This is a genomic window from Rhizobium sp. YAF28 (genome assembly GCF_052113285.1).
Lineage (GTDB): Bacteria > Pseudomonadota > Alphaproteobacteria > Rhizobiales > Rhizobiaceae > Rhizobium.
In genome coordinates, this window is the sequence record NZ_JBFRCX010000012.1 from 112885 (window position 1) to 224459 (window position 111575).

Sequence of the window (111575 nt, forward strand, 5' to 3'; positions counted from 1 at the left end):
AGAACCCCTACCGGCGGCGCCTCGTGGCGCAGCGCCTTCATCAGCCTCATCATGCCGTTGCCGTGACTTGCGGCACCGATCAGGACCGGGATAATCCTGTTTTCCCTGAGAACCCGCGATGAGATGGCATAGAGCGCGTCGCTGGGCGGCTCGCGATCTTCGATCAGTTCCTCGAGAAGCCAGTCATCGAATTCGGACAGGTGTTCCAGGAGCTCGCTGCGCGCTTCGTGCTCGCGCTCGGCGGCGCTTTCGGGGATTGCGATCAGCGCCGAAGTCTGGCCTTCCCGGTAGCGCCACGCCCGTTCCGAAATCAGATCGCAACTGCCTATGATCCTGTCCCCCTCGCGGATCGGGATCTGGCGAAGCAAAAGCGTGTGGTTGGCGTAGTCTTGAAGCGCGGCGATCACGTCCCTCAGCCGCCCTCTCGGTTCGTCCATTCGGTTGATGAAGAGGATGCAAGGCGTCCCCGAGGCTTCGACTATCCGCAGATAGGGCGCGGCGAGTACAACTTCCTCGGGTGCCGATGAAACGCACAGGATGCAGGCGTCGCTGGCAAGAAGCGCGTGCTGTGCATGCGCCAACGCTTCGTTGGGTCCTGGCGCATCCAGCGCACACCACGCCTCGTTTCCAAAGGTGAATTCTGTGAGGTTCAATCCATAAGGGGAGCTGGATTTTCTCGGCGCCCCCTCCAGGGAGCCGAGCTTTTCCACGACTGTTGATTTTCCGGTCTGCGAGGGTCCAAGCACGGTAAAGCAGCGCATCGGCCTTCCTCCAACTGCCATAAACACAATTTTCAGCCATCACAGGATGCCCTGAACCGCTGCAAGGCGCCAGAGGTGTTCAGTTTCACAACACTTTGACCTGGACTTGCATTTGAGGCTGATCCATTCTGTGGCTGATGTCCCATCGACCGCCAGTGTCTGAGCCGTTCCATGTTCAGCCTCCCTGCCAAAGGTGAATAACTGGTCCGCCTTTTGCCCTGCCGTTGTGGCGGTCTCTCCTCGATCAAGAACTCACAATCCGAGCGCCTTCTTGATTGCGTCGATGAGTACGGATCCCGCGAAGGGCTTCCGCAAATATGCGATACATCCAGCCTGCTCCGCCTCGGTCTGCAGGCGCATGTCTTCCAGGGCGGTGATGAAGATGATCGGCAGCTTCGCTCCAGCCCCTTTCAGCCTGCGCTGCAGTTCGATGCCGGACATGCCTCCGAGGTCGATGTCCAGCACGAGACAGTCGATCGGCGTCTTCGGATCGCGGACGTGAAAAGCTTCCGCCGAAGCATATTCGACAGCCGCAAATCCGTAGGCATTGAGGAGCCGCCCGACGCTTCGACGTAGACTCGCATCATCGTCGACGACAGCGACAGTGCGGCGCAGCTTTCCCACCTATGCCCCCATGCGTGACAGTGCGCGAGATACGCAATTGTCTGTCATTGTAGGCGTGTCGGCGGTTGCTTGATATTGCCCTAAGGGGAAGATTGTCCGATCACCCCGGGGTCGCAGTACGACCGATGTCAGCGGCGATCGATACGACCTCCGCCAGCGAGCGTGCTCCGAGCTTCTCCATGACCTGATGGCGATGCACCTTCACCGTTCGCTCCGATATGCCGAGGGCATACGCAATCTGCTTGTTGAGATGGCCACGGATGAGCAGCCCAAAGACTTCGGCTTCACGCGCGCTCAAGCTCGCAATCAAGGCTCTCAGTTTCCGCAGACGGTCGTTCTCGGCCCGTCGCCTCTCATATTGCGCTAGCGCTCGCTCGATCGCCTCCATCAGCACCGCCGCCGAGCTGGTCTTTTCCAAGAAGTCCTGTGCGCCTGCTTTCATCGCGTCGACGCCTGCCTTTATGTCACCTTCGCCCGTCAGGAATACGACCGGGATAAGAGGTGCAAGCGTGGAGAGTCGATGTTGAACTTGCGGTCCGGATAAGCCGGGCATCTGCAAGTCAAGGAGAACGCAGCCGGGCTCGCAAGTTGGGAGGCGGTCAAGAAACTGATCTCCGGACTCATAGGCTTCAACCTTGAGACCAAAGGCGGAGAGCAGGCGTGCAGTCGCCGTTCGATAGGATTCGTCGTCATCGACGATATGGACGACCGGTTTCATCAGCCTCGTTCCACTCGTCGAGAAAGAGGCAGGACCACGCGGAAGATGGCCCCGCCTTCAGGCCGGTTGTTAGCAGAGATTGTGCCGCCATAGGTCTCGACAATGGCGCGCGCTATGGAAAGACCCAGCCCCGTGCCCGCCTGCTTGGTCGTGTAGAACGGCTCGAAGATGCTGGACAACCTGTCTTCGGGAATGCCGTTGCCTGTGTCCGCGACACAAAGCTCCGCCTTCTCGTTCGCCACTCCTGTCGCAAAGGTGAGCATTCTTTTGGCTGGAGCGTCCGACATGGCGTCCATCGCATTGGTAGCCAGATTGAGAACGACCTGCTGCACATGGACCTTGTCCGCCCGCACCGGCAGCTCCGTCGTCGGTCGATTTGTATTGAGCGTGATCCCCCTGCGTTCGGCCTCGCCATGAATGATATGGATTGCACTCGAAGCCACGTCGTTCAGGTCGAACTCCTGCCAATCGATCTCGCTTCTCTTCTTGAGCAATCCTCTCATCCGGCCAATGATGTCGCCCGCACGCTGATCGTCCTCCTGGATGTCGAGAAGTATCTGCTGGATCAACTCCAGATCGGGGCTGCCACTTCGCAGCAGCACCGACGCAGCCTCGGCATTGTTTCGGATGGCCGCCAGAGGCTGGTTCAGTTCGTGGGCGACCGACGAGGACAAGGCGCCGGCCGTTGCGGACTGGTTGAGATGGACAGCTTCGAGCAGGTGAAGGCGTGACCTGCTCTCCGCATCGTGGCGACGGCGTCGCTCGAGCAGCAATGCTGCGATGACGCCCGCCTGCATCAAAACGAGTCCGAGCGTCGCCGCTGCCGCCAACCAGTGTTCTTCCCAGAGGCTCTTTTCTTTGTGCATCTGGATGGTGCCCGCGGGCAGGTTCACCTCCGAAAGCCCCCAACGCCGGAGCTGCCGGGCATCCACGACGTATGTCTGAGGTGCTTGCATATCCGAGACCACCCGCCCGGCCATGAGATCGAGGACAAGATTTCCGACGGTGAGGCCCAAAGTGTCGAATGTGACCGTATTGCCGCCGACGACGCCGTAGTCGATGTAGGTCTGATAGGGGCCATAGACAGGTGCGTTGGCCGTTGCTGCGATCTGCCTGATCGCCTCGCGCGGGATGAAATTCCGCCCTGCCCGATCTTTGAACACCGTCAACGCCAGGATGATGCTGTCGGGGGGGACATGGGCTGCACGATCGATGAATTCATCGATCGTCAAATCTTCGAGGTATGTCGTTTCGTACGACTTGGAGAACTCGTCGAGATCGGCGCGCGCCGTCGCCAGCCATCCTCGGTCGAACTCCGACGATCCGCCGATGATGTAGAGATGACGGGCACTGGGCTGCAGGTCGCGGGCCATTTCAGCCGTCTTCAGAATGTCGAATGTCGTGAACGCCCCGATCACGTCATCGGGTAGATCGATGTTCTCCGCAGTGGAGTTGCCGAAGCCTGCCGCCACTATCTTCGCATCGGGAGCGATCGTTTCGCGGTTGATCGATATGAAGCTGGCAGACTCCTTGCCAAGCGCGACAACCACATCCGGGCGGTAATTGGCGTACTTCTCCGCAAGGTATCGCGCCATGCGCGCGACGTGATCGGATTCCGGGAATCTCGACAGATCGAGGAACTCCGAAAACAGGTCGATCCTGCTGTCTGTGGCTTGCAGCAAGCGGCTTCGCAACGCCTCTCCGGCAACAGTCGTCGCCACGAGCCTCTCGTCGTATGGGTAGAGAATGAGAACCCGCGGAACCCGATCAACGGTTGCGTACGCCATGTCCGAGGCGATGGCGCAGCAGTTCGCAACAATCAGCCAGACCGCCGCCAACAAGAGGCCAGCGCACCGCAATTGACCTGCCCCCTCGCCCAAGGCCATTGATCCCCCCCCCAAGCAGGGCGACGATAACATCTTGTTGGTGTGGTGTCATCCGCTGCAAGCACCACTAATGATTGCCATCGGCTTTCATCGATTCCCCAAAGGGCAATATCGCCGAAGCAAGGCGTTCGGTACAGTTGGAAAGCGCTGGGGTTGCAACTCGCCGGGCGCGCGCTCTAACCTTGGAGTAAATCCAATGTTTACTGTCCGTCACCTCGTCAGCTCTGCACGGATTCCGATCTCGGTTGTTATCGCAGCACTTTTCCTCGCCGCATCCGCTTACGCACAGGGCGACCCCCTGCCATCGTGGAACGATACCGCGCCCAAGGCAGCTATCGTCGCCTTTGTCGAGAAGGTAACCAAACAGGGTTCGCCCGACTTCGTCCCCGAACCCGAACGGATCGCAGTGTTCGATAATGACGGCACACTGTGGGTCGAGCATCCCATGTACACGCAGCTTGCGTTCGCCCTGGACCGCGTGAAGACGCTCGCTCCGCAGCATCCGGAATGGAAAAATGTACAGCCGTTCAAGGCGGTACTCGAAGGCGATATGAAAACGCTTGCCGCATCCGGCGAAAAAGGTCTCCTGCAACTCATCATGGTCACCCACGCGGGAATGACGAACGACGATTTCCAGAAAGTCGTCATCGACTGGCTTTCGGCGGCACGCGACCCGAGGTTCAAGCGGCCCTACACCGAACTCGTGTACCAGCCGATGGTCGAGCTGCTTTCCTACCTGCGCGCGAACGGCTTCAAGACGTTCATCGTGTCGGGTGGCGGCGTTGAGTTCATGCGGCCATGGACGGAGAAGGTCTATGGCGTCCCACCGGAGCAGGTTATCGGTTCCTCGATCAAGACGGAGTTCAAGATGCAGGACGACACGCCGACCTTGCACCGTCTGCCGGAAGTCAACTTCATCGATGACAAGGCCGGCAAGCCGGTTGGGATCAACGAGCAGATCGGCCGCCGGCCGATTGCCGCCTTCGGCAATTCCGACGGCGATCTCGAAATGCTGCAGTGGACGACGATGGCGGGTGCGCCTGCGCGTCTCGGCATGCTCGTTCATCACACTGATGCGGAGCGCGAATACGCCTACGACCGCAATACCGAATTCGGCCGCCTCGACAAGGCGCTCGACGCGGCGGCGATCACCGGCTGGACCATCATCGACATGAAGGCGGACTGGAAGCAGATGTTCAAGGACTAAGGATGATGCGCCTCAAAGACTTGTGACAGCAGATTCCAAATGGGTTCATCAGGCGACGGGCATGCCGCCCGTCGCCGCTGGGAGGATATCACCATGAAAATCGATCGTTTCGCTACGTTGGTCTTTGCCGGAGGTTTCGCGCTCACCACCGCTGCCCTTGCGCAGGACACCCCGAAGAAGCCGCACGTACCGCTCGAAAAGTCTATTGGGATAGTCACGCCAACCGGCCCGGTGCCGTCGCTGGCGGTCATCAATTCGGCCGGAGCCAAAATCGAAAACGGCAAGCTCGTTCTGACCGGTGTCTCGGCCAACTCGATCGTCTTTGCTGACCGACCGGTGCGAGCCGCCGGTCATGTGGCAACCGAACAGTTCATCATGCAATGGGATGAGGGGAAGGACAATTTCGCAGTCGATCCACCGAATGCGACTGTGTCGGTGCTGGGCGGCGATGGATCGGACGTCAGCGACGCCGTCGTGACGCTGAAGACTCCGAAACTCGATGGCACGACGCTGACCTTCGACATCACCATTCTGGAGGGCACCCTAAGCGGTGTGTCTGGGCCGGCCGCGCTGTTCATCGATCACTTCGGGGGTGGAGGAGGATTTGGAGGCGGGGGCTTCGGTGGCTTCCATGGCGGCGGCAGCTTCGGGGGCGGCGGATTCCACGGCGGAGACTTCGCGGGAGGTAATTTCCGCGGCGACTTCCGTGGAGACGACGTGCATATCGGCGACACCAACATCAACCGTGTCGGAGGCACCTATTGGCACGCACCCATCTACCACGGCGCCTGGTATCGCGGTGCTCCGGTCGCAGCCGGCGTGGTCGCCGGCGCCGCTATCGGGGCCGCTGCAGCCCGCCCCTACTATCCCTACTACAACGACCAGCAATGCGGCTACTATCCGTACCCGCCTTGCTATTGATCTTCAACAGGGAAACGCCACTTTGACCGCGTTTCCCTCTCCTCCCAGCGGGAGACAGGCCTGATGCCGGCGGGCCACACCCTCAGGTTTTCCCTTCTCGACAGCAACCCCCAATAGGTGTTTCATGTTGCGGGAATCCATTTCCCGCCACACAGTCCTCACTCGAAGCAGTGCTGCGTTCAAACGAGATCGGGGGATTCTCATGAAGACCATTCACTTGCATGCGATAGTCTTGCTGGCCGGTGTTTCTGCCGCATCGATCGGCAACGCCGCGGATCTCACACCGCTCACGCCCGAAGCGAAAACGGTCGAGACCCAGAGCGGCTGGGAATTCACGGTCGCTCCATACTTCTGGGCTGCCGGGATTTCAGGGGACGTACGGCAATTCGGGCTTCCCGAGGTCGACATCGATGCCGATTTCGGCGACATTCTCGACAATCTCGACTTCGCCTTCATGGCGACAGGCGAAGCACGATATGATCGCTTCAGCATCGTCGGTGACGTGATCTACACCAAACTGGGTGCGGATGCGCATACCCCCCGCGGCATCTTCGCCGACAGCGTCGACGTGACATCGAAGACCTTCGCAGGACTTCTCGGCGTGGGTTACGCGGTGCTCGAAGATCAGAATGGCCACCTTGACGTGGTCGGCGGCGTGAAAGTCTGGTCGGTCGAGACAGACATCTCCTTCAATGGCGGACTTCTGGCCGGCGTGGAGCGGGAAGACAGTGCCACGTGGGTGGATGCCGTTGTCGGCCTGCGCGGGAACTACTTCTTCACCCCGGAAATCTATCTCACGGGATGGGGTCTGGTGGGCGGTGGCGGCGCCGACGTCGACTGGGACGTGGGCCTCGGCCTCGGCTACAAATTCAACGACACCATCTCGGCAGTGGCCGGATACCGCGCACTGGGCGTCAACTACGAAAACGATGGTTTTGTCTTCGACGTCGTCCAACAGGGGCCGATCGTCGGGGTGTCCTTCCATTTCTGATGAGGCGAGAGCGCCTTGAGCAATTCGGCGATCGTCGCAACTGACGGTCGTCGTGCTCAGCTTGCGACAGCCTGATGTCCTGCAGAAGCAGGAAGAGCAACGCCCCCGGGAAACAGAGAGCCGCCCATGAACAGTGCGGCGGCTCCCGGTTCGTGGCGGTATCTCATGAAGGCGACACCGAAGCCAAACAGCAGCAGAACCGTCACGCCAATTCCGGCCAGAACAGACAGGTGCAACGCACTGTTCAAGAGAAGTTCTCGTTTCGTCAGCTCCCCGAGCCAGGCTTGGGCGACATCGTTTTCATCAATCTCGCGGAGGCTCCTAATCCGTTGCGTGCCGATGGCATAGAGGCGATCGGGGGAGCCAAGGACCTGACAGGTGAAGCGCGGAGCGGACGCCCTGAAGGGTGTCCGCTCCGACATCGTTACGCTACCGCCCGCGTCAATCGTGACCTGTCTTCATCTCACGGACCTGCTGCATGACCTGCTCCAGATTGTAGCTTGCAGGGCTCTGAAGTGGCGGGAAGTCGATGTAGGTCTCGAGATGCTTCAGCCACAACTGCTGCCCGATGGGCAGGATGTTCCAGTCATAGACATAGGCGGTGGACGGCGAAGCGATGGCACCGCCCATACCGAAGAGTGTCTTGATCTGCTGCCCGACCGAGGTCTCGAACGGGTCGCGCTTGATATTGACGACCTGTGTCCAGGCGTACGGCATCACCCCGCCAATAAAGCCAGCCGGATCGTCGGAGACCATGGCGAAATACATCTTCCAGTTCTTGTAGCGCACAGCCGACGGCTCCTTGCCAGAATAGTACAAGAAACTGTCGCGCGCGGATGGAGACTTGCCTTCCAGGTAGTCACGCTGGTCGATGCCGTCGAGCGTGGTCTTGACAATCCCGGGATACGTACCCGCCTCGATCTCTTTCTTAAGACCATCGCCCTTCGGGCCGCCTGCGATGTTCACAAACGTCGGCAGCCAGTCGAGCGCCGAGAACATGTCGTTCTTGACCGTACCGGGCTCGATGTGCCCCGGCCAGCGAACCACAAGCGGCGCCCGCATGCCGCCTTCCCAAGTGCTGAGCTTTCCGCCTTTGAACGGGGTCGTGCCGCCGTCCGGGAATGTGATCGTCTCGGCGCCGTTGTCGGTGGTGAAGACGATGATCGTGTTGTCGAGTTCTCCTATCTCCTCGAGCTTCTTCAAAACGTAGCCGATGTTGTCGTCCATCTGCTTCATGCCGGCTTCGTTGACGCCCCAGTCCTTGCCGCCGACTTCGCCGACCATGTTCAGATATTTGTCGGGCAACACTGTCGTGATATGCATGCGGGCCGGGTTGTACCAGACGAAGAAGGGCTTGTTGGTCTTCTTCGGGTCATTCCTGTCTAGGAAGTCGATGACCTTGGCCGAGATCTCCTCGTCAATGGTTTTTGAGCGCTCCAGCGTCAGCGGCCCCTCGTCCTTACAGGATTGATTTGCCGGGGATCCGTCGGAGGATGCGCATGCGAGCATTGGGCGCGGCGGGGTGAGACAGGTCGTGGTCTTGGCGTCCACCGCCGCCGGGTCTTCCGCTATCCCGGGAATCGGCGTGTTCCTGCATGGTGGTGCAATCCCCTGCTCGGTTGGGGTCTTGTTGATGTCGGGGAAGCTCACCCCCTGCATGGCGTCAAGGTGATAGAGGTAGCCCCAAAATTCCTGGAACCCGTGTGCCGTCGGCAGGGATTCGGTGGTATCTCCGAGATGGTTCTTGCCGAACTCACCTGTCGAGTAGCCGAGATCATTTAGGAACTTGGCGAGGTGAGGCGTGCCGGCCCGCAGGTAGGACGGGCTTCCGGGAATCTCCGGCAGAACCATGCCGACGCGCACCGGCTGCATGCCGGTGATGAACGCGGTCCGCCCAGCCGTGCAGCTCTGCTCGGCATAGTAGGTCATGAACTTCGCCCCTTCCCGGCCGATACGGTCGATATTGGGCGTTTCACCGACCGCGAGACCTTGGTGATAGATGCTCGGCTGCATCCAGCCGATGTCATCACCCATGATGAACAGGATGTTGGGCTTTCTGGTCTCCTGCGCGTGCATCGTAGCGGTACTCGATAGCAGGCTGCCGGCGACCGCCATTGCTGCTGTGAAGAACTTTGTAGTCCGTCTCATTTCGAATGCCTCCCTCACGGGGCCGCATTGGCGGCCAAGGTTAGTTGAAAGACAAGTCAGAGCAAAAGAGGGCTTGTCGGCGACGTCCAAGTTTACTGACCAGCAAATTGGAGCAGATCTTTTCGGTAAAGACGCGGCTCCCCGGCCCGCACGGTGACCCTCGACTTGCGGAAGAGGGATTTCCACTCTTCCATCCATTTTCTACATTGTATTGGCGGGAGCAGATATTGCCCTTTGGGGAATCCGTCGGGGCTAAGAGTTGCCAGTTATGGGAGCCGTCCGCGCCGCATTTCCCGCGCCCCGCGTCGAGACCTCCCTAAAGGACAATAGGCAGCAACCGCGACCGCGTGTCATAAGATGCTCGCAGGGGGAGGTTCTAGCTATGGGCAGGACCATGAGTGCAGTGGACGCACACGAAACGGAATTTGAAGGCTTCGCCTGGGTGCCTGCCCGAACGTTCGCCATGGGATCGAACAGGCACTATCCTGAAGAAGCCCCCGCCCATCCGGTGAAGGTTGACGGCTTCTGGATCGACGTGACGCCCGTGACCAACCGTCAGTTCGCCACGTTCGTCAAAGCCACTGGCCATGTCACCGTCGCAGAAAAGACTCCAAAGGCTTCCGACTATCCCGGCGCGATCCCCAAGATGCTGCGCGCCGGATCGCTCGTATTCACTCAGCCGAAAACCGTCGTCGGCGCCGACATCAGACAGTGGTGGTCGTTCAAGTTCGGCGCCGACTGGCGGCATCCTTATGGCGGCCGCAGCGATATCCGGGGGAAGGTCGACCATCCGGTCGTCCATGTTGCCTATAGCGACGCCCTAGCGTATGCCCACTGGGCCGGGAAGGACCTGCCGACCGAGGCCGAATGGGAGCTGGCCGCTCGCGGAGGTCTCGCGGACGCCGAATTCGCATGGGGCGACGAATTGATCCCCGACGGAAAGCTCATGGCCAACATCTGGCAAGGTGCGTTTCCCACAGTGAGCACAAAGCCCACAGGAGCGGATAGAACATCACCTGTCGGATCGTTCCCGGCGAACGGCTACGGCATCCACGACATGATCGGCAACGTCTGGGAATGGACGTCGGATTTCTGGTCGCCCCGCCATTCGGAGCCTGCGGTGAAGTCATGCTGCATTCCGCGGAATCCCCGAGGCGGCGATCGAGAGGCGAGCTTCGATCCCCGCGAGCCGGAAATACGAATTCCAAGGCGGGTGCTGAAAGGCGGATCGCATCTTTGCGCACCGAACTACTGCCGGCGCTACCGTCCCGCCGCCCGCCATGCGGAACCAGAGGACACGTCCACCAGCCACGTTGGCTTCAGATGCGTCAAGCGAATCCTGAAGGACTAAGGTCTTCCAGGCAATTTCGGTTCTACACCCAGGTGGCGTCCCGCGAAGTCTCCTGCCGGGCAGGCGATATCATTGTGGTTCCTGTTGGAAGTCCTGCCCGGCTGGGTGGCGCGATTCCGGCAATGCTTCGAATTGGGATCGATCCGGAGCAACTCAGTGACAGTTCATGCCTGAATACGTCCATCCACGGCAATGACGATCAGACTGGCCCCATTCTCTACGCGAACGACCCCTTTGCGCTTCATATCGCTGGCGCCATCCTTGAGGAGATGAGGAAACCAGATCATGAATGGCGAACGGATCTCATCCGCCATTTGGCAGAGGCGCTGACGGTGCATTCGTTACGACTTATGGCGTCCATCCGGGCGAGATCAGTGATCGGGAGGCAATCCGGCGGATCGTAGAACACCTCTCGCTGACTTCCTGATGCCCACAGTTGCGATTGCGCGTTTGACTCGGTGGAATTCGCCCTGAGGATTTCAGTGCAATACATAAATTGAGGCTCGACGCACCGTTTCTTGGCGGGCTTGCCTCAAAAGGTGCAAGATTTGAACGAACAAACGCGGCCGTGGAGCATTTTATGTTCTATAGGGGCGATTTGCGACTAAGGAGAATGTTATGAAGAGAATTATTAGCAGTCTGTTGATTGCGACGGCCCTTATAGGCTCGGCTATTCAGCCTGTTGCGGCGCGCGATCATCATCACCACGACAATACCGGCCGCGCCATTGCCGGCGGCCTTGCCGCAGGTGTCGTTGGCGGCCTGATTGGTGGCGCAATAGTCAATAGCGGTCCTCGCTATGTCGACGGCCCTCGCTATTATGATGCAGGCCCGCCGCCGCCGAGATGCTGGTACGAGGACCGTGACGTTCGCAACCGTTACGACGGCGGCTATCACACCGAAACCGTGCGGGTCTGCGACTAGCGGCGTCGCGAGAACCAATACCGTCCAGCATTGAAGCGGCGTTGATCTGATCCTTGATCATCGCCGCTGCCTTTCGCCCCTCAGCCGGGATTGCAGTTGCAATCTCGGCCATACTCCGCAGAAATTGACGAAAGCTGTCGGCAACATCAGTTGTGACCCGTCCGCCCAGGCGGAAAAATCCTCCATCTGTCATGCGTCTGCAAAGAACCGCCGTTAGTTGTCGGCCCGGGCAATTGCACGGCTGTGCGACATGATTGCACCTGTGCAACGGGCAGAGAAATGGACCGGGACAGATTCCTGAAACGGCAAACATGGCCAGCCTCTCCGGCGCGGACCAATGTCAACTTACTGCCATCGCTCCTCTATACATGTGCTGGCGGAGACTGCCACATCGCACCACCCGTCCTTCTGCGGCTCGCCCGGCATCAGTTTTCAATGCTGATACCGGGCGGTTTTGGGAGGCGGATGTTTTGTCGCGCGCGGGGCATTGAGGGAAAACGATGAGGGATGGTCCTGTGAGTGACGGCAAGACGCCGAAGAAGGAACGAATGCGCTTCGTGAGCGCCGAACAGGTGGCGCAGCTTGCCGGCGTTTCCCGCTCGGCCGTATCACGCACCTTTACGCCGGGCGCTAGCGTTGCGCCCGCGACGCGCGAGAAGGTGCTGCGTGCGGCCCAGGAGCTCGGCTACCACGTCAACGATCTTGCGCGCGGCGTGCTGGCCAATCAGAGCCGCCTCGTCGGCATCGTCGCCACGAAACCCGAAATCGGCTTCCGCGCCCATCTTGCCGCCGCCCTTGCCAAATTCCTCATCCAGCGCGGCAGCATACCGATCCTAATCAACACCGGCCAGACCGAGGACGAACTGCTGGCCGCCCAGAAGATGCTGATCGGCCACCGCGCCGAGGCAATCATCATTCTGTCGGGCTCGCCGCCTGCCAGCTTCTTCGAGCTTGCCCAGCGTAATGGCCAGCCGCTCGTCGTCATCGGCCGTTCCGAACCGGATGCAGACCATGTGCGCGCCGGCAATTCGGAAGCCTCCCGCAAGGCGGCTAAGGTGTTCTTCGAGGCCGGACGGCGCCGGCTGGCGGTTGCCGGTTCCAACACCGGTACGCCGAGCATTATCGAGCGCGAGAGCGCCTTTCTGTCGACGGCGGAAGGACTCGGCGCCGAGGTCTTCATCGGCCGTGGCGCGGATTCCGACTATGAGAGCGGCATCGCCGCGGGGCGGGCGCTGTTTTCGAATTCTGTACGCCCCGACGCCGTCTATTGCGCCAACGACCAGATCGCCTTCGGCCTGATGGATTATGTGCGGCAGGAGGTGAAGCTGCGGATTCCGGAGGATGTTGCCATCATTGGTTTCGACGACGTTCCCGAAGCGTCCTGGCTCAGCTATCAGCTGACTACCTTCCGCCAAGACCCGCTCGTCATGGCGATGCGCGCCGTCGAACTGATGGAGCGACGCCTTGGAAATCCGGACTTGCCGCCGGGCTATGAACGCGTCATTCCAGAGTTCGTCATCCGCCAGAGCTTCAGACCCTGATTCCCTTCCGAAAGATTCCCATGCACTGCGAATTTCCTGATGATGCCCGCTTCGTACTTGCCAAGGACGTGATCCTCGATGCGGCGGGAAAGGCGCTCTCCTACTTCTCCGATCTTTCATCACTGGAAACCGGCCATAAACTGAACGGCCAGGATGTGGTGAGCCAGGCCGACAAAGCCGTGGAGGCGATGATCCGCGACCGCATCACCGCCGCATTTCCCGATGATGGCGTGCTCGGGGAGGAGGAAGGACTGGCGGAAGGCCCCTCGGGCTACCTCTGGGTCGTCGACCCCATCGACGGTACGAGCTGCTTCGTGCACGGCATCGACCAGTGGTGCATCTCGATCGCCGTCATGAAAGGCGACGAGACGGTGCTTGGCCTCATCTGCCAGCCGACATCGGGCGATCTTTTCGTGGCGAGGAAAGGCGAAGGTGCCTTTCTGAACGGCAAGGCGATCAGCGTCGACAAGGCCACCAGCATCGGCACCGGGCTTCTCGGTGTGGGCGCCAATTTCCGCATTCCGCTGAAGCAGGTGTCGATCTTCATCCACCTGCTGCTGGAGGCGGGCGGCATGTTCATCCGCAACGGCTCCGGTGCGCTCATGCTGGCGCAGGTCGCCTGCGGCCGGCTCGCTGGCTATTATGAACCGCATATCAACGCCTGGGACTGCATGGCCGGGCTATTGATGATCCGTGAAGCCGGCGGCTGGACCGAAGCCTTCCCCGGTAAGGGCACACTTTTGACCGGCGGCCCAGTCATCGCCGCAGCGCCCGGGATAAGAGACGATCTCCTGACGCTTGTCAGCCGCTCTCTGCAGGATGAATTGGCCTGAACCTAGTAGGTTGTTCGCCCAGCCTCGCTGGTCGCGGACGAGCTCGATGCGATCTTCTCCGTCAGATCGACGAAATTGCGGATGAGGGCAAGCCGCGCATCGGCGCGGTGGGCGACGTATAATGGCAGGGGCGGTAGTTGGCCGGGCAATAGCGGCCGATAGACCACAGACTCCCGATGAAGCACGCGCATGGACGCCGGCACCACCGTCAGGCCACGGCCGCCGGCCACCAGATTGATGGCGGCGATGATTCGAGAAACCTCATCGACGATCCGCGGTGCAACGCCGGCAGTCTGGAAGGTTTCCATCAGCCGTTCGAATATTCCGGGCCCGTCCGTGCGCCGGTAGACGACCATATCGACACCATGGAGCATATCGAGCGTCAACGGTTCGTCTTCCGCCTCTGCATAGGCGTGGCTACGCGGGACCGCGACAAGCATGTCCTCTTCGGACAGAGCCCGTGCCGTCAGCTCGGGAAAGCGCTTCGCGTCGATGTGCAGCAACGCGACATCGACGCGCTGTTGCTGAAGGGCCAGAATGAGCTCATAGGTCTCGCTCTCCTCGACCACGATCTCGGCAAGCGGGAAGGCCCGGCGAAACTGCTGGAGGAACTGTGGCGCAAGCACGTGCAGAGAGGCCGAGCTTGTAAAGCCGACCGATAGCCGGCCGCTTTCGCCCTGGCTGAAGCGTCGTACATTGTCGATCGCCAATTGCGACCTTCTCAGAATATCGCGTGCCTCTTCAAGGAACAGCTCGCCCGAATTGTTGAGTGCGACCCTGCGCGGAGACCGGTCGAACAATTGGACGCCAAGCTCATATTCGAGATCCCGGATCTGCTGGCCGAGGGGCGGTTGCTGGATATGCAGGCGCTCGGCAGCGCGATTGAGGCTCCCCTCCTCGGCGACGGCGACGAAATATCTGAGATGTCTGAGCTCCACTGGATATCCTAGGACTTTTTCAGTTTAAGTGTTGAACAATATAAATATTTTACATGCCGATGTCACGCCTCTAGGCTCTTCCCAACTTGACCGAGACACGGAGGAGACGACATGGCCAAGAGCAAACCGAAGATCGCAATCATTGGCGCCGGCATGGGCGGACTTGCCGCTGCGGCGACACTGCGCAAGGTCGGTATCGACGTCCAGGTTTACGAGCAGGCGCCGAAATTCGCGCGCGTCGGCGCCGGCATCCAGATGCTGCCCAATTCGTCGCATGTGCTACGCGGCATCGGCGTGCTGGATCGCCTCAAGAAGATTGCCTTCGAACCCTATTCCCATCTCAACCGCGTCTGGGACACCGGCGAGATCAAGCGCGAGCTGCCGATGCCGGAGAGCCTCTACGGTGCGCCGTTCCTCTGCATGCATCGTGCCGATCTGCATGAAGCGCTTTACTCGGTGCTTCCGCCTGAGATCGTCCATCTCGGCAAGAAGCTCGTCGGCCTCGATCAGAAGAACGGCGGCGTCAGCCTTTCCTTCGCCAATGGCACCACGGTTGAAGCCGATGCGGTCATTGCCGCTGATGGCGTTCACTCGCTGGTGCGCGAGATCATCGTCGGTCCGGATGCGCCGCTTCACAAGGGACGTATCGCCTATCGCGCAGTCTTCGATGCCAGCCTGATGAACGGGGGCGAGATTGCGCCTTCAAGAACGAAATGGTGGGGCGTCGACCGGCATATCGTGATCTATTACACGGCCGCAGATCGCAGCTCGCTGTATTTCGTCACCAGCGTTCCGGAGTCGGCCGACTGGATGACGGCCGAATCCTGGTCGGCAAAGGGTGACGTCAAGGAGTTGAGAGCTGCCTATGAGGGCTTCCATCCGGAAGTGCAGATGGTACTCAACGCCTGCCCGGATTGCCACAAATGGGCAATTCTCGAACGCGAACCGCTGCCGCGCTGGAGCGATGGCCGCGTTGCACTTCTCGGAGACGCCTGCCATCCAATGACGCCCTATATGGCGCAGGGTGCCGCAACCTCGATCGAGGACGCCGCCGTGCTGGCGCGTTGCCTTGAGGCCGTCGACAATGACGACATCGAAAGTGCCTTCCGCCGTTACGAGGCCAACCGCAAGCCGCGTACGTCTCGCATTCAGGCCATCTCCAGCGCCAACACATGGATGTCGGGCGGAAACGAGGATACGACATGGCTCTACGGCTATGACGCCTGGAACGTGCCGCTTGTCGGCGAAAACGAACTGGCTATGGCCGGCTGATCGGAACAGCGCAATGTTGCAGCAAGAAACCAGCACGATGGACGGTCACTACGAGTTCGTGACCGTCTCGGATGAGGCAACTATCGCCTTTCGGCGATACGGCACGCCGGGAAAGCCACGCCTGCTGCTGATCCATTCGCTCGCCCTTGACGGCAGCATCTGGACGGATGTCGTCTCCGGACTGAAGGCGCAGGCCGAGATAATCTGCATCGACTGCCGCGGGCATGGCTGGAGCAGCCGCGCCCCCCTTTCCCAAGCAATCGAACGCTACGCTAATGACATCGCCGAGGTGCTTGACAAGGTCGGGTGGGACAAGGTGGTCGTTGCGGGCTGCTCCATGGGCGGCTGCATCGCGCAGGCTTTTGCCGCCCGCCACCCGAAACGGGTGGCGGCAATGACCCTTATCGATACCACGGCCTGGTATGGAGAAAAGGCACCGCAGGAATGGCGGGCACGGGCTCAGAAAGCGCGGGCCGAAGGCCTCGCCTCGATGGCCGCCTTCCAGGCAACCCGCTGGTTCGGCGACCGTTTCAGGGCGGAAAATCCGCGCAAGATCCAGGAGATGATGGAGATCTTTGTCCGCAACGATCTCGATGCCTATGAGGCGATCTGCATCATGCTCGGCAATGCCGATCTTCGCAGCGCGCTTGCCGGTTTTCATTTCCCGGTCTCCGTCATTGTCGGCGAAGAAGACTATGCGACCCCAGTCGAGAGTGCGCGCCAGCTTGCAAAGGCAATCCCCGGAGCGTCCCTGACGATCCTGCCGGGCGCCCGGCACCTGACGCCAATTGAATGCAGCGATGTCATCGCAGATGCGATCGCCAAGATGATTGAAGCTGCCGCCCATTAGGGCAAAGCTGGCGGCAGGGGGCGCCGCCGGCGTGCTGAACCGTGCTGATCTGGGAGGATGATATGCGCGATAACAATAGCATACTGGTTGCCGGCCGGGTTGCAGGCGAGGTCTCGCACGACGACCCGCAGCAGACGCGGTTGGCTGGCCGCGCCGCGGTTTTGACTGCACGCTTCGAAGCGATCCCCTTTACGCCCTGGCACCGCCGGGCGCGTATCATCATGGGCAGCGCTACATTCCTCGATGCCTTCGATGCTCTTTCGCTGGCATTTGTTCTGCCGATCCTGATCAAACTCTGGGCACTGACGCCGGCTCAGATCGGCTGGATGATTGCGGCAAGCTACATCGGCCAACTCGTCGGCGCCCTCCTCTTCAGCCGCCTTGCGGAGACGCTCGGCCGCGTTCACATGGCAGCGTCGGCGACCGCGCTGATGTCGGTCATGAGCCTCGCCTGCATATTGGTCGGCGATTTCCAGATGCTGTTCATTTGCCGTCTGATTCAGGGTATCGGGGTCGGCGGCGAAATGCCAGTCGCGGCCACCTATATCAGCGAGCTTTTGCGCGCCAAGGGTCGCGGGCGCAACTTCATGCTCTACGAGTTGATCTTTCCGATCGGCCTGATGGTGACCGGCCAGGTCGGCACATTGATCGTGCCGGTCTTCGGCTGGAAATCACTGTTCCTGCTTGGCGGGATTCCGGGTCTGCTGATTGCCTATATGCTCTATCGGCTGCCGGAATCGCCGCGCTGGCTGATCGGCCAGGGCAGGTTGGACGAAGCCGAAAAAGTGATCCGCCAGGCCGAGGAAAGTGCGCGGCGCAAGGATCCCGGCTATTCCTTCGACGATCGCGCCTATAACGAAGCGACGCTGGCGCTCGGCGGTCAAAGCCAGGCCGCTGCGCCCCGGACACCCAGCCGTTGGCGGGAACTGTTGTCACCGACCTTCCGTATGCGCACCATCGTCGCCTGGATCCTCTGGGCAAGCTCGTTCTTTGTCGCCAACAGCCTGAACAACTGGATGCCGACGCTCTATCACACCGTCTATTCACTGGAACTCGGCAGTGCGCTGCGGGCAGCCTCGATGACTAATGTCGCACAGGTCGTCATACTGCTCGCCTGCGCCTTCTGCATCGACCGTATCGGGCGACGCACCTGGGCCGTCGTCTCCTTCCTCGTCGGTGCCGTTCTCTTGGCCGCACTCGCCGCCGGTGGTGCGAGCAGCCTCTGGTCACTCATTCTGCTGGCTACACTTGCCTATGGCGTCGTCGGCTCCGTCAACGCCGTACTCTACCTCTACACGCCGGAAATTTACCCGACACGCATGCGCGCGGTCGGTACGGGCCTTGCGACATCATGGCTGCGTATCGCCTCAGCCGTCGGTCCGACGACGGTCGGCTACATGGTCGGCGCACAGGGCATCAAGTCGGTCTTCATCATGTTCGGGATCGTCGCCGTTATCGGCGCGCTTGCGGCAACGCAGATGATCGAGACCGGTGGACGCAGGCTCGAGGAGATTTCCTCCTAACTCATGCCCCGTCCGGCTGCATTCGCGGAAAGAAGCCCCGGTATCTTTGATGCCGGGGCTTCGACATTTCTAAGGCCTCAGGCGCCGTGCGGCACGGCAGCATGCTCCTTGCGCGCGATCACCGTAGCGACGACAAAGACGAGCAGGGCGCCGACCGCAAGGCAGACAGCCAGAAAGAACATCGGCGCAATCGTGCTGCCGGTTTCGTCCTTGATCCAAGGCACGACGTTCTGAGCGACGAAGCCGCCGAGATTGCCGACAGAATTGATGGCTGCCAGGCCCGCCGCAGCACCCGCGCCCTTAAGGAAGCGGGACGGCAGGCTCCAGAAGACCGGCTGTGGTGCGAAGATGCCGGCCGCGGCAATGCAGAGGAAGATAAACTGCAGCGTGTTGTTCGGAACAAGCGCCGAGAGCAGCAGGCAGGCCGCACCGATGAAGGCGGGGATGACGATATAAGGCGTCTTCGCCTTCGCCTTGTCGGCGGCAGTCGGCACCGCCCAGAGCGCAATCGCCACCAGTATCCACGGGATGATGTTGAGCAAGCCGTTCACAGTGTTGCTGACGCCGAAGGCTTTCACGATGGTCGGCAGCCAGTAGCTGAGACCATAAGCGGCAAGCGGGAAGGCGATGTAGCAGAGCGCCATCAACAGGACACGGGGGTCGATGAGTGCCTTGAAGCCGTTCTCGGCATTGTGATCCATGCCGGAATTTTCCGACGCCAGGCGGTCTGCCAGCCAGCCCTTCTCCTCGTTGCTGAGGAACCTCGCGTTTTCAGGGCGGTCATAGAGGTAGAAGAAGGTAACGACACCAGCAATGACGGCCGGAATGCCTGTCGCCAGAAAGACCCATTGCCAGCCGGCATGGCCGAGGAAGCCGTCGAGATCGAGCAACATGCCTCCAACAGGCGCGCCGACGGCATTGGCAAGTGCGCTGAAGATCATGAAGAGACCCACCATGCGGCCGCGATAATCCGAGGGGAACCAGAGCGTCAAAAGATAGAGGACGCCTGGAAAGAAGCCCGCCTCGCAGACGCCGAGCAGGAAACGCAGGATGTAAAACATTGTCGCATTCTGCGTATAGGAGAGCAGGATGGTAACGATGCCCCAGGATACGAGAATACGGGCGAACCAGACGCGTGCGCCGAACCTGTCGAGGAATAGGTTGCTCGGTACTTCAAAAAGGAAATAGCCGATAAAGAAGAGCGAGGCGCCAAGGCCATAGGCATATTCGCTCATGCCGAGAGCGCCGACCATTTCCAGCTTGGCGAAGCTGACATTCTGACGATCGATATAGGCAATGAGGTAAAGGATTCCGAGGAATGGCATGAGCCGCCAGGTAATCTTGGAGATCAACTGCTGTTCGTTGACCATTGCAAATTCTCCAAATGATTGTTGCTTTTCTCGCCAATAGATAGCCACCTCCGGACGATTATCAATCACACCGAACGGATGGGGACGGCTCCTGCATTGACAAGCGATATGTCGACAGCCATGCCTAGGAGCGTGGAAGCCATCCTTTCTGCCCGTATCTCCAGAGAGATCATCATGTCCATGCCCTCCCCCCGCGATTTCCTGACTTCGCTATTTTCCGCCGCCGTGCGCGCCGCCGATCCGCTGACCGGTATTACCGCGCATTTGCCGGAGAAACCTGATGGCAGGACAGTCGTAATCGGCGCCGGCAAGGGTGCCGCGCAGATGGCACGCGCGTTGGAACGCGTGTGGGACGGACCGCTCGAAGGCGTGGTGGTCACCCGCTATGGCTACGGTTGTGAGACCGACCATATCGAGATCATCGAAGCCGCTCATCCGGTTCCCGACGCCGCCGGCCTTGCCGCCTCCAGACGATTGATGGAGACGGTCGCCGGACTAGGTGAGAACGACCTCGTCATCGCACTGATCTGCGGCGGCGGCTCGGCGCTCCTGCCTTCCCCACCGGAAGGGCTGACGCTGCAGGACGAGATCCTCTTGAACGAGTTGCTGCTTGCTTCTGGCGCACCGATCTCGGCCATGAACGTCGTGCGCAAACACCTCTCCACCATCAAAGGCGGGCGGCTGGCTGCTGCGACCAAGGCCCGCGTCGTCAGCCTGATCGTCTCGGACATTCCCGGCGACAATCCCGCCCATGTTGCCTCAGGCCCGACCGTTCCCGACGGTTCGACCCGGCACGATGCGCTTCAGATCATCCAGCAGTACAGCCTCAAGCTGCCGCAGGCGGCTATCGATCATCTGAACTCCCCAAAGGCCGATGCGCCACGGCCGGACGATCCGGCCTTTGCCGGCCATGAGCACTACATCATCGCATCGGCCGGAGTATCGCTGGAGGCGGCCGCCGAACTTGCACGTTCGCAGGGAATAACGCCAGCGATCCTGTCGGATTCCGTCGAAGGGGAATCGCGCGACGTGGCGCTGGTACATGCGGCGATCGCTCGCGAGGTCGCCGGCCGCGACCGGCCTTTCACGAAGCCGGCCGTCATTCTCTCCGGCGGGGAGACGACGGTGACACTACGTGGCAAGGGTGGCAAAGGCGGCCGCAACGGTGAATTCGCGCTGGCGCTCGCATTGGCAATCGACGGGCACAACGCCATCCATGTGCTTGCCGCCGACACCGACGGCATCGACGGTTCGGAAAACAATGCCGGCGCATTTTCCGACGGCAGTACAGTCAAGCGGCTGCGCGCCGCCGGCTTTGACCCGCGCCGGGTGCTCGACGGCAATGACAGCTATTCCGGTTTCAAGGCGATCGGTGACCTCTTCGAAACCGGCCCGACCGGCACCAACGTGAATGATTTCAGGGCAATCCTGATCGTCTGACCACTCTTCGATGAAAGAGCCGTGCGACTTACCGATTTATCGATGCGTCCTCGGATAGAGATTTCGCGCCGGCGACGTCCAGTTGGCGAGTGTCGCGGGATCGGGCTTCCATATCTCGACCTTCAACGGATAGCATGCGGCCATATCGCTGGAATGGCTTGCGGCGCAATCGCCACCCGGGCAGGCCGACAAGGCGCCGAGAAGATCGATCTCGGCGAAGAACTCGATGAAATCTCCGGGCCTGACGGGGCTGGCCTTCATGAAATACTGGTGCGTGTCCCTGGTGAAACCGGTGCACATGAAGACGTTGAGCACGTCATGCACATGCATCTCGGCCTGCTCGAGCGGCATGCCGCTATCGGCAGCGAGCGCACGCGTCAGGTTCGAATGGCAGCAATGGTGGTAGTCGCTACCCTTCAGCAATCGGTTCGTATAAGGATCGCAGCGCGTGCCGATGACATCATGAATGCCGGCACCGTCGTCATCCCAGCCATACCAGCCGAGGCTGTCATAGGTGATCGTCGCCATAGGGCGCAGATACGGCAATGTGCTCCAGAGACGATCGCCGACACCGACATGGGTTGCGTGCAGAGCCCGTGTCTTGCCGCTGAAAAACCGTTCGGTGAGATCGGCAGCGTTCCACAGATTGAGGTCACCGACCTGCGGACCGTCGATGCTGACGATGCGAAAGAAATGCCCCTGCGGAACGTGGAAGCTGCCTGCCTCGCGCGGTGGCACGATCACCTCGCTGACCTTCGTCAGCGTTTCGCGGGCGGCCTCGAGCAGACCGAGATCCGCAGACGGCAGCGTTTCGACGGGATAGACGACCACGGGCGGTGCTGACCGCCGCTCGGCTGCGTCAGATGGAATTGGCACTATCGACTGCTTCGACATCCGGTTAGTTCCGCTCCGCTGGCGATCTTCCGGTGCTGCGCCCGGTGACACGCAATAAGTCGCCGAGCACTCTTAGCGAGGTTGCGCCATTGGGCAACCGAGATGTTTCTTGCCCTATGGGCAAGTTTTGCTTAGTCATCCTGACATGAGAAACCTTCCCCTCGCATCACTGCGGGCATTCGAAGCCGCCGCACGCCACGAAAGCTTCGTCCGGGCGGCTGCCGAACTGAACCTGAAACCGGCCGGCATCAGCCAGCACGTGAGGGCGATGGAGAATTGGCTCCGCATCCCCATGTTTCTGCGTCATAGCCGGGGCGTGACGCTGACAGCCGCCGGCAGGGAATTCGGCGCAGCCGTCACGCATGCGTTGGCACATATCGAAGTCGCCGCCGGGCAGTTGAGGCTGGAAGCAAACAGCCGCCCGGTCAGCGTTGCGTGCATTCCCTCGATGGCAGTGCGATGGCTCATTCCGCAGCTGCCGAGACTGAGAATTGCTTATCCTGATATCAGGATCAGCATCGTCTATGCGCTCGATGCCAGGACGCCCGAAGCGGCAGGTGCCGATCTCCTGGTCTGCCACGGCGTGCGACCAAGCCCCAGCGCCATCAAGCTCCTGGATGCAGCAACCAGACCAACCTGTTCTGCGGAATTCCTCGCCCGGCATGGCCCCTTTCACAAACCAGCTGACCTGCTTGCCTGTGAAATCCTGCATGACGAGACGATCGATGCCTGGGCGCGCTGGTTGTCAGGCGCCGGCATCAATTCCGCGCCGAAGGCCGGACCTGTTTTTGCCGACTTCAATCTCATGATCGGCTCGTTGATCAGCGGCCAGGGTATCGGACTTTGCCCAACCGCACTGATCGCAGAGGAGATCGCGGCGGGTTCACTCGTCTCCCTCTTCGAGAGGGCTTCCGATATGGACAAGGCCTACTGGCTCATCGAGGCAAAGGGCCTCTCGCGCGAGGCAAGAACGTTTCGCGATTGGCTGCTTGCAGCAAGGCAGGACGAGGCCTGACGGACCGATCAGGCTTTGGCCCGCTTCGGAACAGGCAGATCCTGAAGTGTCATGCGCCAGATGTTGCGACCATCGGCCTTGGCGCGATAGAGCGCCCGGTCCGCCTCCTGCATGAGTGCTTCGTGGTCCACTCCGTCAGCTGCAGCAATGCCGACGCTGATGCCGAGGCGGATGGCAAGACCATTGATGGTAAAAGGCTGCTCGAAGGCGCCGATGCAGCGCTCGGCGAGATCAATCGCTTCGCCTCTTTCTCCCGTCATCAGGATTGCGAATTCATCGCCCCCGAGCCGGGCGACCAAATGACCTCGCGCATGCATGTGCAGCCGATTGGCAACATTTTTCAGCACTTCATCCCCGGCAGCATGGCCAAACGTGTCATTGACGGGCTTGAACCCATCCAGATCCAGACAGCAGATGATGACCTTTTCCCGGTCCTCCGATGCAAGGGCTTTTTCGAGCGCCTTGTAGAATTGCATCCTGTTTGGCAGGCCTGTGAGAATGTCGTGATGCGCCAAACGATTGGCTTCAGTCTCGGCAAGAATTCTGTCGCTGACATCGGCCACAGTGAGCAGCAGCCGATGCTCGGCCCCTTCGTGGAGCTGACGAACATAGATCAGCACGTGGCGCTCTGATCCGTCCCGCGTCGTCTGTCGCCAGATCGTCCGTGCATCACAGTCACCGTCGAGATGGAGGAGGACCCTCTCGAACGCCTGGAGTTCGCCGTCGACATGCATGTCGCAGGCTCGCTTCGACAGTAGCGTCGCAGGTTGGAAACCATAGAAATCAACAGCTGCCTGGTTGGCCTGAAGAATGGCGAGGCTATCGCCATCGCACAAAAGCATGGGCATGGGGTTGGCGTTGAACAATTGGCGAAGCCAGTCTTCCCGCTGCTTGAGGCCGGTAATATCGATGCGCATGCCGATCGCGCCGCCGTCGGGCGTGCGCCGGTCGTCGTGGCGCAGCCACCGGCCATCCCGCAACTGCTGCTCTTCTTGCGAAACCGGCTGACGAAATTTCTGCATGCGGGCCGTGAACCACGCCTCCTTGTCCTCGACGAGCTCGCGCATCCCGTCGCCGGCGAGACTGCTCCTCAATATATCCTCAAAGGCGACACCGGGCCTGAGATGCTCGGCTATATCAGCGTAAAGCTCGGCATATTTCTGGTTCCAGAGAACATAGCGGTCGCTGGCGTCGAACACGCAGACCGCCTCCGGCAGCATCTCGATGACATAGCGCAGGCGCAGATTGGCCTCGCGCGCCGCATAACCAGCAGGACGCTTGTCATCCACCGGCTCGAGGAAAGCAGCCGTGACCGTCTCCGTGCCAGTAGGCCAGCTCACGACCTGTACGCGGCATAGCAGACAATGACCAGAATGATCGCTGATGAAGGCAGTGGAGACGCCCGAGAGCAACGGCCATTCCGGCATGAGTTCGGTAATACCCGCGCCGCGAGGCCGGTCTTCAAGATGGAGGAGATGCCCGGCTTCGGCATTGGCAAAGATGACATGACCGGTGGTGTCGAGCACGATCACCGCCATCGGACATGCCTGCAGGAATGCAAGGATCTCGGCACCAAGCATCATTAGTCCAACCGTAAAGTCGCTTCAGCAGATCTTTCGGATGCGACTTTAACAGCGGAACGTAAAGGAATGTAACCACGCCTCACAGTGCGAGCATTTCATACACACTCCGAAGCAAGACAAGGTTTCTCGAAAGTTAACAGAAGATCCTGATGTAATGTTCCACGACGAAATGGCTTGGGTTTTGCATTGGCTTCACTGCTCTGACCCCGACTACATCACGACGCAAGGCCGCGTCTTCTCGCCTGAGCTGGAAATCACCACGCGCTCAACAGGCAACACGCGCGTCTGTCACGCCTGCACAATTGGTAGGATTTTTCATGAACCGGTGAACGAAAGAAATAAATAGTCTATAGATTTTATAGGGAATTCGACACCCTTCCCGTCATCGCTTCCTGACATTGCAACCTCAAACGGGAAACATCAACGATGACATTGGCAAAAATATTGGGAACGGCTGTGCTTGGCCTCGTCTCCCTCGGCATGTTCAGCAACGTGGCAGTGGCCGAGGCGAGTGCGCCGCTGCTCGACAAGGTGCCATCGGGAACGGTCCTGACGATCGGTGATCCGGTGACGCAGAAGGCCCTTGAGGTTTCCGGCCTCATCAAGGAACTCACCTTCGAGGTCAAATGGGCCAATCTCAGCGGCGGCCCGCAGACCTCCGAAGCCTTCCGCGCGCACGCTCTCGATGTCGGCTCTGTGGCCGAAATCCCGTCGATCTTCGCAACTTGGAACAACCTGCCCGTCCGCAACATCGCCTATCGCGAACGAAAAGACCCCATTGCCAATCCAATCTACCGTTTCGGCATCGCGCCTGGCGTCGACGTCAAGTCGCTCGCAGATTTCCGCGGCAAGCGTATCGCCTTCAGCCCCGGCCAGGCCCAGGGCACGCTCGTGCTTCGCGCGCTCCATGCCGCAGGCCTGACGAAGAAAGACGCCACGCTGGTCGAGTTGCCGAGCACCGGCGATGTCTATCCGAAGGCACTCGCCAGCAAGCAGGTCGATATCGCGCCGCTCGGCGGCGTCAATATCCGCCGCTACATCAGCCAGTATGGCTCCGATGGCGCAAGCCTCATCGAGCACGGCCTGCGCGACGACCCCTCCCATCTCTATGCACCGCAATGGGTGCTGGACGATCCCGCAAAAGCAGCCGCCCTTGGCGAATATGTCCGCCTCTGGGCGCGCGCAACCGAATGGGTCGATGAGAATCCTGAGATCTGGATCAAGCAATATTACATCGGCCAGCAGGGCCTGAGCCGCGAGGATGCCGAATTTCTTATCAAGCTCGCAGGTACCCAGGTCATCCCCGATAGCTGGGCGGACGTGAAGAAGCGCCATCAGGAAACCATCAACCTGTTGGCCAGCGAGCTTGGCTACCAGCCCTTCGACGTCGAACAGATCTTCGACAACCGCTTCGAAAAAATCGCTGCAGGCGCTCTGCCAAGAAGCCAGTGATCGCGCGTGCCGTTCCGTAGCGAAAAGAGGAGATCGCAAGCATGGCAACCACTTGGGATGCAGATAACGTCAAGACATCACGGATATCGTCGCGCGGAAGCGCTGGTGTCACCGCCTCGACAAAACCCGCGGTCTCCCGCGCCCGCCGCAGGCTCGGCCCCGGACGCGAGATACCCTTCGGACTGCAGATCGGTCCGGCACTGCTGGTGCTGGCCTGGGTTGCCGGATCGGCATTGGGGTGGATTGATCCGCGCATTCTCTCGGCGCCCTGGACGGTCGTCGAGGCCTTCGGACGGCTGATCGCCGAGGGCCGCCTGCAGGACAACTTCGTGACGTCTGCGACGCGCGCGCTGCTCGGTCTCAGCATCGGCCTTGTCATCGGCACGGCCCTCGCGGTCATCGCCGGTCTGTCCCGCATCGGCGAGGCGCTGATCGACGGCCCGATCCAGATCAAGCGCGCCATCCCGACGCTGGCGCTGATCCCGCTTTTTATCCTGTGGTTCGGGATTGGTGAAGGCATGAAGGTCACGACCATCGTGCTTGCCGTCATCATCCCCATCTACATCCACACCCACAATGCACTGCGTAGCATCGACAGCCGTTACGTCGAGCTCGCCGAGACGCTGCGCATGAGCCAGAAGGACTTTATCTTCCAGGTCGTACTGCCCGGCGCCCTGCCCGGTTTCCTTCTCGGTCTGCGCTTTGCCGTCACGCTCTGCTGGGTGTCGCTCGTGGTGGTCGAACAGATCAACTCCACCAGCGGCCTCGGCTACATGATCGATCTTGCCCGCACCTATGGCCAGACCGACGTCATTCTCGTCGGCCTCGTGGTCTATGTGCTTCTCGGCCTCGTCTCGGACGGTCTCGTCCGACTGCTCGAACGGAGGGTCCTGTCATGGCGCCGCACTCTGGCCAATTAAAGCCTGCCGTCCACGTCGCAAATCTCGTGCGGCGTTTTGCTGCAAAGACGATCCTCGACGGCGTGGATCTCGATATCGGCGAGGGCGAGTTCGTGGCCCTGCTCGGGAAAAGCGGATCAGGCAAGAGCACTTTCCTCAAAGCCCTTGCCGGCCTCGACCACGAGGTCGAGGGAACGGGTACGTTCGAGACGCCGGAAAAACTCTCGGTGGTCTTTCAGGATGCCCGCCTGCTGCCCTGGCGCACGGTCATCCAGAACGTCACGCTCGGCCTGCCGGGTGAAACCGGGCAGGAAGCCGGACGCAAGGCGCTCGCCGAAGTCGGTCTCGAAGGACGGGAGACTGCCTGGCCGAACCAGCTTTCCGGCGGTGAGCAGCAGAGGGTGGCGCTCGCCCGCTCACTGGTGCGCGAGCCGGCCCTGCTGCTGGCAGACGAGCCCTTCGGCGCGCTCGATGCGCTGACCCGGCTGAAGATGCATGACCTCTTGCGGGAGCTTTGTGCAAAACACCGCCCCGCCGTTCTCCTCGTCACCCATGATGTCGATGAGGCGATCTCGCTCGCCGACCGGATCCTGGTGCTCGACGAGGGCCGTTTCGTGGAGGATCTGCGCATCGACCTGCCGGCGCCGCGCGATCACGGCGATCCGCGCTTCGCACAGATCCGAACCCGTCTTCTGAGCAGGCTCGGGGTTGATGCCCCCGGCCGCCGCGCCGCCTGAAACCAACGGAGATCGCCATCATGGCTAGTCAGAAAAGACAGATACGGCTTGGCGCATTCATCATGGCAACGGGCCATCATATTGCCGCCTGGCGCCACCCGGACGCGCAGGCCGATGCCGGCTTGAATATCGATCACTATCGCGAACTGGCTCAGACCGCCGAACGCGGCAAGTTCGACCTGGTTTTCGTTGCCGACAGCCCCGCCGGCTGGGAGCGCGCCAAGGATCCGGAAGCATTGCGCCGCACGGCCCAGGGCGCTCATTTCGAGCCAGTGACTCTATGGGCGGCGCTTTCGCAGGTGACGAGCAATATCGGCTTTGTCGCGACTGCCTCCACCACCTACGAGGACCCCTATCTGCTCGCCCGTAAATTCGCCTCGCTCGACTATATTTCCAAGGGGCGTGCGGCCTGGAATGTCGTCACCACAGGCGCCGATGTCTCCAAGAATTTTTCTATCCCTGGCCACCCGGCCCATGCCGACCGTTACGCACGGGCCGAGGAATTCGTCGACCTGGTGAAGGGCTTATGGGATTCCTACGAGGATGATGCCTTCATCCGCGACAAGGAAAGCGGCGTCTACCTCGATCCGGACAAGGTGCATCAGCTCAATCACAAGGGCCAGTTCTTCAGTGTCAGCGGGCCGTTGAATGTCGGACGCCCGGTTCAGGGTTACCCCGTCATCGTCCAGGCCGGCGCATCCGAGCCCGGACGCGAGCTCGCAGCGCGCACCGCCGAGATGATCTTTACCGCCAACCAGACCCTGGAAGACGCTCAGGAATTCTACTCCGACGTCAAAGGACGTCTTGCCCGCTACGGGCGCAGCCCGGACGAGCTGCTGATCAGCCCCGGCATCTTCCCGGTGCTCGGCGGCACAGAGGCTGAGGCGAAAGCAAATTACGACTATATCCAGTCGCTCGTTCACCCCTCGGTCGCCTGGAACATCCTGTCACGCCACTACAAGGGCGTCGATCTCTCCGGTTATTCGCTCGACGATCCTGCCCCGCCGCTTCCTGACAACACCGAGCTCAACAAGAGCCGCCTGAAGCTGGTCACCGATCTGGTCTCCCGCAACAATATGACGCTGCGCGAATTCTATCTGGCGGTCGCGACTGCCCGCGGCCACCGCACCGTGGTCGGCACGCCGGAACAGGTGGCGGACGCGATGCAGGAATGGTTCGACAATGGTGCCGCCGACGCCTTCAACATCATGCCGCCTGTCCTGCCGACAGGTTTGGCTGACTTCGTCGATCAGGTCGTTCCGATCCTGCGCAAGCGCGGTCTTTTCCGGGAAGAGTACGAGGGCACGACACTGCGCCAGAATCTCGGCCTTCGCCGCCCGCCGAATGGCTTGGCACTCAAGGCGCAGCAGGGCGAAGCGGCCCGGGCGGCGGGGTAATTCATCACCGCAGAGATACGGGGTAGCCGGGCTCGCAGGGAAAGCCCGGCTACCCTATCTTGATAATCCAATCGTTGAGAACCGCAGGCGCATCGCATGAGCAACAATCCGGAATTCCTCTGGTACATCCCCAATGCCGCCAAACCCGGCCACCGCGGCGATTCGGCAGCAGAAAACCACAATAGCCTGGAAACGCTGACGAGCCATGCCAAGGCACTTGAAGAGCATGGCTGGAAGGGCGCGCTCATCGGCACCGGCTGGGGCCGGCCGGACACCTTTACTCTGGCAACTGCACTTGCCGCACGGACAACAACCTTCGAGCCGCTGATCGCGATCCGCCCCGGTTACTGGCGGCCGGCGAATTTCGCCTCGGCGGCGGCCTCGCTCGATCATCTCACCAGCGGACGCGTGCGCGTCAACATCGTCTCCGGCAAAGACAATCTGGCCGCCTATGGCGACAGCGAGGGAGATCAGGCGCATCGCTATGGCCGCACCAAGGAATTCATGCGGCTGGTGCGAAAATTATGGACCGAGGAAAACGTCACCTTTGCCGGCGAGCACTTCGGGGTCAGCGAATCCACCGTCGTTCCACGCCTCGCGGCTCGCGGCGAGCGCCGCCATCCGAAACTCTATTTCGGCGGCGCATCGGAAGCGGCCGAGCGCGTCTCGGCCACCGAAGCTGACGTCCAGCTCTTTTGGGGTGAGCCGCTTGATGGCGTGCGGGAACGGATCGACCGTTTGAAGCAGCTGAGCCGCGATCTCGACCGCGACCTGCCGCCGCTTCAATTCGGGCTGAGGATTACGACGCTGGTCCGCGACACGACAGAAGAAGCTTGGGCCGATGCTGAAGCGAAGGTCGCCGAAATGGCAGAAAATAGCGGTGCTGGCTGGCACGACCACCAGCGGGCCGTCGCCGTCGGCCAGCAGCGCCTGCTCGACCTTCATCAGCGTGGTGAAGTGCTCGACGACAATCTTTACACCACGCCCGGCAAATTCGGCGGCGGCGGCGCAGGCACGACCTGGCTGGTCGGCTCCCCCGCAGATGTCGCCCGCTCACTGCGCAAATACCAGGAGCTCGGCATCAGCCATTTCGTGCTCTCCGACACGCCCTATCTTTCGGAGATCAAACGGCAGGGCGCGCAACTGCTGCCCTTGCTCAAGGCCGCATGACGGCGCCTGAAAAGCATATCTCCATCATCGTTAGTCGAGCAGCCCGAGACGCAACAAAAAACAGGCCCATTGGGCCTGTTTCTATTTCGCTCAGACACCTCAATGGGCGCCAGCACCTCCGCCGGCCTGCGGCTTCTTGGTCAGAAGCAAGGCAATTGCTGCGAGCGCCAATACCACGCCGATGACCGCGAACGTATCGCTGAAGCCCATGATGAGGGCCTGGCGCTTGACGATCTGGCCGAGCGCGACGATCGCCTTCTGCGATGCGACGGCCGGATCGGTAACACCGTTCTGGGTGAAATAAGCTGTGAGCTGGGTCAGGCGGTCGCGCACCTCGTCACGGGTCAACGTGATCGACTGACCTATGATGTTGGAGTGGAACTGCTCGCGCTTGGTCAGAATGGTGCCGAGCGAAGCCGTGCCGACCGCGCCACCGAGATTGCGCAGCATGTTGGTGAGGCCCGAGGCAGCAGCGGCATCTGCGGGCGCGATGCCGGCCGTCGTGATCGCGGTGATCGGGGTGAGCACCAGGGCCTGGCCGATGGCGCGCACGATATTCGGGATCCAGAACTGGTCGCCGCCATTGTTGGCCGAGAGCGTGATGTTCATGAAGCAACTGATTGCGAAGATCGAGATGCCGAGGAAGCCAATATAGCGGGCATCGAAGCGCTTCATCAGAACCGGCACCAGCGGGATCAGCAAGAGCTGTGGCAGGCCGGTCCAGGCAAGGACATTACCGATCTGCTCGGCATTATAGCGCTGCACCTGGCCGAGATATTGCGGCAGGATATAGACCGTGCCGAAGAGCGCCACACCGACCAGCACGTTGACCAGCACGCCGATGCCGAAATTGCGCTGTGTGAGCAGGCGCAGCTTCACCAGCGGCTTTTTGACGGTCAGTTCGATCCAGATGAAGGCAACCAGGAAAACGAAGGCGACGATGCCGAGCTTGACGATGAAGGGCGAGGAGAACCAGTCGTCCTTGTTGCCCTCTTCCAGTACGGTCTGCAGCGCCGAAAGGCCGATTGCCATAGTGACGATGCCGGCCCAATCGCCCTCCTTCAGAAGGTGAAGCTGCATCGGCTGCTTCTCAAGCGTCAGAGCGAGAGCCGCCGCCATGATGAGGCTCGGGATAGTGTTGATGAAGAAGATCGTCTGCCAGCCGTAATTCTCCGTCAGATAGCCGCCAATCGTCGGGCCGATGGCCGGGGCGAAGGTGACCGACAAGGCAAAGACGGCAAGGCCAAGCGGTTGCTGGCTCTTCGGCAGCTTGGTCAGCACCATGGTGAAGGCCATGGGGATCAGCACGCCGCCGGCAAAGCCCTGTAGGCCGCGCAGCAGGATCATCGTGCCGAGATCATGGGCGAAGGCACAGGCCATCGAAAAGATCGGGAAGAGGATGGAATTGACGAGGATATAGCGGCGGAACGAGAAGACATTGCTGAAATAGGCCGTCAGCGGAATGACGACGATCTCGCCGATCAGATAGGAGGTGGAGATCCAGGCGCCGTTGTCGACGCCTGTGCCAATGCCTCCCTCGATATCGAGGAGGGAGGCATTGGTGATCTGGATATTGAGGATCGCCATGAAGGCGCCGATCATGCCGGCGAGAACGGCAATCCAATCCCTTGTGCTGGCCTTGGTGCTGGCGCCCGGCTGCGGGATAGCGCCTGATGTTGTGGCGATACTGGACATGACACGATCTCCTGCCCCTTCGCTTAGTTGCTGGTAGCATCGACCTTCGTGTCGATGCTCGGCTGGACGGACATGCCGGGTCGCAGATCGCCCTTTTCGGCGGCATCGCCATCAAGCACGATCTTCACCGGAATGCGCTGAACAACCTTGGTGAAGTTACCGGTGGCGTTGTCGGGCGGCAGCAGCGCAAATTCCTGGCCGCTTGCCGGCGACAGGCTGTCGACATGGCCGTGATAGGTGCGGCCCGGGAACATGTCGACCTCGATAGCGACAGGCTGGCCCGCATGGACATCGGTCAGCTGTGTCTCCTTGTAATTGGCAACGATATAGGCAGCTGTCGTCGGCACAACTGCCATCAGTTGGGTGCCGGCCTGAACATACTGGCCGACGCGCAGCGTACGGTTGCCGACCGTACCGTCGACGGGCGCAACGATCGTCGCATAGGAAAGGTTGAGCTCAGCCTGATGCATGACAGCCTGGTCATGGGCAAGTGTCGCCCTGGCCTGGGCAAGCTCGGCATTCAGTAGCTCGACCTGCTTCGTTGAGGCGTCGAGGGCAGCGCTGTCGCGCACAATCGTAGCCTGGGCGGCGGCGATTGCCGAAGCCGCCTGCTGGGCGGTCTGAACTGGCGCATAACCGTTGGTGGCCAGGTTCGTATAGCGCTTGTTGTTCTGTTCCGCGAAGGTCTCGTTGGCCCGGTCAACGTCGAGCGTGGCGCGAGCGGCGGCGATGGTCGACTGTTGGATGTCGAGCGAAGCCTGCTTGGCGTTGACGGTTGCTTCGGCGGCGGCAACATCGGCCTTGGCCTGATCGAGCGCAGTGCGGAAATCTCGATCATCGATGCGGGCGAGTGGCTGGCCGGCCTTCACCGCCTGATTGTCGGCAACAAGGACCTCCATAAGATAGCCTGAAACCTTCGGGGAGACCGTGGTGCTGTCGGCCTTGACATAGGCATCGTCGGTCGAGACCTCGAAGCGGCCGACCGTCCAGTAATTATGGCCGTAATAGGCGCCGGCGGCGATAATGGCGATGGCGGCAACGCCGATCAGCAGCGAGCGGCCGCCGCGCTTGCGGACCGGTGCCTCTGCAGCGGGCTCGGTGACACGCGGCGTCTTGCCGGCGTCAAGCGTTGCAGGTGTGGCTTCAGCGGTGGTTTCGGTGGCCGGCATATCGGCCGGGACACCGTTGTTCTTCAGAGTATGCAGCTTCGTGACGGACATCGTCTCTCTCCTTCTGGAAGGTCGCTGTCGTCTTGGCCGCGGCCTTGAAATTCGGCTCAAGTCCAATTTAGGAAACTTGATGTTTTCCAAAATATAAGCTAAAAAAGAGAAGTCAACAAGAATTTGGAAACTCGCGATGGTCGAAAATCACAATATCGAGAAAAAGCCGCGCGGCAGGCCGCAGGTACGGTGTGACGAGGATACGCGCGGCGTACTCATCGAAGCCGCCAACAGGCAGTTCCACGAGAATGGCTATGCCGCGGTCAGCATCGCTGCGATCGCGCAGGAAGCCGGCGTTTCAACCAAGACGCTCTATCGCCTGTTTCCGACGAAGGCAGATCTGTTTTCCGAAATGGTCTCGGATCGCACCGGACGCTTCCTCCTGGCACTCGACCCCGGCACACTGGCGACGGCCGAGCTTCGCCAGGGACTGGAGCGCATGCTGATGGCCTATGGCATGCTGACGCTTTCGCAGGACACGATCACGATTACCCGCCTCGTCATCGGCGAATCCGACCGCTTTCCCGAACTCGCCACCTCGTTTTACGAAAAGGCGATCGTGCGCACCAACACGTCGATGGAAAACTGGCTGCGCCGCCAGGTGGAACACGGGCTGATCAAGCTCGAAGACCCGCACGCCGCCTGCGGCATGCTGCGCGGCATGATGATCATGGAACCACAACGCGCCGCCATGCTGCGCCAACTGCCGGCGCCCAACATCGAAGAGATCGCCGCGAGGGCGAGAATGTGTGCGGATATCTTCCTGAAGGGATGCGCTGCTTAGGGACATAGGGCATGCGGGATTGAAGGCGGGCTCTCCCTGGGGTGGACGGCAGTTTTCCTACTCTTGACGATCGCCTCCGGTGTTTCCACTTGACGATGCGACAGATCCTCTCGACAAACCCGGTCTCGAGCTCGAATGGTCGGGCTCGAAAAACAGGAAGAAACGCTCATGCGCACCCCGAGACGCCCCGCTAACCCGCATGAAGCGGCCGAGGCCCTGTTCAAACCTGTCAAGAAACCGGCGACACCGGCCGTCGAGCGGCCCACTCTGCCGAATGTGAAGGAACTTGTAACCTTGAAGCTCGACAGCGAGGTTCTCGCCCACTTCCAGGCCGGCGGCTCGGGTTGGCAGGAGCGTATCAACGACGCGTTGCGGGCAGCCATGACGAACAAGGACTGACCCGCATCCGGGAGAAGGCGCGTCGAGTGCCTTTATCTTGGAGCACCGCCGCGAGAATCGCGACGGTACCGAAAGCGAATTTCCGCGACGTGTCAGGCCGCGAGAACCCCCGCTTTTTTCGCCGTCCAGGTGGCGACCAAGTCCATCAGCCCGGGCGACAGGCAATCGTAAGGCTCAAGCCCAACCTCCTTGAGATGCGAGCGTACGGCGCCCATCTTCCCGGGGTCGTATCCGCTTTCGATAATGGACGACACGAAGGCGGCAAAGCCGGGCGCTGCCCAGCCTCTTTCCTGGAACCGTTCGGGATGGACGAAGGAGAGCCCCTGAAAGGCATGATCGCGCTCGACAGGCCCGTACATATGGACCCCGCAATCCTTACAGGCATGGCGCTGGATAAGCGCGGACGCGTCGACAACCGCCAACTTGTTTCCGTTCTCCAGAACCTCGACGTTCGCCGTTGGCGCGACGGCAACCACGGAAAAAACCGCACCCTGCGGCTTCCAGCATTTCGTGCAGCCGCAAGCATGGTTGTGGGCAATATCGCCCTTGACGCGGACTTTCACCGGATTGCTCGCGCAATTGCATACGAGCGTGCCGCCGACAAATGACGCATCGGTCGCCCGGTATCCTGAATCCACGATTGGGTGGATCGCTACATTGTTCATGCGTTGTCTCCTTCCCTTCCTGGGCCGAGGCGGGATGCCGCGGCCAAGCCCTGTGTCATCGCGCAAACCGCTCGACGGCCAGCGCGAGACCTCCTCCTGGGATGAGTATATCACCACGCCGCCAATATCGTCCGCTCCTCTTCTGCTGATGCCACGCGATCAGCACGGTATCCAAATCGACTTTGGGAAGCTCAGCCTGCGGTCGGCGCCACGAGAGACGTCGCGAGCTATTCGGTGATCTCGACCTAACTCAAGTGATGCAGCAGGATTCAGTCCTTGGCCTCGGCACCGGAGAAACATAGCAGCATGTGGTTGAGAAGATCGGCGGGAAAAGCGGTGGTCGCAATAGCCGTGTGCCACCTCATCGGCCGTGCTCCCGCGCACTCCAAACGTGCCCTTTGCAGTTAAGGTTTCGCGCAGTCAGGATGGGCAGCCTGGAAGGCTGGCAACTCGGCGCATTTGCCATCGATATCGACGATGCGCTTGAAATCGGTCATGTCCACTCCCCAGCGGCGGGCATTGTAGACCTGCGGAACAAGACAGAGGTCCGCCATCGTCGGTGTATCCCCAAAGCTGAACCCTTTGTCGGCTGGGTCGATCATCGCTTCCAGCTTACGAAGTCCGTCCGTGATGAAATGCTTCATCCATTCCTCGCGGGCGTCGGTCTTGTCCGCTACGGTCATGAGGTGCGCCACGACATGCGTGTTGCATATCGGATGTATGTCCATGGCGACCGCGTATGCGAAGGCGCGCACTTTCTGGCGATCGGCAATATCCGCTGGCAGCAATCCGCATTCCGGCCGAACCTCGGCCAGATACTCGATGATTGCCAGCGACTGGGTCAGAGTTTTCCCGTCGATCACCAATGTTGGCACGAACCCCTGCGGGTTGAGCGCCAGATATTCCGGCTTCTTATGCGCTCCCTCCAACAGGTTGATGGACACTGTTTTGTAGTCGATCGCCAAGAGATTGAGCGCAATGCGGACGCGATAGCTCGCCGATGACCTCCAGTAATCGTAGAGAACGACCTCGTTCATTGCAGCCCAGCTTCCCCGTATCTTTCGACCGTCTGCTCGATCGCCCCGAAGATCGAATGGCCGGCACGATCCTTCATCTCGATGCGGACCTGATCCCCGAACTTCATGAACGGAGTCTTCGGCGATCCGGTCTCGATCGTCTCAATCATCCGTATCTCGGCGATGCATGAGTAGCCGTCTCCTCCGTCTTCGATGGGCTTGCCCGCTCCGCCATCCAGCTTATTGGAAACCGTTCCCGAGCCGATGATCGTTCCGGCCACCAGATTGCGGGTTTTGGCGGCATGGGCGATGAGCTGGCCAAAATCAAACGTCATATCGATGCCGGCATTCGCCTTGCCGAATGCCTTGCCGTTCAAGCTCACAAGCAGCGGCAGACACACCTTGCCGCCGTCCCACGACGCTCCGAGCTCGTCCGGCGTCACCGCGATCGGAGAAAATGCCGATGCCGGCTTGGACTGGAAGAAACCAAATCCCTTTGTCAACTCGTCCGGTATGAGACCGCGCAGCGATACATCATTGACGAGCATCACCAGACGGATGGCATCGCGCGCTGCTTCAGGACCGGAAGCCATAGCAACGTCACCGGCGATGACGGCAACCTCACCCTCCATGTCGATCCCATAAGTCTCGTCAGCCACCACGATCGGATCTCGCGGCGCGAGGAAACCGTCCGAACCACCTTGATACATCAGCGGATCGGTCCAGAAACTCGCCGGCATCTCGGCGCCCCGCGCCTTGCGTACCAATTCAACATGGTTGAGATAGGCCGAACCGTCGGCCCATTGGTAGGCTCGCGGCAAGGGCGATGCGGCGTCGTGTTCGTGAAACCGGATCGTCGGCTGGGCACCTGTCTCGATACCTTCGGCAATCTGCGCGAGTCTCGGAGCAACGTGCTCCCAGTCATCGAGAGCCGCCTGCAACGTGCGGGCAATGTGACCGACTTCGGAACAGCGGGTAAGGTCGCGGGAGACGACAACGAGCCGGCCATCTCTCGTGGAGTCTTTCAACGTCGCAAGCTTCATATCCCATTCCTGTGCCAGAGGATGCCTGACCGATCCTCACTTGAGGCCATCACTTGATACCGGGGGTTCCGTCGAACTTGCGTTCCAGGCCGTCCCAGCATTCCAGATAATCATCCTGCAGCGTTTCAAGCTCGGCTGCGTATTTCGTCAATTGCTGCGGGTACCGGGTCTCGAACATGAAGGCCATGGTGTGATCCAGCTTCACCGGCTTGAGCTCGGCATTGGATGCTTTTTCGAAGGCGAGGGCGTCCGGCCCGTGGGCAAGCATCATGTTGTGCAGGCTCATGCCGCCGGGGACGAAGCCCTCCTCCTTGGCGTCATACTGGCCATGGATCAGGCCCATGAACTCGCTCATGATGTTGCGGTGGTACCAAGGCGGACGGAACGTGTGCTCTGCCACCAGCCAGCGCGGCGGAAAGATCACGAAATCGACATTCGCCGTACCTGCATCTTCGGTAGGCGCGGTCAGCACCGAAAAAATCGACGGATCGGGATGATCGAAGCGGATCGCGCCAACAGGAGAAAATGTCCGTAAATCGTATTTAAAGGGGGCGTAGTTGCCGTGCCAAGCGACCACATCGAGCGGTGAGTGGCCGATATCAGTGACATAGAATTTTCCGCACCACTTCACATGGACGCGACAGGGTTTTTCCTTGTCCTCGAAAGCGGCGACGGGCGTCTTGAAGTCGCGCGGGTTCGCCAGGCAGTTCGCGCCGATGGGACCACGGTCCGGCAGCGTGAATTTCGCGCCGTAATTCTCGCATATATATCCGCGCCAGACCGCCTGCTCGCCACTACGGAGAACCTTGAACATCATGCCGCGTGGGATGAGGCATATTTCCAGGGGCTCCACGTCCATGATGCCCATTTCGGTGAACACTTTGACGGCGCCGAGCTGCGGCACGACCAGCAGTTCACCATCGGCGTTGAAGAAGTAGTCATCCACCATGTCCTCATTGAAGACGTAAGCATGTGCTGACATGCCCACCTGGGTCGTGACATCGCCTGCCGTCGTCATTGTCCGCACCCCCTGAAGAAAGGTCAGATTCTCGGTGGGTGTGGGGACGGGATCCCAGCGAAGCTGCCCCAGGGGAAGCGAATGTTCGTCCAGGCAAGGCGCGGTTTTCCAGAGCGGATAGGACGCGTTCGAGAAGCGGCCTGTGTGACGCACGCTCGGGCGAATGCGATAAAGCCAGGACCTTTCATTCGTCCCGCGCGGCGCGGTGAATGGCGAGCCGGAAAGCTGCTCGGCATAAAGACCGTAGTTGCATTTCTGGGGGCTGTTCTGGCCCTGCGGCAGGGCGCCGGGAAGCGACTCTGTTTCGAAGTCGTTGCCGAACCCCGGCATATATTTCAGCTTGTTTGTCGTCGAGGCTTCACCCTCGGAAGCCTGGATTGATGTCTGGTCCATTGCTCAACTCCTCCCCGGAAACTCTCGGCGTCGCGCGTCTTTTCAGACGCGCGAGGTGGCCCCGAGAGTTTACTCCGCCGCAGTACCGATGACACCACGCTTGATTTGATCGGCCTCGATCGATTCGAAGAGAGCGCGGAAATTGCCTTCGCCGAAGCCCTCGTCGCCCTTGCGTTGGATGAATTCGAAGAAGATGGGTCCAATCACGGTCTTGGAGAAGATCTGGAGCAGGATTTTCGTCATGCCGCCATTCACCACACCTTCGCCATCGATGAGGATGCCGTGCTTCTTCATACGGTCGACAGGTTCGCTATGGCCGTTCACGCGTTCATAGGACATGTCGTAATAGGTTTCCGGCGGTCCCGGCATGAAGCGCAGATCATTGCCGGCAAGCCTGTCCGTGGCCTCATAGATATCTTCCGTTCCAACGGCGATGTGCTGAATACCCTCACCCCTGTATTTCTTCAGATATTCCTCGATCTGGCTCGTGTCGTCCTTCGATTCATTCAGCGGGATGCGGATCTTGCCGCAGGGCGACGTGATGGCGCGGCTCACCAGACCAGTGATGCGCCCATCGATGTCGAAGAAGTGGATCTGCTTGAAATTGAACAGGTTGCGGTAAAAGTCCCACCACTTGTCCATGTTGCCACGGAAGACGTTGTGCGTCAGATGGTCGAGATAATAGAAACCGATCCCCTGAGGATGCGGGTTAGGCTCGCCGAGCCAATCAAACTCGGCATCGTAGGCCGATCCCTTTGCACCATATGTCTCGACGAAATAGAGCAGCGAGCCGCCAATGCCGACAATCGCCGGGACGTCGAGCGCCTTGTCATCCCCTTCATAGGGAACGGCGCCTTTCGATACCGCGTGATCGAAGGCGTGTTTGGCGTCGACGACGCGCCATGCCATCGACGGGGCGCAGGGACCATGATTTGCGACGAAACGCGCGGCATGGCTGCCGGCTTCCGCATTCAGGACATAGTTGATGTCACCCTGGCGCCAGACGGTAATGTCCTTCGTCTTGTGCCTGGCGACTGGAATGTAGCCCATGCGTGTGAAGAGCTCGCGCAGCTTCGCGGGCTCGGGATGGGCGAATTCGACGAATTCGAATCCGTCGGTGCCGGCCGGGTTGTCGGCGGTAATTTCCGAGGCCGGCGCGTCATGCGGAAAAGGGCCCATTTTCTCCTCCTGGGAATTGGACTTTGATATGCAAAGTGTGGCCCAAAACGCATGCAAAGTTCTTGCATTCTTCATGCCAGAGGAAGAGATTATGCACGGTTCGTGAGGATTTTGGAGATTTTGCGCAATGGATGAACAGCTCGATAAATTGGATTTGCGCCTGCTCCAGGAGCTTCAAAAAGACGGCCGATTGACGAACAACGAGCTGGGAGAGCGGATCGCGCTTTCACCCTCGCAATGCTCGCGCCGGCGAACGAGACTGGAGGCTGAGGGATATATTCGCAGCTACCGGGCCTATCTGGATCAACAGAAGCTTGGCCTGGATATGCTGGTGGTCATTTCCGTGACGCTTGCCACCCATAACAGAGACAATGCCCGCAGATTTTCGCAGTTGATCAACGGGCTGCCGGAAGTTCTCGAAGCCTATGCGCTGACCGGTGAAATGGACTATCACTTGAAGGTCGCGACCCGCGGGCTCGCGGACCTCTCCAAATTCGTCAACGACGTCCTGTTACCCCACGAGTCGGTGCAGCACGTAAAAACCTCGATCGTCCTCGACACGCTGAAGACATTCGAAGGCTTTCCGATACACATGCCGGGTCATCGGCATGGCGACAGCACGCGGTGATCTGGCAGCAAGCGTCAGAGCGGCAGTTCGGTCGAGAATTTCAGCTCCCGCAGCACAAAGCTCGATACGACTGTGCGCACATGCGGATTGCGCATGAGGTAGCGGGTCATGAAGGCTTCGTAGCTTTCCACGTCCCTCGCCCTTATCTTCAGCATGTAGTCGAAAGCGCCTGACAAGGCATAGCACTCCATGATCTCCGGCCGCTCCAGAACCACCGAAGCGAAAGAGGCGACCGCCTCTTCGTGGTGATCCTCCAGCGTCACATGCGCGATCACGCAGAGCTTGAGATCGAGTTTTCCGGGATCGAGTAGTGTCACACGCTTACGGATGACACCGTCGGCTTCCAGTTCCTGGATCTTCCGCCAGGCCGAACTTTGCGACATGCCGGCCTTTTCCGCCAGGTCTGCCAGCGAAAGACTGCCGTCGGCTTGGATAAGTTGCAGAAGCTTGCGGCGAAAATTCCCAGGTTCTTTCATTCTCCGCACCACATTTGGGAATATTTGCCGTCACTATGGCAATTGGTAGCACGAAAGAAAAGAAAATCCTCCAAATCCGGGGGATAATGGCAGAAACGCTATCCCGGGAGGATCAGAATATGACCAAGGAAAGCAGCTACACCGCCAAACTGCCTGGCTCGGACGGTTTATATGCCTATACAACTGAGGAAGATGCGATTTGGGGCGAACTCTACCGGCGTCAGATGAAGCTGCTCGCCGATGCGGCCTGCCGCGAATATCTGGATGGCGTGAAAATGCTAGGGCTGAAGCCCGACAAGGTGCCTCAGCTTCTCGATGTGAACAGACGCCTGAACGAGACCACTGGCTTCGGTGTGGAAGGGGTACCGGCGCTCATTCCGCCCTCGCGCTTTTATGAACTTCTGTCACAAGGCAAATTCCCGCTCGCAACCTTCCTGCGCCGTCGCGAGCATATCGACTATATCGAGGAACCGGACCTGTTCCACGAGGTTTTCGGCCACTGCCCGATGCTCACCAACCAGAGCTATGCCAATTTCGTACGGCATTTCGGCGAAACAGCTGTTCGCCTCGGCAAAGGCTATTCTTGGCATCTGTTCCGCATCTTCTGGTTCACCGTCGAGTTCGGCCTGATCAATACGCCGCAGGGCCGCCGCTGCTTCGGCGCAGGGATCGTCTCATCGCCAAGCGAAGCGAAGGCGGCGATGGAAGGCAAGGCATGCGAATTTCGGCCGTTCGATCTGCTGAGCGTGCTCAGGACGCCCTACCGGATCGATATCCTCCAGCCGATCTACTACGTCATCGACAGCTTTGCCGATCTCGAAGCGATCGTGGAGCAGGATATCGAAGGCACGATCCTGAAGGCGAAATCGCTGGGTGATTTCGCCCCCACTTTCGAGGCCAAAGCTTCGTGAATCGCTGACACTATCGCGGCCGGTCCCAACTCGACCTTGTATCCCATGTCGACGCGCGGGCTCCTGGCGATCGCACAAGACAGCGCGATGATGTCAGCAAGGCTTCACAAACGCCCAATCGCTCAGGTCGGGGACGTCCGCACCGGTCCGGTGGACTCACGCAGGATGAGTTCAACCGGCCACAATTCGTGAATCTCCATCGGCGAACGCCCGGCCAAAAGCTGCAGCACGAGATCGGCGCAGCGCGTACCAGCCGCACGCATCGACGACCGGGTAGCCGACAGCGAGGGCACCATGTTGTCGGCCGTCAGGTAGGGAAAGACGTCATCGTGGGCAATGACCGAGACATCGCTGCCGATCTGGAGCCCCAGCGAACGTGCGGCGCGGTAAATGCCGAGCGCCGTCATCATCGACCCCGCGACAAACGCGGTCGGCCGCTTCGGCTGCTCGAGAAATGACCGCGCAAAGCGGAAACCGAGCTCGTCGGTGAAATTGCCGTTGGCGATCAGTTGCGGATCGACCTCGATCCCGTGGCTCTGCAAGGCGCTGCGGTAACCGATGTCGCGATGCAGCGCGTAAGTTGCGCCCTCGCGGCCATTGATCAGCGCAATCCTCGTATGACCGAGATCGATCAAATGCGAGGTCGCGCGGCGTACAGCCCCTTCATTGTCGATATCGAGCCAGGGGTGCGGCACGTCGATGTCTGAACGACCATGAACGAGGAACGGCATTCCCAGCTCATGCAGCAGCGCGATACGCTGGTCATTGGGTCGAGGCGAATGCACGATGATCGCATCCACCCGCTGACTTTCCGCCAGCCGTCTGTAGAGTTGCATCTCGGCATCATATTCGGGATTGGCCATCGGAATGACCAGGATATCGGTGTCTTCCGTGATAAGACGCTCCGCCATACCGGCCATGAATTCCGCGAAATGAAACTCGCCGGCACGCCCCATGACGACGCCAATGGCACCAACCCGCCCGGTCTTCAGTCTCACCGCATTGACGTTCGGCCGGTAGCCCAGCCGCACCGCCTCTTGGACGACGCGGGCGCGCGTCACCTCGCTTACCTCGGGATAGCCACTGAGCGCACGGCTGACGGTCGTTGGAGACAATCCAAGTTGTTTTGCGAACTCTTTGAGTTTCATTGACCGAAATAACTTTCATCGCCTGCGCTGCCGGGCATCTATACCATCGGCCTCGCAAATTCCACATTCTATGCCGTCGATTATATTTTCTCAAATCGATTTCAATTTCACTTGCCGCCAGATGAACACTAGCGCGAATTAGGAAATCACGGCATTTGGGTTTCCAATTGATTTTAAACGATATTCCGTATTTATGAACAAGTATAGGTCGCAATCAAGAACCTCCCTTGACACGGTATCGACCTTCTGACAGTTTTCCACGACCAAATCGATTTCAATTTGGTCTTTGGGAGGAGAAAATGAAGTTTCGTTTCACAGCGGCCGCCCTCGCGGCTGCGCTTATTGGCGTGTCAGTTCCGTCCTTTGCCGCCGAGATCAGCATTTCAGCGAGCTCTACCGGCAAGAACCTCGATCTGTTCCGCAAGCAGCTCGATGCCTTCGAGAAGGCGACCGGCAATACGGTCAAGATCGTCACCATGCCGCCCTCATCCACTGAACAGTTTTCGCAATATCGGCTCTGGCTCGCAGCCGGCAATACGGATGTCGATGTCTACCAGACGGATGTTATCTGGGCCCCGCAGCTGGCAGACCAGTTCGTCGATCTCAAGGATGCCACCAAGGACGTCGTCGGCGACTTTTTCCCGGCGATCGTTGCCTCCCAGACCGTGAACGGCCGTCTGGTCGCAATGCCGCTTTATACGGATGCACCGGCCCTGTTCTACCGCAAGGATCTGCTTGAGAAATACGGCAAGCAGCCGCCGAAGACCTGGGACGAGATGGAGGCAACCGCCAAGGAAATCCAGGAAAAGGAACGCGCCGCCGGCCAGAAGGATCTCTGGGGTTACGTCTTCCAGGGCAATGCCTATGAAGGCCTGACCTGCGATGCACTGGAATGGGTCAAGTCCTCGGGCGGCGGCCAGATCATCGAGACCGACGGCACGATTTCGATCAACAACGAGAAGGCCGCGGCAGCACTCAATCGCGCCAAGGGCTGGATCGGGACGATTTCACCGAGCGGTGTGCTCGCCTATCAGGAGGAAGAATCCCGCGGTGTCTGGCAGACCGGCAACGCCGTCTTCATGCGTAACTGGCCCTATGCCTATGCGCTGGGCAACGGCGCCGACAGCCCGGTCAAGGGCAAGTTCGACGTGACGACACTTCCCGTTGCCGCAGAAGGCGACAAGCCCTCCTCGACGCTCGGCGGCTGGAATCTCGCCGTCTCGAAATATTCGAAGAACCCGGATGCGGCGATCGAACTCGTCAAGTTCCTGACGTCGAAGGAAAGCCAGAAGCAGCGTGCCATCGAGCTTTCCAACCTGCCGACCTTGTCGGCGCTTTATGACGACAAGGACATTGCTGCTGCGCAGCCGTTCATGCCGAATTGGAAGCCGATCTTCGAAAACGCTGTGCCGCGTCCGTCGGCTGTTGCCAAGGTCAAGTATAACGAGGTTTCCGCCAAGTTCTGGACCGCCGTGCACAATACGCTCTCCGGCAGTGGGACAGCCGAAGAAAACCTAGAGCTTCTCGAAGCCGATCTGACGACGCTGCAAGGCAGCGGCTGGTAACAGATCGAGGCGGCAGCGTCGGATATCTCGTCGCTGCCGCTTCCGATACGCCGTCGTCGATTGTCTCATGAAGCGGATATTCCATGAGTGAAGTTGCAGTCTCCCAAAATCTGAGCACGGGCGCGCGCACGAAGGCAATCTCTTCGGATCTGCGCTCGGAACGTGTCCGATCCGCCTGGATCTTCCTGGCTCCGACCCTGCTGATCCTGGCCATCGTTGCCGGCTGGCCGCTGTTCCGCACCATATACTTCAGCTTCACCAACGCGTCGCTGACGAACCTCGGCGATGCTCAGTTCGTCGGCTTCGACAATTACCTCTCCTGGGTTACCCTGAAGAGCGGCCGCACGATCTATAGGGGACTGCTGGCCGATCCCGCCTGGTGGGGCGCCGTCTGGAACACGGCAAAATTTACGCTGTTGTCGGTCACGATCGAAACCGCGCTCGGCCTCATCGTCGCCCTTGTGTTGAACGCGCAATTCGTTGGCCGCGGCGTCGTGCGCGCCGCTATCCTCATTCCCTGGGCGATCCCGACCATCGTCTCGGCGAAAATGTGGGCCTGGATGCTCAACGATCAGTTCGGCATCCTCAACGACATGTTTCTCAGCCTCGGGCTCATCAGCCAGAAGATCGCGTGGACCGCTGATCCCCAGACAGCGATGATCGCCGTTCTGATCGTCGACGTCTGGAAGACAACGCCCTTCATGGCGCTGCTGATCCTCGCCGCCCTGCAAATGGTTCCGGCCGATATTTACGAAGCCGCAAAGATCGACGGCATCAACCCCATCAAAGTGTTCTGGCGTCTGACCCTGCCGCTGATCCGCCCGGCAATCATGGTCGCCGTGATCTTCCGCATGCTCGACGCCATGCGCATCTTCGACCTGATCTACGTGCTGACACCGAACAACGCCCAGACCAAGACAATGTCGGTGATGGCGCGCGAAAACCTCTTCGATTTCGACAAGTTCGCCTATGGCGCAACCGCCTCCACTGTTCTCTTTCTTATCATCGCCTCCGTTACCGTGCTCTACATCTGGCTCGGCCGCGTCAATCTCGGTGGAGGCGAACGCTGATGCTGCTCACAGCCACGAAGAATACGCTGTTTTATCTGCTGGTCGCGGTCATCGTCATCATCGCGGTCTTCCCGTTCTACTACGCGATCCTAACAAGCTTCAAAGTCGGCACCGCGCTCTTCGAGGTCACCTACTGGCCGACCTCGATCTCGCTGGAAAACTATACCGGCGTGTTGACGACCGGCAGCTTCATCCGCAGCCTCGGCAATTCGCTGCTCATTGCCTGCCTCGTGGTCGCCGCCTCTTTGCTGCTCGCCGTGACCGCATCCTACGCGCTTGCCCGCGTGCATTTCCGGGGTCGGGCCCTCTTGATGCTGACCATTCTGTCCGTCTCGATGTTCCCGCAGATCGCTGTGCTCGCAGGGCTATTCGAACTCATCCGCTGGATTGGCATCTTCAACACGCCCTTCGCGCTGATCTTCTCCTATATGATCTTCACTCTGCCTTTCACGGTGTGGGTGCTGACGACTTTCATGCGGGATCTGCCGATCGAGATCGAGGAAGCGGCCATCGTCGATGGCGCCTCCCCTTGGGTCATCATCACGCAGGTGTTCATGCCGCTGATGTGGCCGGCTCTGGTCACCACTGGTCTGCTTGCCTTCATCACGGCCTGGAATGAATTTCTGTTCGCCCTGACTTTCACCTCGTCGGATGCGCAACGGACGGTGCCGGTAGCGATCGCTCTCCTTTCGGGCGGCAGTCAGTTCGAAATCCCCTGGGGCAATATCATGGCGGCATCGGTCATCGTTACCGTGCCCGTCGTCATCCTTGTTCTTATTTTTCAACGCCGGATCATTTCCGGGCTGACCGCCGGCGGCGTCAAAGGCTGAGGAAAGCGCGACATGGCACAAATTAGATTAGACAATATCCGCAAGAGCTTCGGGGCATTCGAAGTCATCAAGGGCGTCAGCATGGACATCCGGAAGGGGGAGTTCATGGTCTTTGTCGGCCCGTCCGGTTGCGGCAAGTCCACCTTGCTTAGATTGATCTCAGGACTGGAGGACATAACGTCAGGCACGCTTTCCTTCGATGGTCAGCCGGTCAATCGTCTTTCCCCGTCGAAGCGCGGCATCGCGATGGTCTTCCAGTCCTATGCGCTCTATCCGCATATGACGGTCTACGAAAACATGGCCTTCGGCATGAAGCTCTCCGGCCGAACCAGAGAAGAATGCAAGGCGCGCGTCGAACAGGCAGCCGGCATGCTGCAGCTCTCACCCTATCTGGAGCGCTTGCCGCGCCAGCTTTCAGGCGGCCAACGCCAGCGCGTGGCCATTGGCCGCGCCATCGTTCGTGACCCGAAGGTCTTCCTGTTCGACGAACCATTGTCGAACCTTGATGCTGCGTTGCGCGTCGCCACAAGGCTGGAGATCGCCAAGCTTCACCGTGGCATGCATGACACGACGATGATCTATGTCACCCACGATCAGGTCGAGGCCATGACGCTTGCCGATCGCATCTGCGTTCTTCGCGATGGCGTCGTCGAACAGGTCGGAACTCCGATCGAGCTCTACGAGACCCCGAACTCAATCTTCGTCGCCGGCTTCATCGGCTCGCCGAAAATGAACTTCCTCTCCGGCCCGTTCGCGGCTCCCTATAATGCCCACACGATCGGGGTGCGAGCCGAACATATCGAGTTTAGAGATCAGGATCCTGCCTGGACGGGCACCGTCATCCACTCAGAAATCCTCGGCTCGGACAGCTTCGTCTATCTCGACATCGGCTCGGCCGAACCGCTCACCGTTCGAGAGACCGGCGTATCGAGCCACCAGCCCGGCCAGCAACTGGGCGTGTCGCCGGTCAAGGATCGCATTCACCGTTTCGACCAATCCGGACGCGCACTCGAAAAGGTCCCTTTCAAGGGCGCAGCCTGACCACCAATCAAACAAACAGGATTCGACCGCTTCCCATCGGTTCCGGTCCGCTACTTGCTGTGAAGGAGCAGAAACTTGTCTATTCGCACCATCGTCTGGGGTGAGAACATCCACGAAAATACCAACGCCATTGTCCGGGAGATCTATCCGGACGGCATGCACACCACGATCGCCAAGGCGCTGAACACCGATCCGGCTATTTCCGCGACTACGGCAACGCTGCAGGAACCGGAACATGGCCTCAGCGAAGCCCGGCTTGCCGAGACCGACGTTCTGACCTGGTGGGGCCACAAAGACCATGGTGCCGTCTCCGATGCCGTCGTCGAGCGCGTCGCCAAGCGGGTTTGGGAAGGCATGGGCCTGCTCGTTCTGCATTCCGGCCATTTCTCGAAGATCTTCAAGCGCCTGATGGGCACGCCCTGTGCGCTGAAATGGCGCGAGGCGGGCGAGCGCGAGCGTCTGTGGACGATCAATCAGCGCCATCCGATCGCCGCCGGGATCGGCGAGCATTTCGAGCTGGAAAACGAAGAAATGTACGGCGAGCAGTTCTCCGTGCCGGAGCCACTGGAAACGGTCTTCATCTCCTGGTTCCAGGGCGGCGAAGTCTTCCGGTCTGGCCTGACCTGGCGCCGTGGTGCCGGCAACATCTTCTATTTCCGTCCCGGCCACGAAACCTATCCGACCTATCACGATGCGAACGTGCAGAAGGTGCTGATCAACGGCGTGAAGTGGGCCTATAACCCGCAGGGCGATCTGAAGAGCATCACCGATGCCCCAAATGTGCCGGTAGAGAAGGCACTGGAGCCGATCGTCGAACGCGGCCCGAGACTGCATCAAGCCGGCGAAGCCGGTTACCGCTGAGGAGAAGAGCAATGCGTCTACTTGTACTTGGCACGGGCATGATGGCCAAAAACCAGGTTGCCAACTTCCTCGCCATCGATGGTGTCGAGGTGGTCGGCGCCGTCGACACCGATCGGACCCGGCTTGATGAGTTCGCTGATCATTTCAACATCGCAAGGCGCTTCAGCACGCTCGAGGAAGCGATCGCCTGGGGCGAATTCGATGCCGCCACCAACGTCACGCCTGACCGGATACATCATGCGACGAGCTTGGCGCTGATCGCCGCCGGCAAACACGTCTTCTGTGAAAAGCCGCTGGCAGAAAACTACGCCCATGCGCTGGAGATGACGGAAGCGGCTGAAGCCGCCGGCGTCGTCAACATGGTCAATCTCACCTATCGCAACGTCGCACCGCTGCAGCGCGCCCGCGAGATGGTGCTATCAGGTGAACTTGGCACCATCCGCCATGTGGAGGCCTCCTATCTGCAGAGCTGGTTGGTGTCTCGCGCCTGGGGCGACTGGCGCACGGAATCGCGCTGGCTGTGGCGCTTGTCCACCGGCCATGGATCGAACGGTGTGCTCGGCGATGTTGGCATTCATATTCTCGATTTCGCCGCCTATGGCGCTGCGACCGATATCGATCATGTCTTCGCCCGGCTCAAGACCTTCAACAAGGCGCCGGGCGGACAGATCGGTGAATATATGCTCGATGCCAATGACAGCTTCACCATGTCGGTCGATTTCGCCAATGGCGCGCTCGGTGTCATCCATGCGACACGCTGGGCGACCGGTCATCTCAACGAACTGAAGCTGCGCATCTATGGCGAAAAAGGCAGCCTCGAAGTCATCCATCGTCCTGACGGCTCAGATCTTCGCGGCTGCTTCGGTGACGATATTGAAAGCGCCACCTGGCGTGACATCGAGGTGCCGGCAGTGCTGACCAACTACCAGCGCTTTGCCGAAGCGGTCAGGACCGGAAAGCAGGACGATCCCACCTTCCGCCATGCCGCCAACCTGCAGAAGGTCATCGACCTCGCGATCGTATCGGAGAAAGAACGTCGGGAGTTCAATCTACTGGCCTCCGAGAGCCTGGAAGGCACGGCCGGCCAGGAACGCAAGACGGACGATCAGGGGCCGGCGCTAGCGCTCGTCGTCTGACGGCATGGTGAAACCTCGAAGGCCCGCATGACCGGGCCTTCGTCGAGCTAATAGCTCACGCTGCTTATCCGTGCCAGAGCCGAGTGCCTCGTTGCAGACTACACAAACGGCACCCACGCGATCTTGGCTCGCCGTGGCTCTTTTACGCCAGGCCAAGACACGCTTACTAGGCGGCCTTAACAGGCGCTCTCACGCCCCGATAAGCAATGAGATCCTCGATTGTGATCAGATGGAGGCCGTGCCGTTCGGCAAACTGCTCAAGCTCGGGCAGGCGTGCCATCGTGCCATCATCATTGGCCACCTCGCAGATGACACCTGACGGCGACAGGCCGGCAAGCCTTGCGAGGTCGACAGCCGCCTCGGTATGACCTGGACGAGAAAGCACGCCGTTCGGATGCGCACGCAACGGGAAGATATGGCCGGGCCGCGCAAAATCCTCGGGGCGGGACGTCTCGGCAATGAGTGCGCGAACCGTCGCGGCGCGGTCAGCCGCCGAAATTCCGGTCGTCGTTTGAGGAATATAGTCAACCGACACGGTGAAAGCCGTCTTCAAAAGTTCGGTATTGTTGGGGACCATCTGCGGGATCTGCAGCTCGTCCAGCCGCTCGCCTTCCATTGCCACACAGATGAGGCCGCGAGCATAATTCATCATGAAGGCGATCGCCTGCGGGGTGATTGCCTCGGATGCGATGACGAGGTCGCCCTCGTTTTCACGATCACGATCGTCGACGACGACCACGATCTCGCCACGCGCAATCGCGACGATCGCATCTTCGATTTTGGAAATTGCCATCTTCTCTGCCTTTCAAGGGTTAGCCGCGGTTTGCGGCGTACATGGCCTGTCAAAAGCCACCATTTTCCCTTGGGCGAACAAGCATATGAAACACCGCGTGCCGAGCGGTGTCCTCTGCGTTGCTCTCTTCCATCCGGACTATGACCGTCGGCTCCGGCATCTCACCGGATCTGCTGACCCTTCGCTTCCACGAAGGCGCTCGCGGGCTCCGAGTTGCCTCGATACCGCCGGTGGGGAATTGCACCCCGCCCTGAGAACATTACTTAGATAGATGATGAAGGCCTTGTTCTGCAAGAGGTTGGTGCAGATCTCGCCGCGGGAACTGCCTCGCAGAGGTGAAAGCACCGTTTCCTATTGTCGAACAGAGCTAGGACATGATGAGGCCGCCATCGACATTGATGGTCTGGCCGGTAATGTAGGCTGCATCGTCGCTGGCAAGGAAGGTGACGAGGCCGGCGACGTCTTCGCCGGAACCGGCGCGCTTCATCGGAATGCCTTCGACCCATTCCTTCATCAGTTCGCCGGGGCCGTAATTGCCGAGCAGCTTGCCCCATGCATGGTCGTTATAGGCCCACATGTCGGTCTCGATGATGCCCGGGCAGAAGGCATTGACGGTGATGCCGTCGGTCGCGACTTCCTTGGCAAGGCTCTGGGTGATGCCGACGACGCCCATCTTCGAGGCGGCATAATGCGGCGTATAGATGAAGCCGTCGCGCGCCTGGCCGGAGGCCGTGTTGATGAGACGGCCGCCGCCGCCGTGCTTGCGCATGCGGGCGATCGCTTCCTGGGCGCAGAGGAACACGCCTTTCGTGTTGACCGCCATGACCTTGTCCCACTCGCCCTCGGTCATATCCTCGATGCGGGCAATGGTGATGACGCCGGCATTCTGGATGGAGACGTCGACTGCGCCGAATGCCTGCTCGGCGGCGTCATAAAGGGCCTTGACGCTTGCCTTGTCAGTGACGTCGCCAACGAAGGAGATCGCCTTTCCGCCATCGGCCTTGATCTGTTCGGCCACGCCATGCACGCTGTCTTCATTGGCCGAAACGACGAGATTGGCGCCTTCGCGCGCAAAGCGTTTGGCGATCGCTGCACCGATACCGCGGCTTGCGCCGGTAATGACGACGGTCTTGTTTTCAAAACGTTGCATTCTCTTTTCCTTTCAACGGCGTCGGCGTGAGCGCACCGATCTGCACCGGCGACACTTGTCTCCGCACTCAGAGTTCAAACGGCTGCCGAAATAATTGCTGCGAATTCCGAGGCCTTCAGCGAAGCGCCGCCGACCAGCGCTCCGTCCACATTGCGAAGCCCGAATATCGCCTCTGCATTGGATGCCTTGACCGAGCCGCCATAGAGGATCTTGACCGAATGGCCATCGCTGCCCAGCCGCTCTTCGAGCATCTGCCGGATCGCCGCATGGACCTCCTCGATCTGTTCGTGGGTCGGCACCAGTCCGGTTCCGATTGCCCAGACGGGTTCATAGGCGATGACAAGATTTCGGCTGGTAGCACCCTCGGGGACGGATCCCCGCAGTTGTTCGCCGACGACTTCGATTGCCCGGCCTTCGTCGCGCTCATGGCGTGTCTCACCGACGCAGATGATCGAAATCAAGCCTGCCCGATGCGCGGCAAGCGCCTTCCCCAGCACAATCTCATCGTCCTCGCCGTTCAGGGCACGGCGTTCGGAATGTCCGAGGATGACATAGCGCGCACCGAGATCGGCAAGCATTTCGGCAGAAATTTCGCCCGTGTGGGCACCCGACGACTGCGCGTGGCAATCCTGCGCGCCGATGGCGAGATCCGTATCCTTGACCCGCGCCACGGCGCGGTCGATCAGCGTGAAGGGCGGGCAGACGACGATATCGCACGTCGCACTGCCCGTTAGCCCCTTCAGCGCCTCGATCTCAGCTTGGGAGGAGACGAGACCGTTCATTTTCCAATTGCCTGCGATCAGCTTACGCATGTCATCACCAGCAGCAGAAGCCGCCGTCAACGAGCAGATCGACACCCGTCACGAAACTTGCAGCATTCGAGAGCAGGAAGACCGCAGGACCGACCATCTCATCGACACTGGCCATACGCTGCATCGGCGTCTGTTCTTCGAAGAGCTTGGTCTGATGTACCATCTCCGGCCGGGTGTTCATCGGCGTTGCGGTATAGCCCGGCGAAATCGTGTTGACGCGGATGCCGCGCCCGACCCACTCCATGGCGAACGACTTCGACATATGGATCACGCCCGCCTTCGAGGCATTGTAATGGGCCTGGCTCAAACCGCGATTGACGATAACGCCCGACATGGAGGCGATGTTGACGATCGAGCCGCGGCCGTTCTTCAACATGGCCCGCGCTTCGGCCTGGCAGGACAGGAAGATGCCCTTCAGGTTGATGTCCATCAGTGTCTGGTACTGATCCTCTTCCATCTCCTCGGCGGGATTAGCGTTGGCGATACCGGCGGCATTGACAGCAAGCGAGAGCGCACCGAGATCGGCCTCGGTGCGGGCGACAGCTTCGGCAAGCGACGATTTACTGGTGACGTCGGCGGCAATCTCGATCGAGCGGCGACCGGCAGCCCTGATATGGCTGGCAGTCGTGGCAAGACCGTCATCAGTGCGGCGATCGAGAAGCGCCACGTCGGCGCCGCACTGGGCAAGACCGATGGCGATCCTTTGCCCGATGCCGCTGCCGGCGCCCGTCACGATGGCGACCTGGCCACTGAGATCAAATAGTTTCGGTGCGTTCAGAGAGATGTCGGACACCGCTCTTCCTTTCTGTCTTTGCCTAGATTGTCGCCAGTTCCATGACCGAGACGTCGTTCGCCTCGTCACGCTTCAAAATGCCTGCCTGTTTGCCCTGCGCCAGCACGAGAATGCGGTTAGATACGCCGAGAACCTCCTCGAGATCGGAGCTTACGACGATGACCGCGACGCCCTGTTTGGCGAGGTTGACGATGATATCGTAGATGCCGGCGCGGGCTCCGACATCGATACCGCGCGTCGGCTCGTCCAGCACCACGACCTTCGGATCGCGCATCAGCCATTTGGCGATGACGACCTTCTGCTGGTTGCCACCCGAGAGGTCGGCGGCAAACTGCTCCGCACGCCCCTTGACGCCGAATTTCGCCACCGCCTTTTCGGCGAAAACGCGTTTCACGCTCGAAGTGAGCCAGCGCCCGCCAAGCTTGTCGAGATTGGCGTAGATGATGTTCTCGCTGATCTTGTGTGCAACGACGAGCCCTTGATCCTTGCGATCTTCCGGAACCATCACGATGCCCTTGGCGATCGCATCCGCAGGGCTGCGCAGCTTCAGCGCCTCGCCTTCCAGCCGGACCGAGCCGGCGCTGATTGGATCGGCACCGGAAATCGCGCGCACGAGCTCGGTGCGGCCGGCACCGACGAGGCCGGCAATGCCGAGGATCTCGCCCGCGTGAACGTCGAAACTTACATCCCGGAAGGAATCATCCGGCGACGTCAGGCCGGACACTTCGAGCACGGGCCTGCTGGTCGGCTCGGGAAGGGTCGGAAACATGCGATCGAGCGAGCGGCCGACCATGCTTTCGACGATCGTGCGTACCGGCGTCGAACTGTCGGCAAATTCATGGACGCGCTCTCCGTCGCGAAGCACGACGATGCGATCGGTGATCTTTTTGATCTCTTCCATGCGGTGGGAGATGTAGATGATGCCTACGCCCTCGGCGCGGAGCTTGCGCACCTGCTCGAACAGGGCTTCCGTCTCCGCCCCGCCAAGGGCTGCGGTCGGCTCGTCGAGGATCAGGAGTTTTGCATTGAGCGCCAGCGCCTTGGCAATCTCGATCAGCTGCTGGTGGGCGGTCGAAAGACCGGCAACCTTTCGGGTCGCGGGAATGTGCAGGTTCAGCCGTGCGAGCTGTTCCTGGGCGCGGCGGACCATCTGGGTACGGTCGACCACGCCGTTCTTCATCGGCCAACGACCGATGAAGACATTTTCAGCGATTGAAAGATGCGGCAGAAGCTGCAGTTCCTGATGGATCAGCACGACGCCCTTGTCGATCGCCTCGCGTGGAGCGGCCGGGGCATAAGGCTGCCCCAGCCATGTCATCGTGCCCTCGGACGGTGTGCGTGATCCGGCAATGATGCCTGACAGCGTCGACTTGCCGGCGCCGTTTTCGCCGAGAAGTGCCACCACCTCGCCGGGATAGACGTCCAGGTCCACATTTTTCAGAACCTGGAGCGGTCCGTAGCGCTTGGATATGCCCCTCAGGGAAAGAACCGGCTCGGTCACAGCACACCTCCTCGAGATTTTGACTGATTACGGATGGTTGGCGATGAAGCCTGCCACGTTTTCCTTGGTCGTCAGCGTGGCGTCCATCAGCTGAACCGGTGGCACCTTTTCCTTGGCAGCGAGCTTGACCGCGTTCTCCACCGCATCGCGGCCCATCTTCTGCGTCTGCTGTGTCGCGGTCACGTCGAACACACCCTTGCTGAGGGCCTCGAGCGCAGCGGTGTCGCCATCAAAACCACCGACCACGATCTTTTGCGATGGATTAGCGACCTTGATCGCCTGGGCCGCACCGAGCGCCAGTCCATCTGCCTGGGCAAAGACGATCGAGACATCAGAATTCGACTGGAGCATATTCTGCATGATCTGGAAGCCCTCGTCCTGGCTCCACATGTTGGAATATTGCTCGGCGACGACGCTCACGTCCGGATAGGCCTTCAGGGATTCCTGGCACCCCTTGGTGCGGTCCAGTTCAGGCGTGGTGCCCTTCTGGCCATGGATGATGACCATCTTGCCCTTGCCGCCGGCTTCCTTGAGGATGTAGTCGCAAACCGCCTTGGCGGAGGCGACGGAATCGGTCGCCAGGAAGGTATCGCCCGGAGCGCCTTCAGCATTGCGGTCGACGTTGACGACCGGAATGCCGGCCTGCTTTGCGAGCTTGACCGGCACACTGGCTGCAGCAGCGCCTGCCGGGATGTAGATCAGTGCGTCGATATTCTGGGTCAGCAGGTCCTGGATCTGGTTGACCTGGGTCGGGCCATCGCCCTTGGCGTCGACGGTGAGGACCTCGATGCCACGCTTCTTGGCTTCAGCTTCGACGGACTGCTTGATCTGGTTGAAGAAGTTTGCCTGCAAATTGGCGACGGCAAGGCCGAGCTTCTTGACTTCGGCCGCCTGAACGGATCCGAGGCTGAGGCCAAGCAGGGCGGCAGACGCGAGCAGAGTGCGCGCAAATTTCATGTCAGTTCCTCCGTTGTTAGTGAACCCTCGGGTATCCTCCCCCTCGGGCAATAGCTCCGCTCCAAACCTCTCGGAGAGGAATTTCTTCACGCCCGCATCGTCTGCGGGCGGAATGATCAGGCAGCCCGCCGCTTCCGGATCGTTTCTGCGCCGACAGCGAGAACGATGACGACGCCGATGATGACCTGCTGCAGGAAGGGCGAGACGTTGAGAAGGTTGAGGCCATTACGCAGCACGCCGATGATCAGGACGCCGATCAGCGTGCCGCCAATACCGCCTGCGCCCCCCGACAGAGAGGTTCCGCCGATGACGACGGCCGCGATCGTGTCCAGCTCGTAGCCAAAACCGCTGGACGGCTGAACCGAGTCCAGACGGGCAGCAAGAACGATACCGGCAAGACCTGCAAGGACGGCACTCGCCATGTAAACAAGAATAGTCACGAGCTGGACGTTGATGCCGGCAAGACGAGCAACTTCGGGATTGCCGCCGACCGCATAGAGCATGCGGCCTTCTGCGCGGAAGTGAAGGAAAACCCAGGCGGCGGCGACGACAGCCAGCATCAGGAAGACGGTTGCAGTCAGAATGCCGAAATGGCGGTCAATGGCCAGCATCATGAACCAGTCGGGGAAGCCGACGATCTGCTGGCCGTCGGTGATCATGTTCGCCACGCCGCGCGCAGCCGACATCATCGCCAGTGTCGCGATGAAGGCAGGCACCCTGAACCAGGTGACCATGATGCCGACGATCAGGCCGCTGATCATCGAGGCAATGAGCGCCACCACGATGCCGATGCCGAGCGGCAGGCCGGCGACATTCGCCGTCCAGCCCATCACCATCATCGCGAGAGCCAGGACCGAACCGACTGAAAGGTCGATGCCGCCGATCAGGATCACGAAGGTCATGCCCACTGCCATGATCCCGAGCACGGTGATCTGGTCGAGAATGTTCAGACCATTGCGGACGGAGAGAAATGCATCAGTGCTGAAGGTCAGGAACAGGCAGAGCAAAAGCAGCCCGATGAGCGGGCCGGTTGCCCCCGTGAGCTTGCTTACCCACGTGCCGGACGGACGGCTCTGTTCATTCACGTCGATCGCCACCATCGTTCCTCCCTGGGATTAAGGCCGGCGGCCAATATTTCCTCAAGCAAGAATATTTATTCATGCCTGCTGGAAAATTCATTAACAACTTGCTTAGATGCTGTCAACCAGCTTTCCGGCCGATGAGCGAAGCACAATGACCAATAAGGGGCTTGACTAAGGCCGCTTGTATGCAAAAATATAACTACATGAATATTTATGCACAAGAGGAAACGATGGAGCCTTCCGAACTTGAACGTGTTGCTCGCCAGATACGTCTGCGCGACCTCCAGGCCGTATACGAGGCAGGCGCCGGCCATATTGGTGGCGAGATGTCGGTGATCGATCTCCTCACCGCGCTTTACTTCCGTGTGCTGCATATCTGGCCCGACCAGCCCAAACATCCCGATCGCGACAGGTTCGTGCTGTCGAAGGGCCATACGGCCTGCGCGCTCTATGTGACGCTCGCCAAGCGGGGCTTCATTCCGGAAGAGGAAATCGCGACGTTCCTGAAGCCGCATTCCCGGCTGAACGGCCATCCGAACTGCAACAAGGTGCCGGGTGTCGAAACCAATACGGGGCCTCTGGGGCACGGGCTGCCTGTCGCTGTCGGCATGGCGAAGGCGGCGAAACTCTCGGGCGCGAAATACCACACCTATGTCATCACAGGTGACGGCGAGATGCAGGAAGGCTCCAACTGGGAAGCTATCATGGCAGCATACCAGTTCCGCCTGGACAACCTGACGCTGGTCATCGACCACAATAGGTTCCAACAGGGCGCCTCCCTATCGGACACCAACGATCTCGCGCCGCTTCGCCCCAAGCTCGAGGCCTTCGGCTGGGAGGTCAGCGAAATCAATGGCAATGACATGCACGCGATCGTGCCCGCTCTCGAGCATCGCAGTGACCGCCCGCATTGCATCGTCGCGCACACCAATAAGGGCCACGGCATCTCGTTCATGCAGGATCGCGTCGACTGGCACCACAAGGTTCCGAGCAAGGAACAGTATGAAACCGCATTGGCAGAACTGTCGGAGGCACTCTAATGAACGCGCCCGTAAACCCACCGAAGCTCTATGATTGCCGCGATGCCTTTGCCGCGACGCTCGAACGGCTGGCTGCCGAGAATGAAACCATCGTTGCCGTCTGCAACGACTCGGTCGGCTCCTCCAAGCTCGGCGGCTTCAAGTCGAAATTCCCTGATCGCCTCGTCAATGTCGGCATTGCCGAACAGAACATGGTCGGCGTCGGCGCCGGTCTCGCCAATGGCGGACGCCTGCCCTATGTCTGCGGCGCTTCGCCGTTTCTGACCGGCCGGTCGCTCGAGCAGATCAAGGCCGACATCTCCTACTCGAACGCCAATGTCAAACTCGTCGGCATTTCCTCCGGCATGGCTTATGGCGAACTCGGCCCGACCCATCATTCGATCGAAGACTTCGCCTGGACGCGCGTGCTGCCGAACCTGCCCGTCATTGCCCCCTGCGACCGGATCGAGACCGCCGCCGCCGTCGAATGGGCCGCAAGCTACAATGGTCCCTGCTTCCTGCGCCTGTCGCGCGTCGGCGTTCCGGATCTGCTGCCCGAAGGCCATAAGTTCGAAGTCGGCAAGGCGAACCTGCTGCGTGAGGGCTCCGATGTCACGCTGATTGCCAACGGCACGCTGACCCATCGCATGGTGAAAGCCGCCGAAATCCTGGCCGCGCGCGGCGTCAAGGCACGCGTGCTCAACATGGCGACCGTTCGTCCGATCGACGAGACCGCCATCATCGCCGCAGCCAACGAGACCGGTGCGATCGTAACGGCGGAAGAACATTCGGTCTTCGGCGGCCTCGGTTCAGCCGTCGCCGAAGTGGTCGTCGACAACGCGCCCGTGCCGATGAAGCGTCTTGGCGTTCCCGGCATCTATGCGCCGACCGGTTCGGCGGAATTCCTCCTCGACGAATTCGGCATGGCGCCGGCGGCGATCGCCGATGCGGCAGAGGCGCTGATCAAGCGCAAATAATCTGATAGCAGGTCTATTGAGCCGGGGCGTGCATCCGCCCCGGCCATTGTCTGAGGAGAAGACGATGCGGGCTATTCTGGCAATCGACCAGGGCACCACCAATTCGAAGGCAGTTCTGGTTTCCGAAACAGGAGAGGTGCTTGCCAAAGGCTCGGCCGCCGTCGGCATCTCCTATCCGCAGCCGGGCTGGGTCGAGCAAGATCCCCGCCGGATCTTTGCCTCCGTTTGCGAAGCGATCGCGGCCTGCCTGACGAAAGTGTCCGACGTCACTGTCGAGGCGGTGGCAGTGTCCAACCAGCGCGAATCTGTCACGGTGTGGGATGCTGAGACCGGCGAAGCGCTCGGTCCCGTGCTCAGCTGGCAATGCCGTCGTACCGCGCCTGACTGCGAGCGCCTCATCGCCGAAGGTCATCTCAACCGCGTACAGGCACTTACCGGTCTGCCCCTCGACCCGATGTTTCCCGGATCGAAATTCCGCTGGCTGCTCGATCGCGTTCCGGCCGGACGCCGCGTGCATCTCGGCACGATCGACAGCTGGCTAATCCATTGCCTGACGGGTGGACGCCGCCATGTCTGCGATGCCTCCAATGCCGCCCGCAGCCAGCTGTTCGACCTCAATGACCAAGTCTGGAGCGAAGAACTCGGCCAAATCTTCGGCGTTGATATTACCCTGCTCCCTGAAGTGCTCGACAGCTCTGCCGATTTCGGCACGACACAGGGGCTTCCCGGCATTGCCGATGGCACGCCGATCCGCTCCGCCATCGGCGACAGCCATGCAGCGCTCTTCGGTCACGGCGCCTTCAAGCCCGGCGACGGCAAGGTGACGTTTGGAACCGGTTCCTCCGTCATGACGACATTGCCGCGCTTTATCGCGCCGCAAAACGGCATCACCACGACGGTCGCCTGGCGGATCGCTGGCGTGCCGACCTTCGCCTTCGAAGGCAATATCCTTGTTTCGGCCGCAAGCCTTCCCTGGATGGCCGGCATTCTGGGCCTTCCCGATGTGGCCGCCCTCGTCGACCTTGCGGCGACGGCCGAGCCGGGCGGACCGGGATTCGTGCCGGCCTTCGTCGGCCTTGGCGCCCCCTATTGGAGTTCCGACGCCCGCGCTCTCTTCGCTCAGATCAACTTTTCCACGACCCGCGCCCAGATGGCCCGCTCGGTGACGGATTCGATCGCCTGCCAAGTGCATGACGTGATCGCCGCCATGCGCGCCCAGAGCGGCGGTCAACTCGGCGCCCTATACGTCGATGGCGGCCCGAGCCAGAACCGCTTCCTGATGCAGTGCGTATCCAATCTCATCGAACATGCCGTCATACAATGCCAAGCGCCGGAGGCTTCAGCCCTCGGTGCAGCCTATTTGGCCGGGCTTTCGCTCGGCCTGTGGAAGGATCTCGATGTGATCGAGGCACTGCCCCGAAGCACCGAAGTGATCCGCCCCGAAGAGATCGACCGCATCGGCCTTCTCAATACATGGAATGATGCGCTGGCCCGCTCGACGTCGCGACCGACACCGGTTAAATGTGAATAAAAATTCAAGCCGGTATCGCCCATGTCCCGCCTCAACGAACTCCGCCTGATTTCCAGGGTTGCCCAGATGTACCACATCGAAGGGCGGCGCCAGGCGGAGATCGCACAGCATCTGCGGCTTTCCCAGGCGACTGTCTCGCGAATGCTGAAGAGGGCCGAGGCCGAGGATATCGTTCGAACCAGCGTCATCCCGCCGGTCGGCACCTATAGCGAGCTCGAGGGGGCGCTGCGACAAAAGTTCGACCTTCCCGAAGCAATTGTCGTCGAGTGCAGCGAGGACCGGGACGGGGCAATCATGGCCCGGATCGGGGAAGCCGCAGCCCATCTTCTGGAGATCACACTTTCACCTGGCGAGATCGTCGGGGTGTCGAGCTGGAGCCAGACCATCTTCAAGATGGTCGAAAACATCCATCCGCAGAAAAGCGCCCAGGTAAAATACGTCGTCCAGACCCTCGGCGGCATGGGCGACCCCTCGGTGCAGACACATGCAACGCAGCTCACCACGCGGCTTGCTCGCCTCACCGGGGCCGAACCCAAATTGCTTCCCGTACAGGGCGTGACGACGTCGAGGGAAGCCAGGCTCCTGATGCAGTCAGATCCCTTCGTCCGTGAGACCATGGATCTCTTCGGCAGCATCACGCTCGCCATCGTCGGCATCGGTGCGGTTGAGCCGTCCGAATTGCTTGCCCGTTCCGGCAACATCTTTTCGTCGCGGGAACTCGCCGATCTCGCCGAGGCCGGCGCCGTCGGTGACATTTCACTGCGTTTCTTCGACAAGGACGGCAAACCGGTGAAAACGCCGCTGGATGACCGGGTCATAGGCCTTCCACTCGAGGACCTTGCGCGGGTGGATCGGGTCATCGCGCTGGCTGGCGGCGCGAAGAAGACGGCAGCGATCTCAGGCGCCCTTCGCGTTGGCGTCATCGACATGCTGGTAACGGATAAGTTTACCGCTCAACGATTGATCGACGTATAGGAACTCGCCAGCGAACCAACTGGTCCCGAGAACGGCGCGGAAAATATTGACGTCATGACGTTTCGCCGTGAGGGGTTGCGGTTTGTTCGGGAGTGGTAGCTGTTGGTACAATGGTGACCAATCCGCACCTCTATCGCTTGTTTCAGGCGATCGGGAGTTTATCGCATGCCGCAGAGGCCGGCGTCCTTCATCACCCCGACGATGCGGCTGATATTGCTGGCCGCCATCTGGATCTCCAGACAACGCTCCGCGGATGGCTTGACGTGGCGTCGAGCACGGTGCCGGTGGCACTTCTAGAAGCGACGGTTAACAAATTCTTAGATTATTCGACGCAAATCTCGTCACCAGTTGCCCCAGGAGAAACAGGCCTGAAAACGCGCCGCGTTTTCGGAGGTGCTTCTTCGATTTCCGCCGCCTGTTCTGGATTAGCGCAATGACTATCATCTCGCGAATTTTAAAGATCAAAAGCCGTTCCCACATCCGCGTCGAACGTCAGAGGATCGGCATTCACGACAAGATCCCGGGCACGAGAAAGAAGCGGAGCGGCCACGCAAGGCGGCGCCTGGGAAGCTTGATCGCCGGCTTCGTATTCGGCTTCCTACTGATCGGAGGTCGCCTCCTCCAGTATGGGCTGGCTGAGCCGTTTGCCGCCAGCTCGCTTGGCAATCCCAACAGCGTCGCCTCCCGGCCCGACATCATCGATCGCAACGGCCAACTCCTTGCTACCGACCTGAACATGGTCTCCCTCTATGCAGACCCCCGTCGCATCATCGACGCCGACGAAGTGGTGGAGAAACTCGCAGCCGTCATCCCGAGCCTCGATTGGAGGGAGACCCACAAGAAACTCAAGATGGACAGCGGCTTCCAGTGGTTGCGGCGCCAACTCACGCCGAGGCAGCAAGCTGACATCCTGGCCCTTGGCCTTCCCGGCATAGGCTTCAGACCGGAAAAACGTCGCTTCTATCCCGGCGCGCGCGCTGCGTCGCATATTCTCGGCCACGTGAATGTCGACAATCAAGGACTGGCCGGCATGGAGCGGTATCTCGACCAGCAGGGCCTGGCCGATCTGAGGGCTGTGGGACTGACATCTGGGGTTCCACTTGAGCCCGTCAGGCTGTCGATCGACATCCGCGTCCAGAACATCGCCCGAGAGGTCGCCGCCAAGGCGATGAACGCCTATCAGGCAGACGCCGCCGGCGCACTCGTTCTCGATGTCGAGACGGGCGAGGTCCTGGCCATGGCCTCGGTGCCGGACTACGACCCTAACGAGCCGTCGCGCACATTGGCGGACGGCAGACCGGACAAGGACTACGAGAAAGGCTGGTTCAATCGGATCAGCAATGCGACATTCGAAATGGGCTCGACCTTCAAGAGCTTCACCCTGGCAATGGGCCTCGACGCGGAAAAGATCACACTAAACTCCGTCGTCGATGCATCCCGTCCGATCCGCATGGGCGGCTTCACGATCAAGGACTTCAAAGGCAAGCACAGGCCCCTGTCGATCCCGGAAGTCTTTCAGTATTCGTCGAACATCGGCACCGCCGCCGTCGCGGATATGGTCGGCATTGAGGGGCATCAACAGTTCCTGACCAAGCTCGGCCTTCTCTCCAAGATGGAGACGGAGATGCCGGGTGTCGCAACGCCGACACAGCCACGCACGTGGAAGAAGATCAACTCTGTCACGATCTCCTTCGGCCACGGCGTCGCGACAACCCCGCTGCAGACGGCGTCTGCGGCCGCATCTCTTATCAATGGCGGCAACCTCATTTCGCCGACCTTCCTACCACGGTCGCCGGAACAGGCCGCAGCATTGTCGCGAAACGTCATCAAGCAAAGCACGAGCGCGGATATGCGCTACCTCTTCACCTGGAACGGGCTGAAGGGCTCCGGCCGCGGCGCCCAGGTCGAGGGCTTCAACGTCGGCGGCAAGACCGGCACCGCCGACAAGGTCGTCAATGGACGCTATGCCAGCGACCTGAATTTCAACGCCTTCGTCGCGGCCTTTCCGATGGATAAGCCGAAATACATGGTTCTCTCGATCATCGATGCCCCGAAAACCGGCGAGCACGGCGGGCGAACTGCAGCGTCAACCGCTGCTCCGATGGTGAAGGAAATCATTGGTCGAGCAGCCCCGCTGCTCGGCGTCCAGCCTCGCTTCGGTTCGAATGATGTTCCCTATTCACTGATCAGTTACTGAGCTATCCGCCAGGATCTGCGAGGTGCGCCGCACGTCGCTGCGACAGCGATCCGCCTCGGTCTATGCGCCCGAAGCCTAGGAATGATTTCTGGCCGGTCGGCATCATGCCGAGGCGCCGCAGCGCCCATGGTCCGTCGCCGCAACATAGAAAGTGTCAGATGAAAGTCGCTTCGAACAGCTCACGCGCATATTCGTTGTGCGTTTTTCCATCTTGCAGATCCCGTTTCGAGAGCTCGTCGACGAACCGGCCATCCTTCATGATCAGCACGCGATCGCACATATGTGCGATTACCGCCAGATCGTGACTGACAAGCACGTAGGTCAGCCCCATCTCGTCGCGTTGGTCCGCCAGCAGATTCAGGATTTCCGCCTGTATCGAGACATCGAGCGCCGAAGTCGGCTCGTCGAGAAGCAGGATCGGCGGGGAGAGGATCAGTGCCCGCGCGATTGCGACACGCTGGCGCTGGCCGCCGGAAAGTTCGTGAGGGAACCGGTTTGCAAATGCGGCCGGCAGACCGACCTGGCGCAGAGAACGCTCGACGCTTTGCCAGATTTCTTGTTTGCCCATCGCCCGCAAAGGCTCCGCGAGTGCCGTGCCGATCCGGTGGCGCGGATGTAGCGAGCCGTAAGGATCCTGGAACACCATTTGAGCGCATTTAAGGTCGTCGAGGCTTCTCGACTTGCCGACGGTGCGACCGGCGAGCGTGATTTCGCCCGACCAGCCTTTTTCCATGCCTGACAGGCATCGCAAGACAGTGGATTTGCCACAGCCGGATTCGCCGACGATGCCCAGCGTTTCCCCACGAGCGACGCTGAAGCTGATGTCCTTGACGACATGATTTTGCTGTTTGCCGGACGAGAATGTGACGTTGAGGTCGCGGACTTCGATCATCATGCTCTCTCCAGGTCGATCTTCGAGCGGTCGAGGACCGCAAGCCGCCGGACGGGATGTCGCGGATCCGGCATCGCGGCGATCAACCCCTTCGTATAGGGGTGGCTGGCATCTTCCAGCCGTGTCAGCGTCTCGACGATGCGCCCCGCATACATGACGATGATCCGCTCACAGAAGGCGGAAACCATCCGGATATCGTGACTGATCAGCAGCAGGCCGGAATCGTTCTCCCGGACGAGTTCGTCCAGCAGCGTCAGCACGTCCTTGCGCACGCTGACATCGAGCGCCGAGGTCGGTTCGTCGGCGATGACGAGCTTCGGCTTGGCAAGCAACATCATCGCAATCATGACACGCTGCCCCATGCCACCGGATATCTGATGCGGATACTGCGCCATCACGCGCTCTGCGTCCCTGATGCGAACGCGCTCGAGCATTGCCTTGGCGGCAGCGCTCGCCGCTGCACCACGCAGGTTGAGATGCAGGCGAGCCGCTTCGGCGATCTGCTTGCCGACAGTCAGCACAGGATTGAGCGAATAGCGGGGGTCCTGCATGATAAGCGCAATATCCTTACCGCGTATCTTTCCCATCTGCCTCTCGGACAGAGACAGAAGCGGACTGCCGTCAAGTTCGAGACGCCCTGCCGAGACGGTAGCGCCTGCCGACAGAAGGCGCATGATTGCGCGACCGGTCGTCGATTTCCCGGAGCCGGACTCGCCGACGATGCCGACGCGCTCGCGCCCGACTTCGAAGCTGACATGGGAAACGGCAGGCACGGCGTTCCTGCCGAAGCTGACATTGAGGTCTTCGACGGAGAGGACTGGCTTCATATCAGGACCTTGCATGACGGGGATCCAGAATGTCGCGAAGCGCGTCTCCTGCGACATTGAAGGCGAGGCTGGTGACGAGAATGGCAACACCCGGCATAACCGCAACCCACCAATAGTCGAGCATGAACTTGCGCCCGCTCGATATCATCGCGCCCCATTCGGGCGCCGGCGGCTGCGCGCCCAATCCGAGGAAGCCGAGCGAGGCAGCCGTCAGAATGATGCCTGCCATATTCAGGGTCAGGCGTACGATCACCGACGGAATGCACATGGGAGCGATATAGACGAACAGGATGCGCAGGGGCGAGGCGCCATAAAGGCGGGCCGCGGCAACATAGTCGGCATTCCTGACGACCAGCGCTTCGGCGCGCGCCAGGCGCGCAATGGGCGGCCATGCCGTGAGCGAAATGGCGATGATTGCCGTCGTCAGCCCTGCTCCGAGTGCGGCGGCGAATGCCAGCGCCAGGATCAGCGAGGGAAAAGACAGGACGACATCCGTCGCCCGCATCAAGAGCGCGTCCGTTCGACCTCCGAAGAAGCCGGCGACAACACCGATCAGCAGACCGATCGGGCCAACGATAAGGGAGATCGAAAGGACAGTCTGGACGGTGATCCGCGTCCCGTAGATCAGACGGCTCAGAATATCCCGGCCGAACTCGTCGGTGCCTGCCCAATGCGCGGCGCTCGGCGGCTGCAGCGCGTCGGACAGGACCTGGATGTTGGGATCATAGGGCGCGAGCAAAGGCGCAAGGATCGCGACGACGCAGAGCACCGCCAGAATGACGAAGCCGGCCATGCCGAGCGGTTCCTGCCCAAGTCTTGAGACGATCCGCATCGTTGAGCCCGAGATCCGTGCCGGTAGGCTCGGTGGGCGCACAGTGAGGTCGGTTTGGATTGCATCGCTCATTGAGCAGCCTCCCGAGTCCGCGGATCGAATATCGCATAGGCGATGTCCGCCAGGAAATTGAGGAACATGAAGATGAAGCCGATGATGATGGTGGCGGCAACGACGGCGTTCATGTCGCCGATCATCAGTGCGTTCGTCATGTATTGACCGATACCCGGCCAGGAAAAGACGATCTCCGTCACGACGGCGCCTTCCAGGAGGCCACCGTAGGAAATAGCCAGGATAGTGATCAACTGGACGGCGATATTCGGCAGGACGTGACCGATGACGGTGCGTGCCGGGCCGACACCCTTTGCACGCGCGGCAATCACGTAATCCTGGCTCAATTGCTCAAGCGTGAAACTGCGGGTCATGCGGGTGATATAGGCCATGGCGGCATAGGCCAGGATGACAGCCGGCAGGATGATGTGACCAGCCGCGTTCCAGAAGATCTCCGTTTCTCCCTGCAGCAGGCTGTCGACGAGAAGTAGCCCCGTCTGCGGCGTCACCATGCCCTCGTAGAAGACATCGACACGGCCGGGGCCTCCAACCCAGTTCAGTCCGGCGTAGAAGATGACCAGGCCGACGATCCCGAACCAGAAGACCGGGATCGAATGACCGACAAGCGCCACGATCCGGGCGATCTTGTCGATAAAAGTGTCTCGAAAGAGCGCCGCCGTCAGCCCAAGCGGGACGCCGACGAAGGTCGAGATCAGGATCGCCAGGGTGGCGAGTTCGAAGGTCGCGGGAAATGCCTGGGCAAGATCCGAAGAGACCGGATTGCCTGTCAGCACCGCCGTTCCGAAATCGCCATTCGCGAGACCATTCAGGTAGATCAGGAACTGCTGGTAGATCGGCAGGTCAAGGCCGAGCTTCTGGCGCATGGCGGCATAGGCCGCTGGATCTGCTAGCTCGCCGACGATCGCTCCGACCGGATCAGCGGGAAGAATACGGCCGATCACGAAAGTGACGCACAGCAGGATGAACAGGCTGACGGCGAGGTGTGCCACCCGGAGCGCCAGTTCCTTGACGGAGAGTTCCTTCATGATCGGCGACCTTGCTTAATCGGTCTCGGCTTTCGTGACGCCCTCAAGGCGCGTCGTCTGGTTCGGATGGCCGACATAGCCATGGACGTCACCATTCAGCACGATGGGCTCGAAGCGCTCGAACATCGGCAGGACGGCCGGCTTCTGATCCACGAACATCTTCTGCATCTCGACGTAGAGTTCGCCGCGTTTCTTCGGGTCTGCCTCGAGCGAGGCTTTTGCCGTCAGAGCCGTCAGTTCGGGAATGTCCCATGCCGAGCGCCAGACGAAGTTACCTGCATTGTTTGCCTCGAGAGAATTGTCGGGATTGGAGGCGAACTGCTCCATCGCCCCGAGCACATTCGGCATGTAGGCGCCTGTCTGCGGAATGAGGAGATCGAAATTCCGGGCACGGTGGGCTGCGATGATGTCGGATCCGTTGCCCTGCTGGATGTCGACCTTAATGCCGATCTGAGCGAGCGAAGCCTGGATTGCGGTGGCAAGATCGATGCGGGGCGTCTGTGCGATGGTTTTCAGACTGACCGAAAAGCCATCCTTGAAGCCAGCTTCGGCAAGAAGCGCCTTCGCCTTGGCGACATCGAGGTGCCAATCGGGGCTTGGGATTGCATATTCGAAGTTTTCGGGAACAGGCACTGTACGCGCGCGCCCGTAGGGACCCATGATGGTCTTCTCGATCCCCTTGTAGTCGATACCGTAGGCGATCGCTTCGCGCACCTTCGGGTTGGACAGGTATTTGTTGCCGGCATTCATCGACAGCACGTAGAAGCCGCCTGTGGGCACACGCTGGATCTCGAAGCCCTTCTTGTTGTCGAAGGTGGCGAGATCCGACGCGGTCATTGCGCTTGCTATGTCGATATCGCCGCGCTCCAGCATCAGGCGCTCCACCTGGCTTTCGGGAACATGGCGGACGATGACGCGGCGCATCTTCGGAGCACCCCCAACATAATTCTTGTTGGCGTCGAGAATGACAAGTTCATTGGGCGCCCAGCGGTTTAACGTAAACGGTCCGGAGCCGGCCGAATGGGTTCTCAGCCAAGCGTTGCCATAGTCGTCGTTGGCGACATGCTTCTGGACTTCAACGCTGTCGACGACGCTCGCAATGACCATGGCCAGACGGTAAAGCAGAAGCTCCGATGTCACCTCGCCCGAAAGATCGATGCGCACCGTCTTGTCGTCGACGGCTTTGACCAGTTGATCGACATTGTCCTTCGTATAGCCGACGCGCTTGAGGTTGGCGGCTGCGGCCTGATCGAGCTTCAGCAAACGGCCGAGCGAATAGACGACGTCCTTGGACGTCACCGGATTTCCGGAGGCGAAGGTCGCATCGCGCAGTTTGAACGTGATCCCCTTGTCATCGACCTGCCAGCTTTCAGCAAGCTGCGGCACGATCTTGCCGTCAGGCGTCGAGGCAACCAAGCGGTCGTAGAGATTCGACATGATTTCGTTGGCCTTGGCCTCCGTCGCCTGCTGCGGGTCCAGCGAAAGAACCTGGGCAAGCGAGGTGCCGATGACCAGCTGATCGGCAGGCGTGGCCGCCCGAAGTGCCGGCGCCGCCAAGGTCAGCGCGCAGAATGCGACGCCAACAAACAGGCTTCTAGAAAAATGCTTCATTGCAACTCCTCCCTGAGTTACTATACAAGACATAATATGTCGTCCGTATGTCGTATTATGACTTTTCAAAGAAGTTTGCAAGTGCCATGCGGACGAGGACGAGAAAATGGGGAACAACGAAATGGTGGCGGGCACGCGTGGCAGACAGCGTTTGGCGCAGCAGGTCATCGACCAGCTGCGCATGCAGATCGAAACGGGACAGCTTCGCGAGGGAGATCAGCTTCCAACCGAACCGCAGCTTGAGGCGGCCTTCGGGGTCAGCCGTACGGTCGTGCGGGAGGCGATCGCCGACCTGCGCGCGGCCGGATTCGTCCGTCCCGTTCAAGGCAAGGGTGTCTTCGTCTCCGATCCCAAGGCACATGGCAGGCTGATCCTGACGCCGGTCGAAGTCAAGAGCATTCCGGAAACGCTGGAATTGCTGGAGTTTCGCATGGCTGTCGAAGGAGAAGCTGCCGCTATTGCCGCCTATCGCCGAACAGCCGAACAGGAGGCGGCAATTCGGCTTGCCAACCGGAAAATGGCCCAACTCATCGAGAGCGGTGACCCCACAGTCGAGGCCGATTATGAATTCCATACCGCCATAGCCAATGCTTCTAACAACAGATTCTACATCGATGCCCTGCGTCATTTCGGACCGCGCGCGATCCCGCGCGGCCAATTCCCGACCTTGCCGGAGGCCAATGACCGCGCCTATCTCGAAAAAGTCCATGCAGAGCATGGTGAGATCCTGGCGGCTATCGCCGAGCAGGATCCCGACCGCGCGAGACAGGCCATGCGCGCGCATATGATGGCGAGCCAGCGACGATACCGGATGCTTGCAGAGCAGCAATGAGGCTCGACAACCGCAGAAATTCATATTATGTCATATGACATGATTTGAATGATCGGGAGGTTAATCGTGTATTTGGGAACCCAGGTCGCTGCGCGGGACGACGATGATTTTCGCGTTTTTGCTCAGCTAGGCGTAAAGCATATTTCCGCTGACCCGCCCGGTGCGCCGTCGAGCTGGACGCTGGAGAACCTCGAGCGTCATCGTGATCATGTAGAGAGCTTCGGCCTCGTTCTGGACATGATCCAGCTTCCCCTCCCCTCCAAGCCGATCGAAAAGGCGTCCTATCCCGATATCATGCTCGGAGGTCCGGAACGCGAACGGCAGATCGATGCCGTCTGCCGGATGATCGAGAATTGCGCAAAGGCCGGGATCCCCGCCACGAAATACAATCTCAATCTCATCGGCATTCCCAGGACGGAGCTCGAAAAAGGCCGCGGCGGTTCTCTGAACGAAGCCTTTCGCTGGGAAAGGGCCGATCAGCAGGCCGCGCCCGGTCTTGCCGGCGTCCTCTCAGAAGATGAGAACTGGGAGCGCATCGACTACTTCCTCGAGCGCGTGGTTCCCGTTGCCGAAAGCAACAGGGTGCGCCTTGCCTGCCATCCGCACGATCCCTATACGCCACCGGGCTATCGCGGCGTCACCAGGGTCCTTGGCACTGTGGATGGACTGAAGAAATTCGTGCAGATGCACGAAAGCCCCTATCATGGCCTGAATTTCTGCCAGGGCTCGATCGGCGAGATGCTCGACAATCCGCGCGAGGAGATCGACGACATCATCCGCTGGTTCGGCACGCGCGGAAAGATCTTCAATCTGCACTTCCGCAACATCAGTGGCGGCAAACTCTCCTTCATGGAAACGTTTCCCGATGAAGGCGACATGGACATGGTGCGGTCGCTGAAGGTCTACCGCGAGGTCGGCTACAAATATATGGTCATGCCAGACCATGTGCCGCGCATCAGCGGCCGCGACGCGACGGGCGTCGCCTTCAGCTTCTGCTACGGTTACATAGCCGCGGTGCTCGAGGCGATGGAAGCCGGTCATATGTGAGCGAGGCGCTCACCTTCAATCAGCAACTATTCAAGGAATTCAACATGGATCCCAACGCCATCAAGAAAGCCGTGGGCGACGGCCTCCTCTCCTTCCCGGTGACGCATTTCGACAGCGAGAACAAGTTCAATGAAGCCGCCTACCGCGACCATGTGAACTGGCTGGCCGGTTTTGATGCAAGCGCACTTTTTGCCGCTGGCGGCACGGGCGAATTCTTCTCCCTCAATCCGGCCGAAATCCCCGCCGTCATTCGCGCCGCCAAGGCTGCCGCAGGCAAAACGCCGATCATCTCCGGCACTGGCTATGGCACGTCACTTGCCATCGATATTGCGCGCGCTGCCGAAAAGGCCGATGCCGATGGTCTGCTCCTTCTTCCGCCCTATCTGATGTTTGCCGAGCAGGCCGGGCTTGTCGCCCATGTGAAGGCTGTCTGCCAGTCGGTCGGGATCGGCGTGATCGTCTATAACCGGGACAACGCGATCCTGTCGGCCGACAGCATCGCTCAGCTTTGCGATGAGTGCCCCAATCTCGTCGGCTTCAAGGACGGTGTCGGCGACGTCGATCGGGTCATCGAGATCACGACCAAGATTGGCGACCGCCTTGTCTATGTCGGCGGCATGCCGACCCACGAAGTCTACGCTCAGGCCTATTTCGCCGCCGGCGTTACCACATACTCCTCGGCCGTCTTCAACTTTGTGCCGGCTCTTTCGCAACGGTTCTACAAGGCGCTCAGGGCAGGCGACCAGAAGACCGTCGACCAGATCTTGAAGGATTTCTTCTTCCCCTTCGTTGCGCTACGCAATCGCAAGAAGGGCTATGCAGTCTCCATCATCAAGGCCGGGCTGAAAGTCATCGGCCGCGATCCGGGCGCCGTGCGCGCTCCGCTCACGGATCTGACAGCCGAGGAGCTTTCCGTGCTGCAGTCGATTGTCGAGGCCAACGGCCAGGCGAAGCTGGCCGCGGAGTAAGACCGCGCCATCGGCGCTGAGATTCATCGTCGCGTTGCGGCGACGATCGGCGTGACCGCCGCTCTCATGCTCTCCGGCGTCGTGCCGGTGACGATAACGCCAAGCAGAGGGGCCGCAATACCCGCGTCCCTCAGCTTCGGCATATCATCCGGCACAAACTTCTTCTGGCTTGGCGCGATGACCGGAATACCCGCCTTGCTCGCGATGGTCCGGTAGCGATCAAGATCGGTCCCGTCGAGCGGCTTTCCATAGTCTGCAAAGGAAGCGACCGAGGCTTCCATCATCGCACCGGGAATGTCGAGAATCTTCGTCAGGTCCTCGTCGGTACTCGCCTCGCCAAGCGCAGGAATGGGCCGTAGCTTCGATTGCAGCAGATGCTGCTGCATGTCGCTGACATAGATGTTGAATCCCTCGAAACCTAGATCGGCGAGCGCGTCCATCTCTTGCGGGCTCGGAACCCTTTCCTGCCCGGCCATGACAAGAAGCGGCACGCCGAGCGTTGCAAGATCCTCGAAAAACGGTCGCTCTTCGGCAAAGCTGCCGAAGGTGGTGCCTGTGGCGCGATGATAGGCGTTGAGATGGACCTTGATCGCAAAGGCACCCGCGTCGATAGCAGCCCTGGCGAGGTCGAGATCGTGACGCGCGAGCGAGACGATGATCGGGAATTCGCCCTCGCGCAGCGCTTTTGTTAGCCTGGTTTCCGGATAGGAAGGCATGGGAACGGCCTCAGTTCAGACGCTGGCCACCATCGGCGGCGAAGAGGTGGATACTGGAGAGCTCCGGTCGGACGCGGATCCTCACGCCCGCAGACATCGATACGCGCTCACGAAAGACGCCGGTAACCTGCGTCTCGCCGAGCTTCATCGTCACCTGGGTTTCCGAACCCATCGGCTCGACCAGGACAATCTCGGCCGGCACGCCAGCGTCGTCGAGCGAGAAATGTTCGGGCCGGATGCCGTAAACAGCCTCGCGGTCGCTCAATTCAGGTGCAGTCTGTGGCAGTGGCAAGACAATGCCGGGTGCCGCGAAGCCCTTGTCGGTGATTGTGCCGTTCAGGAAATTCATGGATGGCGATCCGATGAAACCGGCCACGAACTGGTTGGCCGGGCGGTCGTAGAGGTCAAGCGGCGCGCCAATCTGTTCCACTCTGCCAGCGTTCAGCACGACGATCTTGTCGGCCATGGTCATGGCTTCCACCTGGTCATGGGTGACATAGATGGTCGTGGTCTTGAGCCTCTGGTGCAGGCTCTTGATTTCGCCACGCATGACAACGCGCAGTTTGGCGTCGAGGTTCGACAAAGGTTCGTCGAACAGAAAAACTTGCGGATTGCGAACGATCGCTCGGCCCATGGCGACGCGTTGGCGCTGACCGCCGGAGAGCTGGCGCGGATAGCGATCGAGAAGCTGAGACAGGCCGAGAATATCGGCCGCCCATTTCACCCGCTTCGCGATCTCCGACTTGCTGGTACCGCGATGCTCCAGTGAGAAGCCCATATTGGTCGCGACCGTCATATGCGGATAGAGCGCGTAGTTCTGGAAGACCATGGCGATGTCGCGATCCTTTGGGTCTAGATCGTTGACCACCCGCCCGCCGATCCTGATATCTCCGCCGGTAATCGTCTCAAGCCCGGCGATCATCCTGAGCAATGTGGACTTGCCGCAGCCCGAAGGCCCGACCAGCACGACGAATTCGCCGTCGCGGATGCCAAGGTCGGCGCCATGAATGATGTCGAGTGCACCATAACTCTTGCGGACATGGGAAAGGGTAACGTCAGCCATGAGGAAAATCCGGTTCTTCAGCCCTTGAGGCCGGTATGCGCGAGCCCTTCGACGAATTGCTTCTGCGCGATGATGAAGACGACGAGAACAGGCAACGCTGTGAGTGTTGCCGCGGCGAGCTGGATATTCCACATCGGCCCGCCATAGGCGTCGGTATATTGGGTGAGAGCCTGGGGCAAAGTGAACTTCTCCGCGCTCGACAGGAACACGATCGGTTCGAGATAGAGATTCCAGGAATGCAGGAAGGTGAAGATCGCAACGGAGGCCAGTGCCGGCCTGGCAAGTGGCAGCGCGATCTTGCGGAAGATCTTGAAACGTCCGAGGCCATCGACGCGCGCTGCCTCTTCCAACTCGACCGGCAACGTCACGAAAAACTGCCGCATGACGAAGGTGGCGAAAACACTCGGCGCACCGAAGATCGGCACGAGGATCAGCGGCCAATGAGTGTTGACCATGCCCGCCTTCAAAAACATCTGGAAGAGCGGCACGATCGTGACTTCCGACGGGATCAAAAGGCCGAGCAGCACGACCATGAAGATCGTGTTGGCGAAGGGAAACCTGATGCGTGCGAAAGCGTAGCCGGCCATCGACGAAACGATCATCGTGCCGATCGTCACCAGGGCGGCGATATAGGCCGAATTCCAGTATTGCTTGACGAAAGGCTGCAGCTCGAAGACCTTGCCATAGGTCGTCCAGTCATAGCTCTGCGGGAAAAGTTGCGGTGGAAAGGCGAAGATATCGCTGATCGGCTTCACCGAAGACGTCACCATCCACCAGGTCGGGAAGACGAAGGGGATGAGCAGCACGCACATCAGCCCGTAGAGAATAACCCTCATCCGCGGCGAGATCTCAGCTTTCATAGAATACGATCCTCTTGCGCAATTGCCACTGGGCGAATGTCAGAATGGCCACGATCAGGAAGAGCAGGATCGAAAGCGTCGAACCGTAGCCGAAGAAGTGAAACTGGAAGGCTTGCTGGTAGAGGTAATAGACGAGCACCGTCGTCGAGAGACCTGGACCACCCTGCGTCAGCACAGCGATCTGCGCGAAGACCTGCAGAGATCCGACGATGGTGATAATCGAAGTCAGAAGGATAGTCGGGCTGATCAGCGGCAGGGTAATGCGGCGAAACTGCTTGAAGCGCGGGGCGCCATCGATGCGGGCCGCCTCATAGAGCTCGTTCGGCACGCCCTGAAGGGCTGCAAGAAACAGGATCATATTGAGGCCGACATTCTTGAACACCTGCACGACGATGACCGAGATCATCGCGGAGGTTTCGCCCCGCAGCCAATTCGGACCCTCGATGCCAAACAGCAGCAGCATGCCGTTGATGCCGCCGTTCTTCTGCAACAGAAACCCCCAGACGATCGTCCAGGCCACCAGCGACACGACAACAGGCGAAAAGAACAACGTCCGGAAGATCGTGATGCCCGCGAGCTTCTGGTTCAACAGCACCGCCAGCAGCAAGGCCAACGACAGGTTGAGAACCACAAGCCCGGCGGAGAAGATGGCGGTCGAACCGAGCACCTGCAGCAGGTTCGGATCCTCAATCAGCATCTGGTAGTTCTGCGTACCCGTATAGGTGAAGGTATTGGCAAGCACGTTCCATTCGTGCAGCGAATACCAGAAGACCAGACCGAGCGGGATCAGCACGAAGACGATGATGCCGATCAACTGCGGGGCAATGAACAGAAAGCCGGCAAGGCTGTCGCGCCGCGCAACCGTCCAGAACGGCGACGAGGAGCGGCCTTCCGGTATTGCGTTATCCTGCGTGACAGCCATCTCTTATCTCCTCAGCGCTTGAGCAGCGGGCCGATCTGGCCGCAGATCGTCTGGAGCGTGCCGGCGACATCCGCATCCGGACGCCAGACGGCATCGAGGCCGGAGCGAACTGTCTGCTGGATCTGGGCAAAGCCGGTATGGCCGGGAATGACCTTGCCGGTCGCGATGCCCGCGATGACGACCTTGTCGATCTGTTCCTGGCTGAGCAGCGGATTGGTCTTCTTCAGCACCTCGGCGTTGAGTAGCGACTTGCGGGCCGAGGGGAAGAACTGGCTGAGCTTGGCCGAGTTTTCCGCGTTCGTCATATAGGCGATGAATTCAGCGGCTGTCTTGGCGTTCTTGCCCGACTGCATGACGCCGATGCCGGCCTGGCCGATCAGCGCGTAATCTCCTGCCGGTCCCTTCGGCAGCGGCACGAGATCCCAGGAGAAGGGCTTATCCTTCGGCAGCAGCGAGGCGCGGCTGATCTGAGTGATGGTCATCGCCGCATTGCCGGCGAAGAAATCGACATTTTCACCGGGACCGGGGATCGCCTTCTTCTTGAAGATCGCGTCATGGACGAAGGTGAGCGCATCGACCATCGGCTTCTCGGTCATTGTGCAGGTCTTGCCATCGGCGCTCCAGGGGGCCGCACCAAAGCCGTTCCAGATCGAAGCAAGGTTCTGCCAGATCTGGTAGTTGAAATCGCGCACGATCAGGCCACCCTTGCCGTTCTCGCCAACGGCCGAAGCGGTCGCAATGGCATTGTCCCAGGTCCATTCGCCAGCCGCGATCAACTCGGCAGGTGTCTTTGCCCCTGCCGCCTTGATCAGGTCGTTGTTGACGAACACCGCAAAGGGTGAAGTGGAGAAAGGATAGGCATAGAGCGTGCCGTCCTTTTGCCAGCGCTCCGTGGCAGTCGCGCTCACCTCGTCGAGATTGTAGCCTGGCGTCGCCTTCAGCGTATCGGTGAGCGGATAGAGCGCGCCGGAATTGACGAAGTCATAGGCAGCTGTCTCGAAGATCCAGGCCATATCAGGCGCATTGCCGCCGGCAATCTGGGTGGTCAGCGCCGTCGTATAGGTGTCGAACGGCAGCGACTCGAAGGTCACGGTGACGTTGGGGTGGTCCTTCTTGAAGCCGGCAGCGATCTCATTGAACAGCTTCAGATGCGCTTCTGCCGCACTCCAGATGGTCATGCGCAGCTTGATCGCGTCCTCAGCCTTGGCGATGCCGCTCCAGGCGAGCGGCACGGCAACGGCAAGCGCCGCAATTGCCGTTTTCAGTGTCCTGTTCTTGTTCATTCCCGTTCCTCCTCCAAAGATGGGTTGCTGAGATGGCTGCTTAGTAGGCCCCGATGACCGGCCAGCGGATTTCGATGCCCTCCCGGACGAGTTCCTGCTGGAAGTCGTGGAGATGCGCGTCGTTTTCCTGGACCTGGTGAGGCTTCAGCCCCTTGTCGAGGCAGTGGGCCGCAAGCATGCCGGCCGCTTCGCCGATATTCCATTCGACCGGGTGCAGGCGGTAGCAGCCATTGGTGATATGGGTGGTGCCGATATTCTTGCCCGCGGCAATGAGGTTCGTCATGCGCTGCGGCAGCAGCGCGCCGAGCGGAATCTCGAAGGGGCAGGACGGCACGTCGATATAGTTGTCGCCACCGGTCGAGGGATGAAGGTCGATGCGGTACATGCCGATGCCGATGCTGTCGCGATAGCTCATCGCGCCCTTGTCGCCGCGCACCGCATAGGAGAGATCCTGCTCGGTAATGCGGGTGACTGGCTTGATGCGGCGGCCTTCACGGATATAGGGCGCCATGGCGAGGCCGTGCTCGGTGCCGGTGATGTCGCCGCGAAGCCTCAAGCCCCGGTAACCCTGGCCGCCATCGATGCGTGGCGCCTCGGTCTGCAGCCAGTAAAAGACCGAATAGGAAAGATCGGCGGCCGCCTTCAGATGTCGGGCCTTGTCCTCCTCGGACACGTCGATAATCGTTCCGTCCATGTAGTCGATCATCGGCCAGTTTACGAAGCAAATGTCCGACTGGTAGAAGCCGGGCTCAAAATTGCGCCGTGCCGCAATGCGGCGGAAGAGCCAGAGATTCTCGTCACCGCCACCCTTGCGCTGATCGGCATCGACGAGCAGCGGGTTGTCGTCGACATTGGGCGTGAAGCTGCGCGTGGTGGATTCCAGCGTGCGCGGGTGGGGCGCGGTGAAGCCGAGCAGTGGGCCGCCCCAGAAATGCGGCTGGTATTTGCGCCAGTAGTCGTAATTGTCAGGCTTGTCGATCGTCTGATCGCCATCGACGCAATCGACCGCAAAGCAGATCGAGACTGCCTGGACATTGTCGGGCTGCGCTTCGGACGGTGCGCTCGGTTCGCCGGTATCGGACTGTGCCTCGAAGCCTTTGACATACTCCGTGCCGGTCATCGGCAGAAGGTCGCCGAGCTCGGTAGCGTCAAGGATATAGTCGGCCGAGATGACGACCTCACGGTTCGTGTCGCGATGGCGGACGGTGACGGAGCGCACGGTGTCGCCTTCGACATCAGCAGCGACGGGACGATAGGGCTGCAACACCCTCAGACGGCCGGCGCCTCGATACGGCATCAGCATCGCTTCCATGACCGCCAGGCTGACGCGCGGCTCGGCGCAGATGCGGCTCACCCAGCCGCCGCCGGGATTGAGATCGCCCCAGGTGCGGGCGCCCTCGGTCAGCGGATAGTTGTCGCGATAATATTGCCGCACGCCGTTGCGCAGCCTGCGATAGGAGCGCGTGATGCCGAACTGTTCGACCCAGCTATGTTCGTCGGATGGCACACCCTGGCTGGTCGACTGGCCGCCGATCCATTCGAATTCCTCGGTCATGATGACGCTCTTGCCGGCCCGGCAGGCGCCAAGCGCTGCCGCGACGCCGCCGAGGCCGCCGCCCACCACCAGAATATCCGCTCGCATCTCTTTTGCCGCCATGTCTGTCACGTTCTCAGGTCCGTTTCTTTGCTGGTCCGAGGGTTTGACCCTCGACCGGTTCGCAGGTCAGAAGAATTTGTTCGACGGGCGCGGCATCCTCGATGCGGCGCACGAGCATTGCGGTCGCCTGCCGCCCCATCTCCTCGCGAGGAATGTTGAAGGAGGTGAACTGCACATGGCTGCGCTCGGCCCGTACGTGGCTTCCGAGCACCACGGCCGAAAAGTCGTTCGGAATGGACAGGCCGCGCTCGCGCGCCGCCGCTTCAACACGCACCGCGTCGGCCAGTTCGACGAAGAAGACCGCGCTCGCGCCGCTTCTGACAATCGCATCGAGCGTATCGACGGCGCTCCGGCCGACCTCGTCCACATGCAAAACCAGTTCGGCACTTCCGGTGATCGCGCCTGAAAATCCGCGCCAGCGGTCAACGATGGATTCAGCCGATCCGCTTGGGCCGATGAAGGCCAGCCGATCATGACCGAGTGCGCGCGCCTTTTCGACCAGCGCCCGCGTGCCATTCGCGTAATCACCGCCGACGTAGGGAACGGGTCCGCCGGCGTCCTCACGTCGGCCGATCGCCACGAAGGGATAATCGCCGGTAACCAGCCGCTTGAGCTCTGCCCGATCGAATTCGCGACCAAGGACGAGGCAGCCATCGGCGATCCGCAGCCGGTTGCCGTCGGCAAAAATCTTCCGCTCCCGGCCGACGCCGGCGCCGGTCAGAAGCAAGAGGTCATAATTCTGCGCCTGCGCTTCCTCCTCGATGCCGAGCAGGAACGGCGCAAAGAAATCCGCCTGCTCGCTCGGAAAAGCCGGCTCGTAGGTGAAGACGCCGAGAATGCGGTTGAGACCCTTGGCCATCCGCCGGGCGATCGGATCGGCCACATACCCCGTCGTGCGGATGACCTGCTGGACGCGCTCGCGGGTTTCCTGGGGAATACGCGCCAAGGCCGTCGGTGCACCATTCAGCACAAGCGAGACGGTCGCCTGACTGACGCCGGCCAGTTTGGCAATATCGTGCTGAGTCAAGCGCTTAGTGCCTGCCACGTCGCATCCTCCGGATCTCCTCTTGACTGCTAATGCGTATTAGCAGCTAATACGTATAAACGGGATTTTCCGAGTTGCTGTCAAGCGCGAAAACGTGTGACGATCGATGACATTTGCAGAGCATCTGAAATCGCTGGGGATTTCCGGAATCCGCGTCTTCGGCGACAGCATCACCGCCGGGTTCAACGCTAGCCAGCCGCATCTGGCCTGGCCGGCGCTCTTCCCAGCTGAGCTCGACGCCTTACCGCTTTACAATCACGCAATCCCTGGGACGGTGCTGCAGGCCTCACCGCTTGCCGATGGCAAAGCGCGAGCAGACAACGGCGTCAGCCGATTTGCCGGGGCGCTGCTCGATGCCCCGCATCGCGACGCGATCCTCATCCTCTACGGCTATAACGACGCCCGCTATACGGCCGCGCCCGACAGCATGAACGCGAAGAGCTTCCGTCGTGATTATGCGAATATGCTGGAGAAACTGATCGAGGCAGGCCATGCGGAAAGGCTTGCGATCGGCAGCCCGCCCCATATTCCCGATCGAGGTTTTTCGGTAGGAAGCACTGGCTTCACCGGACAGACACGTCAGGGCTTTGAAGTCTATGTCCAAACCGTGCGAGAACTGGCGCAAAATTTTCGCATCTTCTACGCGCCTGTCTATGAACGAATGAAAGCATATGGCGATGGCGCACTGGCCTCGCCTGATTTCACACACCCCAACGATGCCGGTCATCGCGTCATCTGCGAGGCATTTAGAGATGCCGTTGTTCATGAGAAACCGGTCTAGGCCTCTCAATAGATCGGGGCGACTTTGGGTCGGGCGCGACACCGCGGAGACCGGCGAGAAGATTTCGTCCGCAGGGGAGATTCTAACGGCGAAAAGGACTTGATAGACCCGGCCCTACCGCGACCGCAGCCATCGCCTGAAGCTGAGGTTGATCGTGATGACGACGCTGATGCGCTCGCAGCGGCCGGCGGATAGCCGGCCGCTTGCGTGACGCTCTCAACGCGCGCTGTATTTTGCGTCGAGCTCATCGATCGCGGAGACATTGCCGGCCGAACGACCGTTCTGGTCGAATGTCTGAGCGAGAAATGCGTCGGCGATCGACTTTGCGAGCTCAGGTCCAATGACGCGCGCGCCCATCGTGATGATCTGCGCGTTGTTGGAAAGAGCAGCACGCTCGGCCGAATAGGTGTCGTGCGTCAGAGCAGCACGGATGCCAGGCACTTTATTGGCCGAGATGCAGACGCCGATGCCGGTGCCACAAACCAGGATAGCCTTGTCATAGGTGCCATCGATCACGCCCGAGGCAACGCGATCCGAAAGGTTGGCATAGAACGGGTCGAGCCCGTCGTTGATGCGTGACACTTCATGAACGTCGAACCGATCCTTGAGGTGTTCGGCGAGCACCTTGGCGAGGCCTTCGCCGGCGCTGTCTCCAGCAATTGCAAGCTTCATCATCTTTCTCCTTGGAGTTTGGCGGCGCATTTCGAAAGGATGTCGAGATAGCCCTCGACGTTCCAAGCGGAACGGCCGATGAAGAGCCCGTCGATATGCGGGCTCGAAATCAGTTCCTCGCAGTTCTGTGGATTGACCGACCCGCCGTAGAGGCAGGGGATTTTCCGCCCGAGCGCTGCTTCGGCGACGGCGATGATCTCGGCCTGGCGTGCATCGGCATAATCCGCCGTTGCCGGAATGCCTTTTTCGCCGATCGCCCATACAGGCTCATAGGCAAGGAGGATTTCCGCCGATTTCTGCTCGTCGGAAAGCTTCGAAAGCGCCCCATGCACCTGGACCGCAAGGATTTCCGCGGCTTTTCCGCTCTCCCGGTCGGCAAGGGTTTCGCCGATGCAGATAAGCGGGATCAGGCCATAGCGAACCGCCGCCTCCGTCTTCAGCCCGACCGTCTCATCCGTCTCCCCGAAGAACTCGCGCCGCTCGGAATGCCCAAGCTCGACGATATCGAGATCGCAATCCTTCAGCATCAAGGGGGAGATTTCACCCGTCCAGGCGCCCTGATCCGCCCAATGCATGTTCTGCGCACCGACCTTGACGGAGGTCTTTGCAAGCATGCGCTTGACCTCCCGCACGGCTGTAAACGGCGGGATCACGAAGCGCTGGATGACAGGGTCGCGCGCAGCGTCAGCCGCCGCGAGGCCGCGGGCGAAATGCTCGGCCTCCGCGAGCGTCTTGTTCATCTTCCAGCTGGTGCCAATCCAGAAGCGCGGTTTCTCCGTCATGCCTGATCCTGTGCTGGAGCGATGGTGAGCTTGATGCCCGCCCGATCGAATTCGTTGAGAACAGCGGCCGTCGGTGCGCTATCGGTGATAATAGTGTCGAAATCAGCAAGGTCCGCCATGACATGCAACGCCGTGTGGCCGATGCGCTGGTGGTTGACCAGGAGGCAGCTTCTGGCCGAAGACGAGATCATCGCTCGCTTGGCGCGAACGACATTGTCGTCCATGTGATAGGCGAGCCTGCCGCTGACCGCCGGCGTCGAAATGAAAGCGATATCCGCCCTCAGGCGTGACAGCGCTTCTTCTGTCACGACGCCGAGATAGGCGTTGAATTTCGCGGAATAGATGCCTCCGAGCGCAATCAGGGCTATGCCGTTTTCACCCTTCAACCGCTCCATGATCGCTGCGTTGTTGGTAATCACCGTCAACGGCCGCTTACGCAGCAGCATCTCGCCGAGTACCGCGGCCATCGAGCCGTCATTGACCATGACCGTCATGCCAGGTTCGACCAGGGCCAGCGCTTCCTGCGCCATCGCAACCTTGGCTTCGCCGCCCTGACGTTCACGAATGCGAAAATCGCTCTCGAATTGCGTTCCGGCATCGATCGTCGCGCCACCGCGCACCTTACGCAGCACACCTGCCTGTTCGAGGTCGTCGAGATCGCGGTGAATGGTCATCTTGGAGACGGAAAACCGTTCGGCAAGGTCGTCCACTTCGACGGTCTTGCCCTCAACGAGCAGATTGACGATCAGCTGCTGGCGCTCTTCCCGTTTCATACGTCTCAATCCCAGTTCAATAACAATGTAACATCTAAAATGTTAATTTCAACACTAAACAGTGTGATTATGCGCTGAGACATGTGGCAGAAATCATCAATCCAGGAGCGCACGCGCGGTCCGTTCATCAGTAATGAGCCCGTGAAGACGGCGGCTGCGCAGGATGGCCCGTATCGCGGCCACCTTGGCCTGCCCGCCCGCCAGGGCCACGAGGCGCTCCTTTGTCGTCGTCGGAAAGGAGGCCGAAAGCGTGCGACCGGTCAGAGCCGTATCGAGGATCTGGCCATCCGCATTGAAAAAGTGGCCGAGGATTTCGCCGACGCCACCGGCGGCGGCGATGTCCTCGATCTCACCCGGCTCGACCAGGCCGGAGAGCACCAGCTGGGCCTCGGCGTCCACTGTCCCCAAGCCGACGAGCTTCAGGTCGGCGTCATTGGCGAGATCGAACACTTCCTTGACGCCGCGTTGCGCCCTGAGCACCTCCCGATCCTCGGCAGTGTTGGCGAAGAAGGGAACGGGCATGACATAGGCATGTGTGCCCGTCTTTTCCGCGATACGGTGCATGACGTCATAGGGATTGGCGCCGTAGTTTCGCGTGAGGCCGCCAAGCAGGGAAACGAAGCGCATATGCTTGGCATTCGTCCGCGGCATATATTGAACGGCAGCCGAGAGCGTACGGCCGTGGCCAAGGCCAATAACCGAGTGGTTACCGTGTTCGATCTCGCGCTTCAGATAGCCAGCTCCCGCATGACCGAGCGCGCGCAGCGGCAGGCCCTCTTCGCCAAGATCGGGCGCGACCTCGCAATATTGCAATCCGAAGCGCTCCGCGAGCCGCGTCTCCAGTTCGACGCATTCAACGATATCGCCGTCGATCGTGACCTTGACGACGCCATCGGCAACAGCCCGCGCAATCAGTCGATGCGCCTTGACCGAGGGAATGCCAAGGCGCCGGGCAACGTCCGACTGCGTCAGTCCGCCGGCGTAATGAAGCCAGGCGGCCCGCACGGCAAGCGTATCATCGGCATCCGTCATCGCCGCATCCTTCCCATTCTTCGACGGCTATGCCGCCTGATAACGACCAGCCTTTGTAAATCGCCGGATCATATCTTCAAGTCTGCGGCGCCGGTGTCGATATACGGTGCCCAGAAGGCGACGCTTTCGGCAATCTGCGCGATAACCTCGCGATCGTTCGGCTCACGTTCCTTGAAGGAAAGTTCGAGGCAGATCTCATTCTCATCGGCGCCGCCTGCCGCGAAAGCTTCCAACAGCGGAGCGGGTTGAATTCGGCCCTTGGCATTGAATTCCGCTGTGAACGGCCGGTGGCCGCCCTTGTCCATCAGGCTCTGCTTGATATGGATGATCGGCGACTGCTTCGGTACGGCCCGCGCCCAGGCATAGGGGTCGTAGTCGTCGGGATTGGCGGACGTGACGTCGCCATGGTCGATATCCGCCATCATCCACATCGGCACCGCCATATCGGCGGCAGTCAGTCGTGCCTGCAACGCAAGGCAGGATTCGATCGTGTCGCCGAATTCGCGGCCGATGCTCATTGGCTCCCAGAAGACATAGGAAAGACCAGCGGCCCTGGCATGCTCTGCGACTTCGCACCAGCAGTCGATAGCGATCTTGATCAATTCCTCGCGCCGGCTTGCATCGTCGAAGTCCTTGTAGGTGAAGATCGCAAATTGCGTGCCGACGGAATGCCCGCCGAGATCAGCGGTAATGTCGGCGAAGGTCTTGAACCAATCCACGTAATAGCGGCGGACCTCGGCATCCGGGTGCCCGAAATGGTTCAGCCGTCCATAAGGTCCAGTCATGCCCGAGGTAACGCGAACGCCGGTGCGCTCCAACGCTGCTTTCATCTGGCGGGTCAGACGGCGGATGACCGGGGCCTGCCAGCTCGGATTGATGAATTCATGCGTCAGCTGGAGGTCGCGGATGCGCAGGTCCCGAGCCACCGTCTCGATCAGGTCGTCCGGGTCGGCAAAACGGTTCACCAGCGGATTGGTGTTCAGCGAAAGCGAAAGCGGCATCAAGGCCTCCTCAGGCGGCGGCAAGATGGGATGAAGCAAACCAGTCGGCAAAGGCTGCCCGCTCTGCCTCGCTCAGATGCAGGTAGTGCTTGGTGCGGCGATAGAGGATGTCCTCGGCCGTCTCCGCCCATTCGGTGGCGGCGAGATAACGGGCTTCAGCCTCGTAAAGCTGCCCGCCGAAATAGCGCCCGAGGCCTTGCAGGTCCGTTGCCGCGGCCACCAGGTTCTTCGTGCGCGTGCCATAGAGACGGCCATAGTGATGGACGAGTTTTCGCGGCATCCACGGATAGGTGTCACGCAGGCTGTTGGCGAAGGTCTCGTAGTCGGCATTGGGCATCTCCCCACCCGGCAGCGGCGCCTTTTCCGTCCAAGCGCCGCCCATGTTCGGGAAAACGTGTTTGAGGCGCTGCATGCCACGTTCGGCAAGCTCTCTGAATGTCGTAATCTTGCCGCCGAAGACATTGAGAAGCGGCGCTCCCCCGGTCTCGTCAAGATCGAACACGTAGTCGCGAGTCACCGCCGAAGGATTGCCCTTGCCGTCGTCAAACAGCGGGCGCACGCCGGCGAAGCTGTGCAGCACATCCTGACGGCGCAGCTTCTCCTTGAAATATCGGTTCACCGCCTTCAGCAGATAGTCGATTTCCGCCTCGTCGGCCGCCACATCCTCAGCCCGGCCTTCATAGGCGATGTCCGTCGTGCCGATCAGCGCCTTGTCGCCCTCATAAGGGTTGATGAAGATGACGCGTTTGTCGTGGTTTTGAACCAGATAAGCATTGGAGCCAGCCCAGAATTTCGGCACGATGATGTGGCTGCCCTTGACCAGACGCACATTGCGGCTGGAATTGGAGCCGGCGACGCGGTTGATGATGTCGGTGACCCACGGGCCGGCGCAATTGACGAGACATTTGGCACGGAAGGTCCGCGTCTCGCCGCTCGTGCTGCTTTTTGTCGTGATCGTCCATTGGCCGTTTTCCCGGCGCGCCGACACCGCCGGCGAGCGGGTAAGCACCAGGGCACCCTTCTCAGCCGCGCTCACCGCATTCAAGGTGACGAGGCGGGCATCATCCACCCAGCAATCCGAATATTCGAAACCGCGGGTATATTGATCGAGTATGGGCGTACCTTCGGGATCACGCAGCAGATTGAGCGTGCGGGTGCCAGGCAACTTCTTGCGACCTCCGAGATGATCGTAAAGGAAGAGGCCGAGCCGGACGAGCCAGGCGGGGCGATCCTCGGGACTGTGCGGCAGCACGAAACGCATCGGCCAGATGATATGCGGGGCCGCGTTGAGCAGCACCTCGCGTTCGATCAGCGCCTCCCGCACTAGGCGGAATTCGTAATATTCCAGATAGCGAAGGCCGCCATGCACGAGCTTGCCCGAGCGGGAGGAGGTGCCCTGAGCCAGGTCGTCCTTTTCGCATAAGGCGACTTTCAAGCCGCGCCCGGCGGCGTCGCGCGCAATTCCCGCGCCGTTGATACCGCCGCCGATGACGAAAAGATCCAGGATTTGGGGTTCGGTCATGTCATGCTCCCTCGGATGCCTTTTGCATCAGCGATTCATTTTGCGGGCGACATCGCCGCGGTTCGGGCCAGTGTTTCCCAGGCGGCGGGCATGGCCTTTCGGATATCGGCATAAGCGGAATAAAGCAGATCGAAGCGGGCGGCTTCCTCGCCGATCGGCTCCTCGGCTTCGCCGAGCAGCGGCGTGACCCAGTCGGCGATGCAGTCGTCCATTGTCTTGTAGGCGCCGATCGCCACAGCAGCCATCATGGCGGCGCCAGCCGCTCCGGTCTCTTCACGGCGGGACAGGCGGATCGGCGCCTTGAGTGACGCGGTCAGGGAGCGTCGCAGCGCGCTAGAACGCACGGCGCCGCCGGTGACGCGCAACTCTTCCGGCATATCGCCCATGGCGGCGTAACAATCGCGCGTCGCCAGCGCCAGACCTTCGACAACCGCGCGAATGAGGTCTGGAAACCCGTGGCGAACCGAAAGACCAGAAAAGCCTGCCCGGGCCTGCGCATTGACGAAGGGACCACGCTCTCCCGCCTCGGAAATATAGGGATGATAGACGACCGATCCGGGCTGGCTTTCGAAAAACCAGCGGTCGATCCTGGCGACGAGCTCGGCGTGGGTGACAGGCTTTCCGGCCTCCGCCATCAGATAAGCGGCCATCTCCAGCAGCCAGTCGATATTGATCGTCGCACCCATATTGGTCTGCACCTGGGTAACGGTGCCCTGGATCGGCAGGGCGATGACGTATCCAGTGCCCTCGCGGTTGAGATGAACGTCACCCACCGGCTTTGCGCGCAGATGCACGCCAGTCGAACCGATCGTCGAACAGGCTGCGTTGCGCCCACCGCTGCGAACACCGGCGCCGAGCGCCGTCATCACCATGTCGACATAACCGAGGCTGACCGGCGTGCCGGCCAGCAGGCCGCAGGCCCGCGCCGCTTCCGCCGTCAGCGGATGGCTGATTTCTGTTCCATCGACAATATCGGGCAGAAGCGCGCGGCGATGCGTCAACCCGAGCGCGTCGATGGCAACAGGCGAATATCGCCGCGTCCTGAAATCACCGAAGGTGAAGCTTGCCTCCGAAGGGTCGGTCGCCCGCACACCGGTAAAATTGAGGTAGAGCCAGTCCTTGCAGTGCAGCGCCGTTTCCGCCCGGTCCAGAAGCTCCGGCGCCACCCGATCCATATGAGCGAGCTGCGCGCCCTGCTGGCAGGTATTCAGTCCCGTGCCCGTCTGCTCGAAACGCGCCCTGTCTGTTTGCTGGCCGGCAAGTGACACCACGGTCGGCGCGGCACGCGCGTCGAGCCAGAGCCAGGCATCGGCGACAGGCAGATTGCCGGAACCCACCAACCATGTTCCGTCCCCCTGCCCCGTCACCGCGATCGCCGCGGTGCGCGATGCAAGATCCTCGACCTTCTCGCCAAGGCCGCAAAGCGCACCGACACAATCCTCCCAGGTCTGAGCGAGCGATTGCGTGGCCGAACCATCGCTGCCGCTTGAATATTTGTTGCGAACGGATGCGGCCGCGATCTGACGGCCGGAAAGGTCGAAGGCAACCGCCTTGATGACCGATGTTCCCGCATCGATACCGATGATGACCTGTTGGCTGACATCCATCGCGGATTATCCAGCAATCACGTCGAGCGTCACGAGGGGCAAAACGCGCATCGATTTCATGTCTCATATCCTCCCGGTCGGCACCGCCAGCAAAGGGCGCAAGCGACCACACTTCGAATTCACGGGCAAGTCAGCTGGCGCGCAGATCGCGCTCCGAGATCTTGAGACCCGATCCATTTCAAAACCTCCCATAAGCCTGATCAAAAAGATAACACAAAGATATCATTCTTCCAGTAAGATTTTTCTCGCAATGAAATTTTTTTCAGATAAAATATAAACCAATCAACACGACCAGCGCTGGTGACAGCCTCAGCGATTTGCGGCGACGGCTGCGTGCAATGAGAACTCGCTCCACGTTATTTATCCTTTAAAATCAATTATATATCTCAATTTAGTTTGGCGAATGGTCACCTTTTTGGCCGGAGCGCACGCTTAAGTTCAGGTGCCTTCTCGTCGCGTCAAGCACACTTTCAATGTTATGTTGTCAGCGCCAATCCACAAAACGCCTGTTGACAGACGGACAATTTGATAACATGATTTTTGGCATAAACACCATTTACCTATCACGCAGGCATCGCTGCTGAGAGGAATTGCGGCCCAGGCGGTTGGAGGAGACAAGCGCCGGTCCGACATGGAGGAGGTTCGGATGCGCATTTTTCCCGCTCATCATCACGCCGCTTGGCTCGGCAGGTTTCCGCACCTCGATGCGGTTTTCGAAACGTCCCGTCTTCGATGAAGCAGCCGCAAGGCTTTCGCCAGTTTCATCCTCTTCCGACATAAATCCGACCAGCCGCAAAGGTCGTCAGCAATGAATACTCAGCCCGCTCATGCAGCATCCGCGCCAGGCAAAGGCAACCTGAAGATCATCGTCAGTGCCATTGCGGCAATCGTGGTCATCGGCGCAATCGCGCTCGACACCAAGGTCGTCAAGATTGGCTCGGAGAGCGATGTGCGGCAGCAGGCCTTTTCTCCGGAAACCTTCGGCGCCGAGCAGTTTCCGAAGATCCAGGCGGACGTCGAAAAGAGGGCCGTGGCTGCGTCTGAGCTGGCGAGGGCGATCGTGGCGGACAAGAAGGCTGCCGGCGAGAAATACGGCGTTGCCACGAGCACCGGTCCGGTCATCCCAGTGACCTTGAACGGCACCTTCGGCGCGCGCAAATCCAATACCAACGAAATGAAGATCGACGGCTTACCTCCCGAGACGGTGGTCCGTGTCCAGACCGGTCCTGCGGTCAATGGCACGGACCTCCGCGATGCCACAGGGACGATCGAATTCGGTCAGTTCACCAATCAGATTCAGTATCAGGATGCCGGCTCGGCCATCAATAACGAGATGAAGAAAGCCGTATTCGCCGGCCTTGATCCGGACCAACTCGATGGCAAAACGGCAACTGTCGTCGGCGTCTTCAAACTCATCAACCCGAAAAACTGGCTCGTAACTCCGGTCAAGGTCGACGTCAAATGAGCGAGCCGATCTCCGCATCCGAAGTCCTTGGCGAGGTCGTCCTGGCTGCCCGCAATATTGCCAAATCCTATGGCAGCGTGCATGCCCTCAAGGGCGTCAATTTCGATATTCATCGCGGTCAGATCACCACGTTGTTCGGTGAGAATGGGGCGGGCAAATCAACGCTGATGAAGATCCTTTCGGGCGTCGTCCAGCCGACGTCGGGCGAAATCATTCTCGACGGCGCACCGATCAGCTTCAGCTCATCGACCCATGCCCGCGAATGCGGCATCTCGATCATTCACCAGGAGCTCAGCCTCGCGCCCAATCTCAGCGTGCGCGACAACATCTTCATGGGCCGCGAGATCATCAAGGGAGGCGTGGTCGATTTCGCGGAAGAAGAGCGCCAGACGCGCATTTTGATGGAAGAACTGGAAGAGGAGATCGATCCGCTGACCAAGGTGGAGGATCTGCGTCTCGGCCAGCAACAGATTGTCGAAATTGCCCGAGCGCTATCCGTCAATTCGCGTATCCTGATCATGGATGAGCCGACCTCGGCGCTCAGCGCAGCTGAAGTCGAAGTGCTTTTCAAAGTCATCCACGATCTGACCAATCGCGGCGTGTCGATCGTCTACATCTCACATCACCTTGAGGAAGCGCTGCAGATCACCAATCACGCCGTCGTCTTGCGTGATGGCACCATGACAGCCTATGCGCAACGCAAGGACATCGATCTCGAATGGATCGTCCGCAACATGGTGGGCGACAATTTCGATCTCGGCAATCCGCCCGAAGGCTATGAATTCGGCAAGGCTGCACTGTCGATCGACAATCTGACGGTTCCAGGCCCCTCCGGGTCGGCCTTCAATTCCGTCGACCGTCTCTCGCTTGACGTGCGCGCCGGGGAGGTCGTCTGCATCTACGGCCTGATGGGCGCCGGACGCACCGAGCTTCTGGAATGCGTGGCCGGACGGTTGCGTGCAAGCAGCGGCGCCATTCGGCTTGAGGGCCAGGATGTCGGGCATTTGAGCATCGCCGGACGCATCGCAAGCGGCCTCGTGCTGGTGCCCGAGGATCGCCAGCGCGACGGCCTCGTCCAGACGATGACGGTCGGTTCCAACCTGTCGCTTGCCAGCATCGGCGCCTTTACCAAGGGACTGTTCACATCCGGCCGTCGCGAGCGCGAGCTTGTCGATGCCTCCATTCGCAAAGTCCGCGTCAAGACCGATGGAGGAGAGGCCGCCATCGGCTCGCTGTCTGGCGGCAACCAGCAGAAGGTGGTTATCGGCAAGATGCTGGCGACAGACCCGAAGGTCATTCTTCTCGACGAGCCGAGCCGCGGCATCGACATCGGCGCTAAGGCGGAAGTCTTCAAGCTGCTGGCCGAACGTGCCCGGCAGGGTCTCGCTGTCGTCTACTCGACTTCCGAGGTCAACGAATGCCTGAGCATCGCGCACCGCATCATCGTCATGCATCGCGGCCGGATCTCGGCTGAATTCGGTGCTGACGTCACCAAGGAAAAGATCATGGCCGCCTCAGGCGAAGCTATGGTCGCGCACTAGCCCGGAATTATGGAGCACTGATTATGTCAGTCACGAACATCACCGAAAAGAAGTCAGTGTCGCATGGGCAAAAGCGCAACACCAACCTCGTGCGCCTTATCCTGGAAGGCCGCGCCTTCTTCGCGCTCATCGTCATCATCGCGGTCTTCTCGTTCCTGTCACCCTATTACTTCAGCCTCAGTAACTTCCTGACCATGGCCTCGCATGTTGCGATCTTCGGCATCCTGGCGATCGGCATGCTGCTGGTGATCCTGAATGGTGGCATCGATCTTTCGGTCGGCTCGACGCTCGGGCTTGCCGGCTGCATGGCAGGCTTCCTCATGCAGGGCGTAACGCTGACTTCGTTCGGCGTCATCCTTTATCCGCCGGTCTGGGCCGTGGTGGTCATTACCTGCGCGCTCGGCGCTGTCGTCGGCGCGGTCAACGGCGTGCTGGTCGCCTACTTGAAGGTTCCGGCCTTCGTCGCCTCGCTTGGCGTGCTCTACGTCGCCCGTGGTATCGCGCTGCTGATGACCAATGGTCTCACCTACAACAATCTCGGCGGCCGCCCGGAGCTTGGCAATACCGGCTTCGACTGGCTCGGCTTCAATCGCCTCGCAGGCATTCCGATCGGCGTCATCGTGCTCGCCGTCCTCGCGATCATCTGCGGCATCGTCCTCAGCCGCACGGCCTTTGGTCGCTGGCTTTATGCCTCCGGCGGCAATGAGCGTGCGGCCGATCTCTCGGGCGTGCCGGTCAAGCGCGTCAAGATCATCGTCTATGTGCTCTCGGGCGTCTGCGCGGCAATTGCCGGCCTGGTCCTGTCGTCGCAACTGACCTCAGCCGGTCCGACTGCCGGCACGACCTACGAATTGACGGCGATCGCGGCAGTCGTCATCGGCGGTGCGGCGCTGACGGGCGGGCGCGGCACGGTACGCGGCACGATGCTCGGCGCCTTTGTGATCGGCTTCCTGTCGGACGGCCTCGTCATCATCGGCGTCTCGGCCTACTGGCAGACAGTCTTCACCGGCGCGGTCATCGTCCTCGCTGTCCTCATGAACAGCATCCAATACGGGCGCCGGGCAAAATCGTCCTGACGTCCGCAACAGAACTTATCCGCGAAGGCAACTGAAGGCCGATCGCGGAAAGCACCGCCGGTTTCCGGCAGCACCTGAACTCACAAATGGGAGAGAGACTATGTTTAAGAAAGGCATGCGCATTCTTCTGGCAGCCGCGGCTGTCGCCCCGATCCTCGTCAGCTCCGCCTGGGCGGCAGGCCAGATGACGATCATCGTCAATGATCCGTCCAACCCCTACTGGCTGACGGAGGGCAACGTCGCCAAGGCGACAGCCGAAAAGCTCGGCTACACCGCCTCGGTCAGTGCGCACAAGGGCGACACCAACACCGAAAGCAACATGATCGATACCGCCATCACCAACAAGTCGGTCGCCATCATTCTTGACCCGGCAAATGCCGATGGTTCCATCGGCGCGGTCAAGAAGGCAGTTGCCGCAGGTATCCCGGTCATCCTCGTCAATGCCGAGATCAACCAGGAAGGCCTCGCCAAGGCGCAGCTCGTTTCGAACAACGCCCAGGGTGCCGCAATCGGTGCGCAGCAGTGGGTCGAAGCGGTCGGTGACAAGGGCAAGTATGCCGAGCTCCTCGGTGCCCCGTCGGACAACAATGCCGCCACGCGCTCGAACGGCTATGAGACCGTTCTGACCCAGTACCCCGATCTCCAGAAGGTCGCCAAGGAAGTTGCCAACTGGGACCGCACCCAGGGTCACAACAAGATGCAGTCCATGCTGCAGGCCAATCCCGACATTATCGGCGTAATCTCCGGCAATGACGAAATGGCGCTCGGCGCCATCGCGGCACTGAAGGAAGCCGGCAAGCTCGCCAACATCAAGGTCGGCGGCTTCGACGGTTCGCCGGATGCGGTCGCCGCGATCAAGGCGGGCGAACTGCAATATACCGTCCTGCAGCCCGTCGCCGTCTTCTCCGAGGAAGCCGTCAAGCAGGCTGATAACGTCATCAAGACGGGCAGCACCGGCGCCAAGAGCGAAAAGCAGCTGTTCGATTGCCTCCTGATCACCAAGGACAATATCGACAAGTACACCGGCCCGTTCGTTCTGTCACAGTAATGAGAAAGAGGGCGCTCGACCGGGCGCCCTCCTTGACCTTTTCGACCGTATCAAGCCGCTTTCGCCTTCTTTGCCTTGGCATGGCAATCACTATACGAAGCTGGGATATAGAATTCAGCGACAAGGGTGACCCGTGACACAGAAGACCAATCAGGGCGATGAGCTGTTGGATCAGCTGACCAGCGACAGCCGTCAGACACGCCAGGTCGCGCGCCGGCGTATGATCGCGGAGGCCGTCATGAGCGAAGGTTCGATGCGGATCGAGGATCTGACCGATCGTTTTGGCATCAGCCTGATGACGGCGCATCGCGATGTGGATGAGCTCGTGAGCCGCGGGATCTTCCGGAAGACACGCGGCATCGTCACTGCCGCTGCCACCAACCTTATCGAATCCAGCGATGTCTACCGCTCGAGCCGACAGTCGGCGGAAAAGAAAGTGATCGCGGAGGCTGCCATGCAGTTCGTCGAACCGGGACAGGCCATCTTTTTTGACGATTCCACGACTGTCCTGCAGATGGCATCGCATCTCACCTCGAAGGTGCCGATCACCGCCATCACCAATTCGCTGACGCTGATGAATGCGTTGACCGGCATGCACGACGTCACCCTGCTCGCGCTCGGCGGCCAGTATTACAACTGGTGCAATGCCTTCATGGGACGAATGACGATCAACGAGATCAGGGGCTTGCGGGCGGATATCGCATTTGTTTCCATGTCGGCCATTAACGACGGCATCGTGCTGCATCAATCGCCCGAGACCGTCGATACCAAGCGCGCCATGTTCGACTGTTCGGTCAAACGCATCCTGCTTGCCGACCACACCAAATTCGAACGGCGCGCGCTTCACAGCTTCGCGGCGCTCGATGAATTCGACGTCGTCATCGTCGACGACAAGACCCTCCCCGTTCACATCGACCGGATGCGCTCCAGGGATATCAATGTCGTCATTGCCAGGACCGGCAACGGGCGCATGTGACCGGACCGCCCGGCCGCGATAGAAAGGTGAATGTGCATGCCGAGTCTTCTCGGGATTGATAGCGGCCTGACCGTCACGAAGGCCGTCATTTTCGATATCGACGGCACGCCGATCGCCGTCGCCCGGCGGCGCGTTAGCCAGCTCATCCCGAGGCCGCGTTTCGTGGAACGGGACATGCGCGAATTGTGGACCGCGACGGCTGAGGCCATCCGCGAGGCGGTCATCCTCAGCGGCCGGCCGGCAAGCGATATCCAGGCCGTGGCGGCAACGGCGCATGGCGATGGCATTTATGTGCTGGATCAGGCGCAGGAGCCGCTTGGCAATGGCATCGTGTCACTGGACAGCCGGGCGGGTGATATTGTCGATCAATGGACTGATAACAAGGTCGCCGACGAGGCGATCGCGCTCACAGGTCAGGTGCCGCATGTCTCCGCCCCGTCGGCGCTGCTGGCCTGGATTCGGGATCATGAGCCGGAACGGTTTAAGCGTATCGGCCACATCATGAGCTGCAAGGACTGGCTGCGATTTTGCCTGACCGGCACCGTCGGCACCGATCGCACCGAAGCAAGCACCTCCTTCACCGATGTCAGGACACAAGACTATAGCGAGGACGCACTGCGCCTGTTCGGCTTGCAGGCGCTTGCCAGAGCACTGCCGCCGGCCTCGCGCTCGGACGAGATCGTTGGACGAATAACTGCCGATGCAGCGCGGTTGACCGGCCTCCTCGAGGGCACGCCCGTGGCTGCCGGATTGCATGACGTGACCGCTTCGGCGCTCGGCGCGGGTGGTTATGCCGACGGCATCGTCGCCGTCATTGCCGGAACCTATTCGATCAATGAGACGCTGTCTTTCGAACCGCGCGTCGATCGACGCTGGTTCTGCCGCAATGGAATTGCGCCAGGCGTCTGGAACAGCATGTCGATTTCGCCTGCATCGAGCGCGAACTACGAATGGTTCATCGAAAAACTATGTGGCCGAGAGTGGACGGACTGCGAAACCAAGGGCATGTCCATTCACGCTTTGCTGGCTTCGGAGATCGAGGCGGCTTTTGACCGGCCGTCATCGGTGCTTTTCCACCCCTATCTCTTCGGCTCTCCTTACGGCGCATCGGCAAGCGCAAGCTTCTTCGGGCTCGGCGGCTGGCATGACCGCGGCGACATGCTAAGGGCCGTCATGGAAGGCATCGCGTTCAACCATCGCATCCATGTCGATGCCCTGCGTGACGGCTTTGCCGTCAAGGAAGCGCGCCTTGCCGGTGGCGTGTCACGCAATCCCGCAGTTGCGCAGCTGTTTGCCGATGTGCTTGCAATGCCGGTGACGGTAACCGGCACCGATGAGGCAGCGGCTTGGGGGGCTGCCATTTGCGCTGGCGCAGGCGCCGGTCTTTACCCGGACCCACAAAGCGCTCCAACAAAGGACAAGCAGGGCAAGACCTGCAAGCCGGACGCTGCTCGCAGCGCCGATTACGAAAAGCGCTACCGCCTCTTCCTCGAAATTGCAGGAACAATGACGCCGCTTTGGCCGAAGATCGCCGGCCTTGCGCAGGACAGCGCGGCAGAGGCCGCAGTTTAGGACAACAGCACCATGATCCCCGACACGCTTGGGCGCAGCCCGGATATCCGCGAGCACGATGTCGACGTCGTGATCCTTGGAGCAGGCATCAATGGCGCCGGACTGTTTCGCGACCTCGCGGCTCAGGGCGTCAGCTGCATGATCGTCGACAAATCGGACTTTGGTTCCGGGACGAGTGCTGCGCCGTCCCGCCTCATTCACGGTGGATTGAAATATCTGGAAACCGGAGAATTCGGCCTGGTTGCCCAATCCACTCTGGAGCGTAATCTGCTCTTGAAAAACGCGCCGCATTGCGTCGAAGCGCTGCCGACATTCATTCCGATCTTTTCGTGGACACGCGGCATCTGGGCGGCACTGCAGACATTGTTCGGCTCAAAGACTGCGCCCCGCAGCCGCGGCGCCGTTCTCATCAAGATCGGTCTTTCCCTTTACGACTTCTTCGGTTCACGCGACCGCGTGATGCCGCGCCACCGGCTGATCCTGAAAAAGAGGGCCAGGCGAGAAATGCCGCATGTGACTCAGGCGATTGTCGCCGGGGGTATCTACTACGACGCAAAAATCAGCCGGCCGGAACGCCTCGTCTATGAACTCGTCAAGGATGGGCTGGAGGCGAACCCGCATTGCACCGCAGCAAATTTCGTCACACTGACCGCCTGCGCGGAAGGCCGTCTGAACTTCCGACGGGAGGATGGCGGCGAATTCTCGGTGCGTCCGAGGCTCGTCGTGAACGCGGCAGGCCCGTGGATCGATCATGTCAACGAAGCGCTCGGCGCGCCCTCGCACCTGATCGGCGGCACGAAGGGTTCGCATATCCTCATCGATCATCCCGAACTGGTGCGCAGCCTCAACGGCCACATGATCTATTTCGAAGCCGATGACGGCCGCATCTGCCTGGTCTACGGCTATCTCGGGCTTGCGCTCGTCGGCTCGACGGATATCCCGAGTCGTGATCCCGACACAGTACGCTGCGAGGAACCCGAAATCGATTACTTCCTGCAGAGCCTCAGATCACTGCTGCCGACATTGCGCTTCGATCGCGAGCAGATCGTCTACACCTATAGCGGCATCCGGCCGCTTCCCGCCTCCGATGGAACAGCGCCCGGCCTGATCAGCCGCGACCATTCAGCGCCGGTCATCGAAGCGGATGGCAAGCGGCCTTTTGCCATCATGTCGCTGGTCGGCGGCAAATGGACGACGTTTCGTGGTTTTGCCGAGGAGGTTGCCGATAGTGTTCTTTCCCGGCTGGAGCGTTCGCGCAAGCAGTCAACCCGCTACCTTGCGATCGGCGGCGGAAAGGCATTTCCGGCAGACGCGCAGGCAAGACGGGTCTTCGTTGACAGGATCGCGAAGACTGCAGGCCTTACGGCCGCGCGCTCAGAGCAGCTTCTGAACCGCTACGGAACGACGGCCGAGGCGGTGGCAACGTTCCCCTCCGATCATTCCGACGAACGGCGCCTGTCGGGAGCCGCACATTACAGCTTTCGGGAAATAGACTGGATCGCGCGCAATGAGCTTGTGATCCATCTCGCCGATATCGTTTTGCGGCGTACGACGATCGCGATCGAGGGCCAACTGACCTACGAAGGTTTGGTCGATATTGCAGGCATCGCCGCAAAAGCGCTCGGCTGGGACGCTCCGCGTGTCGAACATGAGATCAACGATGTCGTCTCCCTGCTCAAGGCGTTTCACGGCCAGACGCTGGCAGCCGGCACACCAGACATCGAACCGGAAAAAAGCGCCCGCCCCGTCAGCCGATGAGATCTAAAGCATGTCGCGCAAAACTGTGCAGCGGTTTGCGATAGCGACATGCGCGGCACGCTTTAGGAAAAGACCGGATCGAGCGCACCGGACGCATAGCGCTTTGCCATCGCCGAAACAGGAAGGGGCGTAATCCGATCCGCCATGCCGGCGGTGCCGAACTGCTCGAAGCGCTCCTTGCAAAGCTTGGTGAGCGCGGCCATTGCTGGCTTCAGATATTTGCGGGGATCGAATTCGCTCGGATCTTCCTGCAATATCCGGCGGATCTGCCCGGTCATGGCCATCCGGCCGTCGGTGTCGATATTGACCTTGCGAACGCCATTCTTGATGCCGCGCTGAATTTCCTCGATGGGCACGCCCCATGTGGGTTCCATCCGGCCGCCATATTTGTTGATGATCTCCTGCAGCTCGATTGGAACTGACGACGAGCCGTGCATGACGAGATGCGTGTTTGGCAGCTTACGGTGGATCTCTTCGATGACATTCATCGCCAGCACCGAACCATCTGGCTTGCGCGTGAATTTGTATGCGCCGTGCGAGGTGCCCATGGCGATCGCCAGTGCATCGACCCGTGTTTCGCGCACGAATTTCGCCGCCTCATCCGGGTTCGTCAGCAGCTGATCGTGAGACAGTTTGCCTTCGGCGCCGTGCCCGTCTTCGGCCTCTCCCATGCCCGTCTCCAGAGAGCCAAGCACACCGAGCTCGCCTTCAACGGAAATGCCGCCGAGATGCGCCATCTCGGTCACCCTTTTGGTCACGCCGACATTGTAGTCCCAGTCGGCGGGCGTCTTCGCATCCGCTTTCAGCGAGCCATCCATCATCACGGAGGTAAAGCCCGCCTGGATGGCCGTCATGCAGCTCGCCGGATCGTTGCCATGGTCGAGATGCACGCAAACCGGGATATGCGGGTAGATTTCGACGGCCGCGTCCATCATGTGCTTGAGCATGATGTCATGGGCATAGGCGCGCGCGCCACGCGATGCCTGCATGATGACGGGCGCGCCGGCCGCATCCGCGGCTTCCATGATGGCGAGCGCCTGTTCCATGTTATTGATATTGAAGGCAGGAACGCCGTACCCCTCCTCCGCCGCGTGATCCAGCAACTGCCTGAGCGTGATGCGCGCCATTGAACACTTTCCCCTCACACGTGAGACACGTCGAAATCGTTGGCTTCGGTGCCAGGAAGGATCGCATAATCACAAACTTGGAACAAGTATAAATCACAATATCACAAATTTGGTGATGCTTTTCTTGTCACTTGAACGTTCAGCCGTGATGGGCGGAGAACCGGTCTTACGAGTTGGCGTCCTTGGAGGCGTCAATCCATCCAGTCGCTGTAACCTGTATCAAGCGCGCCTCGGGCAAGCGACAGAACCGGTTCGTAGTCGGCATCCGTAAGCATCGCGATATCGACGAGACCGAGAATATCGCGCGCACCGGAAAGCGATGGTGCGGTGATCGCTGCGAGAAGTGCCTCGCGCATCAATGCCACATCCGCATCCGAAACCTTACCTCCGGTAATGAAGGGCAGACCCGGCGTTGCGGGTGTCTCTGCAAGTATGCGGACGCCTTCCACACGATCTGGCGCAAAGCGCAGGAGATTGGCAAAGGTGATGCAGTCGATTGCTGCGCAATCCGCCTGCCCGCTCGACACCGCATCAATGCTGCCACCATGGCTGCCCGTCTCGATTGTGCTACCGAAGAAGCGGCCATTGCGGGCAAGCGGAGAGACCGCCGCCCGAAGCAGATTTGCCCCGGAATTGCTGTCAGGACTATTGATGGCGGCTGTCGCGCCGCGCAAGTCTGATAGCGAAGCGAAGGTGGAAGCGCGGCGCACGACGATGAAGCTGCGCATCAGGGGACCGTTGCAGCCAGGATGGGCGTAGACAGGCGTGGCAACGACGCGCACCTTGCCACGCAATCGCTTTACATAGGGATAGCCGCAGGTCTGAGAAAAGAGCAGGTCCTCACGTAGCCAGGCCTCGTCATAAGGGATCGTCGTGTCGAGGCTCTCTGGCAGATCCGAAAGCCCGGCCTGCGCAAGATAGTGCCGAAGGAACGACCAGAGTTCGGCGGTGGCCTCCGCAAGCGGTTGCGGCGTGACATACATTGCAAGACTGGCAAGATGCATGCTCTTCACTCGCCGTACTGTTCGTCGAACAGGCGCGAGGCAAGGACAGCCACGTCTTCGCCGAGCGAACGATCCTCCGTCATGACCGGCGCGAGGTCTCGAACGAAGGCATGGGTCTTCCTCGTCTCCTGTCCGCAGCGGTGTCGCGGACGCTGGTCGACGGCCTGGGCGGCCGCCAGCATTTCGCAGGCGATGAGCAAGCGCCACAACTCCAGCATCTCGCCAAGCTTGCGCACGGCAAGGGACGATTGCGTTGCATGATCCTCGACCCCTTCCGACACGGCAAGGAAGTCGAGCATGACAGGATTGGCCTTGTGCCTGATATCGGCCATCAGCGCCGCTACTGTCTTCTGCATCGGCACGAAACCTGCCGATGGACCGCCGACCGGGGAGAGATAGCGCGGCAGGCCGTTGCGACCCGAGCCCGTCAGCTGGATGAAACGTGCGGCGGATGCCGCAGCTGCCTGAGCGACCGCGAGCCCCAATGTCTCGAAGGCAAGCGAAAGCGCTGGCGTCTGGAAGTTACCTGATGACAGTACCTGTTGCTCTTCCAGGAGAACAACGGGATTGTCGGCCGCGGCATTCAGCTCGATCTCGACGGCTTCGATCGCCTTCGACAGCGCATCGGCAAGCGCCCCATGGATGGGCGCAAGACAGCGCAGGCTGAGCGGATCCTGGATAGCCGCGCTTGCGTCGAAAAGTGTCGAGCCCTCAAGCATCTGCAGCAGCCGGCTGGCTTCTTCTGCCTGGCCCACTGCTGGCCGGGCGCGTTGGATGGCCGGCGACAGGATGAGCGGATTGCCGGCAAGGCCTTCGAAGCTCAAGGCAGCCGCCCGGCGCTGGGCATCGAGCAGTCGTTTGGCGTCGTGTAATACGAGGGCGCCCCGACCGGCGGAGACGGCCGATGCATTGAGAAGCGAAATCCCGTCCTTTGGCTGCAGGCTCGCCGGTGCAAGGCCTGCAAGCTCAAGAGCTTCATTCGCCGGATAGACGATGCCGCGATATTCAGCTTTTCCTTCGCCGACCAGGGCGCGGGCCATGGCAGACAGCAGCACGAGGTCACCCGCACCGATTGAGCCGATTGAAGGCATCACCGGATGAACGCCGGCATTCAGCATGGCAAGCAGCGCCTCGAAGACAGGCAGCGAAATGCCGGATCCGCCAACGGCCAGCATAGAGAGCCTGGCGGCGATGACCGCGCGCGTCGCGTCGCGGGGCAGCGCGTCACCGACCGCCATGCCACGGCCGCGGATCAGTTGCAGTTGAAAGGCCTCGAAATCGCCAGTCACCGCTGTCTTCAGATTGGCGCCGAGCCCGGTGTTCATGCCATAGATCTGCTGGCCAGCCGCTGCGGCACCTTCCAGGATGCGTCGCGCAGAAATCAGCCGCTCACGGACCGCATTGGAAGCCTCGACGGTGGCATCGCCACGGGCGATCGCTACGATGTCGGCGATGGTGATGCCGGAGCCGGTCAGCAGGATTTCCGTCATGCGAAGCGCAGCCTTTGGCCGATACCAGCCGAGCGCGCCTTGGAAAGCAGCGCGTGGCCAAGCGCGATGTCGCTGAGTGACAGGCCGCGGTGCCAGAGCAGGATGGTCTCGTCCTCGCTCTCGCGGCCGGGCTTCAGGCCGACGACGACCTGTCCGAGTTCGGCATGCAGCGTCTCCTCGGAAAGCCGGCCGGTCTCGACATGGGCGCGCAGCGAGCCGAATTTGCCGGTCTTGCACTGACCCCAATCGTCGACGACGAGTTTGGCCATGATGTCGGTCAACGACAGTTCGACGGCACTCATCGTGCCGTAGGGCACGACGAAGGCGCCCTTCTTGATCCACTCCGTCTTCAGAAGCGGCTCGGGTTGCGATAGGCGTGATGCCTCGACTACGATATCGGCCCCCTCCACGCAATCGCGCCAGTTGTCGACCACGGTGATCTTCTTGCCGAGGTCGGCCTCCAGCTTGGCGCCAAAGGCGTCGCGGCTTTCCGGCCGGCGCGAATGCACGCGGATCTCGTCGAAATCAAAGAGATGATCGAGCAGGCGGACGTTCCAATACGCGGTGCCGCGCGCGCCGATATGGCCGAGCACCTTCGAGCCCTTGCGGGCGAGATGCCGAGCGCCGAGCGCGGTGACGGCGCCGGTGCGCATGTCGGTGATAACGGTTGCATCAAGGATCGCCTTCGGCACGCCGGTGCGCGGATCGAAGAGGTTGAGCACGCCGAATTCGGAGGGATAGCCGAGCTTGTAGTTGTCGACATAGTCGCCGACGACCTTCACACCGGCCAGGCCAAGCGGCGCCACATAACCGCGCAACACGTTGAAATGGCCGTGAAAGCTCGCATCCGGCTCGAGATGGACGCGCGGCTCGATCACCGTCTGACCCCTGCCCTGGGCGGCTAGCGAGGTTTCGATCGCCGCAAGGATTTCATCGTTGGTCAGGTCGAGCGCCTCGATGTCGAAGGCATTCAGATAGTCGATATAGATCGGGTCCATTGTCATCTCGTTTTATCGTATGGCGGGTGTGCCAAGACCAAGGTTCTGGCGAAGCGTACGGCCCTCATAATCTTGCCGGAAGAGGCCGCGGCGACGCAGTTCCGGCACGACATGGGTGACGAAATCCTCAAGCCCCGATGGAAAGAGCGGCGCCATGACGTTAAAGCCGTCGGCAGCAGCTTCGCTGAAGCGTTCTTCCATCGCATCGGCGATCTGCGCCGGCGTGCCGGCAACCTGCCAGTGGCCGCGTGCGCCGGCGAAATGCCGGGCAAGTTCGCGGATCGACAGGTTCTCGCGCCTGCCGAGATCGATGATCAGCTGCTGACGGCTCTGGATGAGGTTGGTCTGCGGCATGTCCGGCAGCGGCCCGTCGAGCGGATAGGCCGAAAGGTCCTGAATGCTGAGATAGCTTGCAAGCAGGGCCACCCCGACGGCGTCGGGGATGAGTTCCTGCAGCGCCCGGTATTTCGCCTTCGCCTCGGCTTCCGTCGCGCCGACAATCGGCGATATGCCGGGCATGATCTTGATGTCGTCGGGCTTGCGCCCGTATTTGGCAAGGCGCGACTTCACATCGGCATAGTAGGCCTGGGCTTCGGCAAGCGTCTGGGAGGCAGCAAAGACGACGTCTGCCGTGCGGGCGGCGAGCTCCTTGCCGACATCGGAGGCACCGGCCTGCACCATGATTGGCCGGCCCTGGGCTGAGCGTGGGCTTTCGAGCAAACCCTCGACTGTAAAATGCTTGCCGCGATGATGCACCGGATGGAGCCTGGTGCGATCGGCAAATTGAGCCCCGCCTTCAGGCAGATGGGCCCCCTCCTCCACGCCGTCCCAGAGGGCGAGTGCTGCATCGGCAAATTCCTCGGCCCGTTCGTAGCGCTCGGAATGCGGGCGAAGGCCGCTGCTTGCGAAATTCTCGGCCTCTAGCTCACTTGCCGAGGTGACGAGGTTCCAGCCTGCCCTGCCGCCGCTCAACTGATCGAGCGAGGCGAAGGTGCGGGCAAGGCCGTAGGGTTCGTTATAGGTTGTCGAGGCGGTTGCCACGAGGCCGATATGCGTAGTGTTGACGGCAAGGGCAGCAAGCAGGCTCAGCGGCTCGAAAGCCGTCGAACGCGCCGCCTGGCTCGCCATATCAGGGTTGCGCTCGCGGATGGCGGCGGCATCTTCCACAAAGAGCATGTCGAATTTGCCACGCTCGGCGATACGGGCAAGCTCAATGAAATGGTCGATATCGACGCCGGCCGGGGCATGGGCGTCCGGGTGACGCCAGGCCGCAATGTGATGGCCGCCCGCCATCAGGAAGGCGCCAAGTCTCATCTTGCAATCGCCGCTCATGATGCACGCTCCAATGGTGCCGCCGGATGGACCGGACGGACGAGACCAAGGCGATCGCGCAACGTCACGCCGGCCGCCGCCTTGATCAGCCCGAGGCGGCGCAATTCCGGAACCACTTGCGTGAAGAACAGATGTCCTATCGCAATCGTCGGCGGCAGGATCGTAAAACCGTCGATCTGACCAAGCCCGAGCCATTGCTGTAGAGAGCGGGCGATTTCGGCCGGCGTGCCGACCAGACGTGCGGCAGACAGTGGCTGGCTCGCCCGGTCCGCCTCGCCAAATCGGAGCGCATTGCTTGCCGCCTGCGCCGCTTCAGACGTCTCTGCGACGATCGGCACGACATTAGCCAGGATCCGAACATCCTGTCGTCGACGGCCGGCCGCTTCGAGCCCGCGGACGAAGTCGGCGGCGGTTTCGTTGGCACTTTCCGGCGTCGGGTCCTGAAGAAGAACGATTTCAGCGTGGCGCGCAGCCAATGCTTTGCTTTCTCCGCTCAGAAGCTGGGCGATAACCGGCTTGCCCTGCGGCGAGCGATTGACGTTGAGCGGCCCACGCACCGTGAAATGTTCGCCCCTGTGGTTGAGCACGTGCATTTTGTCCGGTTCAAAGAAACGTCCCTCAGCCTTGTCGTAGATGAAAGCGTCGTCTTCCCAACTGTCCCAGAGCGCGTTGACGAGACCGAGATATTCCTGGTCGCGTTCGAATTCGCCGGATGCGGGAAGAGCGACCCAACCCGTTCGGCCGCCGCTGATCTGATCCAGCGACGCAAAGCGCCGGGCGAGATTATAAGGCTCGTACTGACTGGTTGCAGCAGCCGCCAGGAAGCCGATCCGGCGCGCCTTTGTCGCAAGAGCTGCGACCAGTGTCGTCGGCTCGAAGGGCGCAGCAATGGGCGCGAGATCATCGAGCGGCCGAGCGCCGAGCCGGTCGGAAAGCAGGACGAAATCGAAACCCGCCTCTTCCGCCTTTGCAACCTGAGACTGCAGCGCATCGAAACCGAGATGTTGAGGTGCCGCGGCCTCACGCCAGGCGGCGGGGTGATGGCCGAAAGGTGTGAGGGAAAAACCGAGATACATCAGAAACTCCTGCACTCAGATCGAGAAAATCGCGTCGCGTGTCAGCTGCCCGGTAACAATGCCGCCGCCATCGACGACGGCAAGCACATCGCTATTGGCGGCGACCATCAGCGACAGCGCGTCGCGCAGATTGACGCTTGCAGTGACACTGGCAGAAGGTGAGGAGGGAGCACCGGGCCGCATCGCATCGGCAACCGAAAACAGGCTGAGCCGCTTGATCGCACGATCGATGCCTACGAAATTCGCGACGAAATCGTCGGCGGGATGGGAGAGGATCGCATCCGGCGCATCATATTGCACGATCCGGCCGGCACGCATGATGGCAATGCGGTCTCCGAGGCGGATCGCCTCGTCGAGATCGTGAGTGACCAGCACCACGGTTTTGCGCACCCGTTTGAGGATCTGCCTGAACTCGTCCTGCAGGCGCGTTCTGGCGATCGGGTCGATCGCGCCGAAGGGTTCGTCCATCAGCAGCACCGAGGGATCGGCAGCAAGGGCGCGCGCCACGCCGATACGCTGGCGCTGGCCGCCGGAAAGCTGGCGCGGATAGCGCTTCAACATTTCCTTCGGATCGAGACCGACGAGATCAAGCAATTCCTCGGTGCGCTTTGCGATCCGCGGCTGGTCCCAGCCGAGCAGGTTCGGGACGGCAGCGATGTTCTCGGCGATCGTCATGTGCGGAAAGAGGCCGACATTCTGGATGACGTAACCGATATGGCGGCGAAGCTTGACCGGATCGGCTTTTGTCACGTCCTCGCCATTGACGAAGACGCGCCCCTCAGTCGGTTCTATCAGCCGATTGATCATGCGCATCGTCGTCGTCTTGCCGCAGCCCGACGGGCCAATCAGCGCGACCGTCGAGCCCTCGGGCACATCAAGCGTCAGATTATCCACCGAAGGCGCGGCACTTTCGCCATAGCGCTTAGTGACGTTCTCCATGCGGATCATGCGGCGGTTCTTTCTGCAAACAGATGCTTCTCGGCGCGGCCGAGGATGAATTCGGTGGCAAGCGCCAGGATCGCGATTGGCACGGCGCCGACGATGAGCCGCGACATATCCATCATGCCGATGCCCGTGGCGATGAAATCGCCGAGCCCGCCGCCGCCGATGAAGGGCGCAAGCGTCGCTCCCGCCAGTACCTGGACGGCCGCCGTGCGGGCGCCGGCAAACATGGCGGGGGCTGCCAGCGGAATGCGGATCTTGCGTAGAACCTGGCTTCTGCTCATGCCCATGCCGATCGCCGCCTCCACCGCATCGGCATCGACATCGCGCAACCCGACATAGGCATTGAGCAAGATCGGCGGCAGGGCAAGCACCGTCAGTGCCACGATCGACGGCAGGATGCCGATGCCGAGAAGCGGCAGCATGATTGCCAGGATCGCAAGGCTCGGAATGGTCCTGAGGCCATTGACGATGTTGATGACACCGAAGGCGAAGCGGCCGTGATTGACGATCAGGATCGCCAATGGCAGCGCAATGACGAGTGCGATCGCCAGTGACACGCCGGACATCAGGAGATGGCGGACGAGGGCGCGGGAGAATTCGTCCTGGTGATCGACGATCCAAAAGAAGGCAGTGCTCAGCATCGCCGCGCCCTCACTGCCAGCGCACCAGGGCCTGCTCGGCCCGGGTGAGAATGAAATCGAAGATGATGGCCAGCAGTGCCGTCAGAATGCCGCCGACCAGGATCTTCTCGGCATATTCCTGATCGATGCCGATCAGGATGATCGTGCCGAGCCCTCCGCCATCGATAAAGGCAGCGACCGTCGCAATACCGATGACGGTGACGAGCGCGATGCGGGCGCCGGAGACGATCAGCGGCAGGGCGAGCGGCAGTTCGATGCGGAAGAGCCGCTGCCACGGGCCGTAGCCCATGCCGTCGGCAGCGTCGAGCACATCGGCCGGAACGCCGCGGATACCGGTAACGACGTTGCGCAGCAGGATCAGCAAGCAATAGGAGGAAAGCCCGATCAGCGCCGGCTTCATGCCGAGGCCGACGAAGGGGATCAGCAGCGCAAAGAGCGCCAGACTCGGAATGACGAAGATGATGTTCGTCACCGTCAGCGCGAAGGCATAGAGCCTCGGCCGGCGGGCGCAGACGATGCCGAGCACGAGCGCGATCGCAAGGCCGATGAGCACGGACGAAATCGACAGCACCAGATGCTGCCAGACGGCAAGCGCGATTTCCGGAATATGCTTGGGTGCCCAGTTCAAACGCGAGAAATCCTGTCTGCACGATCACGACAAAGCGGCGAAGCTGCAAGCTTCGCCGCATTTTTTCTTCAGGGAAAGCGAAACTTGCGCGTCGCTCTCGATCAGATGCCCTTGGCCTTCAGGAATTCCGCGGCGACGTCTGCCGGCTCTTCCTTATCGCGATCGACCTTGGCGTTCAGCTCGCGCATGGTCTCGTTGCTGAGGAGCGGGCTGATCTTGTTCAGAACCTCGGTGATTTTCGGGTTCTTGGCGAGTGCATCCTGGCGCACGACCGGCACGAGGTAATAGGGCGGGAAGAGATGCTTGTCGTCGTCGAGCACGACCAGCTTGTTGTCGGAGATCTGCCAGTCGGTCGCAAAGCCGTAGGAAACGTCGAGATCCTTGCTCGTCAGCGCACTATAGCGGATGCCGAGTTTGGCGAAGATCTTGAATTCCTTAAACTCGATACCGTAGGTCTGCTTCAGCCCCGGCAAGCCATCCTTGCGCTCGCCAAAGCCGCCCTCAGCGCCAAAGGTCAAGTTCTTGGAGACCGGAGCGAGGTCGCTCAGCGTCTTCAGCTTGTACTTCTCGGCGGTTTCCGGAAGCGTGATGATCGCATAGCCGTTGTTGATCTGCGTCGGCTGCAGAAGCGTCAGCTTGAGGTTCTTCTCGTAATAATCCTTGACGTCGGAATAGATCTTGTCGGCAGAGCCCGACAGGTCACCCTTGACGACGGCGGCAAGCGCCGTGCCGGTATATTCCGGATAGAGATCGATATCGCCGTTCGTCAGCGCCGTATGGGCAACAAGCGTGGCACCGAGGTTGAGGTGGCGCTCGACTTCGACGCCGGCCTTTTCAAGCGCCTGCGCGTAGATCTCGGCGACGACGAACTGTTCGGTGAAATTCTTGCTGCCGATCTTTACGGCATCGGCCTGTGCCGGTGCGCCCACGAAGGCGGCGAGGATCGCGCCGGCAAAGAGGCCGGCGAAGGATTTCGAAAGCATTGCGTTCCCTCATTTGACATTCGAGTTGTTCAGGAGAGGTGATAGCGGTTTCGCGTGATCCGAGCGCGGAATGGAATACCAATTTTCTACCAATTTAGATGAAAATTGATCTCCAAAAGAACGCCCGACCATCGCATTCCAGGATGCGCGTGGCAAAACCGGAATAGACAACAAGACAGCCCGATCATCGAAGGGTCGGAGAAAGCAGTGCCGGTCAAGATCAGCCTTCCTATGATATCAAAAACAAATCGTAGAAAAGCGGCGCGATGCCGTCTACAAGTCAATGGACTGAAATGCGAGAGAGACAGAAGGTAGGCCATGAACGTCAAGACACCCAACGCGATTGATACCTATGTCGGCATGCGTATGCGCAGGCGCAGACAGCTTCTCGGCATGAGCCAGGAGCGGCTTGCCGAACAGATCGGCGTTACCTTCCAGCAAGTGCAGAAATATGAAAAGGGCATCAACCGCATCGGCGCAAGCCGCCTGCAGAAGATCGCCGAAGTGCTACGCACCTCGCCAGCCTTCTTTTTCGAGCAGGACGATTCGGAAGCGCCGAGCCTTGCCGGCCTCAATTTGTCTGCCCCTGCCGATCCGGTCACAGAATTTCTGCGGTCGAAGGAAGGTCTCGTCCTTAACAGGGCCTTCGTGAAGATCGAGGACCGGCGCATTCGCGAGACGATCATCTCGCTCGTCAAGGCGATGGCGCAGGCCGACAGCAGCGACATTCCGCTGAATGCGCTGAGAATGGACGAGCCGGAATCTCGCACAGAGTAAACGCGGACGATACCGTCCTATGTCCTTCAGGCTCGAGTCATTCGGTACATTGCGGCTGCTGAACGCGGCGGGAGAGCCTGTATCCTTCCCTGAAAAGGGTTTGTTGACGCTTTGCTATCTGCTCGACAGACCTGACAGCGAATGTTCGCGCGGCACACTCGCCCGCTTCCTGTGGGACAGCGCTGGCAATCCCGATATCATGGCGAATCTGCGCAAGATGATCTCGCGTGTCCAGGCGCGGCAGGCAGAACTCGGCGTGGAGCTGCTGGTCTTTACTGCGACGGGTGTACGGATCAGAAGGGAGGCCTTCGTCGCTGACCGCTCTGAACTTGAGACCCTGTCCTCGGCCGATCCGCTCGATGTGCTGCGAAGGCTCGTATCCCTGTTGCAACCGGATTTCCTCGCCGAACTCGCAGATCAAAGCGTCAGCATACGAGAATGGATATCCAGCGAGCGCAACCGGCATATGGCAATCCTCGTCGACGCGCTGAAGCGAGCGCTGTCGGAAGCGCACTCGCGGGCCGATATCGGCCTCATCAAGGAGGCCGCGCTCAGGATCTTCCGCAATGCCCCCGATGACGAAAACATCCGCCATATTCTGCTGCAAGCCTATGAGGCCGAAGGGCATCTGGAAAACGCCAGGCAGCTTTTCGAGAGCCGCAGCCGCGATCTCCAGCACTCGCTGGATATCGGCCTCGATCTGCAGGCCCTGAAGGAAGTGCGCAAGATTTTCGATGCCAGCAGGGCACCAGCCGTGGCCGCCGCGCCGGCGATGGAAAGCGGTATCATTCTGAAAGCTGCGCCTTTGCCCCGCCTCGCCCTGTTGCCGCCGGTCGAACCCGGTGAGGCCGGTCTTGCGCCGATACTTTCAGAGGCGCTGATCGAGGACGTGACCATCGGCCTTTGCGCCCTGAATAGCGTCTCGGTCGTCGCACCCCATACCGCCGCACAGATCGCACGCCATGCCGACCGGTCGGGCATGATCCTGCGCCATTCGATCTCCTACGTGCTCGACACGCGGTTGACAGCGGGCAGCACATCGCCGTCGCTGTTCGTCCAGCTCGTCTATACCACCAATGACGAGGTTATTTGGGCCGAGCGCTTCAGCCTCGAAAAATACGACCTGATTACCGACCGGCGGGAAATCGCGCGGCGCATCGCCAAGGAGCTTTCTGGCCGGATCCGCCAGAATGAGACCGTGCGCGGAGCTTTCGACAACAATCCGGCCGCCTATCACAGCTATCTTCTAGGCTTGCGGGACATGAAGCGGCTTTCCCTGCCGGACATCCGGCGCGCCCGGAAGGCGTTCCGCGACGCCGTCCAACACAGCGCGCATTTCTCACCGGCGCTCGCCGGCCTTGCGCACACCTTCCTGATGGAATGGCTGCTGACGGCTCGCGGCGATGGAGAGCTGATCCGCCTTTCGGAAGACTATGCAAACCGGGCGATCGTCGCCGATCCGTCGCTGGCCTCCGGCTTCCGCCAGCTCGGAGTCGCCAAACTCTATCTGAACGAACTCGATGAAAGCGTGATGGCGCTGAAGATTGCGGAAGAACTGAGCCCGCATTATGCCGACGGCATCGCAAGCTTTGCCGATACACTGGTGCATGCCTCGCGCCCGGCCGATGGGCTCGCCAAGATCGAGCGGGCGATCGCGCTCAATCCGCTGAGCCCCGCCGATTATCTCTGGACCGAGGCCGGCGCGAATTTTGCCCTCTTCCGCTATAGGGAAGCGCTGGATGCGATCAGCAGAATGGATGATCGCACGCCGGCCGACCGGCTTGCAGCCGCCTGCTGGGCGATGCTCGGCGACGTGAAAAAGGCCCGCCTCTACATGCGCAGGGCACGCGAAACCAATCCCGATTTCGACCTCGATAGATGGCTGACGCTCGTGCCCTTCAAAGAGGCGTGGCAGAAGGAACAGTATCGCGAGGCTCTGCGAAAGGCAGGCTTCTAGCTCTGTCGGCCTCGCTCAACTGAGTTGCCGCCTCCCGATACGCCATCCAAACTGGTGTCACGCCCGTGTCACGCGCTTTCCTCGACCGCATCCGCTAGAACTCCTTCCAACACATCTGGGGAACTCAGTGAGAATGGCAACGGAAGACATCATCGAACTCGGCACCATCGAGAAGGATCAGCGACTGCGCGACATCGCCTCGCTCGCGCGGCTCGTTTCCTACGCCCGTCAGAACGCCTGGGAACTCAATGCCGAGTTCTCCGTCTATTGCCTCGATCTCGCGCTTGGCGCGCTGTTGCAGGATCTCACCGAGAGCGGCATAAACCTGCCCGTCGAGGGAGCGATCGAAGATGTACCGGCAGGCCTGGTGCACTGAAGACCGATAGCTTCAGCCGGCCTGCGACAGCGGATTGGGCGCGGCAAAATGGCAGGCTGAGAACTGGTTCGGCGAGACTTCGCGCAGCACCGGCCGATCGACCTTGCAGATGTCTTTTGCGATCGGACAGCGCGTATGGAAGCTGCAGCCCGGCGGGACGCGGGAGGGGCTTGGAACGTCGCCCTGCAGTACGATACGGTTTGCCTTGCGATCGGGATCGGGCTCGGGTGCTGCCGACAGCAGCGCCTGCGTATAGGGATGCTGCGGCATGGAATAGACGGACTTTTTCGGTCCGATCTCGACGATCCTGCCGAGATACATCACCGCCACACGGTCTGCGATATGCCGGACGACAGCAAGATCGTGGGCAATGAAGAGATAGGAAAACTTCCGCTCCGCCTGCAGATCCTGCAGCAGATTGACGATCTGTGCCTGCACGGAGACATCGAGCGCGGAAACCGGCTCGTCAGCGACGATGAATTGCGGATTGACCGATATGGCTCGGGCAATGCCGATGCGCTGGCGCTGGCCGCCGGAGAACTGGCGCGGATAGCGGTCCATGAAGCTCGGCGACAGACCCACCTGCATCAGCAGTTCCGCCACGCGGTCGCGCCGCTCGCGTGACGATTTCACCAGTCCGAAGACTTCGAGAGGCTCGGAAATGATCTGGGCGATCGAACGGCGCGGGCTGAGCGAGCCGTAGGGGTCCTGAAAGACCATCTGCATCTTGGCGCGCATCATGCGCATTTCGGCCGCGCTGAGAGCGGTGATATCGCGTCCTCCGAAGAGCACTTCACCATCAGTCGGCTGGATCAGCCGCAGCAGAAGGCGCCCGAGCGTGGACTTGCCACAGCCGGATTCACCGACGAGCGCCAATGTCTCGCCCGGCTTGACGGAAAAGGATGCGCCGTCCACGGCGCGAACGCCCCCCGAGGAACTCGTAAAGGACAGGCCGCCTGCATCGGAAAAGGTCTTGCCGAGGTTGCGGACTGTCAACAAGTCGTCGACGCTGCTCATCTCTGTCATGCTGTTGCTCCGGCGGTCACCCAGCAGGCCGCCTTATGACGTTCTGAAACGGTGAACATGGGCGGCATTTCGGCCGCGCACCTGTCGGTCCGGTCGCTGCAACGGCTATAGAAGGGACAGCCCTGCTTCACCGTGCCGGCGAGCGGTACGGAACCCGGGATCTGGTAGAGCCGCTTCTGATCATCATCGAGCCTTGGGATCGATTGCAGCAGGCCGCGCGTATAGGGATGGCTTGGGTTACTGAAGATCGAGCGGACATCCGCATCCTCGACCACGTGGCCGGCATACATGACGATGACACGATCGCAGACCTCGGCGATGACGCCGAGATCGTGCGAGATCAGCAGCACGGCCGTGTTCAGCGTCTTGCGCACCTTCGCCATCAGGTCGAGCACCTGCGCCTGGATGGTCACATCAAGTGCCGTCGTCGGCTCATCGGCGATCAAAAGCTTCGGATTGCAGGCAACTGCCATCGCGATCATCACCCGCTGGCGCATGCCGCCCGAAAACTGGTGCGGATAGGCATCGAGACGCCCTTCCGGATTGGGGATGCCGACAAGCTTCAGGAGTTCGATGATGCGGGCGCGGCGCTCTCCGCGGCTCATCTTCTCATGCAGCTTGATCGCCTCGCCGATCTGGTCGCCGAT

Annotated in this window: 104 protein-coding genes and 1 riboswitch (1 of these 105 running past the window's edge); of the genes, 47 read left to right on the top strand and 57 right to left on the bottom strand. The window is 60.5% G+C overall.

Going from position 1 to position 111575, the window contains the following annotated elements; genetic code table 11:
- The 4 genes from AB4Z13_RS25495 to AB4Z13_RS25510 all read right to left on the bottom strand — a co-directional run.
- Positions 1 to 761, bottom strand: the beginning of a protein-coding gene (locus AB4Z13_RS25495; RefSeq protein ID WP_113320629.1) for an elongation factor G. Its footprint begins 1201 nt before the window's first position; the window shows 761 of its 1962 coding nt (coding positions 1–761); the start codon lies at positions 759 to 761; its stop codon lies off the left edge, out of view.
- Positions 762 to 1013: 252 nt separating this feature from the next.
- The gene (locus tag AB4Z13_RS25500) at positions 1014 to 1385 is read right to left on the bottom strand and encodes a response regulator (protein ID WP_113320630.1); all 372 of its coding nucleotides are present in this window, start codon (positions 1383 to 1385) and stop codon (positions 1014 to 1016) included.
- Positions 1386 to 1485: 100 nt separating this feature from the next.
- Complete coding sequence (locus tag AB4Z13_RS25505; protein WP_442207114.1) at positions 1486 to 2103, bottom strand: response regulator transcription factor; 618 nt, start codon at positions 2101 to 2103, stop codon at positions 1486 to 1488.
- Positions 2103 to 3989, bottom strand: coding sequence for a sensor histidine kinase (locus tag AB4Z13_RS25510; RefSeq protein WP_442207115.1), 1887 nt, complete (start codon positions 3987 to 3989; stop codon positions 2103 to 2105). The genes AB4Z13_RS25505 and AB4Z13_RS25510 overlap by 1 nt, the downstream gene beginning before the upstream one ends.
- A 196-nt stretch (positions 3990 to 4185) precedes the next feature.
- Here AB4Z13_RS25510 and AB4Z13_RS25515 point away from each other — a divergent pair, with 196 nt between their 5' ends.
- The 3 genes from AB4Z13_RS25515 to AB4Z13_RS25525 all read left to right on the top strand — a co-directional run bounded on the left by AB4Z13_RS25515 (position 4186) and on the right by AB4Z13_RS25525 (position 7108).
- Positions 4186 to 5196, top strand: coding sequence for an HAD family hydrolase (locus AB4Z13_RS25515; protein WP_442207116.1), 1011 nt, complete (start codon positions 4186 to 4188; stop codon positions 5194 to 5196).
- A 93-nt stretch (positions 5197 to 5289) separates the two neighbouring features.
- A complete protein-coding gene (locus AB4Z13_RS25520; protein WP_442207167.1) occupies positions 5290 to 6117 on the top strand; it encodes a hypothetical protein in 828 nt (275 codons plus the stop codon).
- Positions 6118 to 6319: 202 nt separating this feature from the next.
- Complete coding sequence (locus tag AB4Z13_RS25525; RefSeq protein ID WP_113325725.1) at positions 6320 to 7108, top strand: hypothetical protein; 789 nt, start codon at positions 6320 to 6322, stop codon at positions 7106 to 7108.
- Positions 7109 to 7164: 56 nt separating this feature from the next.
- Here the strand turns inward: AB4Z13_RS25525 and AB4Z13_RS25530 are convergent, their stop codons facing one another.
- Together AB4Z13_RS25530 and AB4Z13_RS25535 are read right to left on the bottom strand one after the other, a co-directional pair.
- A complete protein-coding gene (locus tag AB4Z13_RS25530) occupies positions 7165 to 7530 on the bottom strand; it encodes a hypothetical protein (RefSeq protein ID WP_439017553.1) in 366 nt (121 codons plus the stop codon).
- A 19-nt stretch (positions 7531 to 7549) separates the two neighbouring features.
- Complete coding sequence (locus tag AB4Z13_RS25535; protein ID WP_439018851.1) at positions 7550 to 9223, bottom strand: arylsulfatase; 1674 nt, start codon at positions 9221 to 9223, stop codon at positions 7550 to 7552.
- A 427-nt stretch (positions 9224 to 9650) separates the two neighbouring features.
- Here AB4Z13_RS25535 and AB4Z13_RS25540 point away from each other — a divergent pair, with 427 nt between their 5' ends.
- The 4 genes from AB4Z13_RS25540 to AB4Z13_RS25555 all read left to right on the top strand — a co-directional run bounded on the left by AB4Z13_RS25540 (position 9651) and on the right by AB4Z13_RS25555 (position 13905).
- The gene (locus AB4Z13_RS25540) at positions 9651 to 10607 is read left to right on the top strand and encodes a formylglycine-generating enzyme family protein (protein ID WP_442207117.1); all 957 of its coding nucleotides are present in this window, start codon (positions 9651 to 9653) and stop codon (positions 10605 to 10607) included.
- A gap of 618 nt (positions 10608 to 11225) precedes the next feature.
- Positions 11226 to 11531 carry a hypothetical protein gene (locus AB4Z13_RS25545; protein WP_113325573.1) on the top strand — a complete coding sequence of 102 codons (306 nt, stop codon included), beginning with the start codon at positions 11226 to 11228 and terminating at the stop codon, positions 11529 to 11531.
- 500 nt (positions 11532 to 12031) lie between these two features.
- Positions 12032 to 13072 (top strand): LacI family DNA-binding transcriptional regulator, encoded by a 1041-nt coding sequence (locus tag AB4Z13_RS25550; protein ID WP_442207118.1) that lies wholly within the window; start codon positions 12032 to 12034, stop codon positions 13070 to 13072.
- 20 nt (positions 13073 to 13092) lie between these two features.
- Positions 13093 to 13905 (top strand): inositol monophosphatase family protein, encoded by an 813-nt coding sequence (locus AB4Z13_RS25555; RefSeq protein WP_442207119.1) that lies wholly within the window; start codon positions 13093 to 13095, stop codon positions 13903 to 13905.
- Positions 13906 to 13907: 2 nt separating this feature from the next.
- On the opposite strand, the gene AB4Z13_RS25560 is transcribed toward AB4Z13_RS25555, so the two are convergent.
- On the bottom strand, positions 13908 to 14843 hold the full coding sequence (locus AB4Z13_RS25560; RefSeq protein WP_113325570.1) for a LysR family transcriptional regulator: 936 nt from the start codon (positions 14841 to 14843) through the stop codon (positions 13908 to 13910).
- 111 nt (positions 14844 to 14954) lie between these two features.
- Here AB4Z13_RS25560 and AB4Z13_RS25565 point away from each other — a divergent pair, with 111 nt between their 5' ends.
- From AB4Z13_RS25565 to AB4Z13_RS25575, 3 genes are all read left to right on the top strand, one after another.
- On the top strand, positions 14955 to 16115 hold the full coding sequence (locus tag AB4Z13_RS25565) for an FAD-dependent monooxygenase (RefSeq protein WP_442207120.1): 1161 nt from the start codon (positions 14955 to 14957) through the stop codon (positions 16113 to 16115).
- Between the two features lie 13 nt (positions 16116 to 16128).
- The gene (locus tag AB4Z13_RS25570) at positions 16129 to 16965 is read left to right on the top strand and encodes an alpha/beta fold hydrolase (protein WP_442207121.1); all 837 of its coding nucleotides are present in this window, start codon (positions 16129 to 16131) and stop codon (positions 16963 to 16965) included.
- 62 nt (positions 16966 to 17027) lie between these two features.
- On the top strand, positions 17028 to 18488 hold the full coding sequence (locus tag AB4Z13_RS25575; RefSeq protein WP_442207122.1) for an MFS transporter: 1461 nt from the start codon (positions 17028 to 17030) through the stop codon (positions 18486 to 18488).
- A 77-nt stretch (positions 18489 to 18565) separates the two neighbouring features.
- Here the strand turns inward: AB4Z13_RS25575 and AB4Z13_RS25580 are convergent, their stop codons facing one another.
- The gene (locus AB4Z13_RS25580; RefSeq protein WP_442207123.1) at positions 18566 to 19858 is read right to left on the bottom strand and encodes an MFS transporter; all 1293 of its coding nucleotides are present in this window, start codon (positions 19856 to 19858) and stop codon (positions 18566 to 18568) included.
- Between the two features lie 174 nt (positions 19859 to 20032).
- Here AB4Z13_RS25580 and AB4Z13_RS25585 point away from each other — a divergent pair, with 174 nt between their 5' ends.
- On the top strand, positions 20033 to 21298 hold the full coding sequence (locus AB4Z13_RS25585; RefSeq protein WP_113322534.1) for a glycerate kinase type-2 family protein: 1266 nt from the start codon (positions 20033 to 20035) through the stop codon (positions 21296 to 21298).
- Positions 21299 to 21334: 36 nt separating this feature from the next.
- On the opposite strand, the gene AB4Z13_RS25590 is transcribed toward AB4Z13_RS25585, so the two are convergent.
- Positions 21335 to 22192, bottom strand: coding sequence for an urea carboxylase-associated family protein (locus tag AB4Z13_RS25590; protein WP_442207124.1), 858 nt, complete (start codon positions 22190 to 22192; stop codon positions 21335 to 21337).
- 145 nt (positions 22193 to 22337) lie between these two features.
- On the opposite strand from AB4Z13_RS25590, the gene AB4Z13_RS25595 reads away from it, so the two are divergent.
- Positions 22338 to 23207: a LysR substrate-binding domain-containing protein gene (locus tag AB4Z13_RS25595; RefSeq protein WP_113322532.1), complete on the top strand. Its 870-nt coding sequence runs from the start codon at positions 22338 to 22340 to the stop codon at positions 23205 to 23207.
- An 8-nt stretch (positions 23208 to 23215) separates the two neighbouring features.
- Here AB4Z13_RS25595 and AB4Z13_RS25600 read toward each other — a convergent pair whose 3' ends face one another.
- Positions 23216 to 24790: a diguanylate cyclase domain-containing protein gene (locus tag AB4Z13_RS25600; protein WP_442207125.1), complete on the bottom strand. Its 1575-nt coding sequence runs from the start codon at positions 24788 to 24790 to the stop codon at positions 23216 to 23218.
- 426 nt (positions 24791 to 25216) lie between these two features.
- Between AB4Z13_RS25600 and AB4Z13_RS25605 the strand changes: the two genes are divergently transcribed.
- From AB4Z13_RS25605 to AB4Z13_RS25625, 5 genes are all read left to right on the top strand, one after another.
- The gene (locus tag AB4Z13_RS25605; protein WP_442207126.1) at positions 25217 to 26242 is read left to right on the top strand and encodes an ABC transporter substrate-binding protein; all 1026 of its coding nucleotides are present in this window, start codon (positions 25217 to 25219) and stop codon (positions 26240 to 26242) included.
- 41 nt (positions 26243 to 26283) lie between these two features.
- Entirely contained in the window at positions 26284 to 27162 is an 879-nt protein-coding gene (locus AB4Z13_RS25610) for an ABC transporter permease (RefSeq protein ID WP_442207127.1), read from the top strand.
- The gene (locus AB4Z13_RS25615) at positions 27138 to 27878 is read left to right on the top strand and encodes an ABC transporter ATP-binding protein (RefSeq protein ID WP_113322529.1); all 741 of its coding nucleotides are present in this window, start codon (positions 27138 to 27140) and stop codon (positions 27876 to 27878) included. Before AB4Z13_RS25610 ends, AB4Z13_RS25615 begins: the two co-directional genes overlap by 25 nt.
- Before the next feature lie 20 nt (positions 27879 to 27898).
- The gene (locus AB4Z13_RS25620) at positions 27899 to 29275 is read left to right on the top strand and encodes an LLM class flavin-dependent oxidoreductase (protein ID WP_442207128.1); all 1377 of its coding nucleotides are present in this window, start codon (positions 27899 to 27901) and stop codon (positions 29273 to 29275) included.
- A 96-nt stretch (positions 29276 to 29371) separates the two neighbouring features.
- Complete coding sequence (locus AB4Z13_RS25625) at positions 29372 to 30445, top strand: LLM class flavin-dependent oxidoreductase (protein WP_113322527.1); 1074 nt, start codon at positions 29372 to 29374, stop codon at positions 30443 to 30445.
- Positions 30446 to 30544: 99 nt separating this feature from the next.
- Here the strand turns inward: AB4Z13_RS25625 and AB4Z13_RS25630 are convergent, their stop codons facing one another.
- Positions 30545 to 32140 (bottom strand): DHA2 family efflux MFS transporter permease subunit, encoded by a 1596-nt coding sequence (locus AB4Z13_RS25630; protein WP_442207129.1) that lies wholly within the window; start codon positions 32138 to 32140, stop codon positions 30545 to 30547.
- Between the two features lie 23 nt (positions 32141 to 32163).
- Positions 32164 to 33360, bottom strand: a complete 1197-nt coding sequence (locus tag AB4Z13_RS25635; RefSeq protein WP_442207130.1) for an HlyD family secretion protein — start codon at positions 33358 to 33360, stop codon at positions 32164 to 32166.
- A gap of 136 nt (positions 33361 to 33496) precedes the next feature.
- On the opposite strand from AB4Z13_RS25635, the gene AB4Z13_RS25640 reads away from it, so the two are divergent.
- Both AB4Z13_RS25640 and AB4Z13_RS25645 read left to right on the top strand, forming a co-directional pair.
- Positions 33497 to 34144, top strand: coding sequence for a TetR/AcrR family transcriptional regulator (locus AB4Z13_RS25640; protein WP_113322525.1), 648 nt, complete (start codon positions 33497 to 33499; stop codon positions 34142 to 34144).
- 168 nt (positions 34145 to 34312) lie between these two features.
- The gene (locus AB4Z13_RS25645; protein WP_442207131.1) at positions 34313 to 34543 is read left to right on the top strand and encodes a BrnA antitoxin family protein; all 231 of its coding nucleotides are present in this window, start codon (positions 34313 to 34315) and stop codon (positions 34541 to 34543) included.
- A 92-nt stretch (positions 34544 to 34635) separates the two neighbouring features.
- Here the strand turns inward: AB4Z13_RS25645 and gfa are convergent, their stop codons facing one another.
- The 5 genes from gfa to hppD form a co-directional block, all read right to left on the bottom strand.
- Positions 34636 to 35208, bottom strand: a complete 573-nt coding sequence (gene gfa / locus AB4Z13_RS25650; RefSeq protein ID WP_442207132.1) for an S-(hydroxymethyl)glutathione synthase — start codon at positions 35206 to 35208, stop codon at positions 34636 to 34638.
- Positions 35209 to 35612: 404 nt separating this feature from the next.
- Complete coding sequence (gene maiA, locus AB4Z13_RS25655; protein ID WP_442207133.1) at positions 35613 to 36245, bottom strand: maleylacetoacetate isomerase; 633 nt, start codon at positions 36243 to 36245, stop codon at positions 35613 to 35615.
- Entirely contained in the window at positions 36242 to 37267 is a 1026-nt protein-coding gene (locus AB4Z13_RS25660) for a fumarylacetoacetate hydrolase family protein (RefSeq protein ID WP_442207134.1), read from the bottom strand. Before AB4Z13_RS25660 ends, maiA begins: the two co-directional genes overlap by 4 nt.
- 49 nt (positions 37268 to 37316) lie before the next feature.
- Positions 37317 to 38678, bottom strand: a complete 1362-nt coding sequence (hmgA, locus tag AB4Z13_RS25665; protein WP_442207135.1) for a homogentisate 1,2-dioxygenase — start codon at positions 38676 to 38678, stop codon at positions 37317 to 37319.
- Positions 38679 to 38747: 69 nt separating this feature from the next.
- Positions 38748 to 39857, bottom strand: a complete 1110-nt coding sequence (gene hppD, locus AB4Z13_RS25670; RefSeq protein ID WP_442207136.1) for a 4-hydroxyphenylpyruvate dioxygenase — start codon at positions 39855 to 39857, stop codon at positions 38748 to 38750.
- Positions 39858 to 39984: 127 nt separating this feature from the next.
- On the opposite strand from hppD, the gene AB4Z13_RS25675 reads away from it, so the two are divergent.
- A complete protein-coding gene (locus tag AB4Z13_RS25675; RefSeq protein WP_442207137.1) occupies positions 39985 to 40485 on the top strand; it encodes an Lrp/AsnC family transcriptional regulator in 501 nt (166 codons plus the stop codon).
- A 14-nt stretch (positions 40486 to 40499) separates the two neighbouring features.
- On the opposite strand, the gene AB4Z13_RS25680 is transcribed toward AB4Z13_RS25675, so the two are convergent.
- Complete coding sequence (locus AB4Z13_RS25680) at positions 40500 to 40961, bottom strand: Lrp/AsnC family transcriptional regulator (protein WP_008527462.1); 462 nt, start codon at positions 40959 to 40961, stop codon at positions 40500 to 40502.
- A 119-nt stretch (positions 40962 to 41080) separates the two neighbouring features.
- On the opposite strand from AB4Z13_RS25680, the gene AB4Z13_RS25685 reads away from it, so the two are divergent.
- A complete protein-coding gene (locus AB4Z13_RS25685; protein WP_442207138.1) occupies positions 41081 to 41872 on the top strand; it encodes a phenylalanine 4-monooxygenase in 792 nt (263 codons plus the stop codon).
- A 122-nt stretch (positions 41873 to 41994) separates the two neighbouring features.
- Here the strand turns inward: AB4Z13_RS25685 and AB4Z13_RS25690 are convergent, their stop codons facing one another.
- A complete protein-coding gene (locus tag AB4Z13_RS25690; protein WP_442207139.1) occupies positions 41995 to 43020 on the bottom strand; it encodes a substrate-binding domain-containing protein in 1026 nt (341 codons plus the stop codon).
- 299 nt (positions 43021 to 43319) lie between these two features.
- Here AB4Z13_RS25690 and AB4Z13_RS25695 point away from each other — a divergent pair, with 299 nt between their 5' ends.
- From AB4Z13_RS25695 to AB4Z13_RS25720, 6 genes are all read left to right on the top strand, one after another.
- A complete protein-coding gene (locus AB4Z13_RS25695; protein WP_439017524.1) occupies positions 43320 to 44585 on the top strand; it encodes an ABC transporter substrate-binding protein in 1266 nt (421 codons plus the stop codon).
- Between the two features lie 83 nt (positions 44586 to 44668).
- The gene (locus AB4Z13_RS25700) at positions 44669 to 45655 is read left to right on the top strand and encodes a carbohydrate ABC transporter permease (RefSeq protein WP_113322514.1); all 987 of its coding nucleotides are present in this window, start codon (positions 44669 to 44671) and stop codon (positions 45653 to 45655) included.
- Complete coding sequence (locus AB4Z13_RS25705) at positions 45655 to 46485, top strand: carbohydrate ABC transporter permease (RefSeq protein ID WP_113322513.1); 831 nt, start codon at positions 45655 to 45657, stop codon at positions 46483 to 46485. Before AB4Z13_RS25700 ends, AB4Z13_RS25705 begins: the two co-directional genes overlap by 1 nt.
- Positions 46486 to 46497: 12 nt before the next feature.
- Entirely contained in the window at positions 46498 to 47526 is a 1029-nt protein-coding gene (locus tag AB4Z13_RS25710; RefSeq protein ID WP_442207140.1) for an ABC transporter ATP-binding protein, read from the top strand.
- Positions 47527 to 47601: 75 nt separating this feature from the next.
- Positions 47602 to 48387, top strand: a complete 786-nt coding sequence (locus tag AB4Z13_RS25715; protein ID WP_442207141.1) for a ThuA domain-containing protein — start codon at positions 47602 to 47604, stop codon at positions 48385 to 48387.
- A gap of 11 nt (positions 48388 to 48398) precedes the next feature.
- Positions 48399 to 49523 carry a Gfo/Idh/MocA family protein gene (locus AB4Z13_RS25720; RefSeq protein WP_442207142.1) on the top strand — a complete coding sequence of 375 codons (1125 nt, stop codon included), beginning with the start codon at positions 48399 to 48401 and terminating at the stop codon, positions 49521 to 49523.
- 166 nt (positions 49524 to 49689) lie between these two features.
- Here AB4Z13_RS25720 and ribB read toward each other — a convergent pair whose 3' ends face one another.
- The 7 genes from ribB to AB4Z13_RS25755 all read right to left on the bottom strand — a co-directional run bounded on the left by ribB (position 49690) and on the right by AB4Z13_RS25755 (position 56629).
- A complete protein-coding gene (gene ribB / locus AB4Z13_RS25725; RefSeq protein WP_442207143.1) occupies positions 49690 to 50316 on the bottom strand; it encodes a 3,4-dihydroxy-2-butanone-4-phosphate synthase in 627 nt (208 codons plus the stop codon).
- 117 nt (positions 50317 to 50433) lie between these two features.
- Positions 50434 to 50578, bottom strand: a riboswitch (FMN riboswitch).
- Between the two features lie 105 nt (positions 50579 to 50683).
- The gene (locus AB4Z13_RS25730; RefSeq protein ID WP_442207144.1) at positions 50684 to 51466 is read right to left on the bottom strand and encodes a glucose 1-dehydrogenase; all 783 of its coding nucleotides are present in this window, start codon (positions 51464 to 51466) and stop codon (positions 50684 to 50686) included.
- A 74-nt stretch (positions 51467 to 51540) separates the two neighbouring features.
- The gene (gene tpiA / locus AB4Z13_RS25735; RefSeq protein WP_442207145.1) at positions 51541 to 52278 is read right to left on the bottom strand and encodes a triose-phosphate isomerase; all 738 of its coding nucleotides are present in this window, start codon (positions 52276 to 52278) and stop codon (positions 51541 to 51543) included.
- 4 nt (positions 52279 to 52282) lie between these two features.
- Positions 52283 to 53071 carry an SDR family oxidoreductase gene (locus AB4Z13_RS25740; RefSeq protein ID WP_113321778.1) on the bottom strand — a complete coding sequence of 263 codons (789 nt, stop codon included), beginning with the start codon at positions 53069 to 53071 and terminating at the stop codon, positions 52283 to 52285.
- Positions 53072 to 53093: 22 nt separating this feature from the next.
- The gene (locus AB4Z13_RS25745) at positions 53094 to 54572 is read right to left on the bottom strand and encodes a sugar ABC transporter ATP-binding protein (RefSeq protein ID WP_442207146.1); all 1479 of its coding nucleotides are present in this window, start codon (positions 54570 to 54572) and stop codon (positions 53094 to 53096) included.
- Positions 54573 to 54599: 27 nt separating this feature from the next.
- Complete coding sequence (locus tag AB4Z13_RS25750; protein WP_113298805.1) at positions 54600 to 55529, bottom strand: sugar ABC transporter substrate-binding protein; 930 nt, start codon at positions 55527 to 55529, stop codon at positions 54600 to 54602.
- 116 nt (positions 55530 to 55645) lie between these two features.
- Entirely contained in the window at positions 55646 to 56629 is a 984-nt protein-coding gene (locus AB4Z13_RS25755; protein ID WP_310382361.1) for an ABC transporter permease, read from the bottom strand.
- Positions 56630 to 56841: 212 nt separating this feature from the next.
- On the opposite strand from AB4Z13_RS25755, the gene AB4Z13_RS25760 reads away from it, so the two are divergent.
- The 6 genes from AB4Z13_RS25760 (at position 56842) to AB4Z13_RS25785 (ending at position 63310) form a co-directional block, all read left to right on the top strand.
- On the top strand, positions 56842 to 57651 hold the full coding sequence (locus AB4Z13_RS25760; protein ID WP_113324572.1) for a transketolase: 810 nt from the start codon (positions 56842 to 56844) through the stop codon (positions 57649 to 57651).
- Positions 57651 to 58607, top strand: coding sequence for a transketolase family protein (locus AB4Z13_RS25765; RefSeq protein WP_113324573.1), 957 nt, complete (start codon positions 57651 to 57653; stop codon positions 58605 to 58607). Before AB4Z13_RS25760 ends, AB4Z13_RS25765 begins: the two co-directional genes overlap by 1 nt.
- Before the next feature lie 64 nt (positions 58608 to 58671).
- Positions 58672 to 60138 carry an FGGY family carbohydrate kinase gene (locus AB4Z13_RS25770; protein WP_442207147.1) on the top strand — a complete coding sequence of 489 codons (1467 nt, stop codon included), beginning with the start codon at positions 58672 to 58674 and terminating at the stop codon, positions 60136 to 60138.
- A 21-nt stretch (positions 60139 to 60159) separates the two neighbouring features.
- The gene (locus tag AB4Z13_RS25775; protein WP_310382358.1) at positions 60160 to 61113 is read left to right on the top strand and encodes a sugar-binding transcriptional regulator; all 954 of its coding nucleotides are present in this window, start codon (positions 60160 to 60162) and stop codon (positions 61111 to 61113) included.
- A 110-nt stretch (positions 61114 to 61223) separates the two neighbouring features.
- Positions 61224 to 61550, top strand: coding sequence for a hypothetical protein (locus tag AB4Z13_RS25780; RefSeq protein WP_162748105.1), 327 nt, complete (start codon positions 61224 to 61226; stop codon positions 61548 to 61550).
- Complete coding sequence (locus AB4Z13_RS25785) at positions 61547 to 63310, top strand: peptidoglycan D,D-transpeptidase FtsI family protein (RefSeq protein ID WP_442207148.1); 1764 nt, start codon at positions 61547 to 61549, stop codon at positions 63308 to 63310. The genes AB4Z13_RS25780 and AB4Z13_RS25785 overlap by 4 nt, the downstream gene beginning before the upstream one ends.
- 154 nt (positions 63311 to 63464) lie before the next feature.
- Here AB4Z13_RS25785 and AB4Z13_RS25790 read toward each other — a convergent pair whose 3' ends face one another.
- From AB4Z13_RS25790 to AB4Z13_RS25810, 5 genes are read right to left on the bottom strand one after another with little or no spacing between them, the layout of a single operon-like run.
- Positions 63465 to 64202 (bottom strand): ABC transporter ATP-binding protein, encoded by a 738-nt coding sequence (locus AB4Z13_RS25790; RefSeq protein WP_439018850.1) that lies wholly within the window; start codon positions 64200 to 64202, stop codon positions 63465 to 63467.
- Positions 64202 to 65044 carry an ABC transporter ATP-binding protein gene (locus tag AB4Z13_RS25795; RefSeq protein WP_439017515.1) on the bottom strand — a complete coding sequence of 281 codons (843 nt, stop codon included), beginning with the start codon at positions 65042 to 65044 and terminating at the stop codon, positions 64202 to 64204. The genes AB4Z13_RS25790 and AB4Z13_RS25795 overlap by 1 nt, the downstream gene beginning before the upstream one ends.
- Positions 65031 to 65933, bottom strand: a complete 903-nt coding sequence (locus AB4Z13_RS25800) for an ABC transporter permease (RefSeq protein ID WP_442207149.1) — start codon at positions 65931 to 65933, stop codon at positions 65031 to 65033. Before AB4Z13_RS25800 ends, AB4Z13_RS25795 begins: the two co-directional genes overlap by 14 nt.
- Positions 65930 to 66958, bottom strand: a complete 1029-nt coding sequence (locus tag AB4Z13_RS25805) for an ABC transporter permease (RefSeq protein WP_113324578.1) — start codon at positions 66956 to 66958, stop codon at positions 65930 to 65932. Before AB4Z13_RS25805 ends, AB4Z13_RS25800 begins: the two co-directional genes overlap by 4 nt.
- A gap of 15 nt (positions 66959 to 66973) precedes the next feature.
- Positions 66974 to 68569 (bottom strand): ABC transporter substrate-binding protein, encoded by a 1596-nt coding sequence (locus tag AB4Z13_RS25810; protein WP_442207150.1) that lies wholly within the window; start codon positions 68567 to 68569, stop codon positions 66974 to 66976.
- A gap of 121 nt (positions 68570 to 68690) precedes the next feature.
- On the opposite strand from AB4Z13_RS25810, the gene AB4Z13_RS25815 reads away from it, so the two are divergent.
- From AB4Z13_RS25815 to kdgD, 3 genes are all read left to right on the top strand, one after another.
- Positions 68691 to 69401 (top strand): FadR/GntR family transcriptional regulator, encoded by a 711-nt coding sequence (locus AB4Z13_RS25815; RefSeq protein WP_442207168.1) that lies wholly within the window; start codon positions 68691 to 68693, stop codon positions 69399 to 69401.
- A gap of 66 nt (positions 69402 to 69467) precedes the next feature.
- Complete coding sequence (locus AB4Z13_RS25820; RefSeq protein WP_442207151.1) at positions 69468 to 70448, top strand: mannonate dehydratase; 981 nt, start codon at positions 69468 to 69470, stop codon at positions 70446 to 70448.
- Positions 70449 to 70492: 44 nt separating this feature from the next.
- A complete protein-coding gene (gene kdgD / locus AB4Z13_RS25825; RefSeq protein ID WP_113324612.1) occupies positions 70493 to 71416 on the top strand; it encodes a 5-dehydro-4-deoxyglucarate dehydratase in 924 nt (307 codons plus the stop codon).
- A 23-nt stretch (positions 71417 to 71439) separates the two neighbouring features.
- Here the strand turns inward: kdgD and AB4Z13_RS25830 are convergent, their stop codons facing one another.
- The 7 genes from AB4Z13_RS25830 to AB4Z13_RS25860 are packed head-to-tail and all read right to left on the bottom strand — an operon-like array spanning position 71440 to position 78962.
- Positions 71440 to 72132 carry a hypothetical protein gene (locus tag AB4Z13_RS25830; protein ID WP_442207152.1) on the bottom strand — a complete coding sequence of 231 codons (693 nt, stop codon included), beginning with the start codon at positions 72130 to 72132 and terminating at the stop codon, positions 71440 to 71442.
- A gap of 10 nt (positions 72133 to 72142) precedes the next feature.
- Positions 72143 to 73195 (bottom strand): sn-glycerol-3-phosphate ABC transporter ATP-binding protein UgpC, encoded by a 1053-nt coding sequence (locus AB4Z13_RS25835; RefSeq protein WP_113324583.1) that lies wholly within the window; start codon positions 73193 to 73195, stop codon positions 72143 to 72145.
- A gap of 17 nt (positions 73196 to 73212) precedes the next feature.
- A complete protein-coding gene (locus AB4Z13_RS25840) occupies positions 73213 to 74055 on the bottom strand; it encodes a carbohydrate ABC transporter permease (protein ID WP_113324584.1) in 843 nt (280 codons plus the stop codon).
- Complete coding sequence (locus AB4Z13_RS25845; RefSeq protein ID WP_113324585.1) at positions 74045 to 74977, bottom strand: carbohydrate ABC transporter permease; 933 nt, start codon at positions 74975 to 74977, stop codon at positions 74045 to 74047. The genes AB4Z13_RS25840 and AB4Z13_RS25845 overlap by 11 nt, the downstream gene beginning before the upstream one ends.
- An 11-nt stretch (positions 74978 to 74988) precedes the next feature.
- Positions 74989 to 76260 (bottom strand): ABC transporter substrate-binding protein, encoded by a 1272-nt coding sequence (locus tag AB4Z13_RS25850; protein ID WP_113324586.1) that lies wholly within the window; start codon positions 76258 to 76260, stop codon positions 74989 to 74991.
- A gap of 40 nt (positions 76261 to 76300) precedes the next feature.
- Positions 76301 to 77902 (bottom strand): FAD-dependent oxidoreductase, encoded by a 1602-nt coding sequence (locus tag AB4Z13_RS25855; RefSeq protein WP_113324613.1) that lies wholly within the window; start codon positions 77900 to 77902, stop codon positions 76301 to 76303.
- A gap of 28 nt (positions 77903 to 77930) precedes the next feature.
- The gene (locus AB4Z13_RS25860; RefSeq protein WP_113324587.1) at positions 77931 to 78962 is read right to left on the bottom strand and encodes a LacI family DNA-binding transcriptional regulator; all 1032 of its coding nucleotides are present in this window, start codon (positions 78960 to 78962) and stop codon (positions 77931 to 77933) included.
- Positions 78963 to 79068: 106 nt separating this feature from the next.
- Between AB4Z13_RS25860 and AB4Z13_RS25865 the strand changes: the two genes are divergently transcribed.
- The gene (locus tag AB4Z13_RS25865; protein WP_113324588.1) at positions 79069 to 79743 is read left to right on the top strand and encodes an SGNH/GDSL hydrolase family protein; all 675 of its coding nucleotides are present in this window, start codon (positions 79069 to 79071) and stop codon (positions 79741 to 79743) included.
- Between the two features lie 216 nt (positions 79744 to 79959).
- On the opposite strand, the gene derI is transcribed toward AB4Z13_RS25865, so the two are convergent.
- The 7 genes from derI to AB4Z13_RS25900 all read right to left on the bottom strand — a co-directional run bounded on the left by derI (position 79960) and on the right by AB4Z13_RS25900 (position 87132).
- Entirely contained in the window at positions 79960 to 80415 is a 456-nt protein-coding gene (gene derI, locus AB4Z13_RS25870) for a D-erythrulose-4-phosphate isomerase (RefSeq protein ID WP_113324589.1), read from the bottom strand.
- Complete coding sequence (locus tag AB4Z13_RS25875) at positions 80415 to 81197, bottom strand: triose-phosphate isomerase (protein ID WP_113324590.1); 783 nt, start codon at positions 81195 to 81197, stop codon at positions 80415 to 80417. The genes derI and AB4Z13_RS25875 overlap by 1 nt, the downstream gene beginning before the upstream one ends.
- Positions 81194 to 81970 carry a DeoR/GlpR family DNA-binding transcription regulator gene (locus tag AB4Z13_RS25880; RefSeq protein ID WP_113324591.1) on the bottom strand — a complete coding sequence of 259 codons (777 nt, stop codon included), beginning with the start codon at positions 81968 to 81970 and terminating at the stop codon, positions 81194 to 81196. Before AB4Z13_RS25880 ends, AB4Z13_RS25875 begins: the two co-directional genes overlap by 4 nt.
- A gap of 96 nt (positions 81971 to 82066) precedes the next feature.
- Positions 82067 to 83002 (bottom strand): sugar-binding transcriptional regulator, encoded by a 936-nt coding sequence (locus AB4Z13_RS25885; protein WP_442207153.1) that lies wholly within the window; start codon positions 83000 to 83002, stop codon positions 82067 to 82069.
- A 68-nt stretch (positions 83003 to 83070) separates the two neighbouring features.
- The gene (locus AB4Z13_RS25890; protein WP_113324593.1) at positions 83071 to 84003 is read right to left on the bottom strand and encodes a TIM barrel protein; all 933 of its coding nucleotides are present in this window, start codon (positions 84001 to 84003) and stop codon (positions 83071 to 83073) included.
- A 10-nt stretch (positions 84004 to 84013) separates the two neighbouring features.
- Positions 84014 to 85525 carry a glycerol-3-phosphate dehydrogenase gene (locus AB4Z13_RS25895; protein ID WP_113324594.1) on the bottom strand — a complete coding sequence of 504 codons (1512 nt, stop codon included), beginning with the start codon at positions 85523 to 85525 and terminating at the stop codon, positions 84014 to 84016.
- 35 nt (positions 85526 to 85560) lie between these two features.
- Positions 85561 to 87132 carry an FGGY-family carbohydrate kinase gene (locus AB4Z13_RS25900; protein ID WP_442207154.1) on the bottom strand — a complete coding sequence of 524 codons (1572 nt, stop codon included), beginning with the start codon at positions 87130 to 87132 and terminating at the stop codon, positions 85561 to 85563.
- An 808-nt stretch (positions 87133 to 87940) separates the two neighbouring features.
- On the opposite strand from AB4Z13_RS25900, the gene AB4Z13_RS25905 reads away from it, so the two are divergent.
- The 7 genes from AB4Z13_RS25905 to AB4Z13_RS25935 all read left to right on the top strand — a co-directional run bounded on the left by AB4Z13_RS25905 (position 87941) and on the right by AB4Z13_RS25935 (position 96568).
- On the top strand, positions 87941 to 88597 hold the full coding sequence (locus AB4Z13_RS25905; RefSeq protein ID WP_442207155.1) for a DUF2291 family protein: 657 nt from the start codon (positions 87941 to 87943) through the stop codon (positions 88595 to 88597).
- Positions 88594 to 90138 carry a sugar ABC transporter ATP-binding protein gene (locus tag AB4Z13_RS25910; protein ID WP_113324598.1) on the top strand — a complete coding sequence of 515 codons (1545 nt, stop codon included), beginning with the start codon at positions 88594 to 88596 and terminating at the stop codon, positions 90136 to 90138. Before AB4Z13_RS25905 ends, AB4Z13_RS25910 begins: the two co-directional genes overlap by 4 nt.
- 23 nt (positions 90139 to 90161) lie before the next feature.
- A complete protein-coding gene (locus AB4Z13_RS25915; protein WP_113324599.1) occupies positions 90162 to 91214 on the top strand; it encodes an ABC transporter permease in 1053 nt (350 codons plus the stop codon).
- Between the two features lie 100 nt (positions 91215 to 91314).
- Positions 91315 to 92262, top strand: a complete 948-nt coding sequence (locus AB4Z13_RS25920) for a D-ribose ABC transporter substrate-binding protein (protein WP_113324600.1) — start codon at positions 91315 to 91317, stop codon at positions 92260 to 92262.
- A 133-nt stretch (positions 92263 to 92395) separates the two neighbouring features.
- Positions 92396 to 93238: a DeoR/GlpR family DNA-binding transcription regulator gene (locus AB4Z13_RS25925; RefSeq protein ID WP_113324601.1), complete on the top strand. Its 843-nt coding sequence runs from the start codon at positions 92396 to 92398 to the stop codon at positions 93236 to 93238.
- 36 nt (positions 93239 to 93274) lie between these two features.
- Complete coding sequence (locus AB4Z13_RS25930) at positions 93275 to 94810, top strand: FGGY-family carbohydrate kinase (RefSeq protein ID WP_442207156.1); 1536 nt, start codon at positions 93275 to 93277, stop codon at positions 94808 to 94810.
- Positions 94811 to 94822: 12 nt separating this feature from the next.
- Positions 94823 to 96568: a glycerol-3-phosphate dehydrogenase/oxidase gene (locus tag AB4Z13_RS25935; protein ID WP_442207157.1), complete on the top strand. Its 1746-nt coding sequence runs from the start codon at positions 94823 to 94825 to the stop codon at positions 96566 to 96568.
- A 62-nt stretch (positions 96569 to 96630) separates the two neighbouring features.
- Here the strand turns inward: AB4Z13_RS25935 and fba are convergent, their stop codons facing one another.
- From fba to AB4Z13_RS25985, 10 genes are all read right to left on the bottom strand, one after another.
- The gene (gene fba / locus AB4Z13_RS25940) at positions 96631 to 97695 is read right to left on the bottom strand and encodes a class II fructose-bisphosphate aldolase (RefSeq protein ID WP_113324603.1); all 1065 of its coding nucleotides are present in this window, start codon (positions 97693 to 97695) and stop codon (positions 96631 to 96633) included.
- Between the two features lie 191 nt (positions 97696 to 97886).
- Positions 97887 to 98699: a PhnD/SsuA/transferrin family substrate-binding protein gene (locus tag AB4Z13_RS25945; protein WP_113324604.1), complete on the bottom strand. Its 813-nt coding sequence runs from the start codon at positions 98697 to 98699 to the stop codon at positions 97887 to 97889.
- 5 nt (positions 98700 to 98704) lie between these two features.
- Entirely contained in the window at positions 98705 to 100189 is a 1485-nt protein-coding gene (locus AB4Z13_RS25950; RefSeq protein ID WP_113324605.1) for an HAL/PAL/TAL family ammonia-lyase, read from the bottom strand.
- Positions 100186 to 101187, bottom strand: coding sequence for an ornithine cyclodeaminase family protein (locus AB4Z13_RS25955; protein ID WP_113324606.1), 1002 nt, complete (start codon positions 101185 to 101187; stop codon positions 100186 to 100188). Before AB4Z13_RS25955 ends, AB4Z13_RS25950 begins: the two co-directional genes overlap by 4 nt.
- A 12-nt stretch (positions 101188 to 101199) precedes the next feature.
- Positions 101200 to 102519 carry an LLM class flavin-dependent oxidoreductase gene (locus tag AB4Z13_RS25960; RefSeq protein ID WP_113324607.1) on the bottom strand — a complete coding sequence of 440 codons (1320 nt, stop codon included), beginning with the start codon at positions 102517 to 102519 and terminating at the stop codon, positions 101200 to 101202.
- Positions 102516 to 103595 carry an LLM class flavin-dependent oxidoreductase gene (locus AB4Z13_RS25965; RefSeq protein ID WP_113324608.1) on the bottom strand — a complete coding sequence of 360 codons (1080 nt, stop codon included), beginning with the start codon at positions 103593 to 103595 and terminating at the stop codon, positions 102516 to 102518. The genes AB4Z13_RS25960 and AB4Z13_RS25965 overlap by 4 nt, the downstream gene beginning before the upstream one ends.
- Positions 103596 to 103610: 15 nt before the next feature.
- Positions 103611 to 104543, bottom strand: a complete 933-nt coding sequence (locus AB4Z13_RS25970; protein ID WP_113324609.1) for an ABC transporter ATP-binding protein — start codon at positions 104541 to 104543, stop codon at positions 103611 to 103613.
- Complete coding sequence (locus AB4Z13_RS25975) at positions 104540 to 105181, bottom strand: ABC transporter permease (protein ID WP_442207158.1); 642 nt, start codon at positions 105179 to 105181, stop codon at positions 104540 to 104542. The genes AB4Z13_RS25970 and AB4Z13_RS25975 overlap by 4 nt, the downstream gene beginning before the upstream one ends.
- A gap of 10 nt (positions 105182 to 105191) precedes the next feature.
- Positions 105192 to 105809 (bottom strand): ABC transporter permease, encoded by a 618-nt coding sequence (locus AB4Z13_RS25980; RefSeq protein WP_113183801.1) that lies wholly within the window; start codon positions 105807 to 105809, stop codon positions 105192 to 105194.
- Positions 105810 to 105910: 101 nt separating this feature from the next.
- A complete protein-coding gene (locus AB4Z13_RS25985) occupies positions 105911 to 106792 on the bottom strand; it encodes a glycine betaine ABC transporter substrate-binding protein (protein WP_113320702.1) in 882 nt (293 codons plus the stop codon).
- Positions 106793 to 107110: 318 nt separating this feature from the next.
- On the opposite strand from AB4Z13_RS25985, the gene AB4Z13_RS25990 reads away from it, so the two are divergent.
- The 3 genes from AB4Z13_RS25990 to AB4Z13_RS26000 all read left to right on the top strand — a co-directional run bounded on the left by AB4Z13_RS25990 (position 107111) and on the right by AB4Z13_RS26000 (position 109902).
- Entirely contained in the window at positions 107111 to 107569 is a 459-nt protein-coding gene (locus AB4Z13_RS25990; protein ID WP_113320701.1) for a helix-turn-helix domain-containing protein, read from the top strand.
- A gap of 19 nt (positions 107570 to 107588) precedes the next feature.
- Entirely contained in the window at positions 107589 to 109526 is a 1938-nt protein-coding gene (locus AB4Z13_RS25995; RefSeq protein ID WP_442207159.1) for an SARP family transcriptional regulator, read from the top strand.
- Between the two features lie 133 nt (positions 109527 to 109659).
- On the top strand, positions 109660 to 109902 hold the full coding sequence (locus tag AB4Z13_RS26000; protein ID WP_113320699.1) for a hypothetical protein: 243 nt from the start codon (positions 109660 to 109662) through the stop codon (positions 109900 to 109902).
- A 12-nt stretch (positions 109903 to 109914) separates the two neighbouring features.
- Here the strand turns inward: AB4Z13_RS26000 and AB4Z13_RS26005 are convergent, their stop codons facing one another.
- A complete protein-coding gene (locus AB4Z13_RS26005) occupies positions 109915 to 110928 on the bottom strand; it encodes an ABC transporter ATP-binding protein (RefSeq protein ID WP_442207160.1) in 1014 nt (337 codons plus the stop codon).
- Positions 110925 to 111575, bottom strand: a 651-nt coding sequence (locus tag AB4Z13_RS26010) for an ABC transporter ATP-binding protein (protein ID WP_442207161.1), incomplete at its 5' end; no start/stop codon positions are given. The genes AB4Z13_RS26010 and AB4Z13_RS26005, both read right to left, overlap by 4 nt.

Excerpts from the sequence above, each read along its gene's own strand:
- AB4Z13_RS25505 (WP_442207114.1), bottom strand. The coding sequence starts at position 2,103 with ATGAAACCGGTCGTCCATATCGTCGATGACGACGAATCCTATCGAACG.
- AB4Z13_RS25510 (WP_442207115.1), bottom strand. The coding sequence starts at position 3,989 with ATGGCCTTGGGCGAGGGGGCAGGTCAATTGCGGTGCGCTGGCCTCTTG.
- AB4Z13_RS25515 (WP_442207116.1), top strand. The coding sequence starts at position 4,186 with ATGTTTACTGTCCGTCACCTCGTCAGCTCTGCACGGATTCCGATCTCG.
- AB4Z13_RS25520 (WP_442207167.1), top strand. The coding sequence starts at position 5,290 with ATGAAAATCGATCGTTTCGCTACGTTGGTCTTTGCCGGAGGTTTCGCG.
- AB4Z13_RS25525 (WP_113325725.1), top strand. The coding sequence starts at position 6,320 with ATGAAGACCATTCACTTGCATGCGATAGTCTTGCTGGCCGGTGTTTCT.
- AB4Z13_RS25530 (WP_439017553.1), bottom strand. The coding sequence starts at position 7,530 with ATGTCGGAGCGGACACCCTTCAGGGCGTCCGCTCCGCGCTTCACCTGT.
- AB4Z13_RS25535 (WP_439018851.1), bottom strand. The coding sequence starts at position 9,223 with ATGGCGGTCGCCGGCAGCCTGCTATCGAGTACCGCTACGATGCACGCG.
- AB4Z13_RS25540 (WP_442207117.1), top strand. The coding sequence starts at position 9,651 with ATGAGTGCAGTGGACGCACACGAAACGGAATTTGAAGGCTTCGCCTGG.
- AB4Z13_RS25545 (WP_113325573.1), top strand. The coding sequence starts at position 11,226 with ATGAAGAGAATTATTAGCAGTCTGTTGATTGCGACGGCCCTTATAGGC.
- AB4Z13_RS25550 (WP_442207118.1), top strand. The coding sequence starts at position 12,032 with ATGAGGGATGGTCCTGTGAGTGACGGCAAGACGCCGAAGAAGGAACGA.
- AB4Z13_RS25555 (WP_442207119.1), top strand. The coding sequence starts at position 13,093 with ATGCACTGCGAATTTCCTGATGATGCCCGCTTCGTACTTGCCAAGGAC.
- AB4Z13_RS25565 (WP_442207120.1), top strand. The coding sequence starts at position 14,955 with ATGGCCAAGAGCAAACCGAAGATCGCAATCATTGGCGCCGGCATGGGC.
- AB4Z13_RS25570 (WP_442207121.1), top strand. The coding sequence starts at position 16,129 with ATGTTGCAGCAAGAAACCAGCACGATGGACGGTCACTACGAGTTCGTG.
- AB4Z13_RS25575 (WP_442207122.1), top strand. The coding sequence starts at position 17,028 with ATGCGCGATAACAATAGCATACTGGTTGCCGGCCGGGTTGCAGGCGAG.
- AB4Z13_RS25580 (WP_442207123.1), bottom strand. The coding sequence starts at position 19,858 with ATGGTCAACGAACAGCAGTTGATCTCCAAGATTACCTGGCGGCTCATG.
- AB4Z13_RS25585 (WP_113322534.1), top strand. The coding sequence starts at position 20,033 with ATGTCCATGCCCTCCCCCCGCGATTTCCTGACTTCGCTATTTTCCGCC.
- AB4Z13_RS25590 (WP_442207124.1), bottom strand. The coding sequence starts at position 22,192 with ATGTCGAAGCAGTCGATAGTGCCAATTCCATCTGACGCAGCCGAGCGG.
- AB4Z13_RS25595 (WP_113322532.1), top strand. The coding sequence starts at position 22,338 with ATGAGAAACCTTCCCCTCGCATCACTGCGGGCATTCGAAGCCGCCGCA.
- AB4Z13_RS25600 (WP_442207125.1), bottom strand. The coding sequence starts at position 24,790 with ATGATGCTTGGTGCCGAGATCCTTGCATTCCTGCAGGCATGTCCGATG.
- AB4Z13_RS25605 (WP_442207126.1), top strand. The coding sequence starts at position 25,217 with ATGACATTGGCAAAAATATTGGGAACGGCTGTGCTTGGCCTCGTCTCC.
- AB4Z13_RS25610 (WP_442207127.1), top strand. The coding sequence starts at position 26,284 with ATGGCAACCACTTGGGATGCAGATAACGTCAAGACATCACGGATATCG.
- AB4Z13_RS25615 (WP_113322529.1), top strand. The coding sequence starts at position 27,138 with ATGGCGCCGCACTCTGGCCAATTAAAGCCTGCCGTCCACGTCGCAAAT.
- AB4Z13_RS25620 (WP_442207128.1), top strand. The coding sequence starts at position 27,899 with ATGGCTAGTCAGAAAAGACAGATACGGCTTGGCGCATTCATCATGGCA.
- AB4Z13_RS25625 (WP_113322527.1), top strand. The coding sequence starts at position 29,372 with ATGAGCAACAATCCGGAATTCCTCTGGTACATCCCCAATGCCGCCAAA.
- AB4Z13_RS25630 (WP_442207129.1), bottom strand. The coding sequence starts at position 32,140 with ATGTCCAGTATCGCCACAACATCAGGCGCTATCCCGCAGCCGGGCGCC.
- AB4Z13_RS25635 (WP_442207130.1), bottom strand. The coding sequence starts at position 33,360 with ATGTCCGTCACGAAGCTGCATACTCTGAAGAACAACGGTGTCCCGGCC.
- AB4Z13_RS25640 (WP_113322525.1), top strand. The coding sequence starts at position 33,497 with ATGGTCGAAAATCACAATATCGAGAAAAAGCCGCGCGGCAGGCCGCAG.
- AB4Z13_RS25645 (WP_442207131.1), top strand. The coding sequence starts at position 34,313 with ATGCGCACCCCGAGACGCCCCGCTAACCCGCATGAAGCGGCCGAGGCC.
- gfa (WP_442207132.1), bottom strand. The coding sequence starts at position 35,208 with ATGAACAATGTAGCGATCCACCCAATCGTGGATTCAGGATACCGGGCG.
- maiA (WP_442207133.1), bottom strand. The coding sequence starts at position 36,245 with ATGAACGAGGTCGTTCTCTACGATTACTGGAGGTCATCGGCGAGCTAT.
- AB4Z13_RS25660 (WP_442207134.1), bottom strand. The coding sequence starts at position 37,267 with ATGAAGCTTGCGACGTTGAAAGACTCCACGAGAGATGGCCGGCTCGTT.
- hmgA (WP_442207135.1), bottom strand. The coding sequence starts at position 38,678 with ATGGACCAGACATCAATCCAGGCTTCCGAGGGTGAAGCCTCGACGACA.
- hppD (WP_442207136.1), bottom strand. The coding sequence starts at position 39,857 with ATGGGCCCTTTTCCGCATGACGCGCCGGCCTCGGAAATTACCGCCGAC.
- AB4Z13_RS25675 (WP_442207137.1), top strand. The coding sequence starts at position 39,985 with ATGGATGAACAGCTCGATAAATTGGATTTGCGCCTGCTCCAGGAGCTT.
- AB4Z13_RS25680 (WP_008527462.1), bottom strand. The coding sequence starts at position 40,961 with ATGAAAGAACCTGGGAATTTTCGCCGCAAGCTTCTGCAACTTATCCAA.
- AB4Z13_RS25685 (WP_442207138.1), top strand. The coding sequence starts at position 41,081 with ATGACCAAGGAAAGCAGCTACACCGCCAAACTGCCTGGCTCGGACGGT.
- AB4Z13_RS25690 (WP_442207139.1), bottom strand. The coding sequence starts at position 43,020 with ATGAAACTCAAAGAGTTCGCAAAACAACTTGGATTGTCTCCAACGACC.
- AB4Z13_RS25695 (WP_439017524.1), top strand. The coding sequence starts at position 43,320 with ATGAAGTTTCGTTTCACAGCGGCCGCCCTCGCGGCTGCGCTTATTGGC.
- AB4Z13_RS25700 (WP_113322514.1), top strand. The coding sequence starts at position 44,669 with ATGAGTGAAGTTGCAGTCTCCCAAAATCTGAGCACGGGCGCGCGCACG.
- AB4Z13_RS25705 (WP_113322513.1), top strand. The coding sequence starts at position 45,655 with ATGCTGCTCACAGCCACGAAGAATACGCTGTTTTATCTGCTGGTCGCG.
- AB4Z13_RS25710 (WP_442207140.1), top strand. The coding sequence starts at position 46,498 with ATGGCACAAATTAGATTAGACAATATCCGCAAGAGCTTCGGGGCATTC.
- AB4Z13_RS25720 (WP_442207142.1), top strand. The coding sequence starts at position 48,399 with ATGCGTCTACTTGTACTTGGCACGGGCATGATGGCCAAAAACCAGGTT.
- ribB (WP_442207143.1), bottom strand. The coding sequence starts at position 50,316 with ATGGCAATTTCCAAAATCGAAGATGCGATCGTCGCGATTGCGCGTGGC.
- AB4Z13_RS25730 (WP_442207144.1), bottom strand. The coding sequence starts at position 51,466 with ATGCAACGTTTTGAAAACAAGACCGTCGTCATTACCGGCGCAAGCCGC.
- tpiA (WP_442207145.1), bottom strand. The coding sequence starts at position 52,278 with ATGCGTAAGCTGATCGCAGGCAATTGGAAAATGAACGGTCTCGTCTCC.
- AB4Z13_RS25750 (WP_113298805.1), bottom strand. The coding sequence starts at position 55,529 with ATGAAATTTGCGCGCACTCTGCTCGCGTCTGCCGCCCTGCTTGGCCTC.
- AB4Z13_RS25755 (WP_310382361.1), bottom strand. The coding sequence starts at position 56,629 with ATGGTGGCGATCGACGTGAATGAACAGAGCCGTCCGTCCGGCACGTGG.
- AB4Z13_RS25760 (WP_113324572.1), top strand. The coding sequence starts at position 56,842 with ATGGAGCCTTCCGAACTTGAACGTGTTGCTCGCCAGATACGTCTGCGC.
- AB4Z13_RS25765 (WP_113324573.1), top strand. The coding sequence starts at position 57,651 with ATGAACGCGCCCGTAAACCCACCGAAGCTCTATGATTGCCGCGATGCC.
- AB4Z13_RS25770 (WP_442207147.1), top strand. The coding sequence starts at position 58,672 with ATGCGGGCTATTCTGGCAATCGACCAGGGCACCACCAATTCGAAGGCA.
- AB4Z13_RS25775 (WP_310382358.1), top strand. The coding sequence starts at position 60,160 with ATGTCCCGCCTCAACGAACTCCGCCTGATTTCCAGGGTTGCCCAGATG.
- AB4Z13_RS25780 (WP_162748105.1), top strand. The coding sequence starts at position 61,224 with ATGGTGACCAATCCGCACCTCTATCGCTTGTTTCAGGCGATCGGGAGT.
- AB4Z13_RS25785 (WP_442207148.1), top strand. The coding sequence starts at position 61,547 with ATGACTATCATCTCGCGAATTTTAAAGATCAAAAGCCGTTCCCACATC.
- AB4Z13_RS25790 (WP_439018850.1), bottom strand. The coding sequence starts at position 64,202 with ATGATCGAAGTCCGCGACCTCAACGTCACATTCTCGTCCGGCAAACAG.
- AB4Z13_RS25795 (WP_439017515.1), bottom strand. The coding sequence starts at position 65,044 with ATGCAAGGTCCTGATATGAAGCCAGTCCTCTCCGTCGAAGACCTCAAT.
- AB4Z13_RS25800 (WP_442207149.1), bottom strand. The coding sequence starts at position 65,933 with ATGAGCGATGCAATCCAAACCGACCTCACTGTGCGCCCACCGAGCCTA.
- AB4Z13_RS25805 (WP_113324578.1), bottom strand. The coding sequence starts at position 66,958 with ATGAAGGAACTCTCCGTCAAGGAACTGGCGCTCCGGGTGGCACACCTC.
- AB4Z13_RS25810 (WP_442207150.1), bottom strand. The coding sequence starts at position 68,569 with ATGAAGCATTTTTCTAGAAGCCTGTTTGTTGGCGTCGCATTCTGCGCG.
- AB4Z13_RS25815 (WP_442207168.1), top strand. The coding sequence starts at position 68,691 with ATGGTGGCGGGCACGCGTGGCAGACAGCGTTTGGCGCAGCAGGTCATC.
- kdgD (WP_113324612.1), top strand. The coding sequence starts at position 70,493 with ATGGATCCCAACGCCATCAAGAAAGCCGTGGGCGACGGCCTCCTCTCC.
- AB4Z13_RS25830 (WP_442207152.1), bottom strand. The coding sequence starts at position 72,132 with ATGCCTTCCTATCCGGAAACCAGGCTAACAAAAGCGCTGCGCGAGGGC.
- AB4Z13_RS25835 (WP_113324583.1), bottom strand. The coding sequence starts at position 73,195 with ATGGCTGACGTTACCCTTTCCCATGTCCGCAAGAGTTATGGTGCACTC.
- AB4Z13_RS25840 (WP_113324584.1), bottom strand. The coding sequence starts at position 74,055 with ATGAAAGCTGAGATCTCGCCGCGGATGAGGGTTATTCTCTACGGGCTG.
- AB4Z13_RS25845 (WP_113324585.1), bottom strand. The coding sequence starts at position 74,977 with ATGGCTGTCACGCAGGATAACGCAATACCGGAAGGCCGCTCCTCGTCG.
- AB4Z13_RS25850 (WP_113324586.1), bottom strand. The coding sequence starts at position 76,260 with ATGAACAAGAACAGGACACTGAAAACGGCAATTGCGGCGCTTGCCGTT.
- AB4Z13_RS25855 (WP_113324613.1), bottom strand. The coding sequence starts at position 77,902 with ATGCGAGCGGATATTCTGGTGGTGGGCGGCGGCCTCGGCGGCGTCGCG.
- AB4Z13_RS25865 (WP_113324588.1), top strand. The coding sequence starts at position 79,069 with ATGACATTTGCAGAGCATCTGAAATCGCTGGGGATTTCCGGAATCCGC.
- derI (WP_113324589.1), bottom strand. The coding sequence starts at position 80,415 with ATGAAGCTTGCAATTGCTGGAGACAGCGCCGGCGAAGGCCTCGCCAAG.
- AB4Z13_RS25875 (WP_113324590.1), bottom strand. The coding sequence starts at position 81,197 with ATGACGGAGAAACCGCGCTTCTGGATTGGCACCAGCTGGAAGATGAAC.
- AB4Z13_RS25880 (WP_113324591.1), bottom strand. The coding sequence starts at position 81,970 with ATGAAACGGGAAGAGCGCCAGCAGCTGATCGTCAATCTGCTCGTTGAG.
- AB4Z13_RS25885 (WP_442207153.1), bottom strand. The coding sequence starts at position 83,002 with ATGACGGATGCCGATGATACGCTTGCCGTGCGGGCCGCCTGGCTTCAT.
- AB4Z13_RS25890 (WP_113324593.1), bottom strand. The coding sequence starts at position 84,003 with ATGCCGCTTTCGCTTTCGCTGAACACCAATCCGCTGGTGAACCGTTTT.
- AB4Z13_RS25895 (WP_113324594.1), bottom strand. The coding sequence starts at position 85,525 with ATGACCGAACCCCAAATCCTGGATCTTTTCGTCATCGGCGGCGGTATC.
- AB4Z13_RS25900 (WP_442207154.1), bottom strand. The coding sequence starts at position 87,132 with ATGGATGTCAGCCAACAGGTCATCATCGGTATCGATGCGGGAACATCG.
- AB4Z13_RS25905 (WP_442207155.1), top strand. The coding sequence starts at position 87,941 with ATGAATACTCAGCCCGCTCATGCAGCATCCGCGCCAGGCAAAGGCAAC.
- AB4Z13_RS25910 (WP_113324598.1), top strand. The coding sequence starts at position 88,594 with ATGAGCGAGCCGATCTCCGCATCCGAAGTCCTTGGCGAGGTCGTCCTG.
- AB4Z13_RS25915 (WP_113324599.1), top strand. The coding sequence starts at position 90,162 with ATGTCAGTCACGAACATCACCGAAAAGAAGTCAGTGTCGCATGGGCAA.
- AB4Z13_RS25920 (WP_113324600.1), top strand. The coding sequence starts at position 91,315 with ATGTTTAAGAAAGGCATGCGCATTCTTCTGGCAGCCGCGGCTGTCGCC.
- AB4Z13_RS25930 (WP_442207156.1), top strand. The coding sequence starts at position 93,275 with ATGCCGAGTCTTCTCGGGATTGATAGCGGCCTGACCGTCACGAAGGCC.
- AB4Z13_RS25935 (WP_442207157.1), top strand. The coding sequence starts at position 94,823 with ATGATCCCCGACACGCTTGGGCGCAGCCCGGATATCCGCGAGCACGAT.
- fba (WP_113324603.1), bottom strand. The coding sequence starts at position 97,695 with ATGGCGCGCATCACGCTCAGGCAGTTGCTGGATCACGCGGCGGAGGAG.
- AB4Z13_RS25945 (WP_113324604.1), bottom strand. The coding sequence starts at position 98,699 with ATGCATCTTGCCAGTCTTGCAATGTATGTCACGCCGCAACCGCTTGCG.
- AB4Z13_RS25950 (WP_113324605.1), bottom strand. The coding sequence starts at position 100,189 with ATGACGGAAATCCTGCTGACCGGCTCCGGCATCACCATCGCCGACATC.
- AB4Z13_RS25955 (WP_113324606.1), bottom strand. The coding sequence starts at position 101,187 with ATGGACCCGATCTATATCGACTATCTGAATGCCTTCGACATCGAGGCG.
- AB4Z13_RS25960 (WP_113324607.1), bottom strand. The coding sequence starts at position 102,519 with ATGAGCGGCGATTGCAAGATGAGACTTGGCGCCTTCCTGATGGCGGGC.
- AB4Z13_RS25965 (WP_113324608.1), bottom strand. The coding sequence starts at position 103,595 with ATGTATCTCGGTTTTTCCCTCACACCTTTCGGCCATCACCCCGCCGCC.
- AB4Z13_RS25970 (WP_113324609.1), bottom strand. The coding sequence starts at position 104,543 with ATGATCCGCATGGAGAACGTCACTAAGCGCTATGGCGAAAGTGCCGCG.
- AB4Z13_RS25975 (WP_442207158.1), bottom strand. The coding sequence starts at position 105,181 with ATGCTGAGCACTGCCTTCTTTTGGATCGTCGATCACCAGGACGAATTC.
- AB4Z13_RS25985 (WP_113320702.1), bottom strand. The coding sequence starts at position 106,792 with ATGCTTTCGAAATCCTTCGCCGGCCTCTTTGCCGGCGCGATCCTCGCC.
- AB4Z13_RS25990 (WP_113320701.1), top strand. The coding sequence starts at position 107,111 with ATGAACGTCAAGACACCCAACGCGATTGATACCTATGTCGGCATGCGT.
- AB4Z13_RS25995 (WP_442207159.1), top strand. The coding sequence starts at position 107,589 with ATGTCCTTCAGGCTCGAGTCATTCGGTACATTGCGGCTGCTGAACGCG.
- AB4Z13_RS26000 (WP_113320699.1), top strand. The coding sequence starts at position 109,660 with ATGGCAACGGAAGACATCATCGAACTCGGCACCATCGAGAAGGATCAG.
- AB4Z13_RS26005 (WP_442207160.1), bottom strand. The coding sequence starts at position 110,928 with ATGACAGAGATGAGCAGCGTCGACGACTTGTTGACAGTCCGCAACCTC.